99 protein-coding genes and 3 pseudogenes are annotated in these 113,590 nt (G+C 71.9%); 50 read left to right on the forward strand and 52 right to left on the reverse strand.

The features are described 5' to 3' along the window. Positions 1-872: 872 nt before the first annotated feature. The 3 genes from ACH4UM_RS13030 to ACH4UM_RS13040 all read left to right on the forward strand — a co-directional run bounded on the left by ACH4UM_RS13030 (position 873) and on the right by ACH4UM_RS13040 (position 4,018). Positions 873-2,189, forward strand: coding sequence for a hypothetical protein (locus tag ACH4UM_RS13030; protein ID WP_398177122.1), 1,317 nt, complete (start codon positions 873-875; stop codon positions 2,187-2,189). 870 nt (positions 2,190-3,059) lie between these two features. After that, entirely contained in the window at positions 3,060-3,608 is a 549-nt protein-coding gene (locus ACH4UM_RS13035; protein WP_398177124.1) for a flavin reductase family protein, read from the forward strand. A 227-nt stretch (positions 3,609-3,835) separates the two neighbouring features. Next, positions 3,836-4,018 carry a hypothetical protein gene (locus ACH4UM_RS13040; RefSeq protein ID WP_398177126.1) on the forward strand — a complete coding sequence of 61 codons (183 nt, stop codon included), beginning with the start codon at positions 3,836-3,838 and terminating at the stop codon, positions 4,016-4,018. A gap of 309 nt (positions 4,019-4,327) precedes the next feature. Here ACH4UM_RS13040 and ACH4UM_RS13045 read toward each other — a convergent pair whose 3' ends face one another. Next, the gene (locus tag ACH4UM_RS13045) at positions 4,328-4,975 is read right to left on the reverse strand and encodes a TetR/AcrR family transcriptional regulator (protein ID WP_398177128.1); all 648 of its coding nucleotides are present in this window, start codon (positions 4,973-4,975) and stop codon (positions 4,328-4,330) included. 370 nt (positions 4,976-5,345) lie between these two features. Between ACH4UM_RS13045 and ACH4UM_RS13050 the strand changes: the two are divergent. Beyond that, a pseudogene (locus tag ACH4UM_RS13050) lies at positions 5,346-6,145 on the forward strand (IS5 family transposase); the annotation flags it as partial. 48 nt (positions 6,146-6,193) lie between these two features. On the opposite strand, the gene ACH4UM_RS13055 reads toward ACH4UM_RS13050, so the two are convergent. The 8 genes from ACH4UM_RS13055 to ACH4UM_RS13090 form a co-directional block, all read right to left on the reverse strand. Beyond that, entirely contained in the window at positions 6,194-6,793 is a 600-nt protein-coding gene (locus tag ACH4UM_RS13055) for a YdcF family protein (protein ID WP_398177131.1), read from the reverse strand. Positions 6,794-7,187: 394 nt separating this feature from the next. Beyond that, positions 7,188-8,900 carry a (2,3-dihydroxybenzoyl)adenylate synthase gene (locus ACH4UM_RS13060; protein ID WP_398177133.1) on the reverse strand — a complete coding sequence of 571 codons (1,713 nt, stop codon included), beginning with the start codon at positions 8,898-8,900 and terminating at the stop codon, positions 7,188-7,190. Between the two features lie 152 nt (positions 8,901-9,052). Next, on the reverse strand, positions 9,053-10,312 hold the full coding sequence (locus ACH4UM_RS13065) for a hypothetical protein (RefSeq protein ID WP_398177136.1): 1,260 nt from the start codon (positions 10,310-10,312) through the stop codon (positions 9,053-9,055). Continuing rightward, positions 10,309-10,560, reverse strand: a complete 252-nt coding sequence (locus tag ACH4UM_RS13070; RefSeq protein WP_398177139.1) for a hypothetical protein — start codon at positions 10,558-10,560, stop codon at positions 10,309-10,311. Before ACH4UM_RS13070 ends, ACH4UM_RS13065 begins: the two co-directional genes overlap by 4 nt. Next, positions 10,557-11,213 carry a VOC family protein gene (locus tag ACH4UM_RS13075; RefSeq protein ID WP_398177141.1) on the reverse strand — a complete coding sequence of 219 codons (657 nt, stop codon included), beginning with the start codon at positions 11,211-11,213 and terminating at the stop codon, positions 10,557-10,559. The genes ACH4UM_RS13070 and ACH4UM_RS13075 overlap by 4 nt, the downstream gene beginning before the upstream one ends. A 47-nt stretch (positions 11,214-11,260) precedes the next feature. Beyond that, on the reverse strand, positions 11,261-12,022 hold the full coding sequence (locus ACH4UM_RS13080) for an Asp/Glu racemase (RefSeq protein ID WP_398177144.1): 762 nt from the start codon (positions 12,020-12,022) through the stop codon (positions 11,261-11,263). A gap of 904 nt (positions 12,023-12,926) precedes the next feature. Next, complete coding sequence (locus ACH4UM_RS13085; protein WP_398177146.1) at positions 12,927-14,396, reverse strand: benzaldehyde dehydrogenase; 1,470 nt, start codon at positions 14,394-14,396, stop codon at positions 12,927-12,929. Between the two features lie 468 nt (positions 14,397-14,864). Then, positions 14,865-16,046, reverse strand: a complete 1,182-nt coding sequence (locus tag ACH4UM_RS13090) for an NAD(P)-dependent alcohol dehydrogenase (RefSeq protein WP_398177149.1) — start codon at positions 16,044-16,046, stop codon at positions 14,865-14,867. A 239-nt stretch (positions 16,047-16,285) separates the two neighbouring features. Here ACH4UM_RS13090 and ACH4UM_RS13095 point away from each other — a divergent pair, with 239 nt between their 5' ends. The 4 genes from ACH4UM_RS13095 to ACH4UM_RS13110 all read left to right on the forward strand — a co-directional run bounded on the left by ACH4UM_RS13095 (position 16,286) and on the right by ACH4UM_RS13110 (position 18,589). Next, on the forward strand, positions 16,286-16,876 hold the full coding sequence (locus ACH4UM_RS13095; RefSeq protein WP_398177151.1) for a malonic semialdehyde reductase: 591 nt from the start codon (positions 16,286-16,288) through the stop codon (positions 16,874-16,876). A gap of 201 nt (positions 16,877-17,077) precedes the next feature. Then, on the forward strand, positions 17,078-17,500 hold the full coding sequence (gene panD / locus ACH4UM_RS13100; protein ID WP_398177154.1) for an aspartate 1-decarboxylase: 423 nt from the start codon (positions 17,078-17,080) through the stop codon (positions 17,498-17,500). 78 nt (positions 17,501-17,578) lie between these two features. Then, positions 17,579-17,923 (forward strand): GNAT family N-acetyltransferase, encoded by a 345-nt coding sequence (locus tag ACH4UM_RS13105; protein ID WP_398177157.1) that lies wholly within the window; start codon positions 17,579-17,581, stop codon positions 17,921-17,923. A 21-nt stretch (positions 17,924-17,944) separates the two neighbouring features. After that, complete coding sequence (locus ACH4UM_RS13110) at positions 17,945-18,589, forward strand: aspartate/glutamate racemase family protein (protein ID WP_398177159.1); 645 nt, start codon at positions 17,945-17,947, stop codon at positions 18,587-18,589. An 818-nt stretch (positions 18,590-19,407) separates the two neighbouring features. Here ACH4UM_RS13110 and gndA read toward each other — a convergent pair. Further along, positions 19,408-20,847 carry an NADP-dependent phosphogluconate dehydrogenase gene (gene gndA, locus ACH4UM_RS13115; protein WP_398177162.1) on the reverse strand — a complete coding sequence of 480 codons (1,440 nt, stop codon included), beginning with the start codon at positions 20,845-20,847 and terminating at the stop codon, positions 19,408-19,410. A gap of 362 nt (positions 20,848-21,209) precedes the next feature. On the opposite strand from gndA, the gene ACH4UM_RS13120 reads away from it, so the two are divergent. Next, positions 21,210-22,445 carry a transglycosylase family protein gene (locus ACH4UM_RS13120; RefSeq protein ID WP_398177165.1) on the forward strand — a complete coding sequence of 412 codons (1,236 nt, stop codon included), beginning with the start codon at positions 21,210-21,212 and terminating at the stop codon, positions 22,443-22,445. Here ACH4UM_RS13120 and ACH4UM_RS13125 read toward each other — a convergent pair. Further along, the gene (locus ACH4UM_RS13125) at positions 22,435-23,703 is read right to left on the reverse strand and encodes a DMT family transporter (protein WP_398177167.1); all 1,269 of its coding nucleotides are present in this window, start codon (positions 23,701-23,703) and stop codon (positions 22,435-22,437) included. The two genes, ACH4UM_RS13120 and ACH4UM_RS13125, sit on opposite strands and share 11 nt — an antisense overlap. 214 nt (positions 23,704-23,917) lie before the next feature. On the opposite strand from ACH4UM_RS13125, the gene ACH4UM_RS13130 reads away from it, so the two are divergent. Genes ACH4UM_RS13130 through glgC form a run of 3 tightly spaced genes read left to right on the forward strand, consistent with a single transcriptional unit; the run spans position 23,918 to position 27,293 of the window. Then, the gene (locus ACH4UM_RS13130) at positions 23,918-24,829 is read left to right on the forward strand and encodes a (2Fe-2S)-binding protein (RefSeq protein WP_398177170.1); all 912 of its coding nucleotides are present in this window, start codon (positions 23,918-23,920) and stop codon (positions 24,827-24,829) included. A gap of 39 nt (positions 24,830-24,868) precedes the next feature. Continuing rightward, positions 24,869-26,020, forward strand: coding sequence for a glycogen synthase (gene glgA / locus ACH4UM_RS13135; RefSeq protein WP_398177173.1), 1,152 nt, complete (start codon positions 24,869-24,871; stop codon positions 26,018-26,020). Positions 26,021-26,072: 52 nt separating this feature from the next. Continuing rightward, on the forward strand, positions 26,073-27,293 hold the full coding sequence (gene glgC, locus ACH4UM_RS13140) for a glucose-1-phosphate adenylyltransferase (protein ID WP_398177175.1): 1,221 nt from the start codon (positions 26,073-26,075) through the stop codon (positions 27,291-27,293). A 48-nt stretch (positions 27,294-27,341) separates the two neighbouring features. Here glgC and ACH4UM_RS13145 read toward each other — a convergent pair whose 3' ends face one another. Next, the gene (locus ACH4UM_RS13145) at positions 27,342-27,719 is read right to left on the reverse strand and encodes a hypothetical protein (RefSeq protein ID WP_398177177.1); all 378 of its coding nucleotides are present in this window, start codon (positions 27,717-27,719) and stop codon (positions 27,342-27,344) included. 216 nt (positions 27,720-27,935) lie between these two features. Between ACH4UM_RS13145 and ACH4UM_RS13150 the strand changes: the two genes are divergently transcribed. From ACH4UM_RS13150 to ACH4UM_RS13165, 4 genes are all read left to right on the forward strand, one after another. Next, on the forward strand, positions 27,936-30,257 hold the full coding sequence (locus tag ACH4UM_RS13150) for a GH92 family glycosyl hydrolase (RefSeq protein WP_398177180.1): 2,322 nt from the start codon (positions 27,936-27,938) through the stop codon (positions 30,255-30,257). A 181-nt stretch (positions 30,258-30,438) separates the two neighbouring features. Then, a complete protein-coding gene (locus tag ACH4UM_RS13155) occupies positions 30,439-31,800 on the forward strand; it encodes a wax ester/triacylglycerol synthase family O-acyltransferase (RefSeq protein WP_398177183.1) in 1,362 nt (453 codons plus the stop codon). An 871-nt stretch (positions 31,801-32,671) separates the two neighbouring features. After that, on the forward strand, positions 32,672-34,171 hold the full coding sequence (locus ACH4UM_RS13160; protein ID WP_398177186.1) for an SDR family NAD(P)-dependent oxidoreductase: 1,500 nt from the start codon (positions 32,672-32,674) through the stop codon (positions 34,169-34,171). A 145-nt stretch (positions 34,172-34,316) separates the two neighbouring features. After that, complete coding sequence (locus tag ACH4UM_RS13165; RefSeq protein ID WP_398177189.1) at positions 34,317-34,568, forward strand: hypothetical protein; 252 nt, start codon at positions 34,317-34,319, stop codon at positions 34,566-34,568. A 46-nt stretch (positions 34,569-34,614) separates the two neighbouring features. On the opposite strand, the gene ACH4UM_RS13170 is transcribed toward ACH4UM_RS13165, so the two are convergent. After that, positions 34,615-35,418 carry an SDR family oxidoreductase gene (locus ACH4UM_RS13170; protein WP_398177687.1) on the reverse strand — a complete coding sequence of 268 codons (804 nt, stop codon included), beginning with the start codon at positions 35,416-35,418 and terminating at the stop codon, positions 34,615-34,617. Between the two features lie 97 nt (positions 35,419-35,515). After that, positions 35,516-35,971 (reverse strand): hypothetical protein, encoded by a 456-nt coding sequence (locus ACH4UM_RS13175; protein ID WP_398177192.1) that lies wholly within the window; start codon positions 35,969-35,971, stop codon positions 35,516-35,518. A gap of 476 nt (positions 35,972-36,447) precedes the next feature. Here ACH4UM_RS13175 and ACH4UM_RS13180 point away from each other — a divergent pair, with 476 nt between their 5' ends. Then, positions 36,448-36,621, forward strand: coding sequence for a hypothetical protein (locus ACH4UM_RS13180; RefSeq protein WP_398177194.1), 174 nt, complete (start codon positions 36,448-36,450; stop codon positions 36,619-36,621). Between the two features lie 55 nt (positions 36,622-36,676). After that, complete coding sequence (locus ACH4UM_RS13185) at positions 36,677-37,159, forward strand: GNAT family N-acetyltransferase (RefSeq protein ID WP_398177197.1); 483 nt, start codon at positions 36,677-36,679, stop codon at positions 37,157-37,159. Here the strand turns inward: ACH4UM_RS13185 and ACH4UM_RS13190 are convergent. Both ACH4UM_RS13190 and ACH4UM_RS13195 read right to left on the reverse strand, forming a co-directional pair. Then, complete coding sequence (locus ACH4UM_RS13190; RefSeq protein WP_398177200.1) at positions 37,156-38,520, reverse strand: amidase; 1,365 nt, start codon at positions 38,518-38,520, stop codon at positions 37,156-37,158. The genes ACH4UM_RS13185 and ACH4UM_RS13190 overlap by 4 nt on opposite strands. A 320-nt stretch (positions 38,521-38,840) precedes the next feature. Further along, positions 38,841-39,899 (reverse strand): LacI family DNA-binding transcriptional regulator, encoded by a 1,059-nt coding sequence (locus ACH4UM_RS13195; protein ID WP_398177203.1) that lies wholly within the window; start codon positions 39,897-39,899, stop codon positions 38,841-38,843. Positions 39,900-40,119: 220 nt separating this feature from the next. On the opposite strand from ACH4UM_RS13195, the gene ACH4UM_RS13200 reads away from it, so the two are divergent. The 7 genes from ACH4UM_RS13200 to ACH4UM_RS13230 all read left to right on the forward strand — a co-directional run bounded on the left by ACH4UM_RS13200 (position 40,120) and on the right by ACH4UM_RS13230 (position 50,302). Then, positions 40,120-41,412, forward strand: coding sequence for an ABC transporter substrate-binding protein (locus tag ACH4UM_RS13200; protein ID WP_398177205.1), 1,293 nt, complete (start codon positions 40,120-40,122; stop codon positions 41,410-41,412). 6 nt (positions 41,413-41,418) lie between these two features. Beyond that, positions 41,419-42,375, forward strand: a complete 957-nt coding sequence (locus ACH4UM_RS13205; protein ID WP_398177208.1) for a carbohydrate ABC transporter permease — start codon at positions 41,419-41,421, stop codon at positions 42,373-42,375. Then, entirely contained in the window at positions 42,372-43,322 is a 951-nt protein-coding gene (locus ACH4UM_RS13210) for a carbohydrate ABC transporter permease (RefSeq protein WP_398177211.1), read from the forward strand. The genes ACH4UM_RS13205 and ACH4UM_RS13210 overlap by 4 nt, the downstream gene beginning before the upstream one ends. 35 nt (positions 43,323-43,357) lie before the next feature. Beyond that, positions 43,358-44,614, forward strand: coding sequence for a glycosyl hydrolase (locus ACH4UM_RS13215; protein WP_398177214.1), 1,257 nt, complete (start codon positions 43,358-43,360; stop codon positions 44,612-44,614). Next, a complete protein-coding gene (locus tag ACH4UM_RS13220) occupies positions 44,611-46,689 on the forward strand; it encodes an endo-beta-N-acetylglucosaminidase (RefSeq protein ID WP_398177217.1) in 2,079 nt (692 codons plus the stop codon). The genes ACH4UM_RS13215 and ACH4UM_RS13220 overlap by 4 nt, the downstream gene beginning before the upstream one ends. A 35-nt stretch (positions 46,690-46,724) precedes the next feature. Then, complete coding sequence (locus ACH4UM_RS13225; RefSeq protein ID WP_398177220.1) at positions 46,725-49,745, forward strand: alpha-mannosidase; 3,021 nt, start codon at positions 46,725-46,727, stop codon at positions 49,743-49,745. Between the two features lie 89 nt (positions 49,746-49,834). Continuing rightward, positions 49,835-50,302 carry a DUF4231 domain-containing protein gene (locus ACH4UM_RS13230; protein ID WP_398177223.1) on the forward strand — a complete coding sequence of 156 codons (468 nt, stop codon included), beginning with the start codon at positions 49,835-49,837 and terminating at the stop codon, positions 50,300-50,302. Between the two features lie 97 nt (positions 50,303-50,399). On the opposite strand, the gene ACH4UM_RS13235 is transcribed toward ACH4UM_RS13230, so the two are convergent. Both ACH4UM_RS13235 and ACH4UM_RS13240 read right to left on the reverse strand, forming a co-directional pair. Then, positions 50,400-50,807 carry a DUF3224 domain-containing protein gene (locus ACH4UM_RS13235; RefSeq protein ID WP_398177226.1) on the reverse strand — a complete coding sequence of 136 codons (408 nt, stop codon included), beginning with the start codon at positions 50,805-50,807 and terminating at the stop codon, positions 50,400-50,402. Between the two features lie 94 nt (positions 50,808-50,901). After that, the gene (locus ACH4UM_RS13240) at positions 50,902-52,323 is read right to left on the reverse strand and encodes a lipase maturation factor family protein (protein WP_398177228.1); all 1,422 of its coding nucleotides are present in this window, start codon (positions 52,321-52,323) and stop codon (positions 50,902-50,904) included. Positions 52,324-52,481: 158 nt separating this feature from the next. Between ACH4UM_RS13240 and ACH4UM_RS13245 the strand changes: the two genes are divergently transcribed. Together ACH4UM_RS13245 and ACH4UM_RS13250 are read left to right on the forward strand one after the other, a co-directional pair. After that, complete coding sequence (locus ACH4UM_RS13245; protein ID WP_398177235.1) at positions 52,482-54,569, forward strand: SpoIIE family protein phosphatase; 2,088 nt, start codon at positions 52,482-52,484, stop codon at positions 54,567-54,569. Positions 54,570-54,641: 72 nt separating this feature from the next. Next, a complete protein-coding gene (locus ACH4UM_RS13250; protein ID WP_398177238.1) occupies positions 54,642-55,505 on the forward strand; it encodes an Fpg/Nei family DNA glycosylase in 864 nt (287 codons plus the stop codon). A gap of 43 nt (positions 55,506-55,548) precedes the next feature. On the opposite strand, the gene ACH4UM_RS13255 is transcribed toward ACH4UM_RS13250, so the two are convergent. The 3 genes from ACH4UM_RS13255 to ACH4UM_RS13265 all read right to left on the reverse strand — a co-directional run bounded on the left by ACH4UM_RS13255 (position 55,549) and on the right by ACH4UM_RS13265 (position 57,713). After that, positions 55,549-56,202: a zf-HC2 domain-containing protein gene (locus ACH4UM_RS13255; protein ID WP_398177241.1), complete on the reverse strand. Its 654-nt coding sequence runs from the start codon at positions 56,200-56,202 to the stop codon at positions 55,549-55,551. Positions 56,203-56,352: 150 nt separating this feature from the next. Then, complete coding sequence (locus ACH4UM_RS13260; RefSeq protein ID WP_398177244.1) at positions 56,353-56,868, reverse strand: hypothetical protein; 516 nt, start codon at positions 56,866-56,868, stop codon at positions 56,353-56,355. A gap of 146 nt (positions 56,869-57,014) precedes the next feature. Further along, positions 57,015-57,713 (reverse strand): sigma-70 family RNA polymerase sigma factor, encoded by a 699-nt coding sequence (locus tag ACH4UM_RS13265; protein ID WP_398177246.1) that lies wholly within the window; start codon positions 57,711-57,713, stop codon positions 57,015-57,017. 230 nt (positions 57,714-57,943) lie between these two features. On the opposite strand from ACH4UM_RS13265, the gene ACH4UM_RS13270 reads away from it, so the two are divergent. Further along, entirely contained in the window at positions 57,944-59,104 is a 1,161-nt protein-coding gene (locus tag ACH4UM_RS13270) for a CapA family protein (RefSeq protein WP_398177249.1), read from the forward strand. 115 nt (positions 59,105-59,219) lie between these two features. Here ACH4UM_RS13270 and ACH4UM_RS13275 read toward each other — a convergent pair whose 3' ends face one another. Next, positions 59,220-60,647, reverse strand: a complete 1,428-nt coding sequence (locus ACH4UM_RS13275) for an amino acid permease (protein ID WP_398177252.1) — start codon at positions 60,645-60,647, stop codon at positions 59,220-59,222. 168 nt (positions 60,648-60,815) lie between these two features. Continuing rightward, complete coding sequence (locus ACH4UM_RS13280) at positions 60,816-61,304, reverse strand: universal stress protein (protein WP_398177255.1); 489 nt, start codon at positions 61,302-61,304, stop codon at positions 60,816-60,818. Between the two features lie 114 nt (positions 61,305-61,418). Here ACH4UM_RS13280 and lysX point away from each other — a divergent pair, with 114 nt between their 5' ends. Together lysX and ACH4UM_RS13290 are read left to right on the forward strand one after the other, a co-directional pair. After that, the gene (lysX, locus tag ACH4UM_RS13285; protein WP_398177258.1) at positions 61,419-64,700 is read left to right on the forward strand and encodes a bifunctional lysylphosphatidylglycerol synthetase/lysine--tRNA ligase LysX; all 3,282 of its coding nucleotides are present in this window, start codon (positions 61,419-61,421) and stop codon (positions 64,698-64,700) included. Positions 64,701-64,806: 106 nt separating this feature from the next. Further along, complete coding sequence (locus ACH4UM_RS13290; RefSeq protein WP_398177261.1) at positions 64,807-65,652, forward strand: polysaccharide deacetylase family protein; 846 nt, start codon at positions 64,807-64,809, stop codon at positions 65,650-65,652. A 45-nt stretch (positions 65,653-65,697) separates the two neighbouring features. Here ACH4UM_RS13290 and ACH4UM_RS13295 read toward each other — a convergent pair whose 3' ends face one another. After that, a complete protein-coding gene (locus tag ACH4UM_RS13295; RefSeq protein ID WP_398177264.1) occupies positions 65,698-66,375 on the reverse strand; it encodes a class F sortase in 678 nt (225 codons plus the stop codon). A 338-nt stretch (positions 66,376-66,713) separates the two neighbouring features. Between ACH4UM_RS13295 and ACH4UM_RS13300 the strand changes: the two genes are divergently transcribed. Then, positions 66,714-67,511: a hypothetical protein gene (locus tag ACH4UM_RS13300; RefSeq protein ID WP_398177266.1), complete on the forward strand. Its 798-nt coding sequence runs from the start codon at positions 66,714-66,716 to the stop codon at positions 67,509-67,511. A 151-nt stretch (positions 67,512-67,662) separates the two neighbouring features. Here ACH4UM_RS13300 and ACH4UM_RS13305 read toward each other — a convergent pair whose 3' ends face one another. From ACH4UM_RS13305 to ACH4UM_RS13315, 3 genes are all read right to left on the reverse strand, one after another. After that, a complete protein-coding gene (locus ACH4UM_RS13305; protein ID WP_398177269.1) occupies positions 67,663-68,082 on the reverse strand; it encodes a hypothetical protein in 420 nt (139 codons plus the stop codon). Between the two features lie 235 nt (positions 68,083-68,317). Beyond that, entirely contained in the window at positions 68,318-69,094 is a 777-nt protein-coding gene (locus tag ACH4UM_RS13310; protein WP_398177272.1) for a hypothetical protein, read from the reverse strand. A gap of 33 nt (positions 69,095-69,127) precedes the next feature. Continuing rightward, positions 69,128-69,256: a hypothetical protein gene (locus ACH4UM_RS13315; protein ID WP_398177275.1), complete on the reverse strand. Its 129-nt coding sequence runs from the start codon at positions 69,254-69,256 to the stop codon at positions 69,128-69,130. A gap of 736 nt (positions 69,257-69,992) precedes the next feature. Here ACH4UM_RS13315 and ACH4UM_RS13320 point away from each other — a divergent pair. The 3 genes from ACH4UM_RS13320 (at position 69,993) to ACH4UM_RS13330 (ending at position 74,227) form a co-directional block, all read left to right on the forward strand. Then, a complete protein-coding gene (locus tag ACH4UM_RS13320) occupies positions 69,993-70,958 on the forward strand; it encodes an SCO0930 family lipoprotein (protein ID WP_398177278.1) in 966 nt (321 codons plus the stop codon). Between the two features lie 318 nt (positions 70,959-71,276). Beyond that, positions 71,277-72,089: an SAM-dependent methyltransferase gene (locus ACH4UM_RS13325; protein ID WP_398177281.1), complete on the forward strand. Its 813-nt coding sequence runs from the start codon at positions 71,277-71,279 to the stop codon at positions 72,087-72,089. Beyond that, positions 72,086-74,227, forward strand: a complete 2,142-nt coding sequence (locus tag ACH4UM_RS13330; protein WP_398177284.1) for a putative bifunctional diguanylate cyclase/phosphodiesterase — start codon at positions 72,086-72,088, stop codon at positions 74,225-74,227. Before ACH4UM_RS13325 ends, ACH4UM_RS13330 begins: the two co-directional genes overlap by 4 nt. Positions 74,228-74,387: 160 nt before the next feature. Here the strand turns inward: ACH4UM_RS13330 and ACH4UM_RS13335 are convergent, their stop codons facing one another. After that, entirely contained in the window at positions 74,388-74,600 is a 213-nt protein-coding gene (locus ACH4UM_RS13335) for a hypothetical protein (RefSeq protein WP_398177287.1), read from the reverse strand. Here ACH4UM_RS13335 and ACH4UM_RS13340 point away from each other — a divergent pair. Beyond that, positions 74,599-74,847, forward strand: coding sequence for a hypothetical protein (locus tag ACH4UM_RS13340; RefSeq protein WP_398177290.1), 249 nt, complete (start codon positions 74,599-74,601; stop codon positions 74,845-74,847). The genes ACH4UM_RS13335 and ACH4UM_RS13340 overlap by 2 nt on opposite strands. A 12-nt stretch (positions 74,848-74,859) precedes the next feature. On the opposite strand, the gene ACH4UM_RS13345 is transcribed toward ACH4UM_RS13340, so the two are convergent. Continuing rightward, entirely contained in the window at positions 74,860-75,744 is an 885-nt protein-coding gene (locus tag ACH4UM_RS13345) for a LysR family transcriptional regulator (RefSeq protein WP_398177293.1), read from the reverse strand. Positions 75,745-75,864: 120 nt separating this feature from the next. Here ACH4UM_RS13345 and ACH4UM_RS13350 point away from each other — a divergent pair, with 120 nt between their 5' ends. The 5 genes from ACH4UM_RS13350 (at position 75,865) to ACH4UM_RS13370 (ending at position 81,241) form a co-directional block, all read left to right on the forward strand. Then, positions 75,865-76,536 carry a succinate dehydrogenase gene (locus tag ACH4UM_RS13350; RefSeq protein ID WP_398177296.1) on the forward strand — a complete coding sequence of 224 codons (672 nt, stop codon included), beginning with the start codon at positions 75,865-75,867 and terminating at the stop codon, positions 76,534-76,536. A gap of 1 nt (position 76,537) precedes the next feature. Further along, a complete protein-coding gene (locus ACH4UM_RS13355) occupies positions 76,538-78,496 on the forward strand; it encodes a fumarate reductase/succinate dehydrogenase flavoprotein subunit (protein ID WP_398177299.1) in 1,959 nt (652 codons plus the stop codon). Beyond that, positions 78,493-79,251, forward strand: a complete 759-nt coding sequence (locus tag ACH4UM_RS13360; protein ID WP_398177302.1) for a succinate dehydrogenase/fumarate reductase iron-sulfur subunit — start codon at positions 78,493-78,495, stop codon at positions 79,249-79,251. The genes ACH4UM_RS13355 and ACH4UM_RS13360 overlap by 4 nt, the downstream gene beginning before the upstream one ends. Positions 79,252-79,481: 230 nt before the next feature. Then, the gene (locus tag ACH4UM_RS13365) at positions 79,482-80,381 is read left to right on the forward strand and encodes a GNAT family N-acetyltransferase (RefSeq protein WP_398177304.1); all 900 of its coding nucleotides are present in this window, start codon (positions 79,482-79,484) and stop codon (positions 80,379-80,381) included. After that, positions 80,378-81,241 (forward strand): lysophospholipid acyltransferase family protein, encoded by an 864-nt coding sequence (locus ACH4UM_RS13370; protein WP_398177307.1) that lies wholly within the window; start codon positions 80,378-80,380, stop codon positions 81,239-81,241. Before ACH4UM_RS13365 ends, ACH4UM_RS13370 begins: the two co-directional genes overlap by 4 nt. A gap of 48 nt (positions 81,242-81,289) precedes the next feature. Here ACH4UM_RS13370 and ACH4UM_RS13375 read toward each other — a convergent pair whose 3' ends face one another. Beyond that, positions 81,290-83,641 (reverse strand): ATP-binding cassette domain-containing protein, encoded by a 2,352-nt coding sequence (locus ACH4UM_RS13375; protein WP_398177310.1) that lies wholly within the window; start codon positions 83,639-83,641, stop codon positions 81,290-81,292. Between the two features lie 70 nt (positions 83,642-83,711). Between ACH4UM_RS13375 and ACH4UM_RS13380 the strand changes: the two are divergent. Next, positions 83,712-83,855 (forward strand): annotated as a pseudogene (locus ACH4UM_RS13380) (deoxyxylulose-5-phosphate synthase); the annotation flags it as partial. A gap of 245 nt (positions 83,856-84,100) precedes the next feature. Here ACH4UM_RS13380 and ACH4UM_RS13385 read toward each other — a convergent pair. Next, a complete protein-coding gene (locus ACH4UM_RS13385) occupies positions 84,101-85,153 on the reverse strand; it encodes an LLM class flavin-dependent oxidoreductase (RefSeq protein WP_398177313.1) in 1,053 nt (350 codons plus the stop codon). Positions 85,154-85,193: 40 nt separating this feature from the next. Continuing rightward, complete coding sequence (locus ACH4UM_RS13390; RefSeq protein ID WP_398177316.1) at positions 85,194-85,427, reverse strand: hypothetical protein; 234 nt, start codon at positions 85,425-85,427, stop codon at positions 85,194-85,196. A 69-nt stretch (positions 85,428-85,496) separates the two neighbouring features. Between ACH4UM_RS13390 and ACH4UM_RS13395 the strand changes: the two genes are divergently transcribed. Beyond that, positions 85,497-85,988 carry a hypothetical protein gene (locus ACH4UM_RS13395; RefSeq protein WP_398177318.1) on the forward strand — a complete coding sequence of 164 codons (492 nt, stop codon included), beginning with the start codon at positions 85,497-85,499 and terminating at the stop codon, positions 85,986-85,988. A 4-nt stretch (positions 85,989-85,992) separates the two neighbouring features. On the opposite strand, the gene ACH4UM_RS13400 is transcribed toward ACH4UM_RS13395, so the two are convergent. After that, positions 85,993-86,208 carry a dodecin gene (locus tag ACH4UM_RS13400; protein ID WP_398177321.1) on the reverse strand — a complete coding sequence of 72 codons (216 nt, stop codon included), beginning with the start codon at positions 86,206-86,208 and terminating at the stop codon, positions 85,993-85,995. A gap of 224 nt (positions 86,209-86,432) precedes the next feature. Between ACH4UM_RS13400 and ACH4UM_RS13405 the strand changes: the two genes are divergently transcribed. Further along, positions 86,433-87,692, forward strand: coding sequence for an extracellular solute-binding protein (locus ACH4UM_RS13405; RefSeq protein ID WP_398177324.1), 1,260 nt, complete (start codon positions 86,433-86,435; stop codon positions 87,690-87,692). A gap of 43 nt (positions 87,693-87,735) precedes the next feature. Here ACH4UM_RS13405 and egtD read toward each other — a convergent pair whose 3' ends face one another. The 6 genes from egtD to ACH4UM_RS13435 form a co-directional block, all read right to left on the reverse strand. Then, the gene (gene egtD, locus ACH4UM_RS13410) at positions 87,736-88,698 is read right to left on the reverse strand and encodes an L-histidine N(alpha)-methyltransferase (protein WP_398177327.1); all 963 of its coding nucleotides are present in this window, start codon (positions 88,696-88,698) and stop codon (positions 87,736-87,738) included. After that, complete coding sequence (gene egtC / locus ACH4UM_RS13415; protein ID WP_398177330.1) at positions 88,695-89,486, reverse strand: ergothioneine biosynthesis protein EgtC; 792 nt, start codon at positions 89,484-89,486, stop codon at positions 88,695-88,697. Before egtC ends, egtD begins: the two co-directional genes overlap by 4 nt. Then, positions 89,486-90,835 carry an ergothioneine biosynthesis protein EgtB gene (egtB, locus tag ACH4UM_RS13420; RefSeq protein WP_398177332.1) on the reverse strand — a complete coding sequence of 450 codons (1,350 nt, stop codon included), beginning with the start codon at positions 90,833-90,835 and terminating at the stop codon, positions 89,486-89,488. Before egtB ends, egtC begins: the two co-directional genes overlap by 1 nt. After that, positions 90,832-92,187 carry an ergothioneine biosynthesis glutamate--cysteine ligase EgtA gene (egtA, locus tag ACH4UM_RS13425; RefSeq protein WP_398177335.1) on the reverse strand — a complete coding sequence of 452 codons (1,356 nt, stop codon included), beginning with the start codon at positions 92,185-92,187 and terminating at the stop codon, positions 90,832-90,834. The genes egtB and egtA overlap by 4 nt, the downstream gene beginning before the upstream one ends. 666 nt (positions 92,188-92,853) lie before the next feature. Beyond that, on the reverse strand, positions 92,854-93,300 hold the full coding sequence (locus tag ACH4UM_RS13430) for a type II toxin-antitoxin system PemK/MazF family toxin (protein WP_398177338.1): 447 nt from the start codon (positions 93,298-93,300) through the stop codon (positions 92,854-92,856). A 62-nt stretch (positions 93,301-93,362) separates the two neighbouring features. Next, complete coding sequence (locus ACH4UM_RS13435) at positions 93,363-93,779, reverse strand: cupin domain-containing protein (RefSeq protein WP_398177341.1); 417 nt, start codon at positions 93,777-93,779, stop codon at positions 93,363-93,365. Positions 93,780-94,703: 924 nt separating this feature from the next. Here ACH4UM_RS13435 and ACH4UM_RS13440 point away from each other — a divergent pair. Beyond that, positions 94,704-95,132 (forward strand): hypothetical protein, encoded by a 429-nt coding sequence (locus ACH4UM_RS13440; protein WP_398177344.1) that lies wholly within the window; start codon positions 94,704-94,706, stop codon positions 95,130-95,132. A gap of 68 nt (positions 95,133-95,200) precedes the next feature. Here the strand turns inward: ACH4UM_RS13440 and ACH4UM_RS13445 are convergent, their stop codons facing one another. The 3 genes from ACH4UM_RS13445 to ACH4UM_RS13455 all read right to left on the reverse strand — a co-directional run bounded on the left by ACH4UM_RS13445 (position 95,201) and on the right by ACH4UM_RS13455 (position 98,499). Then, complete coding sequence (locus ACH4UM_RS13445; protein ID WP_398177347.1) at positions 95,201-96,697, reverse strand: SPFH domain-containing protein; 1,497 nt, start codon at positions 96,695-96,697, stop codon at positions 95,201-95,203. Between the two features lie 133 nt (positions 96,698-96,830). Next, positions 96,831-97,049: a hypothetical protein gene (locus tag ACH4UM_RS13450; protein ID WP_398177349.1), complete on the reverse strand. Its 219-nt coding sequence runs from the start codon at positions 97,047-97,049 to the stop codon at positions 96,831-96,833. Between the two features lie 25 nt (positions 97,050-97,074). Continuing rightward, entirely contained in the window at positions 97,075-98,499 is a 1,425-nt protein-coding gene (locus ACH4UM_RS13455; RefSeq protein ID WP_398177352.1) for an amidase, read from the reverse strand. Positions 98,500-98,813: 314 nt separating this feature from the next. On the opposite strand from ACH4UM_RS13455, the gene ACH4UM_RS13460 reads away from it, so the two are divergent. Then, positions 98,814-99,908 carry a serine/threonine-protein kinase gene (locus ACH4UM_RS13460; RefSeq protein ID WP_398177355.1) on the forward strand — a complete coding sequence of 365 codons (1,095 nt, stop codon included), beginning with the start codon at positions 98,814-98,816 and terminating at the stop codon, positions 99,906-99,908. Here the strand turns inward: ACH4UM_RS13460 and ACH4UM_RS13465 are convergent. Both ACH4UM_RS13465 and ACH4UM_RS13470 read right to left on the reverse strand, forming a co-directional pair. Further along, on the reverse strand, positions 99,895-102,030 hold the full coding sequence (locus ACH4UM_RS13465; RefSeq protein WP_398177358.1) for a SpoIIE family protein phosphatase: 2,136 nt from the start codon (positions 102,028-102,030) through the stop codon (positions 99,895-99,897). The two genes, ACH4UM_RS13460 and ACH4UM_RS13465, sit on opposite strands and share 14 nt — an antisense overlap. Before the next feature lie 365 nt (positions 102,031-102,395). Continuing rightward, complete coding sequence (locus tag ACH4UM_RS13470; protein WP_398177361.1) at positions 102,396-103,199, reverse strand: helix-turn-helix transcriptional regulator; 804 nt, start codon at positions 103,197-103,199, stop codon at positions 102,396-102,398. A 126-nt stretch (positions 103,200-103,325) separates the two neighbouring features. On the opposite strand from ACH4UM_RS13470, the gene ACH4UM_RS13475 reads away from it, so the two are divergent. Further along, positions 103,326-103,892 carry a DUF2231 domain-containing protein gene (locus ACH4UM_RS13475; protein ID WP_398177364.1) on the forward strand — a complete coding sequence of 189 codons (567 nt, stop codon included), beginning with the start codon at positions 103,326-103,328 and terminating at the stop codon, positions 103,890-103,892. Positions 103,893-104,129: 237 nt separating this feature from the next. Next, positions 104,130-104,582: a hypothetical protein gene (locus ACH4UM_RS13480; protein WP_398177367.1), complete on the forward strand. Its 453-nt coding sequence runs from the start codon at positions 104,130-104,132 to the stop codon at positions 104,580-104,582. A 28-nt stretch (positions 104,583-104,610) separates the two neighbouring features. Here the strand turns inward: ACH4UM_RS13480 and ACH4UM_RS13485 are convergent, their stop codons facing one another. Both ACH4UM_RS13485 and ACH4UM_RS13490 read right to left on the reverse strand, forming a co-directional pair. Continuing rightward, positions 104,611-105,585 carry an alpha/beta hydrolase gene (locus tag ACH4UM_RS13485; protein WP_398177369.1) on the reverse strand — a complete coding sequence of 325 codons (975 nt, stop codon included), beginning with the start codon at positions 105,583-105,585 and terminating at the stop codon, positions 104,611-104,613. A 262-nt stretch (positions 105,586-105,847) separates the two neighbouring features. After that, entirely contained in the window at positions 105,848-106,414 is a 567-nt protein-coding gene (locus ACH4UM_RS13490) for an NAD(P)H-dependent oxidoreductase (protein ID WP_398177371.1), read from the reverse strand. Positions 106,415-106,516: 102 nt separating this feature from the next. On the opposite strand from ACH4UM_RS13490, the gene ACH4UM_RS13495 reads away from it, so the two are divergent. Next, positions 106,517-107,197, forward strand: coding sequence for a TetR/AcrR family transcriptional regulator (locus ACH4UM_RS13495; RefSeq protein ID WP_398177374.1), 681 nt, complete (start codon positions 106,517-106,519; stop codon positions 107,195-107,197). Between the two features lie 253 nt (positions 107,198-107,450). Here ACH4UM_RS13495 and ACH4UM_RS13500 read toward each other — a convergent pair. Then, positions 107,451-107,756 (reverse strand): annotated as a pseudogene (locus ACH4UM_RS13500) (TetR/AcrR family transcriptional regulator); the annotation flags it as partial. 242 nt (positions 107,757-107,998) lie between these two features. Between ACH4UM_RS13500 and ACH4UM_RS13505 the strand changes: the two are divergent. Continuing rightward, entirely contained in the window at positions 107,999-109,033 is a 1,035-nt protein-coding gene (locus ACH4UM_RS13505; protein WP_398177376.1) for a LacI family DNA-binding transcriptional regulator, read from the forward strand. Between the two features lie 141 nt (positions 109,034-109,174). Here ACH4UM_RS13505 and trxA read toward each other — a convergent pair whose 3' ends face one another. Beyond that, positions 109,175-109,561: a thioredoxin gene (gene trxA / locus ACH4UM_RS13510; protein ID WP_398177378.1), complete on the reverse strand. Its 387-nt coding sequence runs from the start codon at positions 109,559-109,561 to the stop codon at positions 109,175-109,177. Between the two features lie 117 nt (positions 109,562-109,678). On the opposite strand from trxA, the gene ACH4UM_RS13515 reads away from it, so the two are divergent. Continuing rightward, positions 109,679-111,109 carry a dihydrolipoyl dehydrogenase family protein gene (locus ACH4UM_RS13515; protein ID WP_398177381.1) on the forward strand — a complete coding sequence of 477 codons (1,431 nt, stop codon included), beginning with the start codon at positions 109,679-109,681 and terminating at the stop codon, positions 111,107-111,109. 276 nt (positions 111,110-111,385) lie between these two features. Here ACH4UM_RS13515 and ACH4UM_RS13520 read toward each other — a convergent pair whose 3' ends face one another. From ACH4UM_RS13520 to ACH4UM_RS13535, 4 genes are all read right to left on the reverse strand, one after another. Continuing rightward, complete coding sequence (locus tag ACH4UM_RS13520; protein ID WP_398177384.1) at positions 111,386-112,030, reverse strand: peptide deformylase; 645 nt, start codon at positions 112,028-112,030, stop codon at positions 111,386-111,388. A 132-nt stretch (positions 112,031-112,162) separates the two neighbouring features. Further along, positions 112,163-112,510 carry a tetratricopeptide repeat protein gene (locus tag ACH4UM_RS13525; RefSeq protein ID WP_398177387.1) on the reverse strand — a complete coding sequence of 116 codons (348 nt, stop codon included), beginning with the start codon at positions 112,508-112,510 and terminating at the stop codon, positions 112,163-112,165. Between the two features lie 50 nt (positions 112,511-112,560). Further along, complete coding sequence (locus ACH4UM_RS13530) at positions 112,561-113,016, reverse strand: MarR family transcriptional regulator (protein WP_398177390.1); 456 nt, start codon at positions 113,014-113,016, stop codon at positions 112,561-112,563. 84 nt (positions 113,017-113,100) lie between these two features. Then, positions 113,101-113,577 (reverse strand): MarR family winged helix-turn-helix transcriptional regulator, encoded by a 477-nt coding sequence (locus tag ACH4UM_RS13535; protein ID WP_398177393.1) that lies wholly within the window; start codon positions 113,575-113,577, stop codon positions 113,101-113,103. Between the last annotated feature and the right edge of the window lie 13 nt (positions 113,578-113,590).

Below are 113,590 nucleotides of genomic sequence, written 5' to 3' on the forward strand. Positions count from 1 at the left end.
GGACGTGGTCGACCAGGACGAGTGAATCCTGGTGCAGGCACGGGCGCCGCACGGGACGGCTGCTTGCCCGGTCAAAAGGTCTCGCGTTCGCCCCGGCCCTCCTCCGTCCCGATGTCTGGTAGCTACGTACCGCAGTGAACCGGGCCCAGCCCGCGCGGACACGAGCAGGAGGCCCGGTGCGCCTGGCAGCCGCGCCGATTCATGGCCCTTGCGCACGCGATTCCCGGCCGAACTGGTGACGGCTGCGGTCACCGAGGACTTCCTCGCGACCATCCGCTGAGCCCCCTGGCCAAGACCATCTCCCAGCAGCATCCTTTGCTGGGCCGGAGGCCCTGCTGCATCCAAGGGTGCGGGGAGGTCACCAACTCCCGATCGAGGTGTTCATCCGGCAGCCCGGCATTGAGCCGCTTTCGGCCCGCGGGCCCTGCGGAGGCAATTCCTGCGTACGTCAGCGGTAAAGCTCTCGCGACGAGTGGACCCCGACACCCGCAAGATCCGGATACGGAGGGGCGGCCCTCTGACGCCCGACCATCCGAGGTAGGCGACGTCCGGCACCCTCGTCCGCCGGCTGAGCCAACAACGCGCCGACCCGCGCTGGAAACACCGCGAAGTGCCGACTGAGCAGATGTTCGCCGAACTGGTCAACAAAGTGATCTGGAAAATGAGCACCTGACTGCCGCAAAGTAGTTGAACGGCAACCCAAAAGGGTCGCCCATAGAAGCAGAGGAGACGATCAATGAACGCAGAAAAGATCGAGCGCTTCAGGACCCTGAATCCGGCCAAGCCGGCCCGCGGCGGGTTCTAATTCGCACAACGTGGCGGGGGGCGCCCATCGGCGTCCCCCGCCACCTCAACGGAAGAGGGTCAGCCGGATGGAGCACAACCCAGAAGTGGCGAACTCATTCGCCGCATGGCTTTACCGACCGTACCTAGACCTTGGTGAGCGTGAGGCGGACGGAAACTATCACACGCTGGGGCTTGAGTTGGCCTCGAAAGCGCTGTGCGAAGGCCGCAACGACTACGCGCGAGTTCATGTTGCGCTGTACCCGTCAGCCCGGCGGTTGCTCGTGACGCGCGTGGGTCATCCCAGGCACCTCGCCGAAGACCCCACTGATTTGCCTGCGGAGCTGAGGACCGCCGCTTGGCAGTCGCTCTGCGACCACCTCGACGCCTTCGATGATCTCGACGGGAACGCTCGGCTGCGCGTTCTCTGGTTGCTCCACCAGCTGTGCCTGTCCTCAGCCATTCTGGTGCACGATCAGCGTGACTACACACGCGGGGCAGCGAAGTTGTCGGATGAAGACGCTGCCCTGTTGCACATGCGGGGCTTCACCAAGGTCCATCTCTTCCGTGATGGCGCGATTCCGCTTGACCTGACGGATTTGCAGCGTATCGAGGACCTTGCAAGGCCTGGCTCCTGGGCGCACGTCGAAGCCACGTATGTCTTGGCACAGACCGCGTTGAAGTCATTGAACGATCTGGCCAAGTTCAGTGGGCACCTTGACCGGCACAGGCGGTCCATTGATGCAGCGCAGGGGGGTGATCACGAACGCAATAAGCTGCTGAGCCGCTACCATCGCATCTTCGCAATGGGCCCCCAATTGACCGGAGACCTGACAGAGATGTCCAGGGAGATGGACCTGGCGCAACGCCACTGCGACCTCATGCTGCGTGATGACGAGAACACCACAGCCGAGTGGCAGATTCTCCAGGCCGGTATCCTGGAGAGCAGGATCAAGGAACGACTGGTCTGGGGCGATCTCGACGGCGCGGATCGGTATGCGCGCACGCTTGTGTCCCGCTATCCGTCTGATCCGCGGGCGCGCTTGGAACTGGGGCAGGTGCTTGTCGAGAAGGGCGAACTGGATGGTGCGGTGGACGCCTACCGTTGGGCCTCGATCGTGGGACCACACGTTGCTCAGATAGCCGAGTTCATGATGGGGCAGTGCTTCGAGCACATGGGACGTGCGGGTGACGCGCGAGCGTCGTATTTGCGCTCCCTGGAGACCGACCCGCTGGCGATCTCAGCGATTCAGCGCCTCTGCAACGGGGGCCTGGCCACTGAAAATCCACAACTGGCTTCATGGGCTGTGCGGCACCTGGCGTCACTTCAGGAACACGAGTCGCCGAACGAGGACCAGTTGGACGCCTACCAGGAATACGCCGGCTTGCTTGGTGGCGGTGCTTGATCGCGGACGGTGGTGGCGCCGCTTTCCTGATGCGGACGGCATACGCCGGTGCCTTCCCGTCGACGCTGGCACCGAGCCGTCGTACCAGAGGTGCGAGGCCGTAGTCTCAAGGCCCGGCCCGGTGTCCGAGAAGGGGCCGCGAGTGGACGGCGCGCTACGCCTGGGCGTGGCACGCACGGCCACGGTGAGGGAGCCGTCCAGCCGGGCCGCGGCCTTTCGGCCTGAATGTGGGTGCCGTCACCCCTATGTGACGACCTGCGTGTGTTCCTGGATGAGGCCGCCGAGTCGATCGCGTCGATGGATGTGGGGCGGTGAGCAGTTTGGGCTCGGTGAGTCGGTAGGGCACCCACGGTTCGAGCGATAGGTGCGGCCTGTGTCGGTGCCGTGCTCCGCATACTCACTGAAGACGCGGCGCAGGTGACACTCTCCCGTGATCAGGATGCGATCGGTTGCCTCACGTCGGCATGACCGATCCAGCGTTCCGTGATCGCGTTCATCCGAGGCCCAGCAGGCGGTGCGGGGACCACACGTATGTCCGTACGCGCTGCCGCGGCAGCCGCCGGACGCACCGAGCCGCCCGGGATCAGCGTGTTCTTCCGCCCGATCCTCGCTCCCGCCGAGGAACTGGTCCGGGAACGGCCCACCGCAGCCTGGCAGCCATCAGGGCTGGGGCGGGACGCCCGTTCTTCCACCACCAGAACGGCGAGCGAGCACGCCAGAACGCCGGGTCCGGCGGCTGCTCGCGGCGGCTGCCAAGACCGACCTCCACGACCGCGCCCTGTGGACCCCACCGCCACCGCGACCGGCGCGGGCGGCAACACCACCGCCCTCGCAGGCACCCCGACATCAACGCCTACGAAGGGAAGCAGCATGACCGTGTCCATCGACCGCCCCGCCACCGAACGGGGCACTGCCCTCACCGAAGCCGATGAGGGCGACCGGGGCGACATACTGCGCCGCACCCTGCGGAGGCACGCGGCCGGCGTCACGGTCATCACCGTGCCGGGCCCCGCCGGGTTCACCGCGACCTCGTTCACCTCGGTCTCGCTCGACCCGCCCCTGGTCTCGTTCTACCTCGGCGCCACTGCCTCCACCGCTGGCTCCGTCCAGCGCGCGGACCGCTTCGCCGTCCATGTGCTGGGCGCCGACAACACTGCGCTCGCGTGGCAGTTCGCCCGCGGTGGCATCGATCGCTTCTCGGATGTCTCCTGGCAGGACGCAGGTGACGGACTCCCCGTACTGGAGGGAGTACCGGCCTGGCTCACCGCTCGCGTGACCCGGTGCGAACAGGTCGGCGACCACTTCCTCGTCATCGGCGAGGTTGAGTCCGGCGGCGGTCCCGCCGAGGGCCCCGCCCTCGTCCACCACAACGGCGCGTTCGCCACGGTGGTCAGACTCACGCCTCCGACCGCCATGTGAGACGCGCGGACCTTGTCGTCACCGAGTTCCCTGGCCGGTGAAACCGACCTCCTCCATGGTGCTGCGCAGCTCTGCCGCATATCGGGTAACCAATGACCCACCTGAGTTTTCCGTGATCCGCAAGCTGGGGACTTGTCCGGGCGATCATGTGCGAAGCCAGATGACCAGGGCTGCGGCGCTGGCGGTGCCGTGGAACACGTAGCCGTGTCCAGATCGATCCCGGCTGGATGGACAAGGCAGTGCGTGGGTATGTCGCGGCCGGTGCGCACTATCGGCGCGCCCTGCGCCGTATCGACCGCTCACGCACCGAGTTCACAGTGGTGTCGACGACTCTGTCCGCCGACACCACTGACATCATGACTGTTCGGATCCATCGCCCGCCGGACATCACCACGCACGCAGCGGCATGAACCCCGGTGGCGGGTGCCGGCCGACGACGGGGAGCCTGCACCGGGGGCAGCAAGGCCCACTGCGAAGCCGTGTCGGCCCTGGACCACGGCTTCGGACCGCGCGGATTGCCCTGCACACCGACTGAGCTTCGGCACGCGCCGCGACGAGCACACCTGTGCACAGGTCCAGCCCTCCAAACCCGCAAGGGTTGCACAAAGCAACACTCAACATGGGCCCGGCGCCTGCTCATTGACGCCCATGGGAGGATCTGGGGCGATGCGGGCCCTGTCGTCGTCGGGGCGCGACACAGTACGCGCGCACGGCGGGCGTCATTCGCCCTTGAGCATGCTCTCCAACCGGTCGAGATCTTCGCGGAGCAAGCCGACCATGTAGGGGATGCCTTCGGTTCCCGAGGGTGACCGTTTGGCGATCAGTCCGCCCAGTGCGATGTCCGTGAGGCCAGCTGCCAGCAGTTGGGGCGTCGCCGCGCCGGCGCCGGAGTGACGCGGGTACCAGAACGCAACCCAGTTGGAGACCCCGAGGAGGCTAAAGGCTGCCAATTCCGCATCCACCGGACGGCAGGAGCCCTCCTTGATCGCCTGAGAGATCAGATCCTTGAGTGAGGCCAGAGTCTGCCTGCGCGCCTGCAGATGCTGTTCAGCAAGGGGTTCCGGCAACGCACCCTCACTGGTCAACAGCAGCCTGAAGCGTTGTGGGTGGAGCGCCACGATCAGCGCCATATTCGTGACGGCCTCCCGCAACCGGTCGATCGCCGGGCGTGAATCGGGCCGCGCGAGCCGCTGCACGTCCTGGGAGGTGGGCAGCGTGAAGCCCTGCACAAGGCTCTCCAGCAGCTCATCCTTGTTTCGAATGTAGTGGTAGATACCCGTGCGGGTGAGGCCGACTGCCTCCGCCAGCTCCTGCAGAGACGTCCCCGCCACACCCTTACGGGCAAAGAGCTGCTCGGCTGCCTCCATGAGCCGGTTCATGACCATCTCGTGCCGAGCTGGGCTGCGCATCGTGGGCTTAGACATACCGGCATTAAACCGGTCGAAAGGCCGCTTGTCAGAGTCTTGAGCTGACAGATTCGTCAAAAAACGTGACGCGGATGAGCAGCTGTAACGCACACATTACCGCAGACTGCGCTGCCGAACTGCGACAGGTAACGCATTACATCGACGCAGACGTCAACCATGTCGCCCCGCCCTTGGACAAGGAGCACCTGCGTCGGACCCTGCGGGTCGGCCGCACCGACGGATCGCGGCCGCCGCCCTGGCCCAGCAGGCCGCCGGGCTATAGAACTCCCAACGAAATGATCTTCGAGGTGATTGGATCACTCCGGGGCCGATGATCCGGGGGTGCGGGGTGGAGCGGCCGAAGCTGTGGGAGGTCGACGATGAGCTGTGGGAGGTGATTGAGCCGCTGTTGCCCAAGATGGAGCGTCGGGCTCGGCTCCCCGGGCGCAAGCGGCATCCGGACCGGCTGGTGTTCCAGGGCATCCTGTTCATGCTGCTTCATGGGACGCCTGGGAACACCTGCCGCAGGCATTCGGCTTCGGCTCAGGCATGACCTGCTGGCGCCGCCTGACTGCATGGACTGCAGCCGGGGTCTAGCGCGGCTGCACGAGGCTCTCCTCGCCGAACTGCGCAGCGCGAATGCCCTGGACCTCTCCCGGGCAGCGGCCGACGGCTCCCACATCCGGGCGTTGAAGGGGCTCCAAGACCGGACGAAGCCCCGTTGACCGGGGCTGGACGGGCAGCAGGCACCATCTGATCACTGGCGCGACCGGCGTCCCGCTCGCCGCCACCGGCGGCAACGGCAACGATGTCACCCAGTTGATCCCGCTCCTGCAAGCTGTGCCGGCAGTGCGGGGCAAGCGCGGGCGGCCCCGGTGCCTTCCGGACTTGGTGCTGGCGAACCATGGCCGTGACCAGGACAGATACTGCCCGTCTGGTCTGGGCTCTCGGTGTGAAACCGCTGATTGCCCGCCGCGGTACCGAGTACGGCTCCGGCCCGGCGGCCACCGCTGGGTCGTGGAGCGCGTCTTCACTCATCTGCACGCGTTCCGCCGCCTGCGGATCCGCTGGGAGGTCCGCGACGACATGCACCAAGCCTTCCTCACTCTCGGATGCAGCATCATCTGCTGGCGTCGACTCAAGAGCCATCGTTTGTGGCATCGACGCAACAGCGGCTGTCTACGGCGAGACCTTCCGTTCGTCGACTTTGAGACCGCGGAGTGTCCAAAGTCCGTACAGAGCCAGCAGCGGTTTGACGATCATCCACTCGCCAGGGCGGTAGTCATCCGCACGCACGAGCCTCTCGGCAAGATCAGGGCGCTGCCGCTGCAGGTACGCGCGGGCCTTGAGCGCGTGAGCTGGTTGGGAGGCGATCTTGATGCGGTCGATGTCTTCAAGCAGTGGGATCACGTTCGTGATGTTCTCCCACGTCGTCCGGCTTTGATCTTCGAGTAGCACTGTGCCGTTGAACGTGAGCACCGACTTCGCGTAGTCAGCCATCAACTGGGCCTCGGCGGCGCCACTGCTGGTCGCACCGCCGCTGAAGATCACGCGAGTGCCACGCGCACTGTCAGCGACGACGGAGCGGATTCCAGCATGGACTCGCCAGCGGTTGATGAAGTTTGCCGTCGCTTGGGGGTTCCGGTATCCCAGCACGACCACAGCCTCGGCAGCGCCCTCACTGTTCCCCACGAGAGCTCGCGACCAACGCCAGTTCAACCACTCGCCCCAGGCCAGGGCTGCCGCCCCAGCTATGGCCACTGCCGTCCTTCGTCGCATGCGGCGACTCTAGGGCACCGCGGTGTCGGGCAATGAAGGCACCAGCGGCGCTACAAACGACGCATTCTGTCAGGAGCTCTTGGAGGTCGTCGTTTTTCCCTTCGGGTGATGGTGCCGCGTCTCTGCATCAAGCGATTGAAGTGCCGGCCAGTGACGTTGTGCCGCTTGTACAGGTGGAAGGGCGGGCCGAATCCGACTGCTGCGCCAGGGCCCGTTGCGCACCTGTCGGCCCGCCCCGGACCGGACATCGGCCGACCAGGTGCCTGAGCCGCCCCATCGACGCCCAGGATGGCGACGGTCGAACGAACTCCCGCTCGATGTCTCATAGTTCATGGCCCGTAGCGCCCGACCGTGAGATCCACCAGACAAGGTCGCTTTGACGACGGACCCTCGCTCAGGCGTCCGAGGTCAGTTCTTCAGCCAGCTTGCGGGCGATGTCGTCGCGCAGCTCCTTCTTCGCCACCTTCCCCACGTTGGACAGGGGCAGCGAGGCCACCGGCTCGACTCTCTCAGGCAGCTTGTACTTAGCCAGTCCCTGCGCCAGCAGAAAGGTACTCAGCGACTCAACAGTGAGCGGCTGCGTACCCGGTTCCAGGACAAGATAGGCGCATCCGCGCTCGCCGAGCACCTTGTCAGGCATGGCAACCAGTGCGACGTTCGCTACGTCCGGGTGTCTCATGATCAGTTCTTCGACCTCGTCCGCGTGGATCTTCTCCACGCCGCGGTTGATCACATCTTTGATACGTCCATCGATGGAATAGCAGGTCACGCCATCGATGACATGTCGACGCGCGAGGTCACCGGTGCGGTAGAAGCCCTCGGCCGTGAATGCTTCTGCATTGTGCTGTTCTGCGCGGAAGTAGCCGCGAATGGTGTAGGGCCCTCGGACGCACAGTTCGCCGATTTCACCGTCAGCAACCTCGATGTCTGTGTCGGGCTGCAGGATGCGGATCTCGTCCGCCGGTGAGAGCGGGGCACCGACAGTGTGGTGACGCAACTGCTCGCTTGCGTCTCGAGGCGTCACCAGGAACATACCCTCCGCCATGCCGAACTTCTGCCGGACCTGGATCCCCAGCACATCGCGAAGCCGCTCGGTGATCTCCATGGCCAGCTTCTGCCCGCCTACGATGAAGTCCTTGATGGAGGACATGTCGGTTCCCCGGCTGCGCGGTTCTTCAAGAAGACGCACGGCCAAGGCAGGCGGCACCAACGGAATCACGTCGGGCCGTGTCGCTTTGATCAGATCCAGCAGGGTGTCGATGCTCGCCGAGGGCGCCAGCACCAGAGTGGCCCCGCTGAGCAGGGCAGGTTGCAAAGCGACTGAGATTCCGGCGTTGTGCATGATGGGCAGCGGGTAGAGCGCCACCGTTCCTGGCCCCCAGCCGAGTTTGCCGGCCCATGCAGAGGCGTTGTACGCGTACTCCTCGTGCAGCCGAGGGGCGACCTTGGGCAAGCCGGTGGTGCCGCCTGAAAGCTGGAAGACGGCCACCTGCCCTGGATCGAGGGTGCGGTAGGGGAGATCAGCAGGGTCCACGGACATACCTATGCGCAGCAGGTCGGTGTATGCGACCGCAGAATCGAAGACAGAGCCACGCGCGACAATGACGTCGTCGACCACGCCTTCGGCAAGCAGTTCGCGGGCATGGACCGGGAGCCGGCCGCGCCCGAAGTCCGCCTGGAATATCAGTCCCCGCGCACCGACATGCCGGGCGAGGACGCTGATCTCGCGGACACCGTGCTGAGGCAGTGTGCACACGGGGCGTATGCCTGCCATCAGAGATCCCAGGTAGGACACCACGGTCTCGACCACGTTGCCCATCTGAAACATCACCGCGTCGCCAGGCCGCAGGCCGGTGGTCTCCGCCAGGCCGGCTGCAAACCCCTCGGCACTGGCGTACAAGTCCCGGTAGCTCAGGGTTACCTCGGCAGTGACCAACGCCGTCCGGTCGGCGTGCTTGAGTGCCGCCGCCTTGAGCTCGGCCGGAAGCGTCCGGCCGTTCCAGTAGCCTGCCGCCCGGTAGTTGGCTACGACGTCTTCCGGGTAGGGAACGACGCCTGCTTCCCGGGCTCCGCCGCTGGGAAATGAGGGAACTTCACGGTGCAGCATATTTGTCAATTTAAAGGCTCTTCTCATAAAGTTCCACGCTTGACCATTCGCTTGAAAGCGAAGACAGGAGTGGCGGTCGGCAGTCCCTGGGACCGGGGCGGGTAGCGTGGCCCATTCGGCGGCCAGCTGTTCGGGCGGCGTAGCTGGGCCTGCTACCTGGATACTGAGGTTGCTGTGGGGAAGCGTTCATCAAGCCAGCCGGCCATGACCTCACCCGCCAGCGTTGCACCGGAAGTCGCACCGTCGACAATGGGCGCGCCAAAGTGCCGGCCCTCCACACGTACGTGGGTGACGTCGTCGGAGGCGAAGGCCTTGGCGATCTCGCGGGCATCGGACGGGAAGCATGCTTGGTCACCTGTCAGCTCGACCAGGAGGACCGGCACATTCACGCTTGCAGCACAGCGCAGCAGGCCTGCCCGGCTGGAGATGCCGGACCAGGTCGATAGCCACGCTTCGGGGGTCGTGAGGCGGCCGAAGCCGACGATCCCGTAGTTGGTCAGGTCCGGCCGATGACCGAACAGCGAGCCGTATGGACGGTCGTTCGGGTCCAGGGAGAGGTCGACGCCCCGTAGGTCGGCATCCGTGCGATGTACGACGATCACTCCGGAGGCCAGGGTTTGGCGTCGGGCGCGCGGGTCCTTGTTGATGGCATAACGGTGGCGGGCTTTGGCCGATTCGGCGACCCGTTCCCGGGCGACCTGGTCGATTCGTTCGACGCGGGAGTGCTGCGCCTGGCGATAGGTCTCGATGAAATCGGCCGAGTAACGGGACGAGGCGGGCGGTGCAACGAACCCGTTGCGCGGGTCGTAAGGGTCGAGTGTGGGGTCGATCGACATCGGATCGTTCTCATCGACGACCGAAGGGTCGATCACGCGCATCAGCAGGCGGCCCTGGCCGGGATGGGGTGCCATGAGCAGAAGGCCGTCCGGCACCGGCATGACGGTTTCCGCCAGCGGGACGGGCTTGCCGCCCGGGGTCGCCGTCTCACGCCGGGATGCAGGCAAGCCGGCCTGCTCGATGTAGAAGGCGGCCAGCGCTGCTCCGCCCGAATGCCCAACGGAGACGACGGCGTCGAAGCCGCAATCTCGCACAAAGGCGTGCCCGGCGGCCATGTCGAGCAGTGCTTGTTCATGCAGCAATGTCAGGTCATTACCGGCCGAGCGTGTGTTCTGCGTCCACACCGCGTATCCACGGCTGAGCAGTTCCGGTACCAGGACATGGTGAGAGAAGTCCTGGCGCGGGTGCATGAGGACGGCAATGGTCGTGGCGCCGGGGATGGTCCGCAGCAGCCCGCTGACCGTCGCGCCGTCATGAGCCGTCAGTTGATGAGCCGTGGTGACCGTATGTGCTGGGACGTCGGCAGCCAGCATGTAGCGTCCAGCGCCCAGCCGCTCCCCGCTCGGTGTACTCATCGCGCGGTCACCCTCAGCGCGTCCTTGTCCTGCTGGATGATGATCGAGTCCTTGAGGCCGGCCACGGCGCTGTACCAGACGGCGTGGCGGCAGCCGGTCGCCCGGCGGTCGATGACGATGTCGTCGTCATCCGCGGTGACCTGGTAGTACGGGCCGACCATGTCGACGCTGACCACCGGATCCTGAGCCGCGACCCTGACGACGCCCTCGTTCTCCGGGACGTCGAGTACATAGATACGGGCGGTCATGACTGCATCAGCTCCTGCGCATCCTTGGGCTGGGCGTCCGCCCAGGCGGCAGCCCTCTCGACGATCAGCTCTGCCTTGCGCATCAGAAGCTTGTCCATCGACGGCTCCTCTCCCTGGGAGACCTCGCAGAGGGCATCGATCGTGAGCGCCGCGTCGAGATCCTCCTGCGGAGTCACCGGGCGCAGCGCGCGGGTGATCTCGATCATGTATCCGTTCGGGTCGTGGGTGTAGATCGACTCGATCGTCTCGTGCATGACCTGCATCGCAACCGGCCACTCGGACGCGTCCAGTCGGCGCCGGTACTCCAGAAGGTCCTCCTCGTCCTCGACGTGGATCGCGAGGTGACGCGAGTTGAGGAAGAACTCGGGAGTGTCGTGCTCCAGCCGGGCCCAGGCGTCGCCCGGTGCGCTCCGGTCGCCGAACGGCTCCGTGCCGAAGTAGTAGAAGAACGCGATGCGGTCCCCGTTGCCGATGTCGAAGAAGAAGTGGATGAAGTCCGGGTGCTTCTCCGGGCCCCAGCCGGCCGCACAGATCGAATGGACGACGGGAAACCTCAGCACATCGCGGTAGAACCGGGTGGTGGCTGCGGGGTCGAAGGTCGGGAACGCCGCATGGTCGACGCCCTGGACGCGGTGTTCGGGCTTCTTTGTCACGATGCTCCTTGATCGTTGGTGGGCGGGGGACGGGGGCTGCGGCGCAGTCATGCGGCCGGTACGGGCGCGTCGGCACGCAGCAGTGAGCCGGCGCCCGGGATGTTGACGGGCAGGTTGAGGCTGCGCAGGATCGCATAGGCCCCGGCGGTAGCGGCGGAGATCACCGGCAGGCCCAGCTCGTCCTCGGCCCACTGCACTAGGTCGAGCGACGGCATCTGCACGCAGGCCGAGATGACCACCACATCGGCGGTGTCGAGGTCCAGGCTGCGCGCCGCCTCCATGACGCGGTCACCGGGAATGCAACCGACGTCGCTGTTGTCCGCCACCTCAAGGGCACGCCAGTCGACTACATCGAACCCTTCGGACTCGATGTAGTCGACAACCTTCTCGGCAAGCGGCTTCATGTACGGCATCACAAGTCCGATTCGCATGGCGCCGAGATCCTTCAGTGCCTTCACCAGAGCCCCGGCACTCGAGATGACCTTGGTGTCGGAGCCTCCAGTGGCGAGCTGCTCTGCCACAGCCAGTTCGACGTTACGGTGCTCGCCTCGACCGGTCGCCATGATGGCCACCAGACAGGCGTACAGGACCACGTCGACACCTGCATCGCCGATCTCCAGCACACAGCGCTCACGCTGGGCGTTCATGGCACGCAGCTGCTCCGGGGTCACGGCGTGCATCCGCATGCGGCTGGAATGAAACGTGAACGCTGTGCGCTCTGCCCGGGTCAGGATGCGGGGCAGCTCCGTCTCAACGGTCACGTTCGAGCTGGGGACGACCAGTCCGACTCTCTTCACCGTGGCAGGCACCGTTGCTCCATTCATTATTTGACATTGGCGACGATTATCTGACGTCATCGTCAAAACGTCAACGCCTCTTGGCCTCCTTGAAGGAGCTTCGCAGTCGGTCAGCGCAGGGACGGCGATCATCGATAGGCGTCTGGGAAGGCGGCTTGATGCCGTCATGCAAACGGTCAGCGGCCTCGCTGCCTCACACGCAGCCCATGTAGGGCGGCAGCCCCCGGTCACACGCCAGACGCCTGCTGCGACGTGGACTGGTACCGGCACGCCGTGCTCGTCCATGTCGAGAGCGTTCACTTCCGCTACTCGACTGCCGACGGCGGATCAGCCAGCCCTGTTCGCTGTGGCGATGGAGCCGTCCTGCTGACACAACCAGTGGCCCGGTCCAGGCGGGAGCGTCGGACCGGGCCATAGCGGGGCAGCGCGCGGTGCCCCGTGTCCGGGGTCAGCCGCCGTGGCCGGGCCGTGCGGGCACGCCCCTGTCGGTGCACGAGACGGACCTTGATGATCCGGCACTCGGTTGGGGTGCGGTGCAGGATGGAGTGCGGACGGTGATACCGGTCGGTCGACTGCTGGGCGGTCTTGTTGGCCTGACCGCCAGGCCGTCCACGGGGTGGCCAGGCCGACCGAGCGGCTCATCCAGCCGTGACCAGTCCGCCACGGCGCGCGCAGGCTCTGGGGCGGCGTGCAGCCCTGCCAGGCAGGCCATGATGATGATTGTCAGTCGCACACCGACCGATGATCGGGCCGGGGATCGCTCCGCCCGCCCAGTAACTGCTGTCGGAGCAGGCCACCGCGCAGTTGCTCACCGCGTACAGGCCGGTGATCGGCTCGCCGGAGCGCGTCGGGACATGACCGTCTGCGGGTGTTGTCCGCGGCGAGACGCGGGCCCTCCGCGATATCGGAGGGTACGTCAGAACGGGTAGGTGGCGATGTCCTCGCGGACTGTGACCCACTGCCATTCGCTGAACTGGTCAGCGTTGGTGAGGGTACTGTGGTTGAAACCGTTGCCCGAGACACCGATGCCCCCGATGGGCCCGTAGACCTCGTGCAGGACGGACTGGTCATTGATGTGGACGATGCCGGTGTGGAGCCGGTCGGCGACGCGCTGGGCCCGGGCCAGGTCCGGTCCCACAACGGCGGCGACCAGACCGTAACTCGTCTGGTTGGCCAGCGCGATCGCCTCCTCGTCCGTGCTGAACGTGGTGATCGGCGCGATGGGGCCGAAGATCTCCTCATCGAAGGCCGGCATGCCGGGCTTCACGCCGGTCATGACGGTGGGCATGTAGTACAGCCCGTCCCGTCGGCCGCCCACCAGAACCGTGGCGCCCTGCTTCACGGTCTCGGCCACGACACGGTCGACGTTCTGCGCCTGTCGCTCGTTGACGATCGGTCCGAGGTGGACCTGTTCCCGGTACGGATCCCCAACGGCGAGCTGAGAGGCGTGCTTGACCAGCGCCTCGGTGTACTCCTGGGCGATGCTCTCGTGCACGAGGTGGCGTCCGGCGGTGAGGCAGATCTGCCCCTGATGGAAGAAGGCGCCCCAGGCGCCCGCGCTCGCCGCGGCGTCGATGTCCACGCCCGGGAGCACGATGTACGGGTTGTTGCCACCCAGTTCGAGGGAGACCCGCTTGAGCATGCCGCCAGCTGCGGCACCGACGAGGCGTCCGGCGCGGGTGGAGCCGGTGAAGCTCACCATGTCCACGCTCGGATCGCTGACAACGGCCTCGCCTGTGGGAATCCCTCCGGGCAGGACGTGGAAGAGGCTGTCAGGAAGGCCAGCCTCTTCCAGCAGCCGGGCGAACATCACACCACCGCAGATCGGAGTCTGCGGGTCCGGCTTGAGGAGGACGGCATTGCCGGCCACCAGCGCCGGCGCGATCGCGCGAGTTCCCAGCAGGAACGGCGAGTTCCACGGGGTGATGATGCCGACCACGCCAATCGGGATGCGCCGCGCGTAGCTGCGGCGGCCAGGCTCGGCGCTCGCGGGCATGACACCGATGGGCTCACTGCCCAGATTGGCGGCCTCCAGGGCCTCCCGTGCTGCCATGTGGACTTCCCATTGGCCCTTGGGGCCTATTGAGCCCGTTTCGCGCACGATTTGCTCGGCGATTTCGTCGGCGTGCTCCAGGACCAGGCGGGAGAAGCAGCGGATGATGTCACCGCGCGCGGGGCCCGGTACCTTCGCCCATTCCACTTGTGCCTGGCGCGCTGCGGCTGCCGCGGCGGTGACGTCGGAGGGCGAGGCCACGCCGATCTCGCCGAGACCTTCACCCGTCGCCTTCTCGATAATGGTCAAAGTGCCTTGCCCCGGCTGCTGCCAGCCGTTGCTATAGATCTTGCCGCTCCACACGTCCTCGGGCGCGAGCCTTGCGTCGGCCATCTCACTGTCCTCACTTGTCCGTCTTTGCGTCGCCTTGATAGAGAATTGACCAAGATCTCCGCAAACTAGTGTGATCGAGATCGTGCTCCAGTCGGAGCGATTGCGTCAACCGTAAGTGTCAATATTTTGACGATCGAGTTAAGTGTGGAGTCGGTCGGCCTCGCCGATCTCCAGCGCGTCGCCCAGGCTGAGGTGTGGCCATGTCAGCCGACATTGGGGTCAGGATCCCTTGGATTGTTGTGGGACGTCGCGCTTGGAGATCCGCAGTCCCCGTGTCGCGGCCGTGCGGCCGGCCCGCGCTCGGCCGGTCGAGCGCGCGGCGCCTCGGGGGGTGGCGGTCTGATGCGAGGAAGCGGCGCCGGGGTGTCGACCGCATCCGGAGCTATGGCTACTCAATGCACTATTTGCCCAGATTATGCCGTCGGAATCAGGGCACCGGAATCCCGGTGGGTCGCCTCAGCCGCATCTCTAGAAGGTGACAACCGGCTTGATCGCAGTGCCCTGCTCGGAGGCGGAGATCGCGGTGTTGATGTCTTCGAACTTGTAAGTGGTCACTAGCTCGTCGAGCGGGAACAGCCCGGCCTGGTAGAGCCGGATGAGCCGCGGGATGAACTCCTGCGGCGCGGCGTCGCCCTCGAGTACCAGTGACAGCCGCGGCGACGAGGCATTGAGCAGCTTTCCCACGTCAAGCCTGGCGTCATCACCGGGCTTCGGTGCACCGACCAGCACTCCGTGGCCGCGAACGGCCAGGCTGTTGGCCATCTGGGTGAAGACTGCGGGGACGCCCACGGCGTCGAGCGCATAGTCGACACCCTTTCCATCGGTAGCCTTTCGGATGGCCTTCTCGGGATCTTGCTCGGCACTATTGATGACGTGCGTCGCTCCGAGCTGGAGTGCTCTCTCGAGCTTGCTCTGGATGACGTCGACGGCGATGATCGTCGTACAGCCGACGACCTTTGCTGCGAGCAGGCCGGAGAAACCGACCGCGCCCGTGCCGAACACTGCGAAGCTGGAGCCGGGCTTCGGGGTGAGCGTGTTGAACACCGCACCTGCGCCCGTCATCACACCGCAGCCCAGCGGGCCGAGCACGTGCAGGGGCAACTCCGTCGGCACCTTCACCGCCAGCCGCTCCACGACGTTGGTGTGGGTCGCGAAGGACGACTGGCCGAAGAACCGGCCTGTGATCGGCGAGCCCTCCATGCTGATCGGACTGCTGCCGTCCAGCCGGAACCCGCCGAAGTTGCGGGCCCCGAATTCCTGGCAGCAGCTCGGCTTCCCGACCGAGCACATCTCGCAGCGACCGCAGTAGTCGAAGCCGAGGACGACGTGGTCCCCAGCCGCGAGGTGCGTGACGTCCGAACCTACGGCCTCGACCACACCAGCACCCTCATGGCCGAGGACCGCGGGCAGCGGGACCGGGTATACCTGGTCGCGCGCGATCACGTCCGCGTGACAGACGCCGGTGGCGGCCAGTTTGACCCGTACCTCGTCGGGCCGCGGTTCGGCCAGTTCCACTGTGCGCAGCTCCAGCGGCTGGCCCGGCTCAACGGCCACGGCAGCGGTGATGTTCATGATGATCACTTCTTGTCGGTCGCGTGGGTTGATGGATTGACGTATACGCCATACGTCGGGTTGAACGCCCTGTGGCAAGGAGTGCGGCCCTGTTCGGCCAACGCGATGACCTCCTCGTGTCACGTATGTGCGGGGGGTGCGCGCCATCACGGTACGAACCGGTTGACGGGAATGTCAATATTTTGACATCTAGGTTGTATCGTTGGTGCGCGCACTGAGGCGGGCGTGGTGCTTGTCGGCGCAGCCGCCGACAAGGACCCGGCCGTCATGAGGGGTCCCAACTCCTCATCCCATTCACCGATGTGACAAGGACAGTCATGCCCTTCGCTCTTGACTCCACCGCTTTGGACCTGCTGTTCCAGGAGGCCCACACCGCGCACGCCTTCACCGATGAACCGGTGTCGGACGAGCAGGTGCAGGCCGTCTATGACCTGATCAAGATCGCGCCGACTGCCTTCAACCAGTCCCCGCTGCGTCTGACGGTCGTCCGCTCGCCCGAGGCGCGTCAGCGCCTGGTGCAGCACCTGGCCGAGGGCAACCAGGCGAAGACCGCCGCAGCCCCACTGGCCGTGATCCTCTCCGCCGACGCCGAGTTCCACGAGGAGCTGCCGCGTCTGTTCCCCGCATTCCCGGCGGCCAGGGACGTGTTCTTCTCCCAGCGCTCGGTCCGTGAGCAGTCTGCCGTGCTGAACGCCGCTATGCAGGCCGCCTACTTCATCATCGGTGTCCGCGCCCTGGGCCTGGCCGCTGGACCGATGAACGGCATCGACCACGCCGCCATCCAGAGGGAGTTCCTCGACGAGGACCACATCCCGCTGATGGTCGTCAACATCGGCAGGCCCACTGCTGACGGTCACTTCCCGCGCTCCCCGCGTCTGGACTACGCCGAGGTTGCGACGACCCACTGACCCACGCGGTGGGCGGTGCCCCGGACACCGCTCCGGGGCATCGCCCCTTGGCAGCCGACCAGCACATGACTCACACCTCACCCGGACTGGGCGGCAATGGAATTTCTGGAAAGTCTTCGAGTCGAAGGCATGCCGATGTACAGTGAAGGACGCCCCTGACCTGCAGAAAGCTGGCGGGGAGCCGTCTTCTAGGAGTCTAAAGTGCTGCGCACTCTGATCAAGTCCAAGATCCACCGCGCCACCGTCACCCAGGCCGACCTGCACTACGTGGGATCGGTGACCATCGACGCGGACCTGCTCGACGCCGCCGACCTGCTGCCCGGGGAGCTCGTCCACATCGTCGACATCGCCAACGGGTCGCGGCTGGAGACGTACGTCATCGAGGGCGAGCGCGGCTCCGGCGTCGTCGGCATCAACGGAGCCGCCGCGCACCTGGTCCACCCCGGAGACCTGGTGATCATCATCAGCTACGCTCAGGTCACCGACGCCGAGGCGCGGGCACTGAAGCCGCGGGTCGTGCACGTGGACGGCGACAACCGGATCGTCGAGCTGGGCGCCGACCCGTCCGCTCCGGTGCCGGGCTCGGACCAGCAGCGCAGCCCGCAGGCCGTCGTACCGGCCTGACCGCGATCCGCGACCGACGGACGCCGGGCACCCGGCACCGGGTGCCCGACGCCGGACACATGGACCAGGAGCGTGCCGATGAGCGAGATCGAGATCCGCGACGACCGGACGGCGGGCCGCCTGGTGGCGGTCGGCGACGGCGAAGTGGTGGGACGCATCGAGTACTTCGTCCTCGAGTCGCCCGGGCATGCCCTGGTCCCCGTCCACACGGTCGTGGAACCGGCCCACGAGGGCAAGGGCATCGCGGGCTCGCTGGCGCGCGAGCTGTACGCCATCGCGGACCGCGAGGGTGTCGCCGTGGCCCCGCTCTGCCCGTACGTCGCCAAATGGGCCGAACGCCACCGCGACGAGGCCCCGGCCGCGGATCCCGCGCTGTCGGCGGCCGCCCGGGAGTGGCAGGCGGCCCATCCGGGGCGGTTCTGAGCCGAAAAGCCGATTCTGACGATGCTCGCTCTCCTGCACACCTCGCCCGCGCACGTCCCGGTCTTCGACGCCCTGCGCGACGAGGCCCATCCCGGCCTGGCGCTCCGGCACTTCGTCGACGAGCGGTTGCTCCTGCGCGCCCGCCGGGAGGGTCCGCAGGCGGTGACGGACGACGTACGGGCGGTGCTGGAGGAGGCCCTCGCCGAGGGCGCCCGCGCGGTGCTGTGCACCTGCTCGACCCTCGGCGGCGTCGCCGAGGCGGCGGGGGCGCGGGCCGGCGTCCCGGTACTGCGGGTGGACCGCCCGATGGCGGCCCAGGCCGTGGCGGCAGGCCCGCGGGTCGTCGTTCTCGCCGCGCTGGAGAGCACCTTCGCCCCTACCGTGGCGCTCCTGGAGGAGGAGGCAGGGCGGGCAGGGCGTTCCGTCGCCGTGCGCACCCTGCTCGTCGACGGTGCCTGGCGGCACTTCGAGGCCGGTGACACCGCGGGCTACGTACGCGCGGTGGCGGCCGCGGCCGACATGGTCGCGCACGCCGACGCGATCGTCCTCGCCCAGGCATCCATGGCCCCGGGCCGGCACCTGACGACGACACCCGTCCCCGTCCTCTCCAGCCCCGGCCCAGGCTTCGCGGCAGCGGCGCGGGCGGCACGCGAAGGTTGTGTCTGACCGCCGCGCGCACACCTGCACCCACCCACGCACACACCCGGGTGGTGGCCGCTCGGGCGCTGTCGTGCGCGGCTGCCGTCTGACCCACCCGGGTCCTCACCGTGGCGCCGTCGGGTGACTGGCCGGGCGGGCCTCGGGTAGGCGGGGGAGTAGTCCAGAGCCGACGTCGACCGACTGGCCGGAGGACGCCATGACGAACCCGTACCCCGACCCCGTCCCGCCCGGGCCCACGCCGGGCCCGGACCCCCAGCATCCGGAGCCGTATCCGGCCCCGGTGCCCGGCCCGCAGCCACCCCCGGCGCCCGAACCCCCGGCTCCGGGCCCGCCGCCGGGCCCGGTGCCGACGCCGCCCCCGGCCCCCGAGCCGCCCCCCGGTCCCACACCGACGCCGCCCCCGGTTCCGGGCCCGCCGCCGGGCCCCGTACCGACCCCGCCGCCACCCCCGGGCCCGACTCCCGGTCCGCTGCCCGAGCCGTCTCCGTCGCCCGTACCCCCGGGCCCGGAACCGGTGCCGAACCCCGAGCCCGGCCCGCCGCTCACCTGAGAGCGGGACCGGGCAGCGAAGGCGGCCGCAGCCCGCTCCGCCCGGCCCCGCCGCGCGAAAAGGAGACGGTGGGCGACCCTCCGGCCGCCCGCCGTCTCCTGCTACCGCCCGTCCCCGCCGACGTACGTCCATGTACGTCCACGTAAGTTCACGTACATCCCCGTATGCCCATGTACGTCCACGTACGCAGAACCCACGCGGGCGGCGCGGCGTGCGTACCGTCCACGCACCCGCGACGCACCGCCCACGTACCCCCGCCGGGCCTGCCCGCGTCCTACGCGGTCACCTCCGACCGGTCCCCGCCCCACAGCGTGTGGAAGGCGCCCTCGCGGTCGACGCGGCGGTAGGTGTGCGCGCCGAAGAAGTCGCGCTGGCCCTGTGTGAGGGCGGCCGGCAGGCGCTCGGCGCGCAGGGCGTCGTAGTAGGCGAGGGCCGCGGCGAAACCGGGGGTCGGAACGCCCTGGCGGGTCGCGGCGACCAGCACCTCGCGCCAGTCGTCCTGGGCCGCCGCGATCTCCTGGGCGAAGGTGTCGTCGGACAGCAGACTGGGCAGGTCCGGCCGGGCGTCGTACGCGGCGCGGATGCGGTCCAGGAAGGCGGCGCGGATGATGCAGCCGCCGCGCCAGATGGAGGAGACCGCGCCCAGGTCGATGTCCCAGCCGTACTCCTCGCTGCCGGCCGCGATCTCGTGGAAGCCCTGGGTGTACGACACGATCTTGGAGGCGTACAGTGCCTGCTCCACCCGGTCGGCGAAGGCGGCCGCCTCGGCCTCGGACAGCGGGGACGCCTTGGGACCGGCCAGCCCGCGCGAGGCCTCGCGCAGGGTCGCGTGGCCCGACAAGGACCGAGCGAAGACCGCCTCCGCGATGCCGGAGACCGGCACGCCGAGGTCGAGCGCGATCTGCACCGTCCAGCGGCCGGTGCCCTTCTGCTCGGCCTGGTCCACCACCACGTCCACGAACGGCCTGCCCGTGGCCGCGTCCACGTGCGACAGCACCTCGGCCGTGATCTCGATCAGGTAGGAGTCGAGGCGGCCGGTGTTCCAGGTGCGGAAGATCGCCGCGATCTGCGCGGGGGAGTAGCCGGCCACGTCGCGCAGCAGCTGGTACGCCTCGCCGATCAGCTGCATGTCGGCGTACTCGATGCCGTTGTGCACCATCTTCACGAAGTGACCGGCGCCGTCCGGGCCGACATGGGTGACGCAGGGCGCACCGTCCGCCGCCTTCGCGGAGATCTTCTCCAGCATCGGGCCCAGCGAGTCGTAGGACTCCCTGGGGCCGCCCGGCATGATGCTCGGGCCGTGCAGCGCGCCCTCCTCGCCACCGGAGACGCCCATGCCGACGAAGTGGATGCCCTGTTCGCGCAGCGCCTTCTCACGGCGGCGGGTGTCCGCGAAATGCGCGTTGCCGCCGTCGATGATCATGTCGCCGGGCTCGAGCAGCGGGGCGAACTCCTGGATCACCGCGTCGGTCGGCTCGCCCGCCTTCACCATGATGACCAGGCGACGCGGCCGCTCCAGCGCCGCCACGAACTCCTTTGCGGTCTCGGCCGCGATGAAGTCGCCCTCGTGCCCGAAATCCTCCACCAGCGCGTGCGTGCGGGACGCCGTCCGGTTGTGCAGCGCGACCGTGTAGCCGTTGCGCGCGAAGTTGCGGGCGAGGTTGCGGCCCATGACCGCGAGTCCCGTGACGCCGATCTGGGCTGTAGTGCTCATACCGCCTGCTCCTCAAGAATCCGGTGGAACATCAGGTGGATCGTCGGACGGAACGTGTGCGTCCCGCCGCCGGACGTGCCGTCGGCGGTGCCGCTGGTGCCGTGCGACCGAGCCGCCAGTATTGCTCCTGATGGCCCCTCGACCATCCTGACGTGCCGGTACGGCGACCGCACGTCCGGACCCGACACGCTTCATTACGCACGGCAGGCGCCCGGTGCCTCAGTGCGGAAGCCGCCGATCCGGCCAATGGGAGTCCTTTACCGGCCACTTGGGGTGACGACGCGGCCGATAGCCGTCTTGTCATGGCCTGTTCGCGGCGTTTACTTTTGCCCCTCCTGACGCATGTCGAGGGGGCTGCAGACATGGCCGTACGCGGTCGGCACCGCCGGTATCAGCCGAACAGGATCAACCGCGCCTCACTCACCGTCACGGTGGGCGGCGCCGGAATGGCGATCCCGCTGATCGGCGCCGGTGCCGGCGCCGCCCACGCGGCCGACGTGTCCACCTGGAACAAGGTGGCCGCCTGTGAGTCCAGCGACGACTGGAACATCAACAGCGGCAACGGCTATTACGGCGGGCTGCAGTTCACCCAGTCCACCTGGGAGGCGTACGGCGGGACCCGGTACGCGCCGCGCGCGGACCTGGCCACCAGGGACCAGCAGATCGCCGTCGCGGAGAAGGTGCTCGACGGGCAGGGGCCCGGCGCCTGGCCGGTGTGCTCGGTGCGGGCCGGTCTGACCCGGGGCGGCAACGCTGAAGGGGCCCACCCGGACGGCACGGCGGCCAGGACCGCGACCAGCGCGACCAGCGGGAAGAGCGCGAAGAGCGCCAAAACCACCGGGAGCCCGAAGAGTTCCGGCCGCGCCGTCGGTGCCGGACAACCGCAGTCCACACCGCAGTCGCGGGCCGGCACCGCCGAGATGTACACCGTGGTCCGCGGCGACAGCCTCTCCCGGATCGCCGGGGAGCGGCATGTCCGGGGCGGCTGGCGGCAGTTGTACGCCGCCAACCGTACGACCGTCGGCGACGACCCGGATCTGATCCTGCCCGGCCAGCGGCTCACCCTGCGCCCGACGTCCCGCACGACGTCCCCGCCGCCCAAGGAGGGCTCGACGCCCACGCGTCCGGCCGGGCAGGCGAAGCCCGCCGCCAGGACGGAGCCGCACCGGCCCGCCCGGTCGCACACCGCCGCGCACGCCGTCGTCGCCCCGGTGAAGGGACCGGTGGGCACGGGCTACCACGTGAACGGCGCCCACTGGTCGAAGGGCTACCACACGGGGGTCGACTTCGAGGTGCCCACCGGCACGTCGGTGCACGCGGCCGCGGCCGGTGAGGTGGTCGCCGCCGGCTGGGGCGGCGCCTACGGCTACCAGGTGGTGATCCGGCACGCCGACGGCCACTACACCCAGTACGGGCATCTCTCGGCGATCTCCGTACGGCCCGGGCAGACGGTCGCGGCCGGCCGGCGCATCGGCCGCTCGGGGGCCACGGGCAAGGTGACGGGCCCGCATCTGCACTTCGAGGTGCGGACAGGGCCCGGATTCGGTACGGACATCGACCCGGTCGGCTATCTCCGGGCCGGCGGCGTCACGATCTGACGCGGGCGCGGTGCCGGCCGAGGACGGGCATCGGGACGGTCGGGATGTAGGAACCGCCGTAGTAGGCGCCGCCGCAGAACGGGCCGACGAGGATCGGCGGTTCGCCTTCCTCGGACGGCGCCGTCCCCGGCGTGTGCGGCGCCGGGACGCGGACCTCGGCCGATCCGGCCTTGGCCGGCCCGCCTCCCGCCGCCACGGCCCCCGCCGCCACCGCATCCGGCGCGCCCTGGGGTACGTCACCGGGCGCGGCCCGGGCGCGCTCGTGGCCCCCGCCCGGCACTTCGCCCCCGCCCGGCACTTCGCCCCTGGCCGGCACTTGGCCCCTGGCCGGCAGTTCGCCCCTGGCCGGCGTGCCCGGAGCTGTCGGCGCGCCCGGAGCTCTTGCCGCCTGCTCCGCGGGAGCCGGCCCGGCCGGCACCGCCGGAGCCGTGCGCTCGATGCGCTCGGTCGTCAGCAGGACCAGCCCGCCCGCGGCCACCACGCCGCAGGCGAGGGCGAGGACGGTGCCCGTGATGCCGTGGCGGAAGGTTTCGCCGAACATCGTGATGCCGACCGCGGCCGCCACCACCGGGTTCACCACCGTCAGGGTGGCCAGTGGCGCCGCGAGTCCGCCGCCGCGGTAAGACGCCTGCGACAGCACGATGCCCGCCGTGGCCAGGACGCCTATCACCGTCAGGGACGGCAGGTCCGCCGCCGAGACCCCGTCGCTCCAGTCGACCGCGACCGTCTTGGTGAACACCGAGGACATGCCGAAGGCGATGCCGGAGGCGGTGGCGAGAAGCACGCTGCGCACGGCCGGATGCCGGTGCGCCGCCCGCCCGGCGGCCATCAGGGCCACGACCACACCGCCGGTGACCAGGGCCAGGCCCATCCGCTGGACGGTGGTCAGCGAGTGGCCGCTGGAGGCTCCGACCAGGGAGAGCAGGCCCGCGAGTCCCACGGTGGCCATGATCGCGCCACGCCAGGCGGTAGCGCCCGCCCGGCGGCCGACGAAGAGCGCGGCCATGGGCAGCGCGAAGACGATGGTGAGCGCGCCCAGCGGCTGGACCAGGCTGAGCGGACCGTAGGCCAGGGCCACCACGTGCAGCAGCCCGCCGAGGCCGTTCATCGCCACCGCCGCCCACCAGGCGGGCCGGCGCAGCGGTGCGTACTGCTCGTCCGGGGAGGACACCGCGACCCGCTCCTGCACGATCGCTCCACCGGCGTAGGCGACGGCGGACATGAACGACAGGAGAACGGACAACGCGAGGGCGCTCATCAGCGGCTCCTCTGCGTGAGGCGGGGGCGGTGGTGACCCCGATGCGAGGAACGGTCGGCTTCCATGGTTCAACACCCTGCCGTGCCGATCCCTTCCCGTCGTCGTTCCTGAGCAGGCAATGGGTCCTACTGCCGATGGAGTACGCCGGGCCCGCTGTCCTCCCCTGGGTGGGCGACACAGGGGGGACACCCCCTGATGGAACCCCTTAGGGGACTTGGTACTACTGCTGCTCGTGGACCTGGACCCCGAACTCGCCGCGCTGTGCCCCCTCGGCGCCTTCTTCCGCCTGCGCACCGGCGCCCCGCCGAACGGCCCACTGCCCAGCCTCTCCCAGGCGTACGCCGACTCGCCGTCCCGTCCGCCGTCCGATCCGTCGTCCGATCCGTTGCCTCAGCCGCCGTCCGGCCCCTCGCCCCACCCACCGTCCGGCCAGTCCCCCCACCCACCGTCCGGCCAGTCCCCCCACCCACCGTCCGGCCCCCACGCCCACCCCCTGACCCAGCGCGTCCGCAGGGTCGCCGACGGCATCCGCGCCGCCGAGCCACGGGTCGCCGCCTCGGTGGCGCACCAGGGGCTCGCGGCCCGGCTGTGGTCGGCCGCGCTCGGCTGCGCCGCCCTCTACGGCCGGGTTCCCGACCTCGATCCCCGTCTGCTCCACTGGGACCCCACCGCGAGCGCCCCCGACGACCTGTGGCTCTCCGGGGTCCGCCCGCTGCCCGGGGACGAGGCCACGGTCGCGGATCTCGTCCTGCACGCCCACCTCGAGCCCCTGGCGGCCGCCCTGCGCGCCCGGTACCGCCTCGCCCCGGGCCTGCTGCGGGGCAATGCGGCCTCAGCCCTTGCGGGCGCGGCGCGTCAGCTCGAGCGGTGGGCGCGGGCAGAGGGCCGCCCAGAGGCCGGCGGCCGGGCCCGGGAGCTCGCCGCACGGCTCCTCGCGCACCCCCTCCTCGCCGGCGCCCTCACCGGCACCGGCGCCCTCACCAGCACCGGCGCCGTCACCGGCGCCGGCACCGCCTTCCGGCGGCGCAGCTGCTGCCTCTACTACCGCGTCCCCGGCGGCGGTGTCTGCGGCGACTGTTGCTTCACACGAGCGCCGCGCTCTTCCCCCCGCGCCGCATCTGGGTGACCATGAAAGCGACCGGCCGCTGAGACCAGGGAGTTGCGGGTGCGAGTGGGACTGCTGACCCGGGAGTACCCGCCGGACGTGTACGGCGGTGCGGGCGTCCATGTCGAGTTCCTCGCGCGGGAGCTGAGACCACTGGTGGACCTGGAGGTGCACTGCTGGGGCGAGGGCCGCACCGACGGCGTCGTACGTCACCGTCCCTGGTCCACGCTGGACGGCGCCAACGACGCCCTGCGCACCCTCTCCGTGGACCTCGCCATGACCGCGGGCCTGGAGGGCTGCGAGCTGGTCCACTCCCACACCTGGTACGCCAACCTCGCCGGACACCTCGGCAAGCTGCTGTACGGCGTGCCGCACGTGATGACCGCCCACTCCCTGGAGCCCCTGCGCCCCTGGAAGGCCGAACAGCTCGGCGGCGGCTACGCGCTGTCCAGCTGGGCCGAGCGCACCGCGATCGAGGCCGCCGACGCGGTGGTCGCCGTCTCCGGCGCCATGCGCGAGGACATCCTCGGCTGCTACCCGGCCCTGGACCCGGCCCGGGTGCACGTCGTCCACAACGGCATCGACACCGCCCTGTACCGGCCCGCCCACGGTACCGGGGCCCTCGACCGGATCGGCCTGGACCCGGACCGCCCGTACGTGCTGTTCGTCGGCCGCATCACCCGCCAGAAGGGCGTGCCGCACCTGCTGCGCGCGGTGCGGGACATCGACCGGGCGGCCCAGGTCGTGCTGTGCGCGGGCGCGCCGGACACGCCCGAGATCGACCGCGAGTTCCGCGATCTGTACCAGGAGCTGAGCCGGGTCCGTGAGGGCGTGCACTGGATTCCGCAGATGCTGCCGCGCCCGGACGTGATCCAGCTGCTCACGCACGCCGCCGTCTTCGTCTGCCCATCGGTGTACGAGCCGCTCGGCATCGTCAACCTGGAGGCCATGGCCTGCGGCACCCCTGTCGTGGCCTCCCGGGTCGGCGGCATCCCCGAGGTGGTCGAGGACGGCCGGACCGGGGTACTCGTCGACGTCGACGACGACTTCGAGGCAGGGCTCGCCCGCGCCCTCGACCAGGTGCTCGGCGACCGGGAGGCGGCACGCCGCATGGGCGAGGCGGGACGGCGGCGCGCGGTCGGGGAGTTCGGCTGGGACGCGGTCGCCCGGCGCACCGTGCGACTGTACGAGGAGATCCTCAAACAGGCTTAGTCCTCCCTGCTCAGGGGCAGTAGTGGTGCACAACCGGGTGAGGGGAGCGGCCATGCGTCGTGGTGGACCTTCGGTCCTCGGAATCGTCCTTGCGGGCGGAGAGGGCAAACGCCTGATGCCCCTGACCACGGACCGCGCCAAACCCGCGGTCATCTTCGGCGGCACCTACCGGCTCGTCGACTTCGTGCTCTCCAACCTCGTCAACGGCGACATCCTGCGCATCTGCGTGCTCACGCAGTACAAGTCGCACTCGCTGGACCGGCACATCACCACCACCTGGCGCATGTCCAGCCTGCTGGGCAACTACGTCACCCCGGTCCCCGCGCAGCAGCGCCTCGGACCCCGCTGGTACCTGGGCAGCGCCGACGCGATCCTGCAGTCGCTCAATCTCATCCACGACGAACAGCCCGACTACGTGGCGGTCTTCGGCGCCGACCACGTCTACCGCATGGACCCCCGGCAGATGCTCCAGCAGCACATCGAGGGCGGCGCGGGCGTGACCGTCGCCGGCATCCGGGTGCCGCGCGCCGAGTCCTCCTCCTTCGGCGTGATCACCCCGGGCTCCGACGGGCAGACCGTGGAGCGCTTCCTGGAGAAGCCCGCCGACCCGCCGGGTCTGCCCGACGACCCGGAGTGCGTCTTCGCCTCCATGGGCAACTACATCTTCACCACCAAGGCGCTGATCGAGGCGCTGCACCGGGACGCGGAGGACGAGCGGTCGGTGCACGACATGGGCGGCTCGATCCTGCCCCAGCTCACCGACCGCGGCGAGGCGCAGCTGTACGACTTCAGCGCCAACCACGTGCCCGGAGAGACCAGCCGCGACCAGGGCTACTGGCGGGACGTCGGCACGCTCGACGCGTACTACGACGCCCACATGGACCTGATCGCCGAACGTCCCGCCTTCAACCTCTACAACCGCGACTGGCCGATCTACACCCACTCGGGCCAGCTCTCGCCGGCCCGGTTCAACGCCGGCGGCATCGCCAGCGAGTCGATCATCAGCGCCGGTTGCCTGATCCGCGGCCAGGTCACCCGCTCGGTGCTCTCCCCGGGCGTCCGGGTCGACCCCGGTGCGGTGGTGCAGGGCTCGGTGCTGCACGACAACGTGCACATCGGCCGGGGCGCGATCGTGCGCGGAGCCGTCCTGGACAAGAACGTGGAGGTGCCGCCCGGTGCGACGATCGGCGTCAATCCGGAGCGGGACGCGGAGCTGTACACCGTCTCCAAGGGCGGCGTGATCGCGCTGGGCAAGGGCCAGCGAGTGCCGTAGCGGGCCGGTCTTCGCACCGAGGCCGGTGCCGCGGGGGGAGCGGACCGCTCAGCCGCACACGGGCGGGAACTTGTTCAGGACCACCGCGCTGGTCCTGCGCATGTCGTCGGCCGGACTGAACTGGAGGTACTCGCTGCCCGGCTCGGTGTGCACGGTGACGTGCCCGGGCGGGGCGTAGAACGCCTCCCCGGCGTGGTACTCCTCGTCGCGGTCGGGGTAGCGGAAGACGACCTCGCCCTTGAAGACGTAGCCCCAGTGCGGGCACTGGCACCGGCCGTCGGGCAGTTCCCTCAGCACGGGCGTGAGGTCGACGTCCTCGCGGAACATCAGGAAGTCCACCGTGTAGGGCTCGAGGTCCTCGGACTGGTCGACGACGGGGCCGTAGTCGCCGCCCTGGGTCGCCGTGTCGCGGGAAACCTTCGGCATCCTTCTCACTTCCCTTCCGCAGGGAGGGAACCGTCGCCGCGGTCTCGCACGACGCGGAGGTGACGTCACCATGGTGCGCGCCCCGGGGGCGACAGGTCCACTCCGATCTTCACCGATCCGCGACGCGTCGGATGCGACACCCGCCGGATGCCCGGCTGACGGACCCTCAGACCTGATCATGCAGGCAACGATGTCTCCTCCCGGAGGTCTTCCTGCATGAGATGGACCCGGCGCCTGCGCCTGTGCATGGCGGGCGCGGTGGCAGTGTCCGCGCTGTCCGCCGCCCCCGACGCCGCACGGGCCGCCGAACCGCGTGACGCCCGGCTCACCGACCTGGTCAACCCGTTCATCGGCACCGCGAACGAGGGCAACACCTTTCCCGGGGCCGCCGTGCCCTTCGGCATGGTGCAGCTCTCGCCGGACACCGGCCACAACACCGGCTACGACTACGCCCAGAAGAAGATCCGCGGCTTCTCGCTGATCCACCTCTCCGGCGTCGGCTGCCGCCTGGGCGGCGACCTGCCGGCGTTGCCGACCACCGGTGACGTCACGCGGACGGACTACGCGAAGTACGCGGCCGGCTTCAGCCACGAAACCGAGCAGGCGAGCCCCGGCTACTACCGGGTCGGCCTGGACTCCGGCATCCGGGCCGAGCTCACGGCCGGTGTCCGCACCGGTGTGCAGCGCTACACCTTCCCCGCCACCGGCAAGGCCAACGTCCTGCTGAACGCGGGCCAGGCGCTGCACAGGATGGTCTCCACGAAGGTGGAGATCCTGGACGACCGCACCGTGCGCACCGTGATCACCGGCCGCGGCTTCTGCAAGGACACGGTGCCGTACACCGTCTACACGATCACCCGCTTCGACCGGCCGTTCACCGCGTACGGCACCTGGGACGGCGGCGCGGTGACCCCGGGGGCGAGGACCGGGCGCGGCGGCGCCTACCTCCGCTTCGACACAAGAGAGAACCGCACGGTGGAGGCGACCACCGCGCTGTCGTACGTCGACGCGGACGGCGCGGCGGGCAATCTGCGCGCCGAGGGCGGCCGTTCCTTCGACACCGTGCGCGACGCGGCCCGGCGGGCCTGGGAGGACCGGCTGGCCGTCATCCGTGCCCGCGGCGGCGACACCACCCGGCTCCGCACCTTCTACTCGGCGCTGTACCGGGCGTTCCTGGCGCCCAACGTCGGCAGCGACGCCGACGGCCGCTACACCGGTTACGACCAGCGCGTCCACAGGGCCGGGGACTTCACCTACTACCAGAACTGGTCGCTGTGGGACACCTACCGGACCCAGGCCCAGTTCCTCGCCCTGCTCGCGCCCCGCGAGTCCCGCGACATGGCGATCTCCGTGATCCACGTCGCCGAGGAGAGCGGCTGGCTGCCCAAGTGGGGCTACGGCACCGTCGAGACGAACGTGATGACCGGCGACCCCGTCACCCCGTTCCTGACCAACGCCTACCAGCAGGGCCTGCTCGGCGGGTACGAGGAGCGGGCCTACCGGGCGCTCAGGCGCAACGCCGACGGGGTGCCGCCGGCCGGCTCGCCCGCGGTGGGCCGCGACGCCAACCCGGACTACCTCGCCCGTGGCTTCGCCCCGTACGTCAAGGGCCACGAGCCCCCGCAGCCCGGCCACTCCGACTACGCCTACGGCGCCTCGGCGACCCTGGAATACGCCCTGTCGGACGCGATGCTCGCCCAGATGGCCCGGGCGCTGGGCCACCGCGGGGACGCCGCGCGGTACGCCGCCCGGTCCCGCAACTACCGCAGCATCCTCGACCCCACGACCCGTTTCTTCCGCGCCCGTGACACCTCCGGTGCCTTCACCGGGCCGTGGAGTCCGGCCCAGAGCGTGGGCTTCCACGAGGGCACGTCCTGGCAGTACCAGTGGCTCGTGCCGCAGGACGTGCCCGGCCTGGTGCGCCTGATCGGCGGCAGACGGCTCACCAACGAGCGGCTCGACGAGTTCTTCGCCTACCCGGAACTGCTGAAGGACCCGGAGCGCACCGCCCGCGAGGTGTGGGTCGACGGGCCGTACTCGTACTACGACACCGACAAGTACAACCCGCAGAACGAGCCCGACCTGGCCGCCCCGTACACCTACCTGTCCACGGGGCAGCCGTGGAAGACGACCGACGTGGTGCACGCGGCGCTGACCCTGTTCACCGACGCGCCCACCGGGCTGACCGGCAACGACGACCTGGGCACCATGTCCGCCTGGAACGTGCTGTCGTCCATCGGCCTGTTCCCGGTGCAGCCCGGCTATCCCACGTGGGGTCTGTCCACCCCGGTCTTCGACCGCGTCGACCTGCGGCTGGACCGCCGCTACTACCCGCACGGCGCCTTGACCATCACCGCGCCGGGCACTTCCCGCAACGACCGCTACACCCAGGCGGTCCGGGCCGACGGAGCGCCGTACGACCGGACGTATCTGACCACCGGTGCCCTGCGCTCCCTGCGCACCCTGCACTACGTGGTGGGCCCGAGGCCGTCCTCGTGGGCGACCTCGGCCAAGGCGGCGCCGCCCGTGCTGAGGTGACCCCTCCCACCGGCCGGGGCGACCGTGAACGCCCCGGCCCCAACCGCCCCTGGTGTCTCACTGCTTTCACCAGGACGGGACTTAATCTGTTGTTAACTGAGCGTAGCTTGATCGTACTTGACCGTAATCGGTCGAGGGCGCTTGACTGCAAACTCATCCACCGTCGACGCGAGGCAAGCCATTGACTGCTGACCTGCTCGCTCCTCTCGACCTGGCGTTCTGGAACATCGAGTCGGCCGACCATCCGATGCACCTCGGGGCGCTCGGGGTCTTCTCGGCCCACTCGCCCACCGCCGGCGCACACGCGGCCGACCTGCTCGCCGCCCGCGCCGCCGCCGTGCCCGGACTGCGCATGCGCATCCGTGACGTGTGGCGGCCGCTCGACCTGCGCCGGCCCCTCGCCCACGCCCTGCGCCAGCCGCTCGGGTTCGGCGGCGCCACCCGGGAGCCCGACCCCTGTTTCGACCCGCTCAACCACGTCCGGCTGCACGCCCCGGCCACGGACTTCCACCGCGCGGCCGGCCGGCTCATGCAGCGCCCGCTGGAGCGCAACCGGCCGCCCTGGGAGGCCCATGTACTGCCGGGCGAGGACGGCGTCTCCTTCGCGGTGCTGTTCAAGTTCCATCACGCCCTCGCCGACGGACTGCGCGCCCTGACCCTCGCCGCGGCGATCCTGGACCCGATGGACATGCCCGAGCCCCGGCCCCGCCCCGCCGAGCCCGCGCGGGGACTGCTGCCCGACGTGCGCAGGCTGCCCGGGCTGGTGCGCGGCGCGTTGTCCGACGTCGGGCGGGCCCTGGACATCGGCGCCTCCGTCGCCCGCTCCACCCTCGCCACCCGGCCGGTGCCCGCGCTCACCGCGGAGCCCACCGGCACCCGCCGCACCGCCGGCGTGGTCGTCGACATCGACGACGTGCACCTGGTGCGCAAGGCCGTGGGCGGCACCGTCAACGACGTGCTGATCGCTGTCGTCGCGGGCGCCCTGCGCCGCTGGCTCGACGAGCGCGGCGACCGCAGCGACGGCGTGGCGCCCCGCGCCCTGATCCCCGTCTCCAGGCGCCGCCCGCGCACCGCCCACCCACAGGGCAACCGGCTCTCCGGCTACCTGATAGAGCTGCCCGTCGGCGACCCGGACCCACTGCGCCGCCTCGGCGCCGTCCGCACCGCCATGGACCGCAACAAGGACGCCGGCCCCAACCGGGGCGCGGGCGCCGTCGCGCTGCTCGCCGACCATGTGCCGGCCCTCGGTCACCGGCTCGGCGGGCCGATCGTCGGCCAGGCCGCCCGGCTGTGGTTCGACATCCTTGTCACCAGCGTGCCGCTGCCCGGCATCGGCCTGAAGCTCGCAGGCCACCCGCTCACCGCCGTCTACCCCTTCGCTCCGCTGGCCCGCGGTCAGTCGCTGGCGATCGCGATCTCGACCTACCGCGGCCAGGTCCACTACGGCCTCGTCGCCGACGCGAAGGCAGTGCCGGACCTGAACCGGCTCGCCCGCGCCGTGTCCGAGGAGGTGGAGACGCTCATCACCGTCTGCGGCCCCTGATCACGGCCGCTCCGGAGGGTCCGGCGGATCTGGAGGCGCACCGGCCGCCGCACCGGCTCCGGCCGCCCCCGCGGCTCCGGCGCCCGCGCCCTCCCGGGTCCCGGGGTTCGGGTGCCGGGGACTCGGCGTTCGGGGGCCAGGGTCTCGGGATTCGGTGGCCGGGGGCTCGGGATTGGGGGCCAGGGTCTCGGGTCTCGGGTCTCGGGATCGCGGGGTTCGGTGGCCGGGGTCTCGCGGTCCCGGGGGTCCAGGGGTCCCGGCTCCGGGGTCCGGCGGGCTCCGGCGGTCCGGCGGTCCGGCGGTCCGGCGGTGCGGCGGTGCGGCGGGTCCGGTGGTCCGGGCGGTTCCGGCGGGCCCAGTGGTTCCCGTGGCTCTGTCGGCCCCGCCGGTTGATCCGGTGGGGATCGGCGCCGGCGGATGGCCGGGGGTCCGGCGGTCCGGCGGTGCGGCGGGTCCGGGGGCGGCCCCGGGGCCCGGGTGGCCGGGGGCTGGCGGTCCGGTGGGTCCGGCGGTCCGGGCGGTTCCGGCGGGCCCAGTGGTTCCCGTGGCCCTGTCGGCCCCGCCGGTTGATCCGGTGGCGGCCGGTACCGGCGGATGGTCCGGGTCCGGGCGGCCCGGTGGTCCGGTGGCTCCGGTGGTTGATCCGGGAGGGGGAGGGCGGGCGCGGGCAACGGCGGCTGATCGGAGGCCGGGCGCGGGTACCGGCCGGTGATCGGGGGCCGGGCGGGGGCGTCTGTGGACGGCCCGGGGCTGCCTGCGGGCCCCGGTCACGGCGCGTTTGGCTCCGGGCCCCGGCGCTGACGTAAAATTCCGCGTTCGAAAGCGGGCGCGAGTCGGCGCGCTGCGCGGGTGACCAGGGAACGGCAGCGCGATGACGGTGACAGACGACGGCTCCATGGCCACGGACGAGGTGGCGTACGGGCCGGGCGACGAGGCGGCATACGGGCCCGGTATCGAGCCCGAGCGCCTCGCCGTGTGCCTCAGCGTGCTCGAGGAGCTCGACCGGATCGGCGTGGACCACCCGGACGCCGTCGCGGTGCGCCGGGCCACCGCGCACATCTACCGCATGGTCAAGCAGCGCCGCCGCCAGGAGCGCAGGGCGGCCAAGACGGCCCACGACCGAGCGGTCACCGAGGCCACCGCCACCGGGTCCGCCCAGCGCATCGACGACGAGACGGAGGGCATCCTGCCCTCGTCGGCGACGGCGGAGGGCCAGATCGCCGGCATACTCCAGCGCCCGCGCTCCTGCTACACCTGCAAGACCCGCTACGTGGAGGTCGACTACTTCTACCACCAGCTCTGCCCGGGATGCGCCGGCGAGAACCGCGCCCGCCGCGACGCCCGCGCCGACCTGACCGGCAGGCGCGCCCTGCTCACCGGCGGCCGCGCCAAGATCGGCATGTACATCGCGCTGCGACTGCTGCGCGACGGCGCCCACACCACGATCACCACCCGGTTCCCCAGTGACGCCATCCGCCGGTTCAAGGCTCAGCCCGACAGCGACGAGTGGATCCACCGGCTGAAGATCGTCGGCATCGACCTGCGTGACCCGGCCCAGGTGGTCGCCCTCGCCGACTCGGTCGCGGCCGAGGGCCCGCTGGACATCCTGATCAACAACGCCGCCCAGACCGTACGCCGCTCCCCGCAGGCGTACAGCGAGCTGGTCGCCGCCGAGTCGGCCCCGCTGCCGGCCGGTGAGCTGCCCGCGGCCGAGGTGATCGGCACCTTCGGCTCCGGCGCGGTGGCCGCGCTGCCGGTGGCGGGCGGCGGCGCGCTCACCGCCCAGGACGTCACCGGCCTGGCGCTGGTCTCGGGTTCGGCCTCCCTGGAGCGGATCGCTGCCGGCACGGCCATCGACGCGGGTGGGCTCGTACCCGACCTGCACCACACCAACAGCTGGATCCAGACCGTGGACGAGGTGACGCCGGTCGAGCTGCTCGAGGTCCAGCTCTGCAACTCCACGGCCCCCTTCATCCTGATCAGCCGGCTGCGCCCGGCGATGGCGGCCTCCGCGGCCCGCCGCACGTACATCGTCAACGTCTCCGCCATGGAGGGCGTCTTCAACCGCGGCTACAAGGGCGCCGGCCACCCCCACACCAACATGGCCAAGGCCGCCCTGAACATGCTCACCCGCACCAGTGCCCAGGAGATGTTCGAGCAGGACCGCATCCTGATGACGGCCGTCGACACCGGATGGATCACCGACGAACGTCCGCACCCCGACAAGGTCCGCCTCGCCGAGGCCGGCTTCCACGCTCCGCTGGACCTCGTCGACGGCGCCGCACGGGTATACGATCCGATTGTGCGCGGTGAGCAGGGCGAAGACCTCTACGGCGTCTTCCTCAAGGACTACGCGCCCGGGAAGTGGTGAGCGGGCACCCCGTGCGGGGGGCCACCCCGGATGAGGGGGTACTCCGTATGAGGGGTACCCGGCGCAAGGGGTTCCCTCCGACCGGTGGCCCCGTCCACCGCCGCGGTCCCGCGCTCTGGTGAGGACGCGCACACCGGGAGTTGTCATGGCGAGTGCACATTTCACCGATCCGAGCTTCATCGATCCGCGCAGCTCCGAGGATCCGCGCAACCTCTACCAGAGCGACGAGGAGTTCTACGCCGGCGACCGTCCCGAGCACCCCGATCTGCCCGAGGACCGGCCGCGCGGCGGCGAACCCGGCACCTTCTCGCTGCGGCACAGCGGGACCTGGGGGACGGTGGCTTTCGTCGTCTGCGTCATCCTGCTGATCATGCTGGGGATCGCACTGTTCCCCTGAGCGGACACCCCGTCCGGAGGGCCGCGCGGCCGGCTCCCGGGCCCCGTCAGGAGTGGGGCGTCCGTGACCGCAGCCGTTCGTGGACCGCGTACTCGCCCGCGGGGTACGCGGCCCGGACGCTGGTTCCCCCGTCCACGAGCAGATCGGCCCCGGTGACCCACTCGGCCGCGTCGGACAACAGCCACAGCACGGCCCGCGCCACGTCCCCGGGCTCCCCGATCCGTCCGAGCGGCAGCCCGGCGGCCACCCGCGCCTCGTCCGGCTCCCACACGAACCGTGCCATCCCGGTGCGGACCAGTCCGGGGGAGACGGAGTTGACCCGCACCCGCGGCGCGAGTTCGCCGGCCAGCTGCCGGGTCAGATGCAGCAGGGCCGCCTTGCTGGTGCCGTAGGCCCCGACGTTCGGCCCGGCGTGCGTGGCACCTTCCGTGCACACGTTGACCACCGCGCCGCCGTGCTCCGCCAGCCACGCCCGCCACGCGCACTGCACGAGCCGCAGCGGCGCCTCGACGTTGACCGCGAACGCCTCCCTCCATGCCTCCGGGTCGGCGTCCATGAGCGGGCCGTAGGGCTGGTTGGTCGCCGCGTTGTTGACCACGGCGTCGATCCGGCCGAACTCGCGCAGTGCCAGATCGGTCAGCGCCCGCGCGTGGCCGGGCGCGGCGACGCTTCCGGCCAGCCCGACGCCGCCCAGCTCCCGCGCGGTGCGCCGCACCTCGCCGGTGTCGCGCGCACTCACGCACACCAGCGCCCCGGCGCCGGCGAGCGCCCCGGCGACCGCCCGGCCGATGCCGCGGGTGGCTCCGGTGACGATGGCGGCCCTGCCCTGCAGTCCGTGGGACGACGTCACCGGCGTACGGTCCCACACGGAGCGTGCGACGGCCATGCCCGCGACGGAAGAGCGCGTACGCGGTCGGCCGAACAGTCGTCCTGAATCTGACGCAACGTCAGTCAACAGCTCCCAGGCGGGAGTTGCGTGCCGCGACTAGTTCCAGGACGGTCCGCCAGTCCTCCAGGACCCCGGCGTCAGGGCCGTCGGTGCGGGCCTCCTCGTCCGCCTGGCGCAGGGCCTGGGCATCCTCGTCGTGCGGGTGCCCGCCGTGGCCGGCCGCCTGCTGCCGGACGAGGCGGGAGACCCGCTCGCCGAACAGGCCGTGCACCGCGTCGGCCGCGCGGTCCGCGAAGCCGTCCCCGGCGCCGGGCCCCAGCAGCCGGCCGATGTCGTGGACCAGCCCCGCCACCTGGAGCTCCTTGTCGGCGGGACGGCGCCGGCGCAGCAGTGCGGCGGTGCGCAGTGCGTGGTCGTACGGGTCGGCCCGGCGGCCGTGCCGATCCGGCGGCACCGTGTCGCCCCGGCAGGTGTACAGCAGGTCCATCAGCTCCTCGACGCTGCGCAGCTCCATGCGTCAGTCCTCCCGCGAGACAGCCGTTGCGGTAGGTCAGCAGATCATGGCGAGCTTGCGGCTCAGCCAACGGGACCTGAACTGCACGGCCTTCGCGGCCACCGTGCGGGATGGTCCCGGGTCGTGGCTGCCGTAGCCCGGACGGGTGAATCCCCGACGGCGGGTAATGCGACAAATCAGCTCATCAGTGGCCCAATCAACACGTCCGACTCCAGATAGTTACCTGGACTTTGCAGCCCCATCGAGCGGGGGCCCGCTCATTTGGTTAATCTGGAGCGGACGGACAGCACCAAGGGGTTCCATCCACACCCATGGTCCGTCCCGGGGCAAGCCGGTGCACAACGGCCTGCTCGGACTTGAGTTGCCGGCGCCACCGCGTCCGACCTGCCTTTGACCCAGACCCGAGCGGGCGTCAAGTGCCGGAACGCAGACTGGCCGAGGCGCCCTGAGGGTGACCGACACATAAGGAGTGCGCGGTGACACCGGAGAAGACGAATCGCGAGCAGCGCCCCAAGGAACGTACGGAGCGCGCGGGCCGACGGTCCGGGGACCTCGGCAGCCTCGAGGTGTGGGCGCGGTCCGCCCCGATCCGCCTGGCGGGCTACGAGGACGACCTCGCCGAGCCGCACATCCTGCCCAGCGTGGACTGAACCGGCAGGAGCGCATCGCGATCGCCGACGGCATGGGCGTGCGAGACTCGCGCCCATGCTGATCAGAGAAGCCGCGGCCGAGGACTGGCCGCGGATCTGGCCTTTCTGGCACCGGATCGTCGCCGCCGCCGAGACCTACGCCTGGGATCCGGACACCTCCGAGGAGGACGCCCGGGCGTTGTGGATGAACCCGGCCAAACACGTCTACGTCGCCGAGGACGAGACCGGCGACATCGCCGGTTCCGCCTACGTCACCCCCAACTACGGCGGCCCCGCCGCCCGTATCGCCAACGCCGGCTTCATGGTCGACCCCGACCACGCCGGCCGGGGCATCGGCCGCGCCCTGGCCGAACACGTCCTCGCGGCCGCCGTGGCCGACGGCTACCGCGGCATGGTCTTCAACGCCGTCGTGGAGACCAACCCGGCCGTGCGGCTGTGGACCTCCCTCGGCTTCCGTGTCCTCGCGACCGTGCCGGAGGCGTTCGACCATCCCCGGCACGGCCTCGTGGGACTGCACATCATGTACAAGGCCCTCTAGGACCCGCTCCCCGCTCCCTGGTCCAGGCCGGCCGTCCGCCGCCACGGGCGCAGCCGCTCGATCTGCTCCGCCAGGTCCAGCAGCACCGCCTCCGAGCCGGGACGGCCCACCAGTTGCACCGCGCAGGGGGCGCCGGAGGGCAGCTCGCCGAACGGCACCGACATCGCGGGCCAGCCGGTCAGGTTCCACGGCGGCGTCATCGGCGAGTAGTTGGTGTTGGCCAGCACATTGCGCAGCCAGCCCCGCTCGTGCCAGGGCCCGGCCTTCGGGGAGCGGCGGGCCAGGGCCGGAGTGAGCAGCACCTCGTGCTCGGCGAAGAACGGCTCCAGCCGCCTGCGCAGCTTCTCCCGCTGCGCACCCGTGCGCACCCCGTTCAGGAACCGCCGCCCCACGGCGGCGTGCACGCGGGTCCGCCGGGCCAGCCGGCGCGGGTCCAGGTCCGCCGCGTCCACGGCCGTGCCCGCCGTCCAGTGCTGCAGGGCGGTGACCCCCAGCGACACCGGATACTGCGGCTCGGCGCGCCGCAGGCGGTGACCGGCCCCGGCAAGCAGCCTCGCCGCCTCCCGCACGGCGGTGGCGTACGGCTTGCTCACGGTGGTCCCGGCGAGCGGGCTGCGCAACGACACGGCGATGGTGTGGGCGGTGTCCGGCGTGCCGCGGGCCGCCTCGGTGTCCGCCAGGACGGAGAGCATCAGCCGTGCGTCCTCGACGGTCGTGGCGAGCGGCCCGTTCTCCGACATGCCGAACCAGTCGCCGTCGCTGATCCCCGCGGGCACCACCCCGTGACCCGGCTTGATGGTGACCAGGCCGCAGTTGGCGGCGGGGATGCGCAGGGAGCCCATGCCGTCGTTGCCGAGGGCGATCGGCACCATCCCGGCGGCGACCGCCGCGGCGCTGCCGCCCGAGGAGCCGCCCGCCGTGCGGGTGATGTCCCACGGGTTGCGGGCGACGCCGTGCACGCCCTCCGTGGTGCCGAAGACGCACAGTTCGGGCACGTTCGTCAGCCCGACCACCACCGCGCCCGCGGCTCGCAGCCGGGCCACGGTGACATGGTCCTCGGCGGCCGGGGTGTCCGGGGTCGCGGCCGAACCGATCCGGTTCGCCTCGCCGCGCACCGCGAGGTTGTCCTTGACGGCCACCGGCACGCCCGCGAGGGGCAGTTCGCCCAGATCGGCCCGGGCCCCGACCTCCTCGGCCTCGGCGAGGGCGGCCTCGGCGCGCACGGTGCGAAAGGCGCCGACACGGCCGTCCAGCCGCTCGATCCGGGCGAGATGCTCGGCCACCACCTCGCGGGGAGTGGCCCGCTTCTCGCGTACGGCGGCGGCGATCTCGGCGGCGCTGAGGCCGACCCAGCTGGTCACGGGCGCTCCTCGGGAGGGGGCGGGCAGGTTCGTACTCGCGAGTACGTAGGGAGAACTGTGCCCCGGCGCGGGCCCGGCGTCGAGAGGCCCGGAGGCTTGTGTCCGCCTCCGCCGCCACCGGGGCCCGCGCGGGCGTCTGCCGGAGGGGGACGTCCGCGAGAGGTCCGCGAGAGCGGAACTTGAGGGGAGGGAGCTTCGCCACGCCGCGACGGCGCTGCGGGCCACCCCGCGGCGGAGGCGATGAAGGAGGCGAGGGCGCACCCCGGGGCGCGTGGACCGACTCCTCGCGCCCAGGACGGCGTCGCCCGCGCCGAGGCCGGTCAGCCGGGCCGCCCGGAGGCGCGCGGCGCCCCCGTGCTCCCGCGCTCGACCAGCCGCGGCACCGGCACCCGCACCGTACGGGCCGGGCCGCCGTCCAGCAGGGCGGTCAGTTCCCGTGCCGCCGTACGGCCGAACTCCACACTGTCCCGGGACAGCGCGGACAGTCCCGGCTTGACCATGCGGCACAGCGCCGAGTCCTCCCAGGCCACCACGGACACGTCCGCCGGCACCGAGTGGCCGAGCTCGGCCGCGGCGGCGACACCGGCGACGGCCATCACGTCGTTGTCGTAGATCAGGGCCGTCGGAGGAGTGCCGGAAGCAAGGACCCGGCGGGTGACGGCGGCGCCCTCGGCGTCGGAGTAGTCGGTGGTCACCGACTCCACGCCGGTCAGCCCGCGCCGCTCGGCCTCGGCGCGCAACGTGCGGATCCGGCGCTCGGTGTGGGCGAGGCCGGGCAGTCCGGCGATGTGCACGATCCGCCGGTGACCCAGCGCGTACAGCCCGTCCACCACCGACGCCATCGCGCCCGCGTCGTCGGCCCACACCGTGGACAGCCCGGGGTGCCGCTCGTCCGGGGCGCCGCCGATCACCACGGCGGGCAGGCCGAGTTCGTCGAGCAGGCCGGGGCGCGGATCGTCGGTGCGCGGGTCCGCCACCAGTACGCCGTCCACCCGGTGTTCGGCCCACCACCTGCGGTACACCGCGCACTCGTCGACGACGTCCTCCACCACCTGGAACAGCAGGCCCAGATGACGCTCCGCCAGTACCTCCTGGATGCCGGAGACGAGCTGCAGGAAGAACGAGTCGACGCCGAGCGTGTCCGCGGGCCGCGCCAGCACGAAGCCGACCGTCGCCGCGCCCTCCCCGGACAGCGCGCGGGCCGCTGTACTGGGCCGCCAGCCCAACTGCTCGGCGACCCGCCGCACCCGGTCGCGGGTGACCTCGGAGACACCCGGGCGGCCGTTGAGTGCGAAGGAGACCGCGCTCTCGGAGACACCGGCGCGGCGCGCGATGTCCTTCATCGTCGGCCGGCGTGCCGGAGACCGCTTGGCCGGCATGGTGTTCCTCATTTCTCCGCCAGGGCGGCTAAAGCGCTTGAGTGATCGAAGACTAAAGCGCATTAGTGGCGGCTGGCAAGTTTCCGCTCAAACGCTTTTGACCTGCACTAATGTAGCGCTGATTTCTTTAGCTCGGGTGAATCCATTGACTTTCTCCCAATGCGGCGGGCATGGTCACTGCCGACCCCAGCCGCCGACGCCCCGAGGGAGCCGTGTCACCGTGCCCACATCCCACAGAACACTCGCCGTCGCCGCCGTCGCCGTCCTCTGTCTGCCGCTGAGCGCCTGCGGCTCCTCGGACGGCACGGGCGGCTCGACGGACGCCTCCGGCAAGGTCGAGGGCGACATCACCTTCCAGACCTGGAACCTGCGCGCCAACTTCAAGTCGTACTTCGACGGTCTGATCGCCGCCTTCGAGAAGAAGTACCCGGGCACCCATGTGAAGTGGGTCGACCAGCCCGCCGAGGGCTATGCCGACAAGATCAGCGCGGACGCCGCGGGCGGCACCCTGCCCGACGTCGTCAACGTCTCCCCGGACCTGGTCGCCCCGCTCGCCAGGGCGGGACTCGCGCTCGACCTGGACAAGGCCGCCGCCACGTACCGGAAGGAGTACCTGCCCGGCGCCTGGGCCAGTCACGAGATACCGGGCATGCGGGGCACCTACGCCTTCCCCTGGTACCTGAACACCGGCCCGCTGTTCTACAACAAGTCCCTGTTCGGGAAGGCAGGGCTCGACCCGGCCAAGCCGCCGACGACGTACGGCGAACTCTTCGCCGACGCCCTGACGATGGCCCGGAAGTCGGGCGGCCAGGTCGCCACCCTCGCCAACGTGCCCACCATCGAGGACTTCGGCCGCTACGGCGTCCCCCTGATGAACAAGGAGGGCACCGCGTTCGCCTTCAACGACCCCAAGGGCGTCGAACTCCTCACCAGGTACAAGCAGTTGTACGACGCCAAGGCCCTCGACCCGCAGGCGCTGACCGCCACCCCCGAGTCGACGGGGAAGAAGTTCCTCACCGGGGCCGTCGCCATGAACCCCGGCAGCGCCCTGGACCTGGACAACTTCAAGGAGCAGGCGCCGAACCTCTACAAGAACATCGGCATCACCGACCAGATCACCAGCACCGGACACGTCAACATGTACGTGATGGGCGTGATGGTGAACTCCCGCACCAGGCACACGCCCGCCGCGGTCGCCTTCGCGCACTACGTCACCGACGCCGCTCACCAGATGTCGTTCGCCAGGAAGGTCGCCATCTTCCCGAGCACCGCCGGCTCCCTGGACGACCCGTACTTCACCAAGGAGGACGGCACCGACGAGACCCGGGTGCGCGTCGCCGCCGCCAAGTCCCTGAAGAACGCGGTCAACTACACGCCCGTGCTGTTCAGCGACCAGATGAAGACGGAGCTGCGCAACGAGGTCGCCAAGGCGCTGCAGGGCAAGGAGAGTCCCGAGGCGGCTCTTGACAACGCTGTCAAGGGCTGCGACCGGCTTCTGACGCAGCAGGGATAGCGCGCCATGGCCACCTCCACCGTCTCCCGGGCGCGGCCGCCGCGCCCGGTCCGGCGCCGGGACCGGCGACCCGCGCCGCGCCGGGCGATCCGGGTGCGGCGCCAACTGCCGAGCAGCCCCTGGCTGTTGGCTGCGCCCGGCCTGCTGATCACCGGCGCCTTCATCCTCTACCCGTTCCTCTCCACGGTGATCAACGCCTTCACCGACCGCCGCACCCTGCTGCCGGGACGCTTCGTCGGGCTGGCCAACTTCCGTGAACTGCTGCACGACGACATGTTCTGGACCGGACTGCGCAACAGCGCGCTCTACGTCGTGGGCGTGGTTCCGGCGCTGGTGGTCCTGCCGCTGTTGCTCGCCCTGCTGGTGCAGAAGAACATCCCCGGTATCGCCTTCTTCCGCTCCGCCTTCTACACCCCGGTCGTCGCCTCGATCGTCGTGGTCGGGCTGATCTGGGTGTGGCTGCTGGACGAGCGCGGCCTGGTGAACTCGCTCCTGCAGTCGGTCGGGGTGGGCCGGATCGGCTTTCTCAGCGACCAGTGGCTGCTCCTGCTGAGCGCCATGGCCGTCACCGTGTGGAAGGGTCTCGGCTACTACATGATCATCTATCTGGCGGCGCTCGCCAACGTGCCGCGCGAGCTGCACGAGGCCGCCGCCGTGGACGGCGCGGGCGCGATCCGCCGCTTCCTCACCGTCACCGTGCCGGCGGTGCGCTCCACGATGGTCCTGGTCGGCGCGCTCTCCTCGGTCGCCGCCTTCAAGGTGTTCTCCGAGGTGTACCTGATGGCCGGGCCCAGCGGCGGCCCGGCGGGGGAGGACACCACCCTGGTGATGCTGGTGCAGCGCACCGGCACCGGCCTGACCGGCCGGGTCGGCTACGCCTCCGCCATCTCCCTGGTCGTCTTCGTCGTCACCGTCGCTCTGATGCTGCTCGTCCTGCGCGCCGACCGGAGGGAGGACTCGTGAGCCCCACCAAGAAGACGCCGGCCACCGGGGCGCCGGCCACCGGGGCGCCGGCCACCGGGACGCCGGCGGTCAGGACGTCGGCGCCCGTCCGCAGGCCCCGCTTCACCGACGACAACGGCCGCCGCATCCGGGTGTGGGAACTCGTCCTGCGCTACGCGCTGCTGCTCGCCGTCCTCGCCCTGACCGTCGGCCCCTTCCTGTGGCAGCTGTCCACCTCGCTCAAGGGGCCGGCCGAGGACATCTTCAGCTCCCCGCCGAGGTTCCTGCCCGGCCATCCCACCCTGCACAACTACGAGCGGGTGTCCGCGACCATCCCGGTCTGGGACTACGCCCTGAACTCCCTGAAGGTCGCCGCCGCCAACGTCGTGACCAACTGCGCCGGCTCGGCGCTGGCCGGCTACGCCCTGGCCCGGCTGCGCTACCGGGGCCGGCGCGTGGCCACCCTGGTCTTCGTCCTGGCGATGCTGGTGCCCGTGGAGGGCATCGTCATCGCCCAGTTCACCACCATGCGCGAACTCGGCCTGAACAACACCCTCGTCGGCGTGGTGCTGCCCGGCGCCATCGGCGCCATGAACGTCCTGCTGATGCGCAACGCCTTCCTCAACCTGCCCTACGAGATCGAGGAGGCCGCCTACGTCGACGGCGCCAACGTCTGGCAGCGGTTCCTGCGGATCGCGCTGCCCTCGGTCAAGGGCACCCTCGCCGTCGTCGCGATCTTCGCGTTCATGGGCGCCTGGGACGACTTCCTCTGGCCGCTGATCGTGCTCAGCGACCCGTCCAGGTTCACCCTGACCATCGGCCTCAACTACCTGCACGGCACCTTCGCCAATGACGAACGCCTCGTCGCCGCGGGCACCGTCATCGCCGTGGCGCCGCTGATCGCCCTCTTCGCCTGCCTCCAGCGCTACTTCTTCCGCGGGGTCGGCGAGGGCGCCGTCAAGGGCTGACCACCGAACCCGTCATCGCGTCACCAAGGACTCGCATGCCATCTGCCGTGCGCTTCGGCGTCAACTACACACCGAGCCAGGGCTGGTTCCACCACTGGCTCGACTTCGACCTCGACGCAGTACGCGCCGACCTGGACTCCATCGCCGCGCTCGGCCTGGACCACGTCCGGGTCTTCGCACTGTGGCCGTACTTCCAGCCCAACCGCACCCTGATCCGCCCCCGCGCCGTGCAGCAGCTGGTACAGCTCGTCGACGCGGCCGCCGAACGCGGGCTCGACGTCAACGTCGACGGCCTGCAGGGCCATCTGTCGAGCTTCGACTTCCTCCCGGCGTGGACCCGCACCTGGCACCGGCGCAACCTGTTCACCGACCCCCGGGTGCTCGACGGCCAGGCCGCCTATCTGCGCACCCTCGCAACCGCCCTCGGCGGCCGCCCGAACTTCCTCGGCATGACGCTGGGCAACGAGGTCAACCAGTTCTCCGCCGGACCGCACCCCGACCCCGACCGGGCCACCACCGACGAGATCGACGCCTGGCTGGAGCGGATGCTCACCGCCTGCGAGCAGGGCGCCCCCGGCAGGCTGCACCTGCACGCCGAGTACGACGCCACCTGGTACCAGGACGACATGCCCTTCACCCCGGCCCAGGCCGCCCGGCACGGCGCCGTCACAGCCGTCCACTCCTGGGTCTTCAACGGCACCGCCCAGCGCCACGGCCGTGCCTCCGTCCCGACCGAACACCACGCCGCGTACCTGATCGAGCTCAGCAAGGCCTGGGCCCACGACCCGCACCGCCCCGTCTGGCTCCAGGAGGTCGGCGCCCCCGCGCCCCTGATCCCCGCCGGGCACGCCGCCGCCTTCACGGAGGCGACCGTCGCCCACGCCCAGGACTGCCCCGACCTGTGGGGCATCACCTGGTGGTGCTCCCACGACGTCTCCCGCGACCTCGCCGACTTCCCCGAACTCGAGTACACCCTGGGCCTGTTCGACAGCGACCGGCAGCCCAAGGACATGGCGCGCGTCCTGGCCCGCGCGGCCGGCCACCCCACCTGCGCCCCCGCCCCGCGCACCACCGCCCTCGCCGTCCCCGCCGACCCGGCCGCACGCTCCCGCTGCGCCCCCGGCGGCGACGTCTTCGAGGCCTTCTTCCGGCTGACCGCCGACGGCGCCCGCCCCACCACCGTCCTCGACACCCGGACGGCCGACCGGGCCCATCTCGCCGCCCGCGGCATCACGGAAGTCGTCACGTCCGACCAGGTACTCCCCACCCCCCAAGGAGGCACCCGCACGTGAACCCCACCAGACGCACCGTCCTGCTCGCCGGGGCGGCCACCGCTGCCGCCCTGCTGCCCGGCCGGGCGACGCCGGCGGCAGCAGCCCCCGAGGCCGCCGCCGTGCTCCAGCCGTACGCCTCCTACTGGTACCCCGACTCCCTGCCCTCCGGCAGCCCGGGCACCAGCATCACCTGGCGCAGCCTCAAGACCTGGCGCCCCGCCACCGACGCGGACCTCGCCTTCAACGCCGCCTCCGTCCCGCTCGCGCCCCGCTTCACCCCGACCCCGGCCAACACCACGGCCCGCTCCGGGCAGGCCCGTATCCAGTCCCTGGTCTCCTTCGGACCCACCTCCGCCAACCCCTCCCAGGGCTCGGCCACCGCCGACTACTACGCCCTCACCCACTGGGCCTACGTCGACGAGCTGGTCTTCTGGGGCGGCTCGGCGGGCGAGGGCCTGATCCTCGCCCCGAACGCGCCCGTCGTCGACGCGGCCCACCGGCACGGCGTACCCGTCCTCGGCAACGTCTTCCTGCCGCCCACCGCCTACGGCGGCCGGCTGCGGTGGACACGGGACCTGGTGCAGAAGGACGCCGCCGGCCGCTACCCGCTCGCCGCCCAACTCGTCGAGGTCGCCGCCGCGTACGGCTTCGACGGCTGGTTCGTCAACGCCGAGACCGGTGGCGGCGACAGCGCTCTGGGCGCCGACATGCTCGGCTTCGTCGGGGAGCTGAGGAGGCTCTCCGCCGCCAGGGGCCAGCGGGTGACCTGGTACGACGCGATGACCGTGAACGGCACGGTGAGCTGGCAGGGCGCGCTGAACAGCCAGAACCAGGGCCTCTTCCAGGCCGCCGACGACATGTTCGTCGACTTCCGCTGGAGTGCCGGATCGCTCGCCTCCTCAGGCCGGAACGCGGTGCGACTGGGCCGTGGCCGCTACGAGTTGTGGGCGGGCGTCGACGTGGAGTCGAACGGGTCCAGCACCTCGGTGGACTGGGACGCGGTCGTGCCGGCCGCCCAGCCGCACGTCACCTCGATCGGCTTCTACCGGCCCGAGTGGACCCGCAACCACCTGCCCGCCGGCCACACCCCGGAGGACTTCCACGCGGCCGACGACCGGTTCTGGACCGGCCGCTCACTCGATCCCGCGCGCCCCGACGCGACCGACGGCTGGCGGGCACCCGCCGTGTCGGTGGCGGACCGGTCGACCGTCACCTCGGTGCCGTTCGCGAGCGTCTTCAACACCGGACACGGGCTGCGCTGGTACGAGGACGGAGAGGTCGCCTCCGACACCCCCTGGAACCACCTGGGCCTCCAGGACCGGCTGCCGCCCCGGCGCTGGGTGGTGCGCACACAAGGGCAGCGGCCCGCCGTCGGGTTCGACTTCGCCCACGCCTGGCGCGGCGGCAGCAGTGTGCTGGTCGACGGCTCGCTGGACGCGCCCGCCGAGGTGGACCTGTACGCGACCCGGCTGCCGATCACCAAGGACACGGCGGTCGAGCTGACCCACCGTACGGACACGGGCGCGGTCCGGGCCGAACTGGCGATCGCGACCGCCGAGCCGGGCGAGGCCGGGACGGCACCGCCGTACACGTATCTGCCCATACCCATACCCGGGGACGGGGACGGGGACGGGGACGGGGGCGTGGGCGGCTACGGGTCCGGTGGCGCGGACGGCGGCTGGCACACCGCCACCGTGCGGCTCACCACACTGACCGGGACGGTGCACGCGATCGGCGTCCGGCTCACCGCGGCCGGCGACGGCCCGGGGCCCGTGCGCTGGCGGCTCGGCGGCCTCGCCGTCCACGACACCCCCGAGACGCCGACCGCGCCTTCCGGGCTGCGGATCACCGCCGCGTCCGGCGGCGACCTGCGCCTGGCCTGGAACGCCGCCGCAGGTGCCGTACGCCACTACACCCTGCACCGCCTCCTGCCCGACGGCACGCGCCGCTTCCTCGGCGCCACCTGCCAGCGCGCGTACTTCGCCGGCGGCCTGACGCCCGCACCGGGCGAGCGGGCCGCACGGTTGGAAGTGCGCGCGGTGGGGGAGCTGTACACCTCGTCGGCCCCCGCGACCGCCACCCACCCCTGGTAACCACCCGCTGACGCACGACCTACGGAGCACCCCGCATGCATGACGACCGCAGCCTGGTCGAGGCCCGCCTGAGGCGCGTCCTGGACGAGCGCATCCGCCCCGCCGTGTACCCCGAGTCCGTTCCCCTCCAGGTGGCGGTCTGGCACGCGCCCGGCGAGCCCGTACCGGTCGCCGAGGGACTGGCCGCCGAGCCCGGGCCGATCGAGGTGGGCACCCGGTGGGGTGCTCCGTGGGGCACCAGCTGGTTCCGGGTGACCGGGACCGTGCCCGAGGAGTGGGCCGGGAAGACCGTCGAGGCCCTCCTCGACCTCGGCTTCGACGAGAACATGCCCGGCTTCCAGTGCGAGGGACTGGTCTACCGGCCCGACGGCACCCCCGTGAAGGGCCTCAACCCGCGCAACCAGTGGGTCCGCGTCGGCGGCCCCGCGGCCGGCGGTGAGGAGGTGCGCCTGCACATCGAGGCGGCCTCCAACCCCGTCGTCCTCGACTACCACCCCTTCCTGCCCACCCGGCTCGGCGACAAGGACACCGCCGGCAGCGAGCCGCAGTACACGCTGACCCGCATGGACCTCGCGGTGTTCGACGAAACCGTGTGGCAGCTGGTGATGGACCTGGAGGTGCTCGGCGAGCTGATGGCCGAGCTGCCGGTGGACTCGCAGCGCCGCTGGGAGATCCTGCGCGCGGTCGACAGGGCACTGGACATCGTCGACCTGCAGGACGTCAACGGCACGGCGGAACGGGCGCGTGCCCAGCTCACGCAGGTGCTGGCCGCGCCCGCGGTCCCCTCCGCGCACCGCATCAGCGCGGTCGGGCACGCGCACATCGACACGGCGTGGCTGTGGCCGCTGCGCGAGACCGTGCGCAAGGTCGCCCGTACGACGTCCAACATGACCGCGCTGCTAGAGGAGGAACCAGGCTTCGTCTTCGCCATGTCCCAGGCCCAGCAGTGGGCGTGGATGAAGGAGCACCGGCCCGAGGTGTGGGCACGGGTGAAGAAGGCGGTGGCGGAGGGACGGTTCGTGCCGGCCGGCGGCATGTGGGTGGAGTCCGACACCAACATGCCCGGCTCGGAGGCGATGGCCCGCCAGTTCGTGCACGGAAAGCGGTTCTTCCTCGACGAGTTCGGCATCGAGAACGACGAGGCCTGGCTGCCCGACACCTTCGGCTTCGCGGCCGGACTGCCGCAGATCATCCGGGCGGCGGGCACCACGCGGCTGCTGACACAGAAGATCTCCTGGTCGCAGACGAACAAGTTCCCCCACCACACCTTCCAGTGGGAGGGCATCGACGGCACCCGGATCTTCACCCACTTCCCGCCCGTCGACACCTACAACTGCTCCATGAAGGGCAGCGAGATCGCCCACGCGGCCCGCAACTTCAAGGACAAGGGCGTCGCCCGGCACTCCCTCGCACCCACCGGCTGGGGCGACGGGGGCGGTGGCACGACGCGTGAGATGGTCGCCAAGGCGGCCCGGCTGCGCGACCTCGAAGGCTCGGCGCAGGTGGTCTGGGAGACCCCCCGGGCCTTTTTCGACAAGGCCGAGGCCGAGTACCCCGATCCGCCCGTCTGGGTCGGCGAACTCTACCTGGAGCTCCACCGGGCCACCCTCACCAGCCAGGCCAGGACCAAGCAGGGCAACCGGCGCAGCGAACACCTGCTGCGGGAGGCCGAGCTGTGGGCCGCCACGGCCGCGGTCCGCACCGGGTTCCCGTACCCGTACGAGGACCTGGACCGGATCTGGAAGGCCGTCCTGCTGCACCAGTTCCACGACATCCTGCCGGGCTCGTCCATCGCCTGGGTGCACCGGGAGGCACGGGCGACGTACGAGCGGATCGCGTCGGAGCTCGAAGGCGTCATCGAGACCGCCCAGCGCGCGCTGGCGGGCGAGGGCGCACAGCCGCTCGTCTTCAACTCGGCCCCGCACGCGCGCTCGGGAGTGCCGGCGGGCGGCGCGGGCGCGCCGGCGACCGAGGGCGGGACGGAGCTCAGGCCCCGCCGAGAAGGCGGTCACGTACTGGACAACGGCCTGCTGCGGATCGAGATCGACGCCCGGGGCCTGGTCGTCTCGGCGTACGACATCGGGGCAGACCGCGAGACGATCGCCCCCGGCGCGGCCGCGAACCTGCTCCAGCTCCACCCCGACTTCCCCAACATGTGGGACGCCTGGGACGTGGACGAGTTCTACCGCAACACGGTCACGGACCTGACGGACACCGAGTCGATGGCGGCCGGCGAGGACGGCGCGTCGGTACGGGTCGTACGGTCCTTCGGGGCCTCCCGTGTCACCCAGGTGCTGTGGCTGCCACCGGGGGAGCGGCGGCTGGTGCTGGACACCGAGGTCGACTGGCACGAGACGGAGAAGTTCCTCAAGCTCGCCTTCCCGTTCGACGTGCACGCCGAACGGTACGCCTCCGAGACCCAGTTCGGGCACTTCCACCGGCCCACCCACACCAACACCTCCTGGGAGGCGGCCAAGTTCGAGGCCTGCAACCATCGTTTCGTGCACGTGGCCGAGCCCGGCTGGGGCGTGGCCGTGGTCAACGACTCGACCTACGGCCACGACGTGACCCGTACCGTCCGCACCGGCGGCGACCGGGGTACGACGACCACGGTCCGCGTCTCCCTGCTGCGCGCCCCGCGTTTCCCCGACCCGGAGACCGACCAGGGCGTCCACCGCTTCCGGCACGCGCTCGTGCCCGGCGCGGGCATCGCGGACGCGGTCCGCGAGGGCTGGCGCGTCAACCTGCCCGAGCGCCGGGTGACCGGTGCCGGGCAGGTCGCTCCGCTGGTGACGGTGGACCAGGACGCGGTGGTCGTGACGGCGGTGAAGCTGGCCGACGACGGCAGCGGCGACGTGGTGGTCCGTTTCCACGAGGCCCACGGGGGACGGGCCCGGGCGACGCTCACGGCCGGGTTCGAGGTCGCCGGCGTCACGGTCACGGACCTGCTGGAGCGGCCCCTGCCCGACGTGCCGGCCCCGAGGTGGGACGGCGACCGGATCGAGTTGCGCCTCCGGCCGTTCGAGCTGACGACCCTCAGGCTGCGGCGCGAGTGAGGCCGGAGGGCCGGGGCGGGCCACGGCGAGCGCCCGCCGCGGACCGCCCGGCCTTTCCCGGCACGCTCCCGGGCCACGATGATGTGGCGATGAGACGAAGAAGGGTCCCCGACCACTCCTGGGCCTCGGAGCCGGATCCCCTGCTGGCCCTCGCCCGGCGGGAGCTGGCGTTCTACGCACGCACCTGCGACCGGGCGCGGAGACTGCACCATCTGACCGAGCTGGGCGCGCTGGCCGCCACGTCGACCACGGTCGTCGTCGCCGCTCTGCACGCCCCCGCCTGGGTGACCGCGCTGATCGCGGGCGGCGCGGTCTTCTTCACGGGCATGCGGCAGCTGTTCGACTCCGGCTCGCGCTGGGTGCTGGCGGCCCGGGCACGCGAGACGCTGCGCCGGGCCATCGACCGGTATCTGCTGCTGCCCGGGCCCGAGCGCGACGCGGTGGCCCGGCAGGCGCTGCAGAGCGTGATGGAGGAGGTCGGCGCCAACGAACTGCGGGAGTGGTCCGAGGCCCAGGGGCGCCGTCCCGAGCCGCCCGTGCCCGCAGCGGGATCCTGACCCCGCTCACGCGCCGGCCGCGCCCTGACCGGTGCCCTCAGCAGGCCGAACGCGCCGCGGTCTTCGAGGAGACCGCGGCGCGCGTCCAAGGCCCGGCTCAGCCCAGTTCGTAGTCGAACCAGATCCGGTGCGTGCCGTCGGCCTCGACGGCCAGGCCGCCCGAGCCGGTGATGCCCGCCAGGTCGCCGGTGCCGCTGGCGGGCACGACGGTGAAGAACTCGGCGGTGCGGTCGGTGCCGGTCGTGGTGGCGGAGTGGACGAAGTTGAAGGTGCCCTGCCGCTCGTGCAGGGCACCCTCGAAGGACTCCATGGCGACATAGGTGCCCACGCCGGACTCCTGGTCGTACGCGGCGGTGAACAGGGTCGCCGCGCGGCCGCTGACCTCGCCCTCGAAGTGCTTCTCCAGTGTGGCCACGCCCACCGGCAGGGCCGTGGAGATGTCCGGCTCCGGCTTCACTCCGGCCGGAGTGAAGGACTTCACGCTGAAGGTTCCCGTAGCTCTCATGCCCGCGACCGTATCGGAGGGCACCGACACCGGGCCCGACGTCACCCGTACCCAAGATCGCGTGAGTGCGCGGCCCGCCTGTCACCGGCCCGCGTCAGCGTCTTCCCGCCATGCCCGCCAGCCGGGTCGGCGGCAGGAACTCGCGAACGTACACGCGATCCCAGCAGGCGCCTCTCGCGCGCAGTTCGCGCCAGCTGGTGTAGCGGTAGCGGAAGAGGCGGGCGCGGACGTAGCGCGGTGGTTCGCCGGGCGGGAAGGGGGAGCGGCGCAGCAGCCTGAGGGTGTCCCGGTCGTTCTCCAGGAGCCGTTCCACCATGGCGCCGAACCAGGCGCCGGCGTACGCGGGGGACAGCGCGGCGAACCACATCAGCCAGTCCAGCCGCAGATGGTAGGGCGCGAACTGGCGCGGCCAGCGCCGTGGATCGCCGGGTTTGCCCTTGAACTCGTACTCCCGCCAGTCGGAGTCCTCGTGCGGTACGTCGTCCAGCGTGCCCTCGACCACCACCTCGTAGCGGACGCGGCTGATGCTGCCGAACGCGCCGTAGGTGTTGACCAGGTGCAGCGGGTCGAAGGAGCGGTTCATGATCTGGCGGCGGGAGAGCATGTTCACCACGGGGCGGTGGCTCAGGAACGCCACCAGCGCGGCCACGGAGAGCACCGCGACCTCGTACCACAGCGGGGTCGCGGGCACGGACGCCGGATGCGCCGGGAACCGCACCGCCGACAGCGCCAGCACGATGGTGATCCAGTTCAGCCAGGAGAAGTTGCCCGACAGCACCAGCCACAGCTGGGTGACGATCATCAGCGCGGCCCCGGCCGTGGCGATCGGCTGCGGGGTGAACAGCAGGAACGGCACCACCAATTGCGTGAAGTGGTTGGCGGCCACCTCGGCCTTGTGCAGGGGCGCGGGCAGATGGTGGAAGAACCAGCTGAGCGGGCCCGGCATCGGCTGCGTCTCATGGTGGTAGTACAGGCACGTCAGCTTCCGCCAGCACGCGTCGCCGCGCAGTTTGATCAGCCCCGCGCCGAACTCCACCCGGAAGAGGATCCAGCGCAGCAGGAACAGCACGACGACCGGCGGGGCCACCTCGTCGTTGCCGAGGAACACGGCGAGGAACCCGGTCTCCAGCAGCAGCGACTCCCAGCCGAAGCCGTACCAGGTCTGCCCGACGTTGACGATCGACAGGTACAGCGCCCAGGGGACGGCCCACAGCAGCATGCCGCCCCACAGCGGCAGTTCGGAGTCCAGCCCCGCCAGCAGAGCCGCCGACGCGGCGCACCCGGACCACGCCACCGCCGCGAAGAGCCGGTCGGAGTAGCGCAGGTGGAACAGGCTCGGCGCCCGTCTGAACGGCACCCGCTCCACGAAGCGGGGGATCGGCAGCATGCCGCGCTCGCCCAGCAGCGCCCGGAACTGCAGGGCCGCCGTCAGGAACGCGACGAGATACACCGCGGCCAGCGCCCGCTGGAAGACCAGTCGGCTCAGCCAGTACTCGGGTGCGGTGAACCATCCCACGGCCGTGCACGCTCCTCTCCTCCATTGTGACGCCGGCCGCGGCGGGCGTGCGGGCCCGTTCGGCTTGCGTCACCTCGGTGGGCGCGGCGGACAATGGTGACGGTCCGGCTACCCCACCCCGGCTCGAAGAATCAGGCAAATCCTGGCAAGGTGGCTCCATGGCTGAACGGGGAGCGCGCGCCCTGTCACTCCCGGACGACTGGCCCGCCCACCCGGATCCGATCCTGGCGCTCAACCACATGGGCAGCTTCGACTGGGATCTGGACACCGGTCTGTTCAGCATGGACGCCCAGGCGCACGAGATCTTCGACGTCACCCCCGAGGAGTACGACGGCCACCCCGAGAGCCTGGCCCCGAGAGTCGCCGGGGGCGAGGGCAATCGCCTGGACGCCCTGGTGGCCCGCGCCATGAAGGACGGCCGTGAGAACTACGGCACCTACATCCGCCTGCGCCGCCGGGACGGCTCCCTGCGCTGGGCGTACACCCAGGGCTACATCCGCCGGGACGAGACCGGCCGCCCCCGCCGGATCATCGGGATCATCCGGGACGCCACCGAGGAGCTCAACGACAACGCCGGCCGTCAGGAGCGGTCCGCCCTGGACGCCGCCCGGCGCCAGCAGACCAACGTCGTCCAGGTCGCCACGGCCGCGCTCGCCCACGCGCACACCGTCCAGGACGTCATCGACGTCGTCAAGGACACCCCCGGCCTCGCCCTCCTCGGCTCCACCAGCCTGGTCCTGGGCCTGGTCGAGGCCGGCCGCATCCGGCTCGTCGCCGAGGGCCCCGAGGGCAGCTCAGTGCCCGGCACCCGCGTCACCCGGATCGACGAGCCGTACCCCATGAGCGAGGCGGTGCGGACCCTCAGCCCGCGCTTCATCGAGTCACCCGAGGACTTCGCCGCCCGCTACCCCATCCTGTGGCCGCACATCACCGACCTGAACATCACCTCGGCCGCCTATCTGCCGCTGATCGCCCAGGCTCGGCCGATCGGCGGCATGGGCCTGCTCTACAGCGGGCGGCACGGCTTCTCCCAGGAGGAGCGCAACGTCCTCGTCGCCCTCGGCAGCAGCATCGCGCAGAGCCTGCAGCGGGCCATGCTCTACGAGCAGGACAAGGACCTCGCCCAGAGCCTGCAGCAGGCCATGCTGCCGCGCACCATCCCCAGCGTGCCGGGGGCCGACGTGGCCGTGCGCTACCGCTCCGGCTACGCCGGGGGCTCGCTCGGCCGGGACATCGGCGGGGACTGGTACGACCTGATCCCGCTGCCCGGCGGCCGGGTCGGCGCCGTGATCGGTGACGTCCAGGGCCACGACACGCACGCCGCCGCCGTCATGGGTCAGCTGCGCATCGTGCTGCGCGCCTACGCCGCCGAGGGCCACACCCCGGCCACCGTGATGGCCCGCGCCTCGGTCTTCCTGCACGAACTCGACACCGACCGCTTCGCCACCTGCCTGTACGCGGAGGCCGACCTGTCCACCGGCGTCGTCCAGGTGGTGCGGGCCGGGCACATCGATCCGCTGATACGGCTGGGCGACGGAAGCTGCCGCCGGGTCGCCGTGGACGGCGGCCTGCCGCTCGGGCTGTCCGCCGAGTTCGGTAGCCTGGAGTACCCGGTGTGCGCCATGGAGCTCGACCCCGGGCAGTCGCTGGTGCTGTGCACCGACGGCCTGGTCGAGCAGCCCGGTGCCGACCTCGACGACGGCATGCGGGCCCTGGCCGCGTCCATCGCCGCCGGACCGGAGGACGTTCGGGCCCTCGCCGACCGGCTCATAGACATGGCCGATGCACGCGGCGGCGACGACGACGTGGCCCTGCTGGTCCTGCGCCGCCGGGCCCTCGCCGAGCGGCAGCCCGCCGGCCGGCTCCAGCAGCACGTGGCCCCCGGCGACCCCGAGGCCCTGACCCGGGCCCGCCACCTGATCCGCAGCGCGGTCCGCTCCTGGGGGGCCCGGGAGCGCTCCGACGAGATCGAACTCGTGGCCGACGAACTGATCACCAATGCCCTGATGCACACCGAGGGCGCCGCGATCGTCACCCTGCGGGTCCTCAACGGCACCGACCGGCGGCTGCGGGTCGAGGTGGAGGACTCCTCCAGCGCCCTGCCGCGCCGCCGCGAGCCGGGGGAGCAGGGCGTCTCCGGGCGGGGCCTGCTGCTGGTCGACCGGCTCACCGATGTGTGGGGCGTGGAGGCACGCGGCGGCGGCAAGTGCATGTGGTGCGAGTTCGTGGTCCCGGAGCGGGACTGAACAGCCGCGGGAGCGGGCGAGCGGTTCAGCGCACCGTGTGGCGCCGTCGGTCCCGGGTGGCACCCTGGGGCTATGCCGGAACTGCCCGAGGTCGAAGCGCTCAGGGACTTCCTGACCGACAACCTGGTCGGCCACGAGATCGTCCGCGTGCTGCCCGTCGCGATCAGTGTCCTGAAGACGTACGACCCTCCCGTCACCGCCCTCGAGGGCCACCGGGTCACCGAAGTGCGGCGGCACGGCAAGTTCCTCGACCTGAACACCGACGCCGGTCTGCACCTGGTGACGCATCTGGCCCGCGCGGGCTGGCTGCAGTGGAAGGACCGGCTGCCCGACGGCCCGCCGCGCCCGGGCAAGGGCCCGCTCGCCCTGCGCGCCGCCCTGGAGACCGGCGCGGGCTTCGACCTCACCGAGGCCGGCACCCAGAAACGGCTCGCGGTGTACGTCGTACGGGATCCGCAGGAGGTGCCGGGGGTGGCCCGCCTCGGCCCCGACCCGCTGTCCGAGGACTTCGACGCGGCCCGCTTCGCCCGGCTGCTCGCGGGGGAACGGCGGCAGATCAAGGGCGCGCTGCGCGACCAGAGCCTGATCGCGGGGGTGGGCAACGCCTACAGCGACGAGATCCTGCACGCGGCGCGGATGTCGCCGTTCAAGCTGGCCGCCTCCCTGACACCGGAGGAGACCGGAAGACTGTACGAGGCGCTGCGCAGTACCCTGACGGAGGCGGTCGAGCGGTCCCGGGGCGTCGCGGCCGGCCGGCTGAAGGCGGAGAAGAAGAGCGGTCTGCGGGTGCATGGCCGCACCGGCGAGCCCTGCCCGGTGTGCGGCGACACCGTCCGCGAGGTCTCCTTCAGCGACTCCTCGCTGCAGTACTGCCCGACCTGCCAGACGGGCGGCAAGCCGCTCGCGGACCGCAGACTGTCCCGGCTGCTCAAGTAGCCTGGCGCACGTGGCGCGCGCTTTTGCCGGGCCGGCGGGGTGGTCAGGAGGGATCGAGCTTCACCAGCGGTTGCCCGTCCGCCGTGCGCACCTCGAAGCGGGCGATCTGGCCGGGATGCATCGCCGCGCCGCCGGCCATCGTGTTGGCGTCGGCGTTGTGGGCGGGCACGGCCCAGCTGGTCACGGTCTGCTCGGAGCCGTCACGGCCGATCACGACCAGCCGGCAGGAACGGGGACCGGCTCCGTCCTTGACCCGAAGCTCGACCGAGCTGCCCCAGTCCGCGTCCGCCGCTCTGACCTCGGCCCACACGCCCGTCTTGGCGTCGGTCGCCGCGACGTGCAGGGGCCCGGCGTCCCCGTGCCCGGCCATGGCGGCGACGGCCGGTCCGCCCACGGCCAGCGCCACGGAGGCGGCCAGGCCGTACAGCAGCCGCCGGCGGCCGGCCCGGTGGCGCCGGGCCACGTCGCCGACCAGCCGGTCCAGCAGCCGGGGGCCGGGCTGGGTCATGGGGTGCACGAAGCGCGGCGTGGCGCGCCGGTACAGCATCAGCTGCCGTGCGGGGGGCCCGAACTCGGTGACCTGTGCCGCGCACCGAGGACACTCCATGAGGTGGTCCTCGAAGCGGAAGGCGTCCGCCTCGTCCAGCACGCCGAGCGCGTAGGCGCCGACGTCGCGATGCCGTTCCAGGGACCTCATGCCGAATCCTCGTGACCGTGGGGTGTGGGTGGGGTTACTCCTTGCTCCCACCCGTACGCACCAGACAGCCGAATCACTCAAGCCACGTACAGAATCGTAATCAAGGGGTTCGGAGCGGCCGGGCCCGTGGATTGGTCGGAATCCAGAAAACTAGAAAAGATGGATGGCCAGATGTCCGAGGGGCAGTCCGAGCTGCCAGGCCGGTGTCCACACCTTCGGCCCCTCGTCCTCGCCGAGTCCGCCCACGCCGCCCGGCACCGCGTCCAGGTCGGGTGCGAGCAGCTCGGTCTCCTCCAGCCACCGCCAGGCCACCTCGGCCAGCGCCAGGTCCGGCGAGGGCACACCCAAGGCGTGCACCTGGGCCGTGAGGTCGGCCATCCGCTCGCACACCCAGTCCTGCCACGGCTGGTCGTAGGCGGTCAGCGACAGCCAGGTCTCCAGCTGGGAGACCACCCGGATGCCGGAGAGCTCGCCGCCGGTGTCGGACAGGAAGATGGTCAGCGCCAGCGCGTCCCGCCCGGCGCGGAACTCGAAGGACGTCGGCGGCATCAGATCGCCGGTCCGCAGCAGCTCGTCGGCGATGTACTCGGCGTACAACCAGGCCATGGGGACGGCCAGTTCACCGCCGCCGTTGCCGTCCGTGCTCTCTTGACCTCTGTGCAGCATCCCTTCCTGCCTTCCTCCGGTGCGTGCGCGTCGCCCGACCCCGGCTCCTGGGACAGAGCCCATCCGGAACACGGATGAGGACAGCCGATTACTCAACGGTGGTCCACAGCAAGGCGCTTTACGGAGGTTTGACTCGGCAGTCGGTTTCACCGCAGGTCGGTCGCGTATCCCGGAAGCACCCGGCGCAGGGCGCGCAGCGCGTAGTACGCGCGGGACTTCACGGTACCGGGCGGAATCCCCAGGGTTTCGGCGGCCTCCGCCACACTCGCCCCCTGGAAGTACACCAGCACCAGGACTTCACGGTGCTGCGGAGTGAGTGTCTTCACAGCGCGGCGCACATCGAGCGTCGCGGCGGAGCGTTCGGCGTGGTCGGCGATCACCCGGGCGTTCTCCAGCACCGCGTCCCCGACCTCCGGCGGCCTGGCCTGCCGGGCCCGGCGCGCGTCGATGGCGAGCCGGCGCGCGACGGTCAGCAGCCAGGGCCGCACGGAGTCGAAGGCGTCGGCGCGCAGCGCCTCGGGGTGCTGCCAGGCACGCACGAGCGTCTCCTGGAGCAGATCCTCGGCGCGCTGCCGGTCGCCGTCGCACAGCCGCAGGAGCAGGGCGAACAGCGGCCGGCCGTGCTCGCGCTGCAGTTCGGCGAGTTCGTGTTCGGCGGTCGTCCGTGCGGCGGTCGTCCGTGTGGCGGTCGTCCGTGTGGCGGTCGTGCGGGCAGTGGCCGTGCAGGGCGCAGTCGTCCGTGTGGCGGTCGTGCGGGCAGTGGCCGTGCAGGGCGCAGTCGTCCGTGCGGCAGTCGTCCGTGCGGCGGTCGTCGTCCCGCGCGGGAGGGTGGTTCCGGCCGTCATGGCCGTATGGCAGCGCAGGGCGGTGGACGGGGACAGGGCGCGCGCACGACCGTGCGGCGGACGGTCGATCGCGTCGGCGAACGGTTCGGCGAACGGTCCGTCAGGACGCTTGCCACACACCCATCGGGCGTACGGGAGGGTCGATACCGTTTGCGGCGGCGGTCAGAATCGTACCCATTTGTATGTCCATATGACGACCCTGTTTCCCGTGCTCGCAGTGGGGTGAACCGATGATCGCACGCAGACGGCAGGTGGCCCTGCTCATGACGGCCCTCCTCTCGGCGGGCGCCGCCTGCCAGGCCCACCACCGGGAGCAGCCGCACGCCGCGTCCGCACACCCGGGGCCCTCGGTCCGGCCGGCGGCCCCCAACGCCTTCACCCTCGTCGCCTCCGGCGACATCCTGCCCGACGGCTCGATCGTCGACCGCGCCCGCTTCGACTCCGGCGGCGCCGGAGTCGACTTCCGCCCGATGCTCGCCGGCGTGCGGCCCCTCGTCTCCCGCGCCGACCTGGCGCTGTGTCACCTGGACACCGGCTTCGGAGCGACCGGCGCGCACACGGACGTGTCCCGTTTCAAGGCGCCGCCCGAGCTGGCCCAGGCCCTCGCGACGACCGGCTACGACAGCTGCTCGACCGCTTCCGAGCATGCCCTGGACAGCGGCCCCGAGGGCCTGCGCAACGCCCTGGACGCCCTGGACCGCGCCGGGGTGCAGCACGCCGGAACGGCACGCGCCGCGGCCGAGGCCCGCGGCACCCTGGTGCGCGCCGGCGGGGCGCTGGTCGCCCACCTCGCCTACACCTACGGCTCGAACGGGCCGCTCCCGAGCGGGCAGCCGTGGGCGGTCCGCCTCATCGACGACGACCGGATCCTCGCCGACGCCCGGGCGGCCCGGCAGGCGGGCGCCGACGTGGTGGTCGTCTCCCTGCACTGGGGCAGCGAGTGGCAGGACGCGCCCGGCGAGCAGCAGCTGGCTCTGGCCCGGCGGCTGACCGCCTCGCGCACCGGAGGCCGCCCCGACATCGACCTGATCCTCGGCACCCACGCGCACATCCCGCAGGCCTACGAGAAGGTCAACGGCACCTGGGTGGTCTACGGCATGGGCGCCCAGATCGCGGGCCAGCCGGCCGGCGACCGCGGCCTGCAGGACCCGCGCGGCAACCAGAGCACCCTCGCCCGGTTCACCTTCGCCCCGCCCGCGCGGCCGGGCGGGCGCTGGGAGGTGGCCCGGGCCGAGTTCGTCCCCGAGGCCTTCGATCCCGACGCCGGCCGGGTGGTGAACCTCAACGAGGCCATCGCCAAGGGCGCCGACCTGCAGGCCGTGCGCGACCGCATCCAGAGAGTGGTGTTCAGCCGGGGCGCGGGGAAGGACGGGCTGATGATGGGACAGTGACCGGGGACACCGCTTCTCCGCCGACGCCACCCGCACCCCGCCGTCCGGGCGGGTGCGGACCTCCTCCGCGCCCTTCCGGCCCGCTGGAGCGCCCGGGTGTCCGTGATCAATACACCTAGGGCGCTGTCGCCTGTCGCCCGGCCAGCACCGACCGCTTGTACGAGTAAAGGAAGTAGATCACGCACCCGATCACGAACCACACGGCGAACCGCACCCAGGTCTGCCACTGCAGGAACGTGATCAGCCAGATCGAGAAGACGATCCCCAGCGCCGGCACGAACGGCATCCAGGGCGTGCGGAAACCGCGCGGCAGGTCCGGCTGCCGGTAGCGCAGCACGATCACCGCCGTGCACACCACCACGAACGCCAGCAGGATGCCGATGTTGGTCAGTTCGGCCGCCTCGGCGATCGGCAGGAACCCGGCGATGAGCGCCGACGCGACCCCGACGATCCAGGTCACCCGGGTCGGCACGTGCCGCGTGGGGTGCGTCTTCGCGAACCACCTCGGCAGCAGCCCGTCCCGGGACATGGCGAACCACACCCGGGTCACGCCCAGCATGAACGTGAACATCACGGTGAGGATGCCGATGATCGCGCCCACCGCGATCACGTCCGCGAGCCGGTTCAGCCCCACCGACTTGAACGCCGTCGAGAACCCGCTCTCCTTGTCGATGTCCTTGTAGTTCTGCATACCGGTCAGGACCAGACAGGCCGCCACGTACAGCACCATCGCGATCGCCAGCGAGTAGATGATCGCCTTCGGCATGTGCCGCTGGGCGTCCTTCGACTCCTCGGCCGCCGTCGACATCGCGTCGTAGCCGAAGACCGCGAAGAACACGGTCGCCGCGCCCGTGAACGCCCCACCGACGCCGTAGGGGAAGAACGGGTGGTAGTTCGCGGTGCTGATGTGGAAGACACCCACCCCGATCACCAGCAGCACCACCAGGACCTTCACCACCACCACGAAGGTCTCGAAGCGGGCCGCGTTGCGGATGCCCAGGGTCAGCAGCCAGGCGATGAGAAGGCAAAGGACCGCCGCGAACAGATCCACCCGGTGCCCCGCGCCGGTGCCGGGCGCGCCCAGCATCCACGCCGGCAGCTTCGCGCCCATGTCCTCGACCAGGAAGCTGAAGTAGCCGGAGATACCGATCGCGACGACCGCCACGATCGCCGTGTACTCCAGGAGCAGGTCCCAGCCGATGAACCAGCCGGCGAACTCGCCGAGCACCGCGTAGCCGTAGGTGTAGGCGGAGCCCGCCTTGGGGATCAGGCCGGCGAACTCGGCGTACGACAGCGCGGCCGCCGCGCTCGCGATACCGGCGATCAGGAAGGAGACGAGCACCGCCGGGCCCGCCGTGCCGTTGGCCACCGTACCGGCGAGGGTGAAGATACCCGCGCCGATGATGCCGCCCACACCGATCGCGGTCAGCTGCCCCAGCCCCAGCGAGCGTTCGAGCTGTGGGCCCTCGCCGACTTCCGTCTCTTCGATGTGTTCGATGGGTTTGCGACGGAGAATGCCCTCACCCATCCGGAGCCCGGCCATGCGCCTCACCTCTTCGCCGACGGCAAACGGCTGATGGCGGATCATGATGGCTCAGGGCCGACGGGTACGGAAGACGCCACGCACGGGGGGACGGCCGCGGGAGACAGGCACGCCGCAGTGGCCTACGGCCCCGCGCCCACGGGCGCTACGGCCCCGCGCCCACGGGCGCTACGGCACCACCGTCACCGGCCACCGCCCCGCCTTGACCAGGCGGATGGCGACCGAGCCGATGATCCGGTGCCCGGCCTGCTCGGAGGCGCCCACCACCACGGCGTCCGCCGTCAGCTCGTCGGCGGCCTTCATCAGGCCGTTGTACGGGTCGCCGGGAAAGGTGTGGAACTCCCAGCGGACCTCGTATATCCCCCTGAGCCGCTCGGTCGCCTCCCGGATCTGCTGCACCAGGTCCTCGGCGATCTCATCCGTCGTCCCGGCCACCGGCGCCCCCAGCGCGGCACCGGCCGTCATCACCGGCTGCACGTACACGAGGGCGAGCAGCGCGCCCTGCCGGCGGGCGAGGCCGGCAGCATAGGCCGCGGCCCGCATCGAGGAGTCGGAGCCGTCCACCCCGGCGACGATCACCTTCGGCCCGTCCGTGCCCCGCTCGAACCCGTACTCGTGCCGCTCGTGCCGCTCGTGCTGCCCGTGCTGTTCCGTCACGTCTGCGAGGCTATCGGAATGCCCGGCCCGCGCCGCCTCGTGGGGACCTCCCGACGGGCGCCACCGGCGCGGTGTTCCTACAGTCGGAACCATGAGTGCCACCCTGCCAAGGTCATGACCACCACCGCCGGTGCCGCCCCGCCCAGGGGCGCCGCGGAATCCGCCGAGCCGCCCAGGAGCGGCTTCCTCGGCCGTGTGCCCGAGGGCTTCGCCACCTTCTTCGGCGCCCTCGGCCTGCTCTGCGTGCTGCTGGATCTCATCGCCCCGCTGCGCGTGCTGCTCCGCCCGGTCGTCCACCTCCTCGACCTGTTCCTCGTCCCCGTCAGCGCCAACCTCGCCTACGCCGTCTTCCTCTTCCTCCTCGCCGGCGCGACCGCCGCCCGCAAGAAGGTCGCCTGGTGGCTGGTCGTCGTCTACCTGGGCCTGGTCATCCTGAGCGACGGCCTCGGCCTGGCGCTCGGCCACTACACAGGGTCGCTCCCCTCCTTCGTCCTGTGCGGCCTCGCGCTGCTGCTGCTGGTCGTGGCCCGCGGGGAGTTCTACGCCGCCTCCCGGCGCGGGGCCGTGTGGCGGGCCCTCGCGGTGCTCGCCGCCGGGCTCGCCGTGGCGATCCTGGTCGGCTGGGGGCTGGTCGCCCTCTTCCCCGGCACCCTCCCGCCGGACCTGCACCTGGCGTGGTCCGCCAACCGGGTGCTGGGCGGACTCGTCTCCGCCCGCGACTTCGACGGCCGCACGCCGCGCTTCGTGACCTTCCTGCTCGGCCTGTTCGGCGCGCTCGCCCTGCTCAGCGCCGCGGCCACGCTCTTCCGCTCCCAGCGCCTGGAGGCGGCCCTGCACGGCGACGAGGAACCGCGTATCCGCGCCCTGCTCAAGGCCTACGGCGAGGACGACTCCCTCGGCTACTTCGCCACCCGCCGCGACAAGGCCGTCGTCTTCTCACCCAGCGGCAAGGCCGCCGTCACCTACCGCGTCGAGGCGGGCGTGTGCCTGGCCAGCGGCGACCCCATCGGCGACCGCGAGGCCTGGCCGCACGCGATCGCCGCCTGGCTGAGCGCGGCCCGCCGCTACGCCTGGACGCCCGCCGTGATGGGCGCCTCCGAGGAGGGCGCCAGGGCCTACGTCCGCTCCGGGCTCGGCGCTCTCCAGCTCGGCGACGAGGCGATCGTGCACGTCGCCGACTTCGACCTCGACGGCCGGGACATGCGCGTGACGCGGCAGGCCGTGCACCGCGTGCGCCGCACCGGCGCCACCTGCCGCGTCCGCCGCCATGCCACCCTCACCGACGAGGAAATGGAGGAGGTGATCGACAAGGCCGACGCCTGGCGCGACACCGAGACCGAGCGCGGCTTCTCCATGGCGCTGGACCGGCTCGGTGACCCGGCCGACGGCGACTGCCTCCTCGCCGAGGCCCTCGCTGCCGACGGCCGGCTGCTCGCCCTGCTCTCCTTCGTGCCCTGGGGCCGTGACGGCATCTCCCTGGACCTGATGCGCCGGGACCGCGCCGCACCCAACGGCGTCATGGAGTTCATGGCTGCCGAACTGTGCGCGGCCGCCCCGAAACTGGGCGTGCACCGCATCTCGCTGAACTTCGCCGTCTTCCGCTCGGTGTTCGAGGAGGGCGCCCGCATCGGCGCGGGCCCGGTGCTGCGCCTGTGGCGCCGGATGCTGCTGTTCTTCTCCCGCTGGTGGCAGCTGGAGGCCCTCTACCGCTCCAACGCCAAGTACCACCCCGAGTGGTACCCGCGCTTCATCTGCTATCGCGAGACCGCCTCCCTGGCCCGGATCGGCCTCGCCTCCGCGATCGCGGAGGGCTTCGTCTCCGTGCCCTCGCTGCGCAAGCTGTGGGGCAAGGGTCACTCCCGCTCCGGACCGCGGCCCGCCACCACCGAGGGCCTGCCCTCGCTGACCGCGCTCGGCCTCGACGAGCGGGAGCGGGCCGCCGCGGCCGACCCGCTCGCCGGGCTGCCCGAACAGGTCCGCATCCGGCACGCCCGGCTCGAGCGGCTGCGCGCGGCCGGCACCGACCCCTACCCGGTGGGCGTCCCGGCCCGCACCCGCACCCTGGCCGAGGTCCGCGAGGGCGAGCAGGTCACGGTCGCCGGCCGGATCATGCTGGTGCGCGACTTCGGCGGCGTCGTCTTCGCCGTCCTGCGCGACTGGTCCGGCGAGCGCCAACTCGCCCTCACCCGCGACGAGACCGGCCGGCCCGCCCTGGACCGCTTCACCGCGGACACCGACATCGGCGACCACATCACCGCCACCGGCCGCTCGGGCGTCAGCGACAAGGGCGAGCCGACCGTCTTCGTCACCTCCTGGCAGCTGCTCGCCAAGTGCCTGCGCCCGCTGCCCGACAAGCGCCGGGGCCTGGCCGATCCCGAGGCCAAGGTACGCATGCGCTACCTCGACCTGGTGGCGAGCCCAGCAGCCCGCGACGTGGTCCGGGCCCGCTCCACCGCCGTGCAGGCACTGCGCCAGGGCCTGCTGGACCGCGGCTTCCTCGAGGTGGAGACCCCGATGCTGCAACGGGTCCACGGTGGCGCCAACGCCCGCCCCTTCACCACCCACATCAACGCCTACGACCTCGACATGTATCTGCGCATCGCCCCCGAGCTGTACCTGAAGCGGCTGTGCGTCGGCGGGCTCGAGAAGGTCTTCGAGATGGGCCGCACCTTCCGCAACGAGGGCATCTCCTACAAGCACAACCCCGAGTTCACGATGCTGGAGGCCTACCAGGCCTACGCCGACTACGACGTGATGCTCGACCTCACCCGCGAACTGATCCAGGGCGCCGCGACCGCCGCCTTCGGCCGCCCGGTGGCCCGCAAGGACGGCACCGAGTACGACATCTCCGGCCCCTGGCCGGTCAAGTCGGTGCACGGCGCGATCTCCGAGGCGCTCGGCGAGGAGATCGGCTCCGGCACGGACCTGGCCGCGCTGCACCGGCTCTGCGACCGTGCCGGCGTGCCGTACACCGCGGACGACAGTCCCGGCGAGGTCGTGCTGGAGATGTACGAACGGCTGGTGGAGGAACGGACGGAGCTGCCCACCTTCTACAAGGACTTCCCGACCGACGTCTCCCCGCTCACCCGGCAGCACCGCAGCGACCCGCGGCTCGCCGAGCGCTGGGACCTCGTCGCCTTCGGCACCGAACTCGGCACCGCCTACTCCGAACTGACCGACCCCGTCGAACAGCGCCGCCGCCTCACCGCCCAGTCCCTGCTCGCCGCCGGCGGAGACCCGGAGGCGATGGAACTGGACGAGGACTTCCTCGGCGCCCTCGAGTATGCGATGCCCCCCACCGGTGGCCTCGGTATCGGCGTGGACCGCCTGATCATGTTCCTCACCGGTCTCACCATCCGGGAGACGCTCCCCTTCCCGCTGGTCCGCCCCCGCTGAACGCCCTGCCGGACCGAGTGTCGCGAGGTGTGCCGCGCTGGGCCGGGCGGGTGCTTTCGTGCCGCCGTACCGGTGCCGCGGTGGTGAGCCGGTCAACTGATGAGTCATGCAAAAGGATCAGTTGCTCACGCGGCGCCGGGCGCTGCTCGCCGGGGTCGCCGCTCTCGGGGCGGCGGGGGCGGCAGGCACGGCAGGACTGCTGCTCTCCGGCTCCTCCGACACTCCGGCGAGGCCCGCCGCCCCCGCCGCGGGCCCGGCGGCGCGCAGCGCCCTGAAGCCCTCCGCCTACCGCCTGCGGCCCCTGACCGGCGAAGCCGCCCTGCCCGCCCGGCCCCTGCCGACCAGGGTGCGGCACGCGCCGATCCTGCACATGTCCGGCCGCGGCAACACCATGCTGCTCACCTTCGACGACGGCCCCCACCCCGTGTACACCCCGCACATCCTGGACACCCTGGCCAGGTACGACGTCCGGGCGACCTTCTTCGTGTGCGGGGAGATGGCCGAGTGGAACCGCGACCTGCTGGCCCGGATGGCCGACGAGGGACACGTCGTCGGCAACCACACCTGGACCCATCCGCTGCTCACCCAGCTCAGCCGCTCGGAGATCCGCTCCGAGATCGAACGCACCAGCGAGGTGATCGAGAAGGCCTACGGTGAGGCGCCTCTGTGGTTCCGCGCCCCCTACGGCGCCTGGAACCGGGCGACCTTCCAGATGAACGCCGAGATGGGCATGGAACCGCTGGCCTGGACGGTCGACAGCTTCGACTGGACCACCCCCGGTACCGACAGCATCGTCCACCACGTCGAGCACGGTGCCGCTCCCGGCGTCGTGGTGCTCTCCCACGACGCCGGGGGCGACCGCTCGCAGACCGTCCAGGCGCTGAGCAGGTATCTGCCGTGGCTGCTGGATGAGGGCTACCGCCTCACCGTGCCGCGCCGGACGTACATCTGACCGGGCCCTCGCCCGCCCGGCCGGGGAAGGGGGGCCCGGAAGGACTCAACGGACCTCGACCAGGCGGGCGAAGACGACGACATTTCCCTGGTATCCGGTCTGCTTGGTGTAACCGCCACCGCAGGTGATGACCCTGAGTTCCGGTGTGCCCTTCGAGCCGTAGACCCGGTCGCCGGGGAAGTTGTTCTTCTGGAAGACCTCCACGCCGTAGGTCTCGAAAACAGCCGTCTTCCCGTCCTGGCGGCGGATCTCGATGTGATTCCCCTTCTTCAGGGCGCCGAGTCCGTAGAAGACCGCCGGACCCGCCTTGTTGTCCACATGGCCGACGACGACCGCGGTCCCCCTTTCTCCCGGCGTGACGGCGCCGCTGAACCAGCCGGCCAGATTCGGGTCCTCCGGCGGCGGCGCGGCGACCCAGCCGTCCGGGTCCACGCCGACCGGTGTGACGGGCGCGTCGACCTGGATCACGGGGATCCTGACCCGGTCCGGCATCGAGCGTGGCAACGGCTCCTGGGCCCCGGCGGAGGGGGTCGGCGCCCGGCTGCTGTCCGGCGCGGCCGCCGTCGCCGGCTGCGGCGGACCGATGTCGAATTCTCCCGAACCATTGCGGATGAGGGCGAGCCCGGTGAGCAGAAGAAGCGCTATCACACCCCACGGGGCACGCTTCTTCCGCGGCTCCCGCTCCTCCTCTGCGGCCATTCTGGGCAGCTCGCGCACATACATTCGCCATCCCCTCTCGACGTGGCCGTCGCCCCGTCATTCGCGCATAAGAGAACGCTAAGTCTCGCGTGCGCAACCGGCGACGGGGCAGCAGCGAACGGGTGGAGCCCGGGCGAGCGGCAGCTGACGGTGCGCCATCCGGGTCGTCCGGACCGAGATCATCTGACGGTCCGTGACCTGCGGCGTTTTCCGAAGGGGTGAATACCGTCGTGTGTCGGCTCACCAGTACGGACCAGCGCCGAAATGCGCCCGCGTACAAGGCATCTGAGGGTATTTCTGGGAGGTGCTTTCTCGCCGATCGTCCGGGTACGGGTCCCGGGGCGCCTTCCGCGGAGGATCACATGCGTACTGCTCGCACCCCCTCGGCGGTCCTGCTCGCAGCTGTCGCCGCGGTCGGGCTCGCCGCCCCGGCGGCCGTCGCGAAGGGCAGCGGCTCCCCGGGCGCCTCATCGGACGTAGCTCCGGGCGCCGGCGGTCCGGGCGCCGGTGGTCCCGGCGCTGATCAGCAGGGCGGATTCGATCCGGGGACCGGAAACGGCACGGGCAACGGAGTCGGAAGGGAATTGGAGGGGCAGTCCTCGAGCGGCGGCAACGTCTCCGGAACCGAGCCGTACTCGGGCGTCGAAGGCGCTCGGGGCGGCGGTTTCGACGAGCAGTTGCCGGGTGCCACCGGGGACCGTCAGGACAGCGACCTCGGGTTCGGTGGTCCGCGCGAAGGCTCCCGCTCCGGTTCGGGCCCTGCCCCCAGCATCGTCGTCAGGCCCAGCGTCATCACCCGCGGCGGTCAGCTGTCAGTGACGGTCGAAGGCTGCCGCGACGGCAGCACCATGGACTCGAGCGTCTTTCCGAAGACCCCACTGCGGCCGGTCAACCAGGCCGGGGAGACGGCCCGGGGAAGCGCGACGATCCATCCGGACGCCCGCCCGGGTACGTACACGATCCGGGTCGTCTGCAACGGCCGGCCTCTGGTCCGCCCGGCGGCCTTCACCGTCATCGGCGGCGTGCAGGGCGGGCTGGGCGGCGGCACCACGACCGGCGCCACCCCGACCGACATGGCCATCGGCGGCGGGCTGATGGCCACGGGCGTCGTCGGGGGAGGCGTGTTCTGGATGCGCCGCCGGACGCACAAGCGCCTCTGAGGCGCGCCACTGCACAGTCCCGCCCCTGCGCCTGCGATCCGGTCTCCCTCCGGGGAGGCCGGATCTCCTTTCTCCCACGCACGTCGACAGGCCTTCGCCCCGGACCTCGAAGGGTCCGGGGCGAAGGCCTGTGGTGATGACCGAAAGACGGTCAGGCGACGCCCTCCTCGCCGGTGCGGCGGCGCGAGAGGTAGTACGCCGCGCCGAGCGAGCCCGCGATCAGCGCGGTGCCCATGCCGATCTCCTTGAGGTCGAAGCCGGCGATGGTGCCGCCCTCGCCCGCGCGGACACCGTGCTGGAAGTGCTCCGACTTGCCTCCGCCGCGGCCTTCGTCGTCACCACCGCCGTAGGAGTGACGGCTCCCGCCGCCTCCGCCGCCGTGGCTCTCCTCGTCGCTGTCACCGTCGTCGGAGCGGCCGCTGCCGCCTCCGCCGCCGTACGAGGAGTGGCCGTCGCTGCCGCCGCCGTAGGAGGAGTGGCTGGCACCGACGCCGGCGAAGGCGACGGGTGCGGAGAAGGTGAGGGCGCTGACGCCCAGCAGTGCGGCCGAAACGACGCGTATTGCGCGCATGATGAATCCTCCGGGTCCCCGAGGAGCAGCTGCGGACCTTTTCCGCTTGTGCCGGAAATGCACCTCGATGATCAAAACGCTAGGAACAAGCGCACTCCGGCGCGATCGCACTCGGGCGAACGGGGCAACCGCGTGGGCCGCACAGGGGACGGCGTTCGTGCGGCCGGGGGACCGGGACGGCCCGCCGGGGTGAAGGGCTGTCAGACCCCGCAGGCCGTTCGGCGGTGAGGAACCGTCAGCCACCCCCTCGGCCCGTCAGGTGCGGGAGCAGGTCCAGGAAGGGTCCGGCCGACGCCGACACCCCCCGGCTGTAGGGCGCGTCGAAGTCCCAGATCAGGAAGAGCAGGAAGGCGATCAGCGCGGAGAACAGCCCGGCGAGGACCAGCTCCCTCGGCGTACGCCGGATCTGCAGCGCGAACACCATGCCGATGGTGACGACGGCCCCCGAGATCAGCCCGAACCACACCACTGCCGGCATCGTCGCCCCGGTGGAGTGGGCCCGCGCGGAGCGGGCCTGGGCGGCGGCGGCGACCTGGTCCACCAGCGGCTGGTAGGCCTGCGCCTCGAAGTCCGACTTCGGCCGGTAGTCGGTGACGTCCGCGCGGACGCGGTCGAGCAGCTGGTCGCCCCGCCCGGTGACCCGGCCGTGGGCGGTCATCGCCTTCCACTCGGTGGTGACGACGTGTCCGGCATAGGCGTTGACATCGGAGCGAATGCGGTCCCGGACGTCCGGCGGGTAGACCCGGACCCGCTCGGAGATCTCGTGCAGCGCCTGGGCCTCCGCCTGGACGTGGTCCTGGGCGGCGACACGCGCCTCCCAGACCCCGGCGATGGCCAGGCCCAGCACGATGGCGTACACCACGCCGATCCACATCGTCATGTACTCGATGACGTCCGGGGTCTCACTGGGGTCGTCGTCCTCGGCCGCCGTGCGGTGCCGCAGGAGGGTGATGACGACGACCACGGCGCACGCGGCCAGCATCGCGAGGACGAGAACAAGCCATTCCGACAACGGGTTCCTCCAAGGGGGCGGTGGGGTGGCGGATCAGCGCGGACGGAGCGCGGCGACGGCGGCCAGTGCGGGCACCGCGATCAGCAGGACGTAGGTGAGCGGCGACGGGCCGTGTCGCGGTGGCCGCCGGTGCGGCTGCGGGTGGTACCTCGGGTACGTCACCGGCGACACCGAGGGACGGGGGCGGGGCTTCGGGGCCGGTTCGAGAGCGGGGGCGGGGCTTCGGGGCGGGGGCGGTGGGGGAGCCGGGCGGGGCGGCGGAGTCGCGGGGGCCGGCCGTGGCGGCGGCGCAGGCACGGGCCTCGGCCTGGGCGGCGGGGTCGGCTCGGGGGCCGGTTCCGGCGGAGGCGGGGGCGGGGGCGGAGGTGGTGGCGGAGTGGGGGTGGGCGTGGGCGTGGGGGTCGGTGGGGGTGGCGGGGGCGTGGGTCGCCGGCACGGCGGCGGCAGCGAGGGCCACGAGCCGCCGGCCACCGACACGGCCACCATTGCGTCCGGCCCCGTGGAGGCGTATGCGCAGGCGTCGGCCGCGGCCGGTGCGGCCGGTGCGCCCACGCACGTCCAGGCCAGGGTCACCGGCGCCAACACCCTCAGCACCAGGGCGAATCGGGTCGGTTCGGGTCGTTGCACGACCGAGATCATGAGCTCTGCCGGGCCGCGGTACGCCGCCGCGCCCGGGGAATGCCCCGAAGGAAGGAGCAGGAGGCCCACGGCGGTTTGACCGGCGGGTCCCCCCGGAGCCGCGGATGGGCACACGCGTACGGCCGGCCGGAACCTGTCGCGGGTTCCGGAAAGAAATTCGCGCGGAGGTTGAACACAACCGCCACTCCCGTGCGTACCCAGTGTTGTGCGGCGGCGCAGCAGGGCGCTGCAACACCCTTGGGATTATGTGGAGTTGACAATGAACACCTCCTGGCGGAGCGTCTCACTCGTGGCGACGGCCGCGGCCGTACTGGCGTTGACGACGGCGTGCGGTCAGGAAGGCACCCCCGCGGCGGGCAGCCAGAACGTGGGTGCGACCGCCCCGGCCGGCGGGTTCGGTGGCACCGGCGCCGGTGCCGGAACGGGCACCCAGACCGGTACGGGCGCCGGCAACGGCTATGGCGCCGACGGCCAGCAGGGCTCCGCCGGTGCGTCGAAGACCGCCGGCCAACTCGCCGTTTCCAGCAACCCGGAACTCGGCAAGGTGCTGACCGACAGTGCCGGGATGACCCTGTACCGCTTCGACCAGGACACCGCCGAGCCTCCCAAGTCCAACTGCGACGGCGACTGCGCCAAGGCCTGGCCGCCCGTTCCCGCGGACGACGCCACGGCCGGCGCCGGTATCGACAAGGCCCTGCTGGGTGAGGTCACCCGCTCCGACGGGACCAAGCAGCTGACGGTCGCCGGCTGGCCGGCGTACCGCTATGCGAAGGACACCAAGGCCGGTGACGTCACCGGCCAGGGCGTGGGCGGCAAGTGGTACGCCATGGCGCCCAACGGCAAGAAGGCGTCGCTGGCGAGCCTGCCGGGTCTGTCGGTGAAGAAGACCGAACTCGGCGACATCGTCGTCGACAAGAACGGCATGACCGTCTACCGCTTCCTGAAGGACAAGGCGTGGCCGAAGTCCGTGTCGGCCTGCACCGGCGCGTGCCTGGAGAAGTGGCCGGCCGTGGCCCCCGTCCCCGCGAACGAAACCAAGGGCGTCCAGAAGAAGGGCCTGATGGGCTTCACCCGGCCGGACGGCGTCAAGCAGATGACCGTGAACTGCTGGCCGATCTACACCTTCTCCGGGGACAAGGTGCCCGGGGACATCAACGGTCAGGGCGTCGGCGGCACGTGGTACGCCGTCTCCCCTGAGGGAAAGCCGGTCGGCGCGCCGAAGTAGAGATCACCTCCCCAGGGTCGATCACCCCGCCCAGCGGTGTCGGGACGCGGAAGGGAGGGACGAAGCGAAAAGCGAGAGTGCCGGACGAACACGACGGCGCACAACAGACCGGACCGCCCCCTCCGCACCGCACGGAGGGGGCGGTTCGCCGTGCCCGCACACCGGCGCAATCCACCGTGATGCGGGCGCACGGGACAGGCGAGCGCCGCAGGTGGTGACCGGGAACGGATGGTCAATTTCCGTTTCCGCTCGCCCCTTTGGCGGGCGATCAGTAGCCTCAGCTCGAACACTGGATCGCCTACGCCTGGGAGAGAGAAGATGGAGCGTCCTGCTTGGGCCCCACGGAGTATCGACATCTCGGTGCCGAGCGTCGCTCGTATCTACGACTACTACCTGGGCGGATCGCACAACTTCGAGGTCGACCGGGAAGCCGCCCGCAGGGCCATGGAGTTCATGCCGGGGCTGCCCAAGATCATGCAGGCGAACCGGGCGTTCATGCGCCGCGCCGTGCGCTTCGCCCTGGATCAGGGCATCACCCAGTTCCTGGACATAGGCTCCGGCATCCCCACCTTCGGCAACGTCCACGAGGTCGCCCAGGCCGCCCACCCGGGCGCCCGCGTGGTGTACGTCGACCACGACCCGGTGGCGGTCACCCACAGCCAGGCGGTCCTCGCGGGCAACGCCGGCACGGAGGTGGTCGCGGCCGACCTGCGCAAGCCCCAGGAGATCCTGACGAGTTCCGGTGTGGAGCGACTGATGGACCGGAATCGGCCAGTGGCGCTGCTTCTCGTTGCCATACTGCACTTCGTGGAAGACGCGGACGACCCCTACGCCGCGGTGGCCGAGTTGCGCGATGCGCTGGCGCCGGGCAGCCTGCTCGTCCTCACGCATGCCTCGTACGAGGGAATCCCGCTGGCGCAGGCGCGGTCCGAGGGCGCGGTCGACGTGTACAAGGACATTCGCAACCCGCTGATCATGCGCTCGCGCGAGGAGATCGCGCGGTTCTTCGAGGGGTACGACATGGTGGAGCCCGGACTGGTGCCCATGCCGCTCTGGCGGCCGGAAACCGCACCGGAGGACGAAGATCCTTATGCCTTCTCCGGTTTCGCCGGCGTGGGACGTACGGCGTGACCGCGGAACCGGACGGGCCGGAGGGCAGACTGCGCCGGCTGACGACGATCTGGAGCCGGGCGGTCTTCCCGGTCACCTCCACGTCGCTGACCCGCCCGGAGTTCGAGGAGCGACTCCTGCCGCTCGCGGCCCGGTTGAGCAGTGCGCTGCGGGCCAGGGCGTTCGACGCGGACGCGGGTGAGGCGGTCGGCGCCGGACTGGTGGACGCGCACTGCACCGCGCCCGAGGCGCTCAGCCGCTCCCTGGACTGCGTCGACGCCTACCTCGTGCTCTACTGCGGCGAGGACGGCGACCAGGAGGAGCTGCGGGCCCGCTCCGCGCGGCTTCAGCACGCGATGGCCGCCGGGTTCGCGCGGGCGCTGCGCGAGCGCACACTGGCCGAGCAGGAGGCCATCGCGCAGGCCGCGCTGCGTGCCCAGGGCGTGGTCGCGCAGGCGCTGCACGCGAGCGAGGCCCGCTTCAGGGCGGTGTTCGAAGGCGCGGCCATAGGCATCGGCATAGCCGACCTGGACGGCAACGTCCTGCAGGTCAACGGCGCGCTGGCACGCATGTTCGGCGGCTCCGAGCGGAGCATGCGCGGGCGCAACGTGCGGGACTGGACGCACGCCGAGGACGCCCCCCAGGTCTGGCGGCTCTACGAGGAGCTGGTGGGCGGCGAGCGCGAGCACTACCACGTGGAGAAGGCCTTCTACCGCCCTGACGGAACGGTCCTGTGGACCAATCTGACGGTCTCCCTGCTCCGCGACGCCGACGGCAACCCCCAGTACCAGCTGGCCCTCATGGAGGACACCACCGAGCGGCGGCTGCTCAACCTGCGGCTGCGCTACGAGGCCACGCACGACGCGCTCACCGGCCTGCCCAACCGCACTCTGTTCTTCGAACGCCTGGAGAAGACGCTGGGCGCGGGCGAGGGCCGGCGCTTCGGTTTGTGCTACCTCGACCTCGACGGCTTCAAGACCATCAACGACAGCCTCGGGCACGCGGCCGGCGACCGGCTGCTCGTCGAGGTCGCCGACCGGCTGCAGGCCTGCGCGACCGCGCCCGGCGAGATGGTCGCCCGGCTCGGCGGCGACGAGTTCGTCGCGCTGACCACCGGGCCCGGCTCCCAGCGCGAGGTCGACGAGCTCGCCGCCCGCATCATGAACGCGCTTCTCGCCCCGATCCGCATCGAGGGACGGGAGCTGACCGTGCGCGGCAGCATCGGCGTGGTCGAGGGACCGGTGGGGGAGCGCAGCGCGGCGGAGGTGCTGCGCAGCGCCGACATCACCATGTACCGGGCCAAGTCGGCCGGCGGCAACCGGTTCGAGCTCGCCGACCCGGAGGCCGACGCCCGCGCCATCACCCGGCACGGGCTGACCACCGCGCTGCCGACCGCCCTGGAGCGGGGCGAGTTCTTCATCGAGTACCAGCCGCTGGTGCACCTCGGCGACAGCAGCGTGCGGGGCGCCGAGGCGCTGGTGCGCTGGCTGCACCCGCAGCACGGCGTCCTCGGCCCCGACCGGTTCATCCCGCTGGCCGAGCACACCGGGCTGATCGTCCCGCTGGGCCGCTGGGTCATGGAGCAGTCCGTGCGCCAGGCCCGCGAATGGCGGGAGTCGCACGGTGACGGGTCCGAGGGCCCGCTGCGCATCAACGTCAACCTCTCGCCCTGCCAGCTCCATCATCCAGGCCTCGTCCAGGACACCGTGGAGATCCTGGAGCGCACCGGCGTGGCACCCGACGCGCTGTGCCTGGAGGTGACCGAATCGGCGCTGATCGGCGCGGACGACGATCTGCTCAAACCACTGCGCCGGCTGGCCGAGATGGGCGTGGACATCGCCCTGGACGACTTCGGCACCGGTTACTCCAACCTGGCCAACCTGCGCCGGCTGCCGGTGCGTGCCCTGAAGCTGGACCGGTCCTTCACCCAGGGCATGCAGCACTTCCCGGCCGACCCGGTCGACCTCAAGATCGTCGAAGGGATCGTCGCCCTCGCCCACAGCCTGGACCTCGCGGTCACCGTCGAGGGCGTGGAGACCGCCGCCCAGGCCGAACAGCTGCGCCTGCTGGGCTGCGACACCGCTCAGGGCTGGTACTATGCCCGCCCGGGCCCACCGGACCGCCTGCACGAGCTGGCACTGGCGGACGCGACCGGCTGAGGCGACGCGGTCGTACGCGGTCCGTCCACCCCCCACCCCGCGTCGATGCCCCCCTCCGCCCTGCGTCCGGACGCTCTCCCGGGCTCCCGACGGGCAAGTGGTCTCCCGTCGGCCCCGCTCATCCCCGTTGATCCGCCGCAGCCTCGCGCCCGCGGCCCGATCAGCCGGACAGGCCCCGGCCGGCCTTCCGTTCCCCGGCGGCTTCGGCCACGGCCACGGCGGTGCGGACCAGCGTTGCCGTGGCCGTCGAACGGGACTGCTGCGGCCAGGCGATGGTGAGGACCGCGGGCGGTGCGTCCGGGACCGGCCGGTAGACGACTCCCGGGCGCGGATAGCGGGCGGCGACGGAGGCGGGCAGCACTTCCGAGGGCATGGCGCAGGTCATCTCCGAGGTGCTGCGGCGGCCCGTCCGGGTGCGGCGGACCGGTGTCGCGGACTACCGGGCGTCGCTGCTGGAACGCGGGGCGTCCGAGGGCTGGGCGCAGGGCCTGGCGGACATGGCTCAGGCACTCGAGGACCAGGGCTTCTACGGCGCCGACGCACCGAGCACCCCCGAGACCGCGCCCACCGGCCTGCGCCAGTGGTGCGAGGAGGTCCTCAAGCCGGCCGTCCTCGGCTGAGCCGGGGCCGCTTCACCGCTCCAGCAGCATCCGCTGCAACTCCCTTGCGGCGCGCGGCGGGGCCACGTCGCTGCGGTGGGCCAGGGCGATCGTGCGGTACAGTCCGGGCCGGGCCAGCGGGGTCACCCGCAGTCCGCGCCCGGACCGGGTCGCGACCATGCGCGGGACGACCGCGAGGCCCAGTCCCGCCCGCACGAATCCGAGGACCGCGTCCATCTCGCCGCCCTCCACCGCGAAGTCCGGCTCGAAACCCTCCGCACGGCACGCGGCCACCGTCAGTTCCCTGAGGTCGTAGCCGTGCCGGAACATCACGAGCCGTTCCCCCTCCAGGTCCGCGACCCGTACCGTCCGCCGGCCCCGCCCCGGCGCGGGCGCCTCGGGGGAGGAGACCACGACCAGGTCCTCACGCAGCAGTTCCACCGTGGTCAGCGCGGGGGAGGGGGTGGGCAGCGGGAGGACGACCAGGGCCAGGTCGAGGGCGCCGCGGGCCAGTTCGCGTACGAGATCGTGGGAGCCGCCCTCCTCGATCAGCAGCCGGATGCCCGGGTAGCGGTCGTGGAAGGCGCGCAGCACGTCCGGCAACAGGCCCGTGCACAGGCTCGGCGTCGCACCCAGCCGCACCCGGCCGCTGCGCAGCTGGACCAGTTCCTGCACCTCGTGCCGGGCCGTGTCCGCGTCGGCGAGGATCCGCCGGGCCAGCGGCAGCAGTGCCTCCCCCGCGTCGGTGAGCGTGATGTTGCCCCGCGCCCGCAGGAACAGATCCGCGCCAAGCTCCCGTTCCAGCGCCTTGATCTGCTGCGACAGCGAGGGCTGCGCGACATGGACCAGATCGGCGGCCCGGGTGAAGTGTCGGGTCTCGGCGACCGCCACGAAGTACTGGAGCTGCTGGAACTGCATCCAGCAATCATAGCCGTGCCCTATCGAAACCAGCCGTACCATGTCTTGGACCGATAGGGACCTTCGGCCCTAGCGTGCTGACTCATGGCACTGGCAACGCGGACGGACCGACGGCCGTCCATGGCGCGCACCGTATGGGACTCGACCGTCGGCAAGAAGACCGTGATGGCGGTCAGCGGCCTCATCATGCTGCTGTACCTGGTCGCCCACATGATCGGGAACCTGAAGATCTACTTCGGGGCCGGCGAGTTCAACCACTACGCCCACTGGCTGCGGACCGTCGGCGAGCCGTTCATGCACTACGAGTGGACGCTCTGGCTGATCCGGATCGTGCTCGTGGCCGCGGTCGTCGCCCACGCCGTCTCCGCCTACCAGCTCAGCCGCCGCGACATCAGGGCGCGGCCGGCCAAGTACGTGCACTCAAGGCCCCGGGCGAGCTACGCCACGCGCACCATGCGCTGGGGCGGCATCATCCTCGGCCTCTTCGTCGTCTGGCACCTCCTCGACCTGACCACCGGCACCGTGCACTCCGGCGGCTTCCAGGAGGGCCACCCGTACCAGAACGTCGTGGACACCTTCTCCACCTGGTACGGCGACGTGATCTACATCGTCGGCATGCTGGCGCTCGGCCTGCACATCCGGCACGGCTTCTGGAGCGCCGCCCAGACCCTCGGCGTCGGCAGCCGCACCCGCGACCGCGCCCTGAAGACCGTCGCCAACCTTCTCGCGCTGCTGCTCACGGCCGGATTCATCGCCGTACCCGTGGGCGTCATGACCGGAGTGGTGAGCTGACATGACCGCATCCTCTGACTTCACGGACTACACGACCGGAGAGCCGGTCGCCGACACCAAGGCCCCCTCCGGACCGATCAACGAGCGCTGGGACAAGCGCCGTTTCGAGGCCAAGCTGGTCAACCCGGCCAACCGGCGCAAGCACACGGTCATCGTGGTCGGCACCGGTCTCGCGGGCGGCTCGGCGGGTGCGACCCTGGCCGAACAGGGCTACCGCGTCGTCCAGTTCTGCTACCAGGACTCCCCGCGCCGGGCCCACTCCATCGCCGCGCAAGGCGGCATCAACGCGGCGAAGAACTACCGCAACGACGGCGACTCGATCCACCGCCTCTTCTACGACACCGTCAAGGGCGGCGACTTCCGCGCCCGCGAGTCCAACGTGCATCGCCTGGCCCAGATCTCCGTGGAGATCATCGACCAGTGCGTGGCCCAGGGCGTGCCCTTCGCCCGCGAGTACGGCGGTCTGCTCGACACCCGCTCCTTCGGCGGCGTCCAGGTCTCCCGCACCTTCTACGCCCGCGGCCAGACGGGCCAGCAGCTACTGCTCGGCGCCTACCAGGCGCTGTCGCGGCAGATCGCGGCCGGCAACGTGGAGATGCACCCGCGCACCGAGATGCTCGACCTGATCGTCGTCGACGGCCGGGCCCGCGGCATCGTGGCCCGTGACCTGATCACCGGCAGGATCGACACGTACTTCGCGGACGCGGTCGTCCTCGCCTCCGGCGGCTACGGCAACGTCTTCTACCTGTCGACGAACGCCATGAACTCCAACGCGACCGCCATCTGGCGGGCGCACCGGCGCGGCGCCTACTTCGCCAACCCCTGCTACACCCAGATCCACCCCACCTGCATCCCGCGCACCGGCGACCACCAGTCCAAGCTCACCCTGATGAGCGAGTCGCTGCGCAACGACGGCCGCATCTGGGTACCGAAGGCCAAGGGCGACAACCGCCCGCCGAACGAGATCCCCGAGGACGAGCGCGACTACTACCTGGAGCGCATCTACCCCTCCTTCGGCAACCTGGTACCACGTGACATCGCCTCCCGCGCCGCGAAGAACGTCTGCGACGAGGGCCGTGGCGTCGGCCCCGGCGGCCAGGGCGTGTACCTGGACTTCGCCGACGCGATCCGGCGCATGGGCAGGAAGAAGGTCGAGGAGAAGTACGGCAACCTCTTCGACATGTACGAGCGGATCACCGCGGAGAACCCCTACGAGGTGCCGATGCGGATCTACCCCGCCGTGCACTACACGATGGGCGGCCTGTGGGTCGACTACGACCTGCAGACCACGATCCCCGGCCTGTTCGCGGTCGGCGAGGCCAACTTCTCCGACCACGGCGCCAACCGCCTCGGCGCCTCCGCGCTGATGCAGGGCCTGGCCGACGGCTACTTCGTCCTCCCGGCGACCATCAACGACTACCTCGCCCGCAACCCGCACCAGGAGCCGGTCACCGACGGCCACCCGGTCGTCCGGGAGGCCGTCGCCGAGACCGAGGACCGGCTGGGCCGGCTCCTCTCCGTCGACGGCGACCGCACCCCCGACTCCTTCCACCGCGAGGTCGGCGAACTCATGTGGGAGTTCTGCGGGATGGCCCGCACCGACACCGGCCTGCGCAAGGCGCTGGAGCGCATCCCGCAGATCCGCGAGGAGTTCTGGCGGCGCATCAAGGTGCCCGGCACCGGCGAGGAGTTCAACCAGTCGCTGGAGAAGGCCAACCGCATCGTCGACTACCTGGAGCTCGCCGAGCTCATGTGCCTCGACGCGCTGCACCGCAGCGAGTCCTGCGGCGGTCACTTCCGCGAGGAGTCCCAGACCCCCGACGGCGAGGCCGCCCGCAAGGACGACGAGTTCGGCTACGCGGCCGCCTGGGAGTTCACCGGCACCGGCCGGGCCCCGACCCTGCACAAGGAAGACCTGGTCTTCGAGTACGTCCACCCCACCCAGCGGAGCTACGCATGAAGCTCACCCTGCGCGTCTGGCGGCAGAAGAACGCAGACGCCGAAGGCGCCATGTCCACCTACGAGGTGGACGGCATCTCGCCCGACATGTCCTTCCTGGAGATGCTGGACGTACTCAACGAACAGCTCATCCTCTCCGGCGAGGACCCCGTCGCCTTCGACCACGACTGCCGCGAGGGCATCTGCGGCGCGTGCAGCCTCGTCATCAACGGCGACGCGCACGGCCCCGAACGCACCACCACCTGCCAGCTGCACATGCGGTCCTTCAAGGACGGCGACACGGTCGACATCGAGCCCTGGCGCGCCGCCGCCTTCCCGGTGGTCAAGGACCTGGTCGTCGACCGCTCGGCCTTCGACCGGATCATCCAGGCCGGCGGCTACGTCACCGTCCCCACCGGCTCCGCGCCCGAGGCCCACGCCACGCCCGTACCGAAGCCGGACGCCGACTTCGCCTTCGAGCACGCCGAGTGCATCGGCTGCGGCGCGTGCGTCGCGGCCTGCCCCAACGGCGCGGCGATGCTCTTCACCTCGGCCAAGATCAACCACCTCAACGTCCTGCCCCAGGGCGCCCCGGAGCGCGAGACCCGCGTCCTGGACATGGTGGCCCAGATGGACGAGGAGGGCTTCGGCGGCTGCACCCTGACCGGAGAGTGCGCGACCGCCTGCCCGAAGGGCATTCCGCTCACCTCGATCACCGGCATGAACAAGGAGTGGCTGCGGGCGACCCGCAAGGTGGCCAAGCGCCAGGTGCGCTGACCCGAGGGGTTGTCCGCGCGGGAGAACGTTCGCCGGCAGGGTGCGGACGGGCGGGACCGGGGACCGGTGCTCGTCCCCGGTCCCGCCAGGCACCCCGGGCATTCAGCAACCGCACACCCGGCCTCTCCGCACCGGTCACGTGAAGGTCAGCGGGCCTCGGAAGAACAGGGACGGCGGACCGTGGGCCACGGTCCGCTCCCGTTCCCCCGGCCCGTGACCAGGAGAGTGCCATGACCGGCGTCACCACGCTCGAATGCCCCCCGCAGCCCGCGGCACCCACCCGCTACACCGTGACCCTCGCCCGCGACGAGGCGGACGTGCGGGCCGCACAGCGGCTGCGGCACGACGTCTTCGCCGGCGAGATGGGCGCCCTGCTGTCCACCCCGCAGCCGGGCTACGACATCGACGCCTTCGACGCCTACTGCGACCACCTGCTCGTGCACGACACGGTCACCGGGCAGGTCGTCGGCACCTACCGGCTGCTGCCGCCGGAGCGGTCCGCGATCGCCGGACGCCTGTACTCGGACGGCGAGTTCGACCTCACGCCGCTCGACGCGATCCGCCCCGGCCTGGTCGAGGTGGGCCGCTCCTGCGTGCACCCCGACCACCGCGACGGCACCGTGATCGGACTGATCTGGGCAGGGATAGCGCACTACATGGTCGACCGGGGCCACGAGTGGCTCGCGGGCTGCTGCTCCGTCCCGCTGGCCGACGGCGGCGCGCTCGCCTCCGCCACCTGGAACCGGGTGAGCGCCGGGCACCTGGCACCGCAGGAGTACCGGGTGCGCCCGCTGCTGCCGTGGATCCCGCAGACCGCCACCATCGCGCCCGCCGCCACCGCAGTGACCACCGCGCCGGCCGTGACTGCCGCGCCGGCCGTGACTGCCGCGCCGGCCGTGACTGACGTGACCACCAGGACCACCGCCGGCACCGCGCCCGACGCGCCCGCCGCCCGCACCGAGCTGCCGGCCCTCCTGCGCGGCTACCTCCGCCTCGGCGCCTGGGTGTGCGGCGAGCCCGCCCACGACCCCGACTTCGGTGTCGCCGACCTGTACGTACTGCTGCCCATGCGCCGCGTCAACCCGCGCTATCTGCGGCACTTCCTCTCCCTGGTACCGGCCGCCCGATGAGCGTCTGGCTGCCCAGCGCGCCCTGCACCCCGAGGGCGTGCGTGGAGGCGACGGGGTGCGCGACGGCCACACCGCGCGCCGTACTGCGGCTCACGGCGGTCGCGGTCCTGCTGCTCGCCGGGACCGCGCTGACGCCGCTCGGCGGCCGGATCCCCGCCGTCTGGATCCGGCGCTGGTGCCGGGCGCTCGTACGGGCCTGCGGGGTCCGCGTCCGCATCACCGGCACGGCCCCGCACACCGGCGGCCTGCTGCTGGTGGCCAACCACATCTCCTGGCTGGACGTCCCGCTGCTCGCCGCGGTCCGCCCGGCCCGGATGCTGGCCAAGACGGAGATCCGCCGCTGGCCGGTGGCGGGCCCGCTCGCGGCCCGCGGTGGCGCCCTGTTCATCGAACGGGACCGGCTGCGCGCCCTGCCGCACACGGTCGCCCGCATCACCGAGGCGCTGCGCGCCGGCGCCGCGGTCGCGGCCTTCCCCGAGGGCAGCACCTGGTGCGGCCGGACGGAGGGCCGCTTCCACCGGGCGGTCTTCCAGGCGGCGCTCGACGCGGGCGTACCGGTCCAGCCGGTCCGCGTCCGCTACCGCCGCACCGGCGGAGCGGTCAGCACGGCCCCGGCCTTCGTCGGGGACGACTCCCTGCTCGCCTCCCTGTGGCGGGTGGCGTCCGCCCGCGGCCTGGTGGCCGAGGTCGAGGTGCGGCCCGCGCTCCTCCCGGGCACCCACCCGGACCGCCGGGCGCTTGCCACGGCGGCCCAGCAGGGCCGGGCGGACGGGCAGGGCCGGGCGGACGGGCAGGGCCGGGTGGACGAGCAGGGCCGCAGGCACGCCGTTCAGGGCGATCAGGTGCCGGCCGCCGCGTAGCCCCGGACGGTCGCCTGCCGCTCCGGGCCCCACCGCCGGCGCACTCCTTCACCCCGAGTCCCGCAGGTCACCGCCCAGCACGCGCGCGAGATACGGAGCCGTGGCGCTCCCCTCCGCGCGCGCCACTTCCTCCGGCGGCCCCGCCGCCACGATCCGGCCGCCCGCGTCACCGCCGCCCGGCCCCAGGTCGACGACCCAGTCGGCACCGGCCACGACGGACATGTCGTGCTCGACGACGATCACCGTGTGACCGGCGTCGACGAGGCCGTGCAACTGCCGCATCAGCACCTCGACGTCGGCCGGGTGAAGCCCGGTGGTCGGTTCGTCGAGGAGGTAGAGGGTGTGGCCTCGACGGCCGCGCTGCAACTCGCTCGCCAGCTTGATGCGCTGTGCCTCGCCGCCCGACAGCTCGGTTGCGGGCTGGCCGAGGCGCAGATAACCCAGACCCACGTCGACAAGGGTACGCAGGCTCCGGGCGACGGCCGGGGTGTCGGCGAAGAACTCCGCTGCGCTGTCCACCGTCAGGTCCAGCACCTGGGCGATGTTCCGCCCGCGGTACGTCACTTCGAGCGTCCCGGGGTTGTAGCGGGCCCCGCCGCAGTCCGGGCACGGCGCGTACGTACTCGGCAGGAACAGCAGCTCAACGCTCACGAACCCTTCGCCCTGGCAGGTCTCGCACCGCCCCCCGGCCACGTTGAAGGAGAACCGCCCTACGCCGAAACCCCGTTCGCGGGCGCCGTCGGTGGCCGCGAACACCTTCCGTACGACGTCGAAGAGCCCGGTGTAGGTGGCCAGGTTGGAGCGAGGGGTGCGCCCGATCGGCTTCTGGTCCACGGAGACCAGCCGCCCGGCGCCGGCCGTCTCCTGCGTGATCTCGCCGATGAGCGTGGACTTCCCGGACCCCGACACGCCCGTCACGGCGGTGAGGGCGCCGAGCGGGAACTCCGCGGTCACGGCACGCAGGTTGTGCCGGGTGACCGGCCCGACCCGCAACAGCCCGTGGCCCTTGCGCACTTCACGTACCGGCGCGCGGGACGGGCCGAACAGGAACCGGGCCGTCGCCGACTCCGCGACCCCCGCCAGCTCGGCCACGGGACCGCTGTGCAGCACCCGCCCACCGTGCTCCCCGGCGCGCGGCCCCACGTCCACCAGCCAGTCGGCACCACGGACGACATCCAGATGGTGCTCCACCACGAACACCGAGTTCCCGGCGGCCTTCAGCCGCTGCAGCACCGTGAGCAGGGCCTCGGTGTCGGCCGGGTGCAGCCCCGCCGACGGCTCGTCGAGCACGTACACGACTCCGAACAGACCGGACCGCAACTGCGTGGCGAGCCGCAGCCGCTGCAGCTCGCCCGCCGAGAGGGTGGGCGTGGACCGGTCGAGGCTGAGATAGCCGAGCCCGAGCTCGACGACGGGCGCGATACGGGACTTGAGGTCCTCGGTGAGCACTCGCGCGACCTCGGACGTGCCCTGCAGCCTGCCCGCCAGCTCGGTCAGCGGCAACGCGGCCAGATCGGCGATGGTGCGCCCCGCGAACGTCACGGCCAGTGCCTCGGGCCGCAGCCGGCTGCCACCGCACACCGGGCAGGGTGCGGAGGTGAGGAATCGCTCCGCCCTCGCCCGCAGCGCCGGGCTCCTGGAGTCCGAGAACGTCTTCATCACATACCGCCGGGCGCTCATGTACGTGCCCTGGTAAGGCCGTTGAATCCGATCCGCATCCCGCAGCGGATGCACGGTCACCACCGGCTGCTCGTCCGTGAACAGGATCCACTGGCGCTGCCCGGCGGGCAGCTCGCGCCAGGGCCGGTCGACGTCGTACCCGAGCGCGTCGAGAATGTCCCGCAGGTTCTTGCCCTGCCAGGCCCCTGGCCAAGCGGCGATCGCGCCCTCGCGGATCGACAGCGACGGATCGGGAACCAGTGACTGCTCCGTCGTCCCGTGGACCCGCCCGAGCCCATGACACTGCGGACACGCCCCGGCCGCCGTATTGGGCGAGAAGGCGTCCGAGTCCAGCCGCTCGGCGCCCGGCGGATACTCCCCTGCCCGCGAGAACAGCATCCGCAGGGAGTTGGACAGGTTGGTCACCGTCCCCACGGAGGAACGGGACGAGGGCGCCGACCGCCGCTGCTCCAGCGACACAGCGGGCGGCAGCCCGGTGACCTCCCCGACCTTCGGTGCCCCCGCCTGATGAATCAGCCTGCGCGCATACGGCGCCACCGATTCGAAGTACCGCCGCTGCGCCTCCGCATAGATCGTCCCGAACGCCAGCGACGACTTCCCCGACCCCGACACCCCCGTGAACACGGCCAGCGCGTCCCGCGGAACATCGACGTCCACGCCCTTGAGATTGTGCTCACGTGCACCGCGGACACGGACGTACGGATCGTGCGGGGTGTGCATGGCGGAGCTCCGTACGGGACTGCGGACGGCCTGGCAAACCACACGATTCTAAAGGCGGCCGCCGCGTTGCGCGGGCGTCCGCTTCCACAAGAGCTGCTGCGGCGGCCCGGGTCACCGCCCGCGCACCCTGCGGGAGATCCGCGAGCGGATGACGTACGCCCGCCGCAGCGGCGAGCCCTTCGCCCTGGCCCTCGTACGGCCCGAGGTGCCGTGACGGAGGACGAGGCCGTCGACGGGGGACCGGCGCCCGGCCGGCAGGTGGACGAGGCGACGGTGGTCGGGGAAGTCGTGGCCGAGGGCCCGGCCGGCCGCCTGACGGTCGCCTGCCTCCGGCGTCACGATGTGGGGGGTCAACCCCGCCCACGCCGGGCAGACCATTCAGGACCATCAAAACCCGCGGCGGCAGGAGGCGTTGGATGCCCCGTCCGTCGCCGTGCGCCCCATCGATGCCGGTCGTCCCTACCCGAGGGGTGTGGACTGACTCCGGCCCTCGCCGGCTCGGCGGAACCGGGCCGTGAAGATCCGGGCCAGCCGCCGGTATGAGTCCACCAGTGTCTCGCGGTCGTACGTGCTCGTGGTGACCAGGACCTCCTGTGCGCCCGTCTCCTTGAGGACCGTCTCCAGTTCGTGCGCCACCTGGTCCCCGGTGCCGGCGAGATGGCCGGTGAGCCCGGACTCGTAGAAGCCGCGTTCCCTGCCGGTCATGGTGAGGGTTTCGACGTGGTCGGCGGGCGGCAGCGGCGGGAAGGTGCCGTGGGTGCGTGCGTGTGCCATCGACCAGGACTCCGGGGCCAGGAGGCGGCGGGCCTCCTCGGGAGTGGCCGTCACCGCGATCGTGCCGGAGATGACGACGTACGGTTCCGGGGCCCAGGGGGAGGGGCGGAAGTGGGTGCGGTAGGTGTCGATGCCGCGCAGCATCTTCTCGCGGTCGCGCAGGTCGCCGATGACCATCGGCAGGCCCGCGTGGGCGGCGATCGTGGCGCCCTCGCCCATCGCCAGGACGAACGGCGGTACGCGCAGGCCCTCGGCGGGCCGGGCGTGGACGCCGGTCGGGGACGTGCCCTCGAACCAGCCGAGGAGTTCCGCCAGCTGCGCCGCGAAGTCCTCGGCGTCGCCCTTGCCGCGGCCCAGGGCCCTGCGTACGCCGTCGGTGAAGCCTACGGAGCGGCCGATACCCATGTCGATGCGGCCGGGGAACAGCGACTCCAGCACACCGAACTGCTCGGCCACCAGCAGGGGCCGGTGGTTGGGCAGCATCACCCCGCCCGTGCCGACCCGGATCGTGGAGGTCGCGGCGGCGACCGCGGCGGCCAGGACGGTCGGCGCGGATCCGGCGACGCCCGGCACGCCGTGGTGCTCGGACACCCAGAAGCGGTGGTAGCCGAGGCGCTCCGCCTCCTGGGCCAGGCGAACGGTGTCCCGCAGGGCCTCGGCCTCGGGGTGGCCCTCGCGGGTGCGGGAGCGGTCGAGGACGGAGAAGCGGGTGGACGCGATCAGGGAGCTGGCACTCACACAGGGTTCAACGCGCGGCCGCTCCCGCAATTCCCCGCCGTCAGGGGGAGGCGCCGCCGGTCTCGGGGCCCCAGTACTCCGGGCCGCCGCCGCGCCAGTCGATGAGCGGGGAGACCGAGACCTCCACGGGGTCGACGTCGAGGCCGGCGCGGCGCAGGAACTCGGCGACGTCCGCGACGCTGTACGCCAGTCCCAGGATCTCGCCGTTCACACGGACGCGCCGGCCGCCCGTCGGGGAGGGCGGGTGCACGATCACGGGCAGTGGTCCGGACATGTACCCAGCATCGGGGGCAGATCCCGGGCGCGCATCCGGACGGGGCCCGGCCGCTCTACGCTGAGCGGCGTGACGGACGACAGCAAGCGGCCCCTCGCCGTGTTCGACCTGGACAACACCCTCGCCGACACGGCGCACCGGCAGCGGTTCCTGGAGCGCAGGCCCCGGGACTGGGACGCCTTCTTCGCGGCCGCGCCGAAGGACCCGCCGATCGCCGAGGGTGTGCGGCTCGCCCTGGACAGCGCGCGGGAGTGCGAGGTCGTCTACCTCACCGGGCGGCCCGAGCGCTGCCGCCGGGACACCCTCGATTGGCTCGTCGCCCAGGGGCTGCCCGACGGGCGGGTGTACATGCGGCGCGACCACGACCGCAGGCCCGCCCGCCGCACCAAGCTGGAGATCCTGCGCCGGCTCGCCCGGGACCGTGATATCCGCGTTCTGGTGGACGACGACGAGCTGGTGTGCGAGGACGCAGAACGGGCGGGTTTCCGTGCCGTCCGGGCTCGCTGGGCCGCACCGTCGGCCGACCTGAAGGACGCGCAGGAGCGCGAGGGGCGGACCTGAGCGGTCAGTCCGCGTCCTCGATCCGGAAGCCGACCTTCAGGCCCACCTGGAAGTGCTCGATCCGGCCGTTCTCGATCTGGCCCCTGACCTGCGTCACCTCGAACCAGTCCAGGTTGCGGACGGTCTGCGAGGCACGCGCGATGGCGTTGCGGATGGCCTGGTCGACGCCCTCGTGCGAGCTGCCGACGATCTCGGTGACCCGGTACGTGTGATCGGTCATGCGGGTATTCCTCTCCGTCCGTAACGGATGTGTCACGCGTCACTCCACCGTGCCGTATGCCGAGGCGGAGCGCGAGACGTACGGCCGGCGGGCCGGATGCCCCTTGACCGACGCATTGGTCCATACCAAACTCCGTACCGAACTCCGGCACACCCCGTACGAGCCTCGCTCGACCCCCCACGTCGGGAGCCCGCCCCTGTCCGCCAGACAGAACAGGACCCCCCGTGAGACGTCGCCTCCTCGCTCTCGTCCTCGCGTCCACCTTCCTGGCCGGCGCCTGCGGTGTGCTGCCCGGCAGCTCGGCCGGGCGGCACACCGTCACCGTGTGGCTGATGAAGGACAGCGCGTCGCAGGAGTTCCTGCGCCGCTTCACCGAGGACTTCGAACGCACCCACGGTGACCTGCGCCTCGACATCCGCATTCAGGAGTGGACCGGGATCGGCCGGAAGGTGCAGAGCGCGCTCGGCTCGGACGCCGCGGACGGCCCCGACGTCATCGAGGTCGGCAACACCCAGGTCGCGCAGTACGTCGAGGGCGGCCGGCTGACCAACCTCACGCTGGAGTCGATGCGGGACTGGGGCATGAAGGACTGGCTTCCGGGGCTGGCCGAGCCGGGGCTGGACAACTCCGCGCAGTACGGCATCCCCTGGTACGCGGCCAACCGGGTCGTCATCTACCGCAAGGACCTGTTCCACACGGCGGGCATCGCCTCCCCGCCCCGCACCCGGGCAGACTGGCTGGCCGACACCCTGAGGCTCAACTCGGGTGGCAACCAGGGCATTTACCTGGCCGGGCAGGACTGGTACACGCTGTCCGGATTCATCTGGGACGAGGGCGGCGACCTCGCGCGGCAGAACGACAGCCTCTGGAAGGGCACGCTGGACACCCCGGCCGCCCTGCGCGGCATGGACTTCTACCGGCGGCTGCAGGCCCTCGGCAGGGGCCCCGCCGGCGACGACGAGGAACACCCGCCGCAGGCGGGGGTGTTCGCCGCCGGCAAGGTCGCGCAGATCGTGGCCGTGCCCGGGCTCGCGCAGGCCATCGTGCAGCGGAACCCCGCCCTGAAGGGCGAACTGGGCTTCTTCCCGGTGCCGGGCACGACGGCCGCCCGGCCGGGCACCGTCTTCACCGGCGGCTCCGACCTCGTCGTCCCCGGGAACACCGATGACCGGGACGCCGCCGTCGCCGTGGTCGCGGCCCTCACCGGCGCCAAGTGGGACACCGAGCTGGCCCGCACCATGAACCACGTCCCCAACAAGACGACGCTCGCCGGGGCCGTGTCGGCCGAGGAGGGGGTCGCGGCCATGGCGGCGGGCGCCGCGCACGGCCGGGCGACCCCCAGCACGCCGCAGTGGGCGGCGGTGGAGGCCGGCAACCCGATCAAGGACTACATGACCAAGGTGCTCACCGGATCCGACCCGGTGACCGAGGCCCGTCGCGCCTCACGCCGGATCACCCGGGAACTGGCCCCGGACCCGGGGTGACGGGCGGCCCGCCGGTCCCAGGCCCGGGGCAGGGCCGCGTTCCTCAGCGCACCACGCTCAGCGACAGCGCGAAGCGGCCCGCGCCGTCGGTCCACCATCGCGCCAACTCCAGTCCGGCGGTCGCCAGTTCCCTGGCCACCCCCTCCTTGCGGAACTTCGCCGACACCTCCGTGCGCAGCTCCTCGCCCGCCGCGAAGTCGACGGCGAGATCGAGCGCGGGCACCTTCACGGTCTGGGCGGTGCGGGAGCGCAGCCGCATCTCGATCCACTCGTTGTCCGGGTCCCAGAGCGCCACATGGTCGAAGGCGTCCGGTTCGAAGTCGGCGCCCAGTTCGCGGTCGACCACGGCCAGTACGTTCTTGTTGAACGCGGCCGTCACCCCGGCCGCGTCGTCGTACGCACGGACCAGGACGGCCTCGTCCTTGACCAGGTCGGTGCCGAGCAGCAGGGCGTCGCCGGGGGAGAGGAGGGCGCGCGCCCCGGCCAGGAACTCCGCGCGCTCCCCGGGCAGCAGGTTGCCGATGGTGCCGCCGAGGAACGCCAGCAGCCGTGGCCCGGGCGTCTCGGGCAGCGTGAGACCGGCGGTGAAGTCGGCGATCAGCGCGTGCACGTTCAGCCCCGGCCGCTCGGCGACCAGTGCCTGCCCGGCCTGAGTGAGAGCGCTGTCGCTGACGTCCACGGGGACGTAGGTGTCCAGTTCCGTGAGCGCGTCGATCAGGTACCGCGTCTTCTCCGAGGAACCGGAGCCCAGTTCGACGAGCGTGCGTGCGGGCAGGGCGGCGGCGATCTCGCCGGCCCGGTCGGCGAGTATCTCGCGCTCGGCGCGTGTCGGGTAGTACTCGGGCAGTTCGGTGATCCGCTCGAACAGCTCGCTGCCGTGCGCGTCGTAGAACCACTTCGGCGGCAGCGTCTTGGGGTCGGTGGTCAGGCCGTGCTGGACGTCGGCGCGCAGGGCGGCCGCCATGGCGTCCTCGGGCAGGGTGCGGGTGACATGGAACGGACTCAACGGCGGGGCTCCTCGGATGGTGCGGATGCCAGGTCCTCGGTGAGGTCCTTGAGCGGGGTGAGCAGGACGTCCGTGCGGGTCGCCGCGAGCAGTGTGCGGTCGGGGACCTGCAGCCAGTGCGGGTCGTCGTCGTAGGGTTCGGACGCCACGACCGTGCGGCGGCCGGGCTCGGCGAGGTACCACATGGTGTCGCCCCAGGCGGTCGCGGTGATCGTCTCGCCGTCGGTGAGCAGCAGGTTGAGCCGGGAACCGGGGGCGGCCGCGGCGACCTCCAGCACGGTGTCGGCGAGCGCCTGGCCCGCTTCGTCGCCCGCGCGCAGCCGGGCCAGCACCAGCGCCCACACGAGCGCGGAGTCGGTGCGGGCCTCCAGGGACAGCAGGTCCAGCGGCGGCAGGGTGCGGGACACCGCGGCGAGCGAGCCCGGCCAGCCGGTCACGGCGCCGTTGTGGCTGAACAGCCGGCCGTCCGCGGCGAACGGCGCCGCCGCGGCCTCCGCGTCCGCGCCCGACAGGGTCGCGTCCCGCACCGCGGCGAGCAGCGCGGTGCTGCGCACGACCCTGGCCAGGTCGGCGAAGGACAGGTCCGCCCAGATGGGCCCGGCCCGGCGGTACCGGGCCGGCGCCGGGTCGCCCTCGGCGTACCAGCCGACGCCGAAGCCGTCGGCGTTGACCGTCCCGTACCGCTGCTGCCGGGGTGCCCACGACTGGCGGTACAGGCTGTGCGGCGGCTCCACGAGAAGCCGGCCGAGCGGCTCCGCGGGCCCCAGATAGGCCAGGTGACGGCACATCAGGAGCCCTCCGTGCCGGCCGTGCGGGCCGTGCGGAACCCGGAGAAGATCTGCCGCCGGATCGGGTAGTCCCAGTTGCGGAACGTGCCGCGGCAGGCGACCGGGTCCACGGCGAACGAACCGCCGCGCAGAACCTTGTACTCGGGCCCGAAGAACACCTCCGAGTACTCCTTGTACGGGAACGCGCCGAAGCCCGGGTAGGGGAGGAAGTCGCTCGCCGTCCACTCCCAGACGTCGCCGATCAACTGCCTTACGCCGAGCGGAGACTCGCCCGCGGGATAGCTGCCGGCCGGGGCCGGGCGCAGATGCCGCTGGCCGAGGTTGGCGTGTTCGGGGCCCGGATCGGCGTCGCCCCACGGGTAGCGCCGCGAGCGGTCGCCCGCGGGGTCGTGCCGGGCCGCCTTCTCCCACTCGGCCTCGGTGGGCAGCCTGCGCCCGGCCCAGCGGGCGTAGGCGTCGGCCTCGTACCAGCACACGTGCAGCACCGGCTCGTCGGGCGGTACGGCCTCGGTGACGCCGAACCGCCGCCTGAGCCACTGCCCGCCGTCGCGGCGCCAGAACAGCGGCGCGGTGATCTCGTGCCGCCGTATGTGGGCCCAGCCGTCCGGCGCCCACCAGCGGGGGTCGTCGTAGCCGCCGTCCTCGGCGAACGCCTGGTAGGCGGCGTTGGTCACCGGTGTGGTGTCGATCCAGAACGCCGGTACCTCGCGCACGTGCGCGGGCCGTTCGTTGTCCAGCGCCCATGGCTCGGTGGAGGTACCCATGGTGAACGGGCCGCCGGGTACCAGGACTTCGTCCGGGCCGGTGAACAGCGGCGCGGGCTCCGGGTCCGGCGCGGTCAGGGCCTGCGGGCCACTGCGGAGCTGATGGGTGATCAGCATGGTCTCGTCGTGCTGCTGTTCGTGCTGCGCGATCATTCCGAAGGCGAAGCCCGCCTCGGTCAGCCGGGTCCCGTGGAACGCCGTGGACTCCAGCAGGTCCATCACCCGGCCGCGCACCTCCGCCGCGTACCTGCGGGCCTCGTCGGGCGACAGCAGCGGCAGCGAGGGGCGTTCGGCGCGAGGGTGCTCGAAGGCGTCGTAGAGGCTGTCGATCTCGGGGCGCATCGCCTCCCGGCCGGCGACCGCCCGCAGCAGCCACAGCTCCTCCTGGTTGCCGATGTGCGCCAGGTCCCACACCAGCGGGGACATCAGCGGGGAGTGCTGGGCGGTGAGGTCGGGCTCCTCGACGCAGGTGGTCAGGAGCGTGGTGCGGTCCCGGGCCGTGGTGAGCGTGCTCAGCGCCCGCGCGCGCAGCGTCTCGGAGTCGTGGGCGGCCCCGGAGGCGGTCTCGAGTGCGGGGTCGGTCATGTGCGGACGTCCTTCCCGTGGGCGGTGGGGGTCTCCCCGGTCGGGTGAAGGCGCGACGGGGTGAGATCCGCACCGCGCAGTCGGTCGAGCAGGTCGTCGGCGGGGCATCGGCCCTTGCGGACGTAGCGGTCCTGGAACGCCCGTACGGCGTCCGTGACCTCGGTGGTGGCTCCGAGCCGGGGCAGGGCCTCCACCGCGGCGTCGAAGCAGGTGACGGCGGCCTCGTGCAGTTCGCGGTCGGCCAGCCCGGAGCGGGCCGCCTCGGCCCACAGCGGGTTGTGCGGCGCGGGCAGCGGCCCGGCCCGCTCGGCGAGCGGCTTCACGGCCCGGTACGCGGTCTCCGCCGCCTGTGGGTCGTCGAAGAGCGCCGCCGCCGTTGCCAGCGGAACGATCCAGCCGTCGTCGCCGGGCTGCGCGTCGATCATGCGCAGCTCCAGATGTCCCCGCGGTCTGACCGGCGGGAACAGGGTGGTGAGGTGGTACTCGAGGTCCTCCCTGGTGGCGGGCCTGGGCAGGCCGGTACGGGTCCACTCCCTGAAGGTCAGGCCCTCGGGTACGTCCCACGGACCGTCGTCGCTCCGTACGCACATCACGGGCGCGTCCAGGACGTGCCGGGCCCACGTGGTGCGCGGGTCGCCGCCGAGCGGGGGAGCGCCCGCCCGGCCCGGGCCGATCTTCGCCCACAGCAGCTGCCGGGTGGAGCGCCAGCCGGTGGGCCGTTGCCCGACCAGCGGGGAGTTGGCGAACGCGGCCACCAGGACCGCGCCCAGCTGGTGCGCGAGCCACCAGCGCCGCCCGTGGCCGAGCGGGCCGGGCTCCTCGTGACCGGCGTCCACGCACACCTGCACGGAGGCCGAGGTGCACATCATGTGCCGGCCGGCCGGGCCCCCGCGGTCCAGGCAGGTCTCCAGGGCGTCGTAACGGCGCTCGCGCAGGAACCGTCGGGGCAGGTGCCAGGGGTCGTGGCCGATGCCGACGAGACGCAGACCGTCCTCGGCCAGTACGGCGCGGACGGCGTCGAGGTCGGCGGAGACCGTGCCGATGCACTCCATGAGGGAGGCGGCGGGCGGCGAGCTCAACTCCAGCTGGCCGCCGGGCTCGACGGTGAGGGCCGAGCTCAGGGGCACGGTCCGCAGTGCGGCGTAGGCCGCCTGCAGGCGTTCGGGTGTTACGGGGAGCCGCGGTGTGCGCAGCTCGTGGACCAGCCACTCCACTTCGACACCGATCGCGCGGGGCGGTCCGGTCTTGAAGCAGATGCCGCTGACCAGGGCCTCGACCTCGGCTTCGGCTTCGGTGACCACGGTACGGGGCTCCGTACAGTGGCTCTCCGAAGCAGGATGTGCATCGGACATGTCGGGATCCTCCTGAAGATTCCACCATGCCACCGGCCCGGGAGTCGCTGAGCCGGGACGGAGTCATACCGTCCCACCCAAAACCCTGTGGCCGATTCGCACAAGGGCGCAGATCATGACAAGCCTGCTCCCAAATCTCCGTTCTCGCGATGTTTCCCGAGGCGTCACGGCCCTTCCGTGACGGTCCGGCGCCGGGAAACTCCGTTGCGTCGCAGGTCCAGGATCGCTCACGATGCCTTCATGGGCACGACGGGGGAAAAGCCCGGGCCGCGCTCATGGCGCGCACGGGGGTGGCGCCATGAGCGCGCGCCTGCGCGGTATCGCCCGGCAGAGTGAGCGCATCGGCCCGCACCGCCGGCTTTCTGGCCACCGCCGCGCCGAACGTCGTGGTGGTCCTGCGTGACGCGACCGGGCGGGCCGCCGAACCGGCGCGCGCTCTGGCGGTCCGCGCCCTTGGAGCGCGTGGTGTTCGGCGCGTGCTGGACCGCACGCCGGGGAATGTGGTCCGCGAGGTGCTCGTACGTGTGTTCGCCCAGGTGGTCCTGACCGGCCACTCCCGCCGGGCCGACGCGAACGGCCGGCCAGGACCTGGCGGCCGCCGCGCCGGTGAGCCGCGGGCCCGCCGGCCGCCCGCACAACCGCCCGTCCGGCGCGGCCGGGGGCTGTTCAGCTCCAGCCGTACCGCTCCCGCAGCCGGTGCACCACGAGGTTGAACCGCATCCGGTCCAGCGCGCACGCCTCGCGGCGCATGCCCTCCTCGTACAGTCGCAGCACCCGGTCCACGTCCACCCATGAGTCGCGCCCGGAACGGTCCCAGGGGCCGTTCCCGATCGGCACCCACTCGCGGTCGCCGTCGTGCGCCTTGCTGGACAACTGCACGGCGAGAAAAGTTCCGGCGGCCTCCCGGGCCACCACGAGGACCGGCCGGTCCTTGCCCCGCCCGTCGTTCTCCTCGAAGGGCACCCAGGTCCAGACGATCTCCCCGGGGTCGGGGTCGCCGTCGTGCGCGGGCGAGTACTCGGTGCGCACCCGGCCGACCCGGCGGGGGTCGGCCTCGGTGGTCGCGGTGGTGCCGTAGCGGCCGGGGGCGTTCTCATCGGTGAAGGCAGTCACGGGGGCACCTTAGATCGTGCCCCCGCCCGCACCGTCGGCGGGCGTACGGTGCTGAAACGCCGTCAGGAGACTTCGCCGCGCGACCGGATCCGCATCCCGGGCCGGCGTCGGTGGACGCTCAGGCAGGTGAGCCCGTCCTGGCCCGCGGTGATGCTGCGCGTGGAGCCCTGCGGCAGCCAGACCGTGGCGCCCTCGGTCAGCCGCCGGGGCTCGTCCTGCGCGCCCGCGCCGAGGATGCCGGTCCCGGAGACGACGAACAGCAGCACGTCCAGGTCCGGTTCGGTGTGCGGCGCGACGCGCCCGCCCGGGGCGACGCGGACGAGATTGGCGTCGAGCTGGCGTCCGGCCTCCTGGAGCTTCCACAGCACGCCCGCCGGTGGGGGCGGGGCCGCGGTCAGGGCCCGGGCGTCGCACAGCACGCGCGGTTCAGGCTGTGCGGGCGTGTCCGGCTCGCCGTCGCGCCCCGAGGGTGACGTCATGGTGTACCCGCTCTCCTTCGGCCCCGCTGCCTCGCCTAGAATTATTCCATGTTGCATTCATAGAAAATAACCGCAGGTGAGAGAGGGGCAGGCGGGCATGGTCACCACACGGGAGGGCCCTCGTCGACGCGAGGTGCCGCGCGTGCTGCGTGCCGCCGCCGGACCGCTGGACGTCGCGGAGACGGCCGGGCGGATCGGGATCCGCCCGGGCACCGTACGGTTCCATCCGGATGCCCTGGTGTCCGAGGGCCTGGTCGAGCGGCGGGTCGAGCGGCGGGCCGGGGGGCGGGCCGGGGGGCGGGCCGGGGGGCGGGCCGGGGGGCCGGCCGAGGGGCCGGCCGAGGGGGCCCCGGAGCCCGGACGTCCACGTTGCGTCCACGCCCCGAGGCCGGGCATGGACCGTGGCGGGGTCGGCCGCCACCGCCTGCCGGTGCGGATGCTGCTCGGCCGGCCTGCGTCCCTGGGCCCCGAGGCGCGGACGGCGGGCCACCGGGGCGGGCCGGGGGTGGGCCCGCTCCCTCGCCGACCTGCTTCCTCGCAGGCCCGCTGCCGCCCGGGTCTGTGCCGGCGGCCGAGCGGTCGGCGGCTCGTCCGGTCGCCTGCTGGACGACCTGGGCTTCGACCGGGCGCACGGGAAAGGCGGCGACGGCAGGCCGCCGGGGCGGATCCGGCTGCGGCCCCGCCCCTTCCCGGAACCGGCCGAGGAGAGCGGCCAGTCGGGGTGCCCCGTCCGTTCCGGGCTGATGCGGGGGTGCCGGCGGAACCGGGAGGCCCGCGCACCGTGACCGGCCTGGAACCGCTCGCAGCCCCCGACTCATGTCCGGCCCGACCGGCCTCCCGACCGGCCTCCCGACCGGCCGGGGCATCCGCCGCATGACCTGAACAGGCCGCGGCCCCGCGCCCCGCCAGAAAGGCAGCACATCGATGAACACCACGTCGGCCGCCACGTCGAGTGCGGTCACCTTCGTCTGGCTCGGAATGGTGCTGGCGATCTCCTTCCTGGAGGCGCCCCTGAAGTTCCGCGCCCCGGGCGTGACCGTCCCTGTCGGCCTGGGCATCGGCCGGCTCGTCTTCCGGGCGCTGAACCTGGTGGAGACCGCCCTGGCCGCCGTGCTGATCGTCGCGGTCGCCGCGGGCGGCGCCCCGACGCGGATCACCGCCCTGACCGCGGCGGTGGCCGTGCTGCTCCTGGCCCAGCTGGCCTTCGTCCGCCCCCGCCTCAACCGCAGGTCCGACCGTGTCCTGGCGGGCGAGGACCTGCCCCGCTCGCGCGGCCACCTGGCCTATGTGGCCCTGGAGATCGCCAAGGTCGCCGTCCTGATCGCCCTGGGGATCAGCCTGCTGACGGTGTGACCGACGGCCCGGAGGCCCTCCCCGCGGAGGGTCCCCGGGCCGCCATCCCGTGCGCGAGCCGCTTCCGGTCAGCCCTCGTCGGGCTCCACCTGCACCCGTTGCGCTGCGGGCGGCACGGTCCCGTTGAGCGACACCGGCACGCCGCTCGGGGCCTGGCCCTGCCCGTTGTGGTTCATCGACGCGAGCAGCTGACGGGCGAGCCCGAGGCCCGTACCGCCCATGGTGAGCGCCTTGGCGAACAACTCGGCCATGCCGTCGGCGCCGTTGAGCAGCACCATGTTGTCCACGTTGCCGAAGGCGGACGCGCCCGCCTTGACGATCTCCGGCCAGTTCTCCGCGAGTTGCTGGGCGACCACGGCCTCCTGGTTCTCGGCGAGGGCGGCCGCCCGTGCCTTGATCGCCTCCGCCTCCGCGAGGCCCTTGGCCTTCGCCGCCTCTGCGTCCGCCAGACCCTTCGCCTGCGCGGCCGCCGCCTCGGCCTCACCGGTGGCCCGGGTCGCCGACGCGGTGGCCGCGCCCCGGGTCTTGGTGGCCTCCGCCTCGGCGCCCGCGGCCGTCTTGACCCGGGTCGCCTCGGCCGCCGCCGCCAGCTCCGTCTCCTTCGCCTTGGCCTCGGCCGCCGAGATCCGCGCGTCGCGCTCGGCCTCGGCCAGGGTGCGCTTCTCGTAGGCCATGGCGTCCGCCGGTTTGCGCACGTCCGCCTGGAGCTGCTGCTCGCGCCGGTCGGCCTCCAGCTCGGCGACCCGGGTCTCCTGCACGACGACCTCCTGCCGGGCCGCCGCCTCGGCGAGCGGACCGGCCTGGCGCGCCTTCGCGGCCGCCTTGTCCCGCTCCGCCTGGTAACCGGCCTGCAGGATCTCGCTGTCCCGGGTGGCCTCGGCCATCCGCGCGAACGACTGCTGCTCGGCCTCGGTGGCGAGACGATTCGCCTCCGCCTGGGCGATGCGCGCGTCCCGCTGCACGGCGGCCGCGTGCGGCATCGCGAGGTTCTGGATGTAGCCGGTCGGGTCCTCGATCTCGTGGATCTGCAGCGAGTCGACGATCAGGCCGAGCTTCTCCATCTCCGTCCCGCAGGCCGCCCGGGTCTGCCCGGTGAGCTTCTCCCGGTCGCGGATCATGTCCTCCACCGTCAACCCGCCCACGATGGAGCGCAGATGACCGGCGAAGACGTTGTGCACCCGCTCCGACATCAGCTTCTGCTGGTCCAGGAAACGGCGGGCGGCGTTCGCTATGGACACGAAGTCGTCGCCCACCTTGAAGATGACCACGCCCCGCACCTTCAGCGGAATGCCCTGGTGGGTCACGCAGTCCACGTGCAGTTCGGTCTCGTTCAGGTCGAGCGAGAGCTTGCGCACCGCCTGCACCCCGGGCAGCACCAGGGTGCCGCGACCGGTCACGATGCGGAATCCCATGCCCTCCTCGAGGCCCTCGGTCCGGTGCTTGGAACCGGAGATGATCAGTGCCTCGTTCGGTTCCGCGACACGCCACATCATCTTGAACAGACCGATCAGAACGAGGACGGCGACGAGCGCCACCCCCGCAACGACGCCGACGATCATCGGCATACGCCCCCTTTGCATGGTGCCCTGTCGGCACCGAACGAAGGGAGTGTGCTCCTTGGCGGGCCCCTGCTGAAGACGCCGGCCGATCCTTGTTGCAATCTTGACGCCGACGGCTCTCACCTGCGGCGAGGCGGGCTCAACTGTCGTACGCGGCAGTGACGTAGACGGTCCGTGGCGCCAGGTACTCCACCACCATGACCACCGTGCCCCGCTCGATGCGGCCCGTGCCGTCGGCGGGGTAGGCCAGGAAGTGCTCGGCGCCGCCGCGCACGCGGACGATCACCTCACCGACGAGCCCGGGCCCCACCGTGCCGGTGACCCGCCCCATGAGCCCGACCATCGACGCATCGTCCATGGTCACAGGGTACGGGCGCCGGCGCTCAGGCGGCCGGGGAATCCGTGACGGCCGGCTGCGGCGGCCACCACCCGTGCCAGCCCAGCTCCGCCTCCAGCTGCGCGGCCAGCGACACCAGCAGCGCTTCGCTGTTCGCCGGGCCGAGCAGCTGGGCGCCGACCGGCAGACCGCCCGCGACGAAGCCCGCGGGCACGTTCACACCGGGCCAGCCCAGCACGTTCCACGGCCAGGCGTAGGGGCAGGCGGCGATCATCGCGCGGTCGGTGGCCCAGCCGCTCAGCCCGGCCATCGCGCCGATCCGGAGCGGGGGAGCGGCCGTTGTCGGTGCGAGGACCACGTCGTGGGAGTCGAAGAACGCGCCGATACGCCGGTGCAGCACCGCCTCGGCCCGGCGGGCCGCCCGCAGCGGCACCCCGCCGAGCAGGCGGCCCAGGCGGGCGGCGCCGTGGGTGCGCGTATCGAGCAGCGCGGGCTCCGGCGCCTCCCGTGCCCGCTCGGCGATCCCGGCGGTGGCGCGGGGCACGAAGGTCAGCCCGATCTGCCCGTACGGCGGATCGGCCTCCTCGACGAAGTGTCCCAACGCGCTGAGTTTCTCCGCGAGTTCCACGGTCCGGCGGCGTACTTCGGGGTCCAGGCGGGCGGGCACGGCGGTGAACGGCGGCTTCAGGGAGAGCGCGATGCGCAGCCGTCCGGGTTCGCGCCGCACGGCGGCGCGGAGGTCCAGGGGCGGCGGCTGGTGCGGGTCCTGCGGGTGGTTGCCGGCGGCCGCGTCCAGCAGCAGGGCGGCGTCGCCGACCGTACGGGCCAGGGTGCCGTTGACCGTGATGCCCTGGAAGGACTCGCCGTGCGGCCAGGTCGAGACGCGGCCGCGCTGCGGTTTGATGCCCACCAGATGGGTCCAGGCGGCCGGGATGCGCACCGAGCCGGCGCCGTCCGAGCCGAGCGCGGCCGGGACCAGGCCGGCCGCGACCGCGGACGCCGAACCGCCGGACGAGCCGCCCGGCGTGCGGTCGGTGTCCCACGGATTGCGGGTCGCGCCGAACGCCGGCCCCTCGGTGAAGGGCCACTGCCCCAGCTCGCAGGTGTTGGTCTTGCCGACGATCACGGCCCCCGCCGCGCGCAGCCGCCGTACCGCCTCGCCGTCCTCGGACACCACGGGGAACGCGCCCGGGCAGCCGAACGCCGTCGGCTCGCCGGCGACGTCCATGTCGTCCTTGACCGCCACCGGCACCCCCAGCAGCGGCAGCCGCGCCCCGGCGGCCAGTTGCCGGTCCGCGGCGTCGGCCTCGGCGAGCGCGGCCTCGGCGCGGACGATGCGGAAGGCGTTCAGGGAAGGCTGCGTCGCCTCGATCCGTGCGAGGGTCTCTTCGACCAGCGCGCGGGACGACACCTCCCCTCCGGCCAGTGCGCGGGCGGTCTCGGCCAGACCTGCGGCACGGTCGAGCGTCATGCGGGACACCTCCGGGAGCGCGTTGTCTACCGAACGGTAACGTCCGTGCGGCGGAAGGGGAACGACGCCTGCGCGACGGGCGTGCCCGCGTGCCCGCGCGCCCGCCTCGTCCCCAGGACCGCGGCCCGGGGCGTGTGGGCGCGTGGGCGCCCGTGACGAGGACATCGCGGTGCACGGGGCGGCGGCGGGCAAGCCGTGACGGACGGGCGGGCGCCGGATCCCCGACTAAAATGTCCGGTACGGGAAAGCGGCCGGGCCGTTCTCGACCCGCCCCGGCCCCCTTCCGCCGTGACGTGAGGTGACGGGGGTGCTCGATGGAGCCGTCGTCGGACGACGTGAGCCGGTACGACAACCGGCCCTCCGGTCTGACCGGCACGGAGATCGCGGGCTACCGGGTGGAGCGCGAGCTCGGCCGGGGCGGCATGGCCGTCGTCTACTGTGCGAAGGACCTGCGGCTGGACCGCACGGTCGCACTCAAGCTCCTGGCTCCCGGGCTTGCCCGCAACGACACCTTCCGCCGCCGGTTCACCCACGAGTCGCGGGTGGCCGCGGCCATCGAACACCCCCATATCGTCCCCATCTTCGAGGCCGGGGAGACGGAAGGCGTCCTGTACATCGCCATGCGCTACGTCTCCGGCCTCGACCTGCGCGCCCTCCTCGACCGGGACGGCCCGCTGCCCGTGGCGACCGCCCTGCGCATCGCCGGCCAGCTCGCCTCCGCGCTCGACGCGGCCCACGAGCACAACCTCGTCCACCGGGACGTCAAACCCGGCAACGTCCTGGTCGCCAAGGGCGTGGACAGCGACCACCCCGAGCACGTGTACCTGACCGACTTCGGGCTGACGAAGAAGTCGCTGTCGCTGACCGGGTTCACCACCGTCGGGGAGTTCGTGGGGACACTCGACTACGTGGCCCCGGAGCAGATCTCGGGCCGCCCGGTCGACGGCCGGTGCGACCTCTACAGCCTCGCCTGCGTCGTCCACGAGATGCTCACCGGTGCGCCGCCCTTCCAGCGGGACGAGGACATCGCCCTGCTGTGGGCGCACCAGTACGACCAGCCGCCCGCCCTGACCGAGAAACGGCCGGACATCGCGCCGGCCGCCGACGAGGTCATGGCCAAGGCTCTGGCGAAGGTCCCCGAGGACCGTTACGACTCCTGCCTCGAGTTCGTGGCGGCCCTGCGCGCCGCCACGGGCGACCCCTCGGGACGCGGTCGCCGACCGACGCAGGTGGACGCCCGCGCGAGCATCCTCCCGGAGGGCCGAGCCCTCGGTCTCCCGGCGGATCCTGCCTCCGGTCTCCCGGCGGAACCGGCACTCGGCGAGCCGCCGGATCCCCCGTCGTGGGCCCTGCCCGTGCTCAAGGGGCGTGCGGCTGGTTCCGGGGCGCACCCGGTCAGGGCGTGGTGAGGGACTGTTCGGCCCAGACCGTCTTGCCGATCCGGTCGTGCCGGGTGCCCCAGCGCTGGGCCAGCTGCGCGACCAGCAGCAGCCCCCGTCCCCCTTCGTCGAAGGTCCGCGCCCGGCGCATGTGCGGGGTGGTGCTGCTGGAGTCGAAGACCTCGCAGATCAGGGTGCTGTCCTGGTGGATCATCCGCAGCTGGATGGGCGGCCGGCCGTAGCGGAGGGCGTTGGTGACCAGTTCGCTCACCATCAGCTCGGTGATGAAGCCGGCGTCGTCCAGGCCCCAGGTGGTCAGCTGTCGGGCGGCGTGGTGGCGGGCGTCGCCGACCACGGTGGGCTCGAAGGCCAGGTCCCAGGCGGCGACCCGGTCGGCGTGCAGGGCCCGGGTGCGGGCCACGAGCAGGGCCACGTCGTCGTCGGGGCGATGAGACAGCAGGGCCGTGAGCACCCGGTCGCAGACCGCGTCCAGGTTGGTGGCGGGGCGGGCGAGCGCGGCGAACATCTTGTCCAGCGCCACGTCGATGTCGTGTTCGCGGGCTTCGAGCAGTCCGTCGGTGTACAGGGCGAGAACACTGCCCTCGGGCAGCTCGGTCTCGACCGCCTCGAAGGGCAGACCGCCCAGGCCCAGGGGCGGACCGGCGGGGACGTCCAGGAAGCGCACGGCGCCGTCCGGTGTCACCACGGCGGGCGGCGGGTGGCCGGCCCGGGCCAGGGTGCAGCGGCGGGAGACCGGGTCGTAGACCGCGTACAGGCAGGTGGTGCCGATGCCGCCTGCGGTCTCCGCGGCCGGGTCCGTCCCGCCGCCCTCCTCGACCGACAGATGCAGGACCAGATCGTCCAGGTGGGTGAGGAGTTCGTCGGCCGGCAGGTCGACGTCCGCCAGGGTGCGCACCGCCGTACGCACCCGGCCCATGGTGGCGGAGGCGCGGATGCCGTGGCCGACCACGTCGCCCACGACGAGGGCCACTCGCGCCCCCGACAGCGGGATCACGTCGAACCAGTCGCCGCCCACGCCGGCCTGGCTGCCGGCCGGCAGATAACGCGAGGCGATGTCGAGCGCCGTCTGGTCGGGCAGGGTCTGCGGGAGCAGACTGCGCTGCAGGGCCATGGTCGTGGTGCGCGCCCGGGTGTGCCGGCGGGCGTTGTGGATGCTGACGGCCGCCCTGGCCGCGAGCTCCTCGGCCACCAGCACGTCCTGCGCGCCGAACGGCTCGCGGTGCTGCCCGCGCCCGAAGAGGACCACGCCGAGCGTGCTGTCGTGGGCCAGCAGTGGCACCGCCATCAGCGAATGGATTCCGTGCTCGCGCAGCCACGCTGCCCCCGGGTCGCGCTCCAGCCACCGTCCGAACGACGGTTCGGCCGCCTCGTACCGGGCGGGGCGGCCCGTGGCCAGGCACTCCGCCGGGGGCGACGCCGCCGGATACGCCGTCGTCCCGCCCACGGCGTCCGCGGACTCGGGGCTGCCCGCCACGACCGACCGCAGCGCGGCGCGGCGCAGGACGACCGGCTCCGTCGCCGCGATGGGAGCCTCCTGCGCGGACCGGGGGAAGTCGAGCAGATCGACCACCGTGACGTCGGCGAGCGGGGGGACCGTGACGTCGCCGAGTTCCTGCACGGTCCGCCCGAGGTCGAGGGTGGTGCCGATGCGTGCGGCGGCGTCCTTCGGCACCAGCGCCGGCTGCGGGGCGGGGGAGCCGAAGCCCGGGAGGTCCTGCGGCGCGGTCAGGCACACGGCGCGCACCCGGCCGTCCGGGTCCTTGAGAGGAGTCAGGGAGGCGGACCGGACCGCGCCCGCGGCGGGCGGCGCGACCTCCGCCTCCTGCGGTTCACCGGTCCGGAGCACCGCCAGCATCCTCCGGACGGTTTCCTCGCCGCCCGGACCCGGTGCGATGTCGGCCAGCCGCAGCCCGCGCAGCTCGTCCTGAGTGCGGGAGAAGGCGCGTTCCATGGCCGCGTTGGCCCGCGCCACACGCAGGTCCGTGTCGAAGATCGCCAGAATGCAGGGGGACTGGCGGAACGCCCACTCCTCCAGCGCGGCCGTGCCCGTGGGCAGCGATTCGGGCGGGGCCTCGCGCGCGGTCTCGGGCTGGGCCGGGCGCTCGTCGGGAGTGGTGGGGAGTCGCTCCATCGCCGCTCATCTCGCCGTTGCTCGTTCGTCGTTCCCGCTGTCGCTGCGTGGACCTGTACGGCCGGGCCCTACTGACAAGCATCTTCCCGACGAGCACGGAGCACCAATTGCGGAGCGTTCAGCGGGCTGTGGTCCGCGCCCGGCGAGGCCGACATCTCGCAGGCCGGCGCGGAACCGGGTCCGGCCGCGCACGTGAAGGTGTCCGAGCAGCGGGAGGCACGGGTGCGTACGGCCCCGGCGGCTCGCTCAGGATCACCGCGCGACCGCGGCCGGTAGCGCCGCGTGCTCCAGGGACAGGGCCGTCGCGCGCCATTGCCACAGGGCCGATGCGCGCTCCGGTGACCAGTGCCGCCGCACCCCGCAGGTCACGAGGAGGCGTCGCGGGCGCAGGCGGCGTCCCCGTCTCCGGCCGCCTTCCCGCTTCCCGTCTCTCCCCCTCCGATCCCTCCGCTCTCCCTGCCCTCCCTGCCCTCCCGGTTCCGCGCGGACCCGGAGCGCAGTTCGACGCAGCAGACGCCCGGGTGCGGCGCCAGTACGGCGGTGGTCTCACGGTCGCCCGAGCCGGCGAGGTAGCCGCACAGGAAGGCGTGGTTCATCGCGCAGACCAGCTCCGGCGCCTGGGCGGCGACCGGGTGGAAGGGGCAGTTGTGCAGGACCGTACGGCCGCGTCCCTCGGCGGCGGGCTCGAAGCCGAGTGCCTCCAGGAAGGCGGTCGTGCCGCCCGGGTGCGCCTGGCCGCCCAGCGCCTCACCCCGCTCGCGGGCCACCCGGAGCGAGGCGTCGCGCGCGCTCTCGTGCGGCCGCTCGGTCGTCACCGCCTCGGTCAGCAGGGAGGCCAGCAACTCCTGCCGGCGCGGGGGCAGGCTGACCGCCACAGTGTGCGGACCGGGCTCGTACACCTTCGGCGCCCGGCCCACCCGGCGCGGCCCGTGGCCGCCGTGCCGGGCCTGAAGCAGCCCCGAGGCCACGAGCTTGTCCAGGTGGAACGCCGCCAGCTTGCGGGAGATCCCGATGGCCGCGGCCGCCTCCTCGCGGGTCACCGGCCGGCGCGCACGCCGTACGAACTCCAGCAGGCCGCGCCGTGACTCGTCGCCGAGGACGGCGAGCGCGGCCATCGCGTCGGCGCCGGACGGCGAGGCCGGTATGGGTGCGGTCGGGTCGGACGTCACCCGCTCACCGTAACGCCGACCCGCCGGCGTGAGCGGGGCGGTGACGGAGCACTTGACCTCAGCGACGAATAAGACCAACAATCGTTGGTGAAATAGCTCACGGGCAGCGCAGGGGCGAGGTGCCGGATGGCGTCGAACAGCGATCTCAGCGACCGCGGCAGTGATGTTCACAGCGGCCTGCGTCAGGCGAAGCAGCCGGTCAGCGCCGCGCTGGCCGGGCCGTACGGACATCCGTTCCATCCGATCCTCGTCACCGTGCCGATCGGGGCCTGGGTGGCAGGCCTGGTCTTCGACATCGCCTCCCGGATCGTGGCGCGGCCCGGCTTCCTGGCCCATGGATCGGCCTGGCTGAGCGCCATAGGGGTGCTGGGCGCACTGGCCGCCGCCTGCGTCGGCTCCCTCGACCTGTTCGCCATCCCCACCGGCACCCCGGCCTTCCGTACGGGCTTGGTGCACATGGGGCTGAACCTGATCGTCACCGCCGCGTACGCGGCCGGTTTCGCCTGGCGGCAGGGCGGCGGCTACCCCGAGGGGCGGGGAGTCGGCTACGGGCAGCTGGCGCTCTCCGCCGCCTCGCTCGCCGTTCTCGGCCTGTCCGGGTACCTCGGCGGCAAGCTCGCCTACCGCTACGGCGTGCGCGTCGCCGAGGAGTCCGTCCAGGCCGAGGGCTTCCGCACCCGGCCGGCGCCCTGATCGACCCGACCACGAGTACCGCGCCGCGCGGCAATGCACCGCATCGCACCGCACGGGCGCCGCACAACACCGCAACACCGCATGGCACAACACCGCATGGCACAACACCGCACGGCACAACACGGCATCGCACAACACCACATCGCACGGCACCACATCGCACGGCACCGCGCACCGCGCCGTACTGCATCGCATCGCATCGCACCGCACCCCGCACCGGCATCCCTGGAGACCGACATGGACATCGCCGCTCTCATCGCCTGGGTGGTCACCGCCCTCGGCGGATTCTTCCTGCTCGCCCGGTGGATCGCCGGTGGGGGCCTGCGCGGACAGCGGGCCGGGGCGGCCCGCTTCCCGGCACCGCTCGTCTTCGGCCACTTCCTGCTCGCGGCCGCCGGACTGATCGTCTGGATCGTCTACCTTGCCGCCGACCGGGGAGCCCTGGCCTGGACGGCCTTCGGGATCCTCGTCGCCGTCGCCCTGCTCGGCTTCACCCTGTTCGCCCGCTGGCTCCCGGTGTACCGCACGGCTCCCGCCCCGCCGGCTCCGGCCGCAGCGGCGGGCCCCGGGGGCGACGCGACGCCGCCCGAACGCCATCTGCCACCCACCGTGGTCGCCGCCCACGGCCTGCTCGGCGCCGCGACGCTGGTGCTGGTGCTGCTGGCCGCGCTGGGAGTCGGCGGAAGCTGACGGCCGGGTGCGGCCACGGGCGGTCGCCTCACCGCGCCAGCAGCCTGCGCAGCCAGTCCAGATGAGCCGCCCGGGCCGACCGCGACAGCGCCGCCTGCGGGGCGAAACCGTCGAAGCCGTGGAAGCCGCCGGGCCAGACGTGGAGTTCGGCGACGCCGCCGGCCTGCCAGATGCGGGATGCGTAGGCGACGACCTCGTCGCGGAAGGTCTCCGCGGAGCCGACGTCCAGGAAGGCCGGAGGCAGTCCGGAGAGATCCTCGGCGCGCGCGGGCGCGGCGTACGGCGAGACGCCGGGCCCGCCGCGGCGGTCGCCGAGCAGTGCCGTCCACGCGGTCTCGTTGGCCGTACGGTCCCAGGTGCCGACGCCCGCCATCTGGCGGGCGGACGGGGTGTCGTTGCGGTCGTCGAGCATCGGGCACATCAGCATCTGGCCGATCGGCCGCGGGCCCCCGCGGTCGCGCAGGAGCAGCGCGAGCGCGGCGGTCAGGCCGCCGCCCGCACTGGCGCCCGCGATGACGATCCGGTCGGGGTCGCCGCCGAGTTCCTTGGCGTGCTCCGCCGTCCACAGCAGCCCCGCGTAGACGTCCTCGACGGGCGCGGGGTGCGGATGCTCCGGGGCCAGCCGGTACTCCACCGACACCACGACCGCCTCCAGCTCCTTCGCCCAGGCCAGGACCACGTCCACCCCGACCCGGTTGGTGCCCAGGACCAGGCCCCCGCCGTGCACGTGGTAGAAGACGGGCCGCGGGATGCCGTCCGCCGGCACGGTGGGACGGCAGATCAGCAGGGAGACGCCGGGCGCGCCCCGGGGCCCGGGCACGGTCCGGTCCTCCACCTCGAAGGCGCCGCCCACCGTCAGGTCCAGCGCGGCCAGCAGCTCGATGGCAGGGCCCTGCCGCGCGGCCTCGACGTCCTCCAGGGTGAGGCCCGGCTGCAGTACGTCCCCGGTCGCGTCCAGGGCGGCGGCGAGCTCGGGGTCGAACGGGGGCGGAACCTGCGTCATGGCGTCTCCTCGCGGGCTGTCGGGGCGGCTCGTACGGCCACGGGGGCGGGTACCCGCCCGGGGCGCGGACGCCGCCGTACGGCGCAGGTTGTCCGCCGGGTTCGCCTGCACGGGCGTGCCGGCGAGACCGGTGACGACCCCGGCGCCCTGCCGCGGGACATCGAGACGGGTGGGGCGGAGGGGCCGGTGGGCGGGTACGGCGGAGGGGCCGGAGCCAACGAAGGCTCCGGCCCCTTGCGGCCGTCGGTGCGAGGCGGTGTGATCAGGCGGCGGCCACGGTCTCGCCGGCGTGGCCGTGCAGACGGGCGACCACCTCGGTCAGCTGGGTGGCGACCTCGGCGTCGTCGACCGGGTGCGTCTCGGCGAAGCGGGTCAGGGAGCCCGGGATGGACAGCTTGATGTCCTCGATCACCTTGCCGCCGGCGATGCCCACGGCCTTGCGGGTGTCGTCCTGCGCCCACACACCGCCGTACTGGCCGAAGGCGGTGCCCACGACGGCGACCGGCTTGCCGCCGAAGGCGCCGGCGCCGTACGGGCGGGACAGCCAGTCGATGGCGTTCTTCAGGACGGCCGGGATGGTGCCGTTGTACTCGGGGGAGAAGAGCAGGAAGGCGTCGGCGGCCTGCGCGGCCGCACGCAGCCGGGCGGCGGCGGCCGGCGTGCCGCCCTCGACGTCGATGTCCTCGTTGTAGAACGGGACGTCGGCCAGGCCGTCGAACAGCTCCACCTCGGCGCCCTCAGGGGCCAGCTTCACCGCCGCCTCGGCCAGCTGACGGTTGTGCGAACCGGCGCGAAGGCTGCCGACGAGCGCGAGAATGCGAACAGACATGGGGGACTCCAAGGGGGGTGAAAACACTGCCTCAACGATCCGGACCGAGGTCCGGTTAATTTTCTACCAGGCTAACCGGACCGCGGTCCAGTTTTGTTCCCCATGCTTTACGCTGTCTTCATGTCCAGCGCGCTGCCGCCCTTCCCCAAGCCTCAGGAGCCCGTGGAGAAGCCGGTGCTGATCGAGTTCGGCACCGGTGAGGACGGGCCGTGCCTGCGGGCCGACGCGGCGCGCAACCGCGCCCGCCTGCTGGACGCGGCCGCGCGCCTGGTGGCCGAGCACGGCGCGGCCGGGGTCACGATGGAGGCGGTGGCCGCGGCGGCCCAGGTGGGCAAGGGCACGGTGTTCCGCCGCTTCGGCGACCGCACCGGCCTGCTGACGGCACTGCTGGACCACTCCGAGAAGAAGTTCCAGGCCGCGTTCCTCAGCGGCCCGGCCCCGCTGGGCCCCGGCGCGCCGCCCGTGGAGCGGCTCAGGGCCTTCGGCTGCGCCGCCCTGCGCCGCGCCGCCGACGACCTGGAACTGCAGCTGGCGGCCGAGCCCTGCCCGGACCGCCGCTTCGTCGTGCCGGCCCGCCGGGTCCGGTACGGCCATGTGGTGATGCTGCTGCGGCAGGCGGTTCCGGACGCGGACGGCGAACTCCTCGGGCAGATGCTGCTGGGGTACCTGGAACCCGCCCTCATCTTTCACCTGACCCGGCAGTGCCGGATGCCCATGGAGCGGCTGCAGGCCGGCTGGTACGACCTGGTCGCGCGCCTGACTCGTACCGAGCCGCCGGCCTGAGCCTGCCGGTGGGACCGCCGAGCGTGCCGGTGGGACCGGCTCAGTGGTGGGCGGCGAACATGTCCAGCAGGCCCTGCGGTGCGTCCTCGCGGAACAGCAGGGCCGCACCCCGCGCCGACTCCGCCGCGGCGGCCGCGCAAAGCGGGAACAGTGCGTCCTCAGGACACGGGCGAGCGTGAGACCGCCGAGTCCGGCGCCGATCACGGCCATGGGGTGGTGGGGCATGGTCATGGGGACCCTCCTCGGGTCGGTCGGGATGGATCGGCCGTGCGTGTTCCCCGGGACGGCGGGCCGCCTCACTCGGGAACGGCCGCACGGTGTACGCCGTGAGTACCCGCTCCAGCCGCTCGCGCCAGGTGCCCTCCGCGGGGGCCGGACCGATCGTGCCGAGCAGCTCGTCCAGCACGGCCGCGTGCAGCTCGGCGGTGTTGCGCACATACACGTTGAGGGAGGCCGGGCCGGTGTCGAGCTCCTGGGCCGGACGCCGCGTGGTCACCTTCTCCAGGCCCTCGGCGCGCAGCACCGCTACGGCGGTGGCGACGATGCCCTCCCTGGTCAGGGCGGACTTGGCCGGGCGCTCACGGTGACTGCGCGGGGCGGTGGGGCGTGCTGTCGTGCGTCCGAGCCTGACAAGAACATGTTCGCTCCGAACAGGTTCGTTACGAACCTGTTCGTCAATGCGAGTGCGGAGCAGCGCGAAGCCGGACGGCCGGGGCAGCCGGACGGCCGTACCCCGTGGCTTGTCCGGTTGCTTCCCCGCCCCGGCCTCCCTACCCGCCGTCTGCCAAGATGCGGTACGTCATGGTGCAGATACCGAAACCCGCCGGGCGCTCGTCACCCGCCCCGCGTTCCGTGCCCACCAGCGCCGACGTGGCCCGCCTGGCCGGCGTCTCGCGCGCGACCGTCTCCTACGTCCTGAACAACACCAGCGCCGTACGGATCAGTGAGCCCACGCGCCGCCGGGTGCGCGCGGCCGCCGAGGAACTGGGGTACGTACCGCATGCGGCCGCGCGCAGTCTGCGCGCAGGGCACAGCCGGATGGTCCTCATGCCCGCCCCGGCCGTCCCGGTGGGCCCGCTCTACGGCCAGTTCGTCAACGAACTCCAGTGGGCGCTCAGCCGCCTCGACTACACGGTCGTGCAGCACGGCACCGTCGGCCTGCACGGCGACGAGGCCGCCCGCGCCTGGGCCGAACTGCGTCCCGTCGCCGTCCTGGTGCCCGGCTCCGGTCTCGGGCCCGAGGGGGTCGCGGTGCTCAAGCGCTCCGGCGCCCGTGCCGTGGTCACTCTCGGCCCGCAGTCCGTCGACGGTGCCCACGCCCTGCTCATGGACCACGAGAGCGTCGGCCACCGCGCCGGCGCCCACCTGTACGCCCGCGGCCGGCGCCGCATCGGAGTGGTAGTGCCGAAGGAGGGTGGCCTCGACGTGTTCTCCGGGCCGCGCCTCGCCGGCGTACGGCGCGCCCTGCAGGGCACCGAGGGCACCGTGACCGAACTGCCCCTCGGCTACACCGAGCAGTCGGCGGCCCGCCTCGCCGCCCGCTGGCGCGGCCTCGGCCTGGACGCGGTGTTCGCCTACAACGACGAGTACGCGATGCTGCTGATGCGCGCCCTGCAGGACGAGGGCGTTCGCGTCCCCGGGGAGACGGCCGTGATCGGCGCCGACGACCTGATGCTGGGCCGGCTGCTGCGGCCCCGGCTGAGCACCGTGCACATCGAACTGCCCGCCGGCCGCGACCTCGCCGAACTCGTCGACCGCGCCGTACGCGACCCCGGCGCCGAGCCCGAGCGGCACACGGTGCTCGGTGCCACGGTGGTGCATCGCGAGTCCAGCTGAGAACGCGACAGGGCCCCTTCCCGTTCGGGGGAGGGGCCCTGTGGGTCGGTACGCCCGGTCGGACGGCTCGTGTGCGCGGCGGGAGCAACAGGCGGGGCAGACGGATGGCGGATGGCGGGGCTGCCGGGGCGAGTCCCTGCCCTACTGGCCGTTCTGCTCCACCTGCGCCTGCTGCTCGGCGACCGCCTTGCGGACCTCGTCCATGTCCAGCTTGCGGGCCTGCCCGATCACGTCCGCGAGGGCGGCCTCGGGCAGCGCGCCGGGCTGTGCGAACACCGCGACCTGGTCACGGACGATCATCAGGGTCGGAATGGACTGGATCCCAAAGGCCGAGGCCAGCTCCGGCTGCGCCTCGGTGTCCACCTTGCCGAACACCAGATCGGGGTTGTCCTCGGCCGCCTTCTCGTACACCGGGGCGAACTGACGGCACGGCCCGCACCACGAGGCCCAGAAGTCGATGAGAACGAACTCGTTCTCGGTGACCGTCTGGTCGAAGTTCTCCTTGGTGAGCTCCACGGTGCTGCTCATGGCGTATTCCCTCTTCCTGGTGTGGGCGAAGCCGTCGGCACAACACGGCCGACCTTATGGGTATTCCGCGCACGTACCCGTGTGGCCACGGCGCACACCACCCACCAGACTGACCCCATGACGGAAACGGAAACCATCGCGTACGACGTCGTGGTGCTCGGTGCCGGACCCGTGGGGGAGAACGTGGCCGACCGCACCCGCGCGGCCGGACTGTCCACCGCGGTCGTGGAGAGCGAGCTGGTCGGCGGCGAGTGTTCGTACTGGGCCTGCATGCCGAGCAAGGCCCTGCTGCGCCCGGTCATCGCCCGCGCCGACGCCCGCCGCCTGCCCGGTCTGAGCCAGTCCGTGCAGGGTTCCCTGGACGCCGCCGCGGTTCTGGCCCGCCGGGACGAGTACACCTCCCACTGGCACGACGACGGCCAGGTGCGCTGGCTGGACAGCATCGGCGCCGACCTCTACCGCGGGCACGGCCGCCTGGCGGGTCCGCGCACGGTCACGGTCACCGGCCCGGACGGGGCGATCAGGACGCTGACCGCCCGGCATGCCGTCGCCGTGTGCACCGGCACCCGTGCCCGGCTGCCCGACCTGCCCGATCTCGCCGCGGTCCGGCCGTGGACCAGCCGCGAGGCCACCAGCGCCAAACAGGTGCCCGGCCGGCTGATCGTGGTCGGCGGCGGTGTGGTGGCCACCGAGATGGCCACCGTCTTCCAGGCCCTCGGCTCGCAGGTCACCGTCCTGGTTCGCGGCAAGGGGCTGTTGTCCCGTATGGAGCCCTTCGCCGGCGAACTGGTCGCCGACGCCCTCACCGAGGCCGGCGCCGACATCCGCACCGGTACCTCCGTGGAGTCCGTGACCCGCGAGAACGGCACCGTCGTGGCCGTCACCGGCACCGGCGACCGTATCGAGGCGGACGAAATCCTCTTCGCCACCGGCCGTGCCCCGCGCACCGACGACATCGGTCTGGAGTCCGTCGGCCTGGAGCCGGGCTCCTGGCTGCCGGTCGACGACACCCTGCGGGTGGAGGGCAGCAGCTGGCTGTACGCGTGCGGCGACGTCAACCACCGCGCCCTGCTCACCCACCAGGGCAAGTACCAGGCCCGGATCGCGGGCGACGTCATCGGCGCCCGCGCCGCGGGCGTCCCCCTGCTGGAGACGGACCTGTGGGGCGCGCACGCCGCCACCGCCGACCACCACGCCGTCCCCCAGGTCGTCTTCACCGATCCGGAGGCCGCCGCCGTGGGCCTGTCGCTGGCGGAGGCCGAACAGGCCGGCCACCGCGTACGCGCCGTCGACGTGGACCTCACCTCGGTCGCCGGGGCGGGTCTGTACGGCGAGGACTACCGCGGCCGCGCCCGGATGGTCGTCGACCTCGACGAGGAGATCCTGCGCGGTGTCACCTTCGTCGGCCCCGGTGTCGGCGAGCTGATCCACTCGGCGTCGGTCGCCATCGCCGGACAGGTCCCGGTCAGCCGCCTGTGGCACGCGGTCCCGTCCTACCCGACCATCAGCGAGGTGTGGCTGCGCCTGCTGGAGGCGTACCGCGGCTGACCGCTCGCCGCCTGCCGCCCACTGGGGCCGTCGGCCGCGGACTGTCGACAGCGACTGTCGGCCGCTACCGCCTGTCGGCCGCCGGCCGCCGTCCGTGGCACACGGGCGCCCGCGCCGGGACGCCCCACGGCGGGCCCCCGGAGTCCGAACCGCTCCGGGTGCTCCAGGCCTGTCCGAGCGCTCCGGGCCTGTCCGGGTGCTCCGGGCCGCCAGGGCCGAGCCCGGCCAGGGCGGGTCACCGCCGGCCACCGTCCCGACCGCCGTTTCTCCTGCTGCTCAGGGCAGTTCGAAGCCCAGAGCCGTGGCCGCCTGCTCCGGTGTGAGCTGCGCCCAGCGCTCGGCCATCGCCTGGTTCGAGGACAGCGAGCGCAGCTCGGCACGGTCCAGATACAACGTGCCGTCGAGGTGATCGGTCTCGTGCTGCACGATGCGCGCAGGCCAGCCGCTGAACACCTCGTCCAGCGCGCGCCCGTGCTCGTCCTGCCCGGTGAGGCGTACCTCGGTGTGCCGAGCCACCACCGCCTGCCAGCCGGGCAGGCTCAGACAGCCCTCGAAGAAGGCGGCCCGGGCGGTGCCGACCGGCTCGTAGGCGGGGTTGACCAGTACCCGGAACGGCTGCGGCGCCCGCCCGCGCGCCCGTCGCACCTCCTCCGGCACCGGCGCCGGGTCCTCGATCACCGCGATCCGCAGCGCCACCCCGACCTGCGGCGCGGCCAGACCCACGCCCGGCGCCGCGCGCATGGTGACGTGCAGCGCCTCGACGAACCGGGCCAGCAGCGCGGGCTCCAGCTGGCCGTCGAAGGGTTCGGTTCCGCCGCGCAGCACGGGGTCGCCGGCCGCGACGATGGTCAACGGGCCTTCGGCGGCGAGGAGTTCCTCGACCTGAGCGGCAATGGGCGTACGCGCACTGGGAGAAGCCACCGCGCCAGCATGCCACGGCCCCAGGCCCGTCCCGCGCGACGCGGGCCACTCGCGTTCACCGGAACTCGCCCCCGGCGAAGGAGCGGCTCGAGGTCTGCGCACCCGTTGATCCTGCGTGTGCACCCCTGGGTGTCACACGCCCTCGAACTCGCCCACGAACGCGGCGGCGATGCGCAGATGCGTGCCCGCCTCCGCGTGGCGGCCCTGCCGCTGCAGAGTGCGGCCCAGCAGCAGCCGGGCGTAGTGCTCCACCGGGTCGCGTTCCACGATCGCGCGCAACTCGGCCTCGGCGCGGCTCAGTTGGGCCGAGTGGAAGTAGGCGCGGGCCAGCAGCAGCCGCGGTCCGGTCTGCTCGGGCACCTCCTCGACCAGCCTGCCCAGGACGCGCGCCGCGGCGGCGTAGTCCCTGGCGTCGAAGAACATGTGCGCGCGCTCCCAGCGCTCCGCCGGGGTTCCGTGGCCGTAGTACGTCGTGTCCACTCGTGACCTCCTTCGGCGACGACAACGAGGCCCAGTGGTTGAATATTCCACTATCTTCGCGTGGCGGTCATGGCGCCGAGCTCCGTTTCGGCCCGCTCGGTGACGAGAGTCAGTACCCGGCCGGCGACGGCGCGGTCCTCGTCCGGGATGCCGGCGTAGATCCGGTCGGCGACGGTGGCGGTCTCCGCGGAACCGGTGTCGTACCGCTCCCGCCCGGCGTCGGTGATCCGTATCCGGGACGGCTCCTCGGCGGCGAGGAGCCCCGCGCTGATCAGCTCCTCGATGGTGCCGTCCGCCTCGGCCGCGGGGACCTTCAGGCTGCCGGCGACGCCGCCGGCGAGTCGCGCCCGCTCGAGCGTTCCGTCCGCGGTGGCGGCGAGGCGGAGGGTGACGAACTGCCGGAAGGTCACATCGTGGCGCTCCAGCACGCTTTCGAGAACCGCGCGTGCGGCGTAGTGGGCCAGGCCGATCACGCGGCCGTCGACGAGGGGTGCGGTGGTGGTCATGACTGCTCCGTCTCCATGTCACTGGACTGCCGGACTGCCGGACTGCCGGGCGGTGCCGCGCTACGGGAACGCCGGACTATTGGTCTACTGGCCACGCGGCTCGCCGAACGGATCGAGCGGCGCGTCGAGCAGGGTTGCGAGATTGCGGGTGAACTCCCGTGCGCGGGTGCTGTCCGGGCCGCCGAGCGGCTCCAGCAACTGCCCCAGGAGGCCGTGGACCACCTGGATCGCTCGCCGGGTGACGTCGCGGCCCTGCCCGGTCAGGGTGAGCTGCACGGCGCGCGGGTCACGCGGGTCCCGGGCGCGTTCGACCAGTCCGGCGGCCTCCAGGGAGCGCGCCAGCTTCGACACGTAGAGCGGTTCGAGCCCGGTGTGGTCGGCGAGCCGCCGCTGGCTGGGGCGATGACCGTCGCGGTGCATGCCGTACAACGACGCGACCAGCGAATACTGCGCGTGGGTGAGCCCCAGTGGGGCCACCGCCCGGTCGACGGCGACCCGCCATTTCATCGACAGCCGCCAGACCAGGAAGCCGGGCGTCGCGCCCTCGGATGCCGTACTCATACAGGATACCGTA

Source organism: Streptomyces sp. NPDC020801 (genome assembly GCF_044334385.1).
In the GTDB taxonomy this organism is placed as follows: domain Bacteria; phylum Actinomycetota; class Actinomycetes; order Streptomycetales; family Streptomycetaceae; genus Streptomyces.

Bases quoted from the DNA above. Each gene is read 5' to 3' on its own strand.
- ACH4UM_RS13205 (WP_398177208.1), top strand. From the start codon at position 41,419: ATGGCCACCTCCACCGTCTCCCGGGCGCGGCCGCCGCGCCCGGTCCGG.
- ACH4UM_RS13515 (WP_398177381.1), top strand. From the start codon at position 109,679: ATGACGGAAACGGAAACCATCGCGTACGACGTCGTGGTGCTCGGTGCC.
- ACH4UM_RS13245 (WP_398177235.1), top strand. From the start codon at position 52,482: ATGGCTGAACGGGGAGCGCGCGCCCTGTCACTCCCGGACGACTGGCCC.
- ACH4UM_RS13035 (WP_398177124.1), top strand. From the start codon at position 3,060: ATGACCGTGTCCATCGACCGCCCCGCCACCGAACGGGGCACTGCCCTC.
- ACH4UM_RS13110 (WP_398177159.1), top strand. From the start codon at position 17,945: ATGCTCGCTCTCCTGCACACCTCGCCCGCGCACGTCCCGGTCTTCGAC.
- ACH4UM_RS13390 (WP_398177316.1), bottom strand. From the start codon at position 85,427: ATGTCCGGACCACTGCCCGTGATCGTGCACCCGCCCTCCCCGACGGGC.
- ACH4UM_RS13485 (WP_398177369.1), bottom strand. From the start codon at position 105,585: ATGACGCAGGTTCCGCCCCCGTTCGACCCCGAGCTCGCCGCCGCCCTG.
- ACH4UM_RS13305 (WP_398177269.1), bottom strand. From the start codon at position 68,082: ATGCGCGCAATACGCGTCGTTTCGGCCGCACTGCTGGGCGTCAGCGCC.
- ACH4UM_RS13030 (WP_398177122.1), top strand. From the start codon at position 873: ATGGAGCACAACCCAGAAGTGGCGAACTCATTCGCCGCATGGCTTTAC.
- ACH4UM_RS13225 (WP_398177220.1), top strand. From the start codon at position 46,725: ATGCATGACGACCGCAGCCTGGTCGAGGCCCGCCTGAGGCGCGTCCTG.
- ACH4UM_RS13275 (WP_398177252.1), bottom strand. From the start codon at position 60,647: ATGGCCGGGCTCCGGATGGGTGAGGGCATTCTCCGTCGCAAACCCATC.
- ACH4UM_RS13145 (WP_398177177.1), bottom strand. From the start codon at position 27,719: ATGCCGAAGGTTTCCCGCGACACGGCGACCCAGGGCGGCGACTACGGC.
- ACH4UM_RS13065 (WP_398177136.1), bottom strand. From the start codon at position 10,312: ATGAGTACACCGAGCGGGGAGCGGCTGGGCGCTGGACGCTACATGCTG.
- ACH4UM_RS13535 (WP_398177393.1), bottom strand. From the start codon at position 113,577: ATGAGTACGGCATCCGAGGGCGCGACGCCCGGCTTCCTGGTCTGGCGG.
- ACH4UM_RS13480 (WP_398177367.1), top strand. From the start codon at position 104,130: ATGGACATCGCCGCTCTCATCGCCTGGGTGGTCACCGCCCTCGGCGGA.
- ACH4UM_RS13355 (WP_398177299.1), top strand. From the start codon at position 76,538: ATGACCGCATCCTCTGACTTCACGGACTACACGACCGGAGAGCCGGTC.
- ACH4UM_RS13040 (WP_398177126.1), top strand. From the start codon at position 3,836: ATGGACAAGGCAGTGCGTGGGTATGTCGCGGCCGGTGCGCACTATCGG.
- lysX (WP_398177258.1), top strand. From the start codon at position 61,419: ATGACCACCACCGCCGGTGCCGCCCCGCCCAGGGGCGCCGCGGAATCC.
- ACH4UM_RS13375 (WP_398177310.1), bottom strand. From the start codon at position 83,641: ATGCACACCCCGCACGATCCGTACGTCCGTGTCCGCGGTGCACGTGAG.
- ACH4UM_RS13505 (WP_398177376.1), top strand. From the start codon at position 107,999: ATGGTGCAGATACCGAAACCCGCCGGGCGCTCGTCACCCGCCCCGCGT.
- ACH4UM_RS13460 (WP_398177355.1), top strand. From the start codon at position 98,814: ATGGAGCCGTCGTCGGACGACGTGAGCCGGTACGACAACCGGCCCTCC.
- ACH4UM_RS13350 (WP_398177296.1), top strand. From the start codon at position 75,865: ATGGCGCGCACCGTATGGGACTCGACCGTCGGCAAGAAGACCGTGATG.
- egtC (WP_398177330.1), bottom strand. From the start codon at position 89,486: ATGTGCCGTCACCTGGCCTATCTGGGGCCCGCGGAGCCGCTCGGCCGG.
- ACH4UM_RS13185 (WP_398177197.1), top strand. From the start codon at position 36,677: ATGCTGATCAGAGAAGCCGCGGCCGAGGACTGGCCGCGGATCTGGCCT.
- ACH4UM_RS13365 (WP_398177304.1), top strand. From the start codon at position 79,482: ATGACCGGCGTCACCACGCTCGAATGCCCCCCGCAGCCCGCGGCACCC.
- ACH4UM_RS13195 (WP_398177203.1), bottom strand. From the start codon at position 39,899: ATGCCGGCCAAGCGGTCTCCGGCACGCCGGCCGACGATGAAGGACATC.
- ACH4UM_RS13045 (WP_398177128.1), bottom strand. From the start codon at position 4,975: ATGGAGGCAGCCGAGCAGCTCTTTGCCCGTAAGGGTGTGGCGGGGACG.
- ACH4UM_RS13445 (WP_398177347.1), bottom strand. From the start codon at position 96,697: ATGCCGATGATCGTCGGCGTCGTTGCGGGGGTGGCGCTCGTCGCCGTC.
- ACH4UM_RS13325 (WP_398177281.1), top strand. From the start codon at position 71,277: ATGGAGCGTCCTGCTTGGGCCCCACGGAGTATCGACATCTCGGTGCCG.
- ACH4UM_RS13370 (WP_398177307.1), top strand. From the start codon at position 80,378: ATGAGCGTCTGGCTGCCCAGCGCGCCCTGCACCCCGAGGGCGTGCGTG.
- ACH4UM_RS13440 (WP_398177344.1), top strand. From the start codon at position 94,704: ATGAACACCACGTCGGCCGCCACGTCGAGTGCGGTCACCTTCGTCTGG.
- ACH4UM_RS13070 (WP_398177139.1), bottom strand. From the start codon at position 10,560: ATGACCGCCCGTATCTATGTACTCGACGTCCCGGAGAACGAGGGCGTC.
- ACH4UM_RS13250 (WP_398177238.1), top strand. From the start codon at position 54,642: ATGCCGGAACTGCCCGAGGTCGAAGCGCTCAGGGACTTCCTGACCGAC.
- ACH4UM_RS13300 (WP_398177266.1), top strand. From the start codon at position 66,714: ATGCGTACTGCTCGCACCCCCTCGGCGGTCCTGCTCGCAGCTGTCGCC.
- ACH4UM_RS13255 (WP_398177241.1), bottom strand. From the start codon at position 56,202: ATGAGGTCCCTGGAACGGCATCGCGACGTCGGCGCCTACGCGCTCGGC.
- ACH4UM_RS13120 (WP_398177165.1), top strand. From the start codon at position 21,210: ATGGCCGTACGCGGTCGGCACCGCCGGTATCAGCCGAACAGGATCAAC.
- glgC (WP_398177175.1), top strand. From the start codon at position 26,073: ATGCGTCGTGGTGGACCTTCGGTCCTCGGAATCGTCCTTGCGGGCGGA.
- ACH4UM_RS13320 (WP_398177278.1), top strand. From the start codon at position 69,993: ATGAACACCTCCTGGCGGAGCGTCTCACTCGTGGCGACGGCCGCGGCC.
- trxA (WP_398177378.1), bottom strand. From the start codon at position 109,561: ATGAGCAGCACCGTGGAGCTCACCAAGGAGAACTTCGACCAGACGGTC.
- ACH4UM_RS13360 (WP_398177302.1), top strand. From the start codon at position 78,493: ATGAAGCTCACCCTGCGCGTCTGGCGGCAGAAGAACGCAGACGCCGAA.
- egtB (WP_398177332.1), bottom strand. From the start codon at position 90,835: ATGACCGACCCCGCACTCGAGACCGCCTCCGGGGCCGCCCACGACTCC.
- ACH4UM_RS13150 (WP_398177180.1), top strand. From the start codon at position 27,936: ATGAGATGGACCCGGCGCCTGCGCCTGTGCATGGCGGGCGCGGTGGCA.
- ACH4UM_RS13085 (WP_398177146.1), bottom strand. From the start codon at position 14,396: ATGGCCGACGCAAGGCTCGCGCCCGAGGACGTGTGGAGCGGCAAGATC.
- ACH4UM_RS13260 (WP_398177244.1), bottom strand. From the start codon at position 56,868: ATGCTGCACAGAGGTCAAGAGAGCACGGACGGCAACGGCGGCGGTGAA.
- ACH4UM_RS13165 (WP_398177189.1), top strand. From the start codon at position 34,317: ATGGCGAGTGCACATTTCACCGATCCGAGCTTCATCGATCCGCGCAGC.
- ACH4UM_RS13530 (WP_398177390.1), bottom strand. From the start codon at position 113,016: ATGACCACCACCGCACCCCTCGTCGACGGCCGCGTGATCGGCCTGGCC.
- ACH4UM_RS13400 (WP_398177321.1), bottom strand. From the start codon at position 86,208: ATGACCGATCACACGTACCGGGTCACCGAGATCGTCGGCAGCTCGCAC.
- gndA (WP_398177162.1), bottom strand. From the start codon at position 20,847: ATGAGCACTACAGCCCAGATCGGCGTCACGGGACTCGCGGTCATGGGC.
- ACH4UM_RS13215 (WP_398177214.1), top strand. From the start codon at position 43,358: ATGCCATCTGCCGTGCGCTTCGGCGTCAACTACACACCGAGCCAGGGC.
- ACH4UM_RS13160 (WP_398177186.1), top strand. From the start codon at position 32,672: ATGACGGTGACAGACGACGGCTCCATGGCCACGGACGAGGTGGCGTAC.
- ACH4UM_RS13335 (WP_398177287.1), bottom strand. From the start codon at position 74,600: ATGCCCTCGGAAGTGCTGCCCGCCTCCGTCGCCGCCCGCTATCCGCGC.
- ACH4UM_RS13270 (WP_398177249.1), top strand. From the start codon at position 57,944: ATGATCGCACGCAGACGGCAGGTGGCCCTGCTCATGACGGCCCTCCTC.
- ACH4UM_RS13095 (WP_398177151.1), top strand. From the start codon at position 16,286: ATGCCCTTCGCTCTTGACTCCACCGCTTTGGACCTGCTGTTCCAGGAG.
- egtA (WP_398177335.1), bottom strand. From the start codon at position 92,187: ATGTCCGATGCACATCCTGCTTCGGAGAGCCACTGTACGGAGCCCCGT.
- ACH4UM_RS13455 (WP_398177352.1), bottom strand. From the start codon at position 98,499: ATGACGCTCGACCGTGCCGCAGGTCTGGCCGAGACCGCCCGCGCACTG.
- ACH4UM_RS13060 (WP_398177133.1), bottom strand. From the start codon at position 8,900: ATGCTGCACCGTGAAGTTCCCTCATTTCCCAGCGGCGGAGCCCGGGAA.
- ACH4UM_RS13340 (WP_398177290.1), top strand. From the start codon at position 74,599: ATGGCGCAGGTCATCTCCGAGGTGCTGCGGCGGCCCGTCCGGGTGCGG.
- ACH4UM_RS13490 (WP_398177371.1), bottom strand. From the start codon at position 106,414: ATGTCTGTTCGCATTCTCGCGCTCGTCGGCAGCCTTCGCGCCGGTTCG.
- ACH4UM_RS13230 (WP_398177223.1), top strand. From the start codon at position 49,835: ATGAGACGAAGAAGGGTCCCCGACCACTCCTGGGCCTCGGAGCCGGAT.
- ACH4UM_RS13435 (WP_398177341.1), bottom strand. From the start codon at position 93,779: ATGACGTCACCCTCGGGGCGCGACGGCGAGCCGGACACGCCCGCACAG.
- ACH4UM_RS13105 (WP_398177157.1), top strand. From the start codon at position 17,579: ATGAGCGAGATCGAGATCCGCGACGACCGGACGGCGGGCCGCCTGGTG.
- ACH4UM_RS13290 (WP_398177261.1), top strand. From the start codon at position 64,807: ATGCAAAAGGATCAGTTGCTCACGCGGCGCCGGGCGCTGCTCGCCGGG.
- ACH4UM_RS13125 (WP_398177167.1), bottom strand. From the start codon at position 23,703: ATGAGCGCCCTCGCGTTGTCCGTTCTCCTGTCGTTCATGTCCGCCGTC.
- ACH4UM_RS13475 (WP_398177364.1), top strand. From the start codon at position 103,326: ATGGCGTCGAACAGCGATCTCAGCGACCGCGGCAGTGATGTTCACAGC.
- ACH4UM_RS13295 (WP_398177264.1), bottom strand. From the start codon at position 66,375: ATGTATGTGCGCGAGCTGCCCAGAATGGCCGCAGAGGAGGAGCGGGAG.
- ACH4UM_RS13235 (WP_398177226.1), bottom strand. From the start codon at position 50,807: ATGAGAGCTACGGGAACCTTCAGCGTGAAGTCCTTCACTCCGGCCGGA.
- ACH4UM_RS13175 (WP_398177192.1), bottom strand. From the start codon at position 35,971: ATGGAGCTGCGCAGCGTCGAGGAGCTGATGGACCTGCTGTACACCTGC.
- ACH4UM_RS13450 (WP_398177349.1), bottom strand. From the start codon at position 97,049: ATGGACGATGCGTCGATGGTCGGGCTCATGGGGCGGGTCACCGGCACG.
- ACH4UM_RS13265 (WP_398177246.1), bottom strand. From the start codon at position 57,713: ATGACGGCCGGAACCACCCTCCCGCGCGGGACGACGACCGCCGCACGG.
- ACH4UM_RS13345 (WP_398177293.1), bottom strand. From the start codon at position 75,744: ATGCAGTTCCAGCAGCTCCAGTACTTCGTGGCGGTCGCCGAGACCCGA.
- ACH4UM_RS13465 (WP_398177358.1), bottom strand. From the start codon at position 102,030: ATGGAGCGACTCCCCACCACTCCCGACGAGCGCCCGGCCCAGCCCGAG.
- ACH4UM_RS13055 (WP_398177131.1), bottom strand. From the start codon at position 6,793: ATGCGACGAAGGACGGCAGTGGCCATAGCTGGGGCGGCAGCCCTGGCC.
- ACH4UM_RS13495 (WP_398177374.1), top strand. From the start codon at position 106,517: ATGCTTTACGCTGTCTTCATGTCCAGCGCGCTGCCGCCCTTCCCCAAG.